The following is a 115,343-nucleotide window of genomic DNA, read 5'->3' as shown; positions in this document are numbered from 1 at the left end:
ATTGAAAAGTATCTTGATGATGAAGTCTTAAATTTATGGTTTGATAAATAATTGGCTACTAATACTACTAATCAATTAATCAAAAAAGGCAGTTGGTTAATGCTAATAAAGCTAGTTGCAGCTTTTTTAGCGTTAGTTTTTCATTATCAACTTGCTTTATTGTTACCTGCAAGTGAGTTTGGTTTATTTGCGGTTGCCATGAGTTGCTTGTTATTTGCAACGGCTTTTGCAAAACAAGGATTTGAGCAGGCGAGTGTTAGGTTTGTTGCACAAGCAGATAAAAATTCTGTAATAAGTATTTATAAATTTATTATTTTATCAGCTACTAAAAGTGCATTTATTACGGCTGTTATAATATGGTTATTGGCTGATATCTTTGCAATCAAAGTACTTAATAAACCTCAGTTGACTGATCTTATCCCTTTAGTGGCATTATTAACGATTATTCAAACATGGCTAAGTATTAACGCCAGTGTGTTTAAAGGTCATGGTTATGCGGCATTATCATTACTGTTTACTGGTGTTGTAAGTTATTCAGCGGCTTTAGGCTTATTTGCCGTGTTTGAAGCTGCCACAGCTTTTGAGGCTTTAATTTTATTTCTTTATGCATTAGCGTTTGCTTGTTTAGTGAGTTTTATTCTTTTATTTAAAACTTTGCCATTGAATTTTGTAAATATAAAAACAATGCTGTTTACAGGTTTAAAGCCGACAAATCAGCAAAAAGATATCAAAAAAGCAAGTCGTAACTTATTAATTATTTCGCTTAGTGCTTTAGTTACCCAGCAATTAAGCCCATTAATTTTAGCCAAATATGTGACATTAGCTGAGGTTGGCACTTTTGCTTTAGCAATAAAAATTGCCATGTTAATGAGCTACCCATTAGTAGTGATCAATGCGATTACTGCACCAAAATATGCCAAACTATATAAAGCAGGTAACTACATTGCATTTAAAAAATTAGCATTAAACAACACTGCGTTTTTATTTGCTTTAGCCTCTTTAGGTGTCGCTATTGTTTTTGTGGCAATAGAGCCCGTTATTACTCTTTTTGATAGTGCTTATTTAAATGCGATATTACTGGTTAAAATCTTGGTGCTTGGGCAATGGGTTAACTTAGCAACGGGTTCTGTTGTGTCTATGTTGATTATGTCGGGCCATGAAAAGTTAGTTCGGCGAAATATGTTAATCATTACAATTATAAATATTATTGCTTTGGTTATTTTTATTCCTTATTTTGGTGCTGTTTCAGCTGCTATCATTACAGCAATTGCGATGGCTACAAAAAATATAGCCTCTTTGTTTTACGTTAATAAACTTATATATTCCAAAGCAAATGAAAGTGGTACTGCATAATGATTTCAAAATTTGATAATTGCCTATTTATTCATATACCTAAAGTTGCAGGGCAAAGCATTGAAACCGCATTTTTACACAGAGCTGGTTTAAACTGGGAAACTCGAGATCAAATGTTATTAAAGCCTAATTCAGATGCTAAAAAAGGACCGCCAAGATTAGCGCATTTAACCGCCAGTGAATATGTTAGTTTAGGTTACTTATCGCAAAGCCAGTTTGATGCCATGTATAAATTTGCCTTTGTACGCAATCCTTGGGACAGACTGGTATCTGAATATAGTTATCGTAAATACCCTTGTAGTTTTAAAGACTTTGTATTTAAGTTTTTTCCAACTGCTCATAACGATGATTATAAAAAAGGGTTTGATGGTTATAGGCATGTCATACCGCAAACTGACTTTGTTTGTGATGAAAATGGTCAGGTTATTGTTGATTTTATTGGTCGTTTTGAAAATTTAAAGTGTGATTTTTTATCAGTTTCAAAAAACATTATCGGCGAACCAATTGATTTACCTTTTAAAAATAAAAGTGAATATAAGTCTACAATTAATAAACGTTTGACTTACCTAGGGTTTAATAAACCAGATAATAAAAAACATTATAGTGAATTTTATGATCAGGAAACTAAAGACTACGTAGCTAAGCTGTATGAAAAAGACATTGCATTATTTGACTATCAATTTACTGAAAAATGATGGCTTTAATATATGACTTTTAGAGGTTAATATTGCAAAATAGGCTTTTACTACAAAAGCCATGGAATAATTTTGTATTTCAACAATCTAAAATACACCAAAAGTATTTTCTTATTTGCGATAGCGCTGCTAATTACACTTATTTACTCAAATAGCTTTACCGTGCCATTGTTATTTGACGATATTACCTCTATCACAAATAAAGCTTATATATACACTTCTGACTTAGAGGCTTTATATAATCGATTTGGCTTGCGAGTAGTCGCTTACTTTACCTTTAAATTAAATTATCAATTACATGAACTCAATGTTTGGGGTTACCACTTAGTTAATGTGGGTATTCATATACTAGCTTCTTTTGCGGTATATTGGTTTGCTTTTTTAGCATTTAAAACAAGCTTGCTTATTACATCTTCGCACACGCTAGATATAAAAAAAATTCACTTGTTTGCGTTAATTGCAGCAGTTACTTTTGCTGTTCATCCACTACAATCACAAGCTGTTAGCTATATTGTACAGCGTACAGCTGCTCTGGCTTCATTATTTTATATTGCTGCAATGGCGAGCTTTTTAAGCGCGCGTTTAGCACAAAAAATAAAACCTAAAATCGTTTATGTAATACTCACACTGATATTTTGTATATTAGCTTTTTATACTAAACAAAATACATTTACATTACCGATTGCATTTATTGCGTTGGAACTCATATTTGTATATCAAATAAAACAAAAAAGTTATTCTCAGCTTATCAAGCCAAGTATCGCTTTATTAATACTGGCTAGTTTAGCCATATGTACAATTTGGTTTTATAAACCAGATTTTTTTAGTTTGTTAGAAAGGTTTAGTCGAGAAACAACAGACTTTACGCGTTTGCAATATTTTGAAACGCAATTAAGTGTACTGGCGCTTTATATCAAGCTATTTTTTGTGCCAATTGGTCAGCAAGTAGAGTACATTTACCCAATTGAAGATGGTAATTTATTAAATAGCTTAGGCTATATTATTGCATATCTTGGTTTGTTTATATTTTCATTAACGCAAATTAAAAAAGCACCATTAATTGCTTTTTCACTTATATTTTATTTTGTAGCACATTTAATCGAATCTGCTTTGATCCCGATTTCAGACCTCGTTTTTGAGCATCGTACTTACTTGCCTAATCTGGCACTTTGTATGCTTGTTGCTTTATGTTTTTTATATCTATTTGATGCCAATAAAAATGCGGCAATAGTCGGTTTTTGTTTAATTGTATTAACACTGAGCTTTTTGACTTATCAGCGAAATAATGAATGGCGTAACCCTGAGCTTTTGTATAAAGCAGAATTGGCGATTAATTTTGATAAACCACGAATGCATCATATGTTAGGGGAATATTATAGAGATACTGGCGAACACGAAAAGTCGGTTACCAGCTTTAAAAATGCATATGATTTAGTGGGTAATAAAAGCGAACTAGATAATCAAGGTTTTGCTTATAAATTTGCATATTTTAATAACTATATCGCATCACTAAGAAGAACTCGGCAGCTTGATAAAGTAATTGAAGTTATTTTAACAACTTTACCTACTATCAAAGAAAATAAATATCGTGCGCCCATTTATTCCAATTTAGGTTTTATTTACCTAGATAAAAATCAATATGACAAGTGTGAAGAACCATTGTTTATGGCTAAATCACTTGGTCCTAATATGGTGGAGCCTTTAATTGGATTAGGGATATGTTTTGCTATGAATGGTGATAAATGGGTCGCACAAAAAATGTTTTACCAAGCTTTACAGTTAGAGCCTGAATCTAAACGCATAATGGCTTTAGGGAAAGAACTCGGTTTGTAATTGATTGATATCGGTGATATTTTAATGATTAAAACAAAAAAGCTTTGGTTAAAACTAAGGCTTTTATCATTTAAAGGATTTTTGGTATGTTTTCATTAAAGCTAGTTTGGCGGTTTGTTGTAACCTCTGTTTTTTATCTTTATATTTTTTTACTCTTAGGCTGTGGCGGCTCTGATACTTCAAATAATGCGCCAATAATCAGTACAAGTCCTATCCAAAGTGTTAATGAAAATACTAATGTGCAACTTAAAGCGCAAGCAAGTGATTCTGATGGTGAAATCACTTCAATACTATGGCAACAAACCTCAGGGCCTGAAGTTTCATTAATAAGTGCAAATAGCTTATCAGCTAATTTTATAGCGCCTAGTGTACTTATGATTGATGGCACTCAAGAGTTACTCTTTGAGGTGACTGTTACAGATAATGATGGCGCTAGCAATAAAAGTGCAACACAAGTCACAGTGTCACCTGTTAATCAAAACCCAATCGTTAACGCAGGATTGATGCAAAGTGTTAATGAAAATACCTCGGTACAACTTCAAGCGCAAGCGAGCGATTTAGATGGTGAAATTACAGCCGTTCAGTGGCGACAAATTTCAGGAAGTGAAGTTTTATTAGCTAATGAGGAGAGTTTATCTGCTAGTTTTGTAGCCCCAAACGTGCTTATGAGTGAGGGCAGCCAGCAGTTAGTATTTGAAGTAACAGTGACAGATAATGAAGAGGCTAGTGGTAAGCACCTAGTTGAAGTTAAGGTATTACCAGTCAATCAAGACCCTATCGTTAGTGTTGGTCCTGCGCAAAATGTAAATGAAAATACCCCTGTTCAACTTCAAGCGCAAGCGAGTGATTCAGATGGTGAGATTACAGCAATTCAATGGCGCCAAATTTCAGGAGGGGAAGTTTTATTAACTAATACGAATAGTTTAACTACTAGTTTTATAGCACCTTATATATCTGTATCTCAAGGTGAAGAAATATTAACTTTTGAAGTCAAAGTGACAGATAATGATGGTGTAAGTGCATTAAATAATATCTCTATTACAGTCATGGCAACAAATATAGCCCCCTTTGCTGATGCGGGTGAAGATACAACCGTATTTTATGATGAAGTTGTCACTTTAGACTGTAGTGCAAGTTATGATGTTGATAGTGCTGATTTAACTTATCAGTGGCAACAGCTAAGTGGTGATGCTTTAAGCATAAATAAAAGTGATGAATGTAAGGCGAGTATTCACTTACCAGACAACAGTATGAATGTAGAGTTTGAGCTAAAAGTTACTGATGAGGATGGTTTAACAGATAAAGACACCATTAAAATCAGCTCAAAAGCGTATGAGGGCAAAGTAAACTCAGCTAACATTTCGCTAAGATTAAAAACGGAGCTTGAGTTACATCATATAGGTGCTCACGATGTTTATTTCCAAGAAAATCTAGCTTTTATAATTGGCTATACAGAGATTAAAATTTTTGATGTCAGTAATTTGGCATATCCAAAAGAACTTTCTCAGTTTAATAGTGTGTATTCTGGGTGTTTAGTTATGCAAGATGAGTTTCTTTTTGTGCTAGAGGGGAATGTAAGGCATGATCAGGATTTTGGTGTTCAGGTTATAGATCTCAGTAATCCTGAGATACCAGAGGAAGTTGCCTCATTCAGAGTTAAGCTTGACGATGAGTTGGTTGCAGGGAGAGAAGATTGCAAAATACAGAGTGGTAATCTCATATACCTCTTAAGCACTGAAAAAAGGCATGAGGACCGGTATAACGATTATCATGTAAGTATTTTTGATATTACTGATGTATCAAATCCAAGTGTAAAATATCAAAAAACTACTAATGCAAAAATCAGCAATGCATTTATTGAAGATAATAAACTTTTTGTTGCAACGCCATCAGATATCGCGATTTATGACTTAACTAATGAAGATAATAATCTGATTGCTCAAATAGAAGTGGGCAGTTCTGCTGAAGCGCAATTTAAAATGTTGGGTAATTATATTTATTACCTAGGAGACGGCTTTAAAGTCATTGATGTTTCACTACCTGATTCCCCAGTTATTAGTTCTGACATTGAACTTGAAACCTTAAATGAAAATGAGCAGCAATACTTTGATTTATACAATGGCAAAGCGTTCATCGCATTTAATAGGCAAGCAAGTAAAGATGATGAAATCAAAATTATAGATATCAGCTTGCCTGAAAGTATAAATATTATCAGCGCTATAAATATTGAATTGAGTTCTTGGGATTACAAAGCATTTAGTATTTATGATGATTTTATTTATCACAGCTATCGCTCAAGAAATCAAGGGAATGGCGTTAAAGTGATTGATGTAACTGAGGTTGCTGACCCTAAGCTTTTCGCTTTTATGCCAATAACAGGCGAATACGACGTTCTGCAAATTTTTAATGGCTTTCTTTATGCTAAAACTGACATTTCTGAATGGGACTCCTACAGTAGCATATTGAAAGTGATAGATGTTTCAGATAAAAAACAAAGTACATTACAGCTAAAAGGGAGTTTAAATACATCAGGTTTTACTCACTCTGTTAAAATTAAAGACGATTTTGCATATTTAGCTGATGGTGAGGCAGGCTTTAAAGTTTTAAATATTAAAAATAAAAGTAACCCTAATGAAATAGGGGGAATAGATAATATAGGCAAAGTGACATCTGTATTATTAGATGGTCATTATGCTTTTATTCAAAGTGAAAGTGAGTTGATTTTAGTTGATGTTTCAATCCCGAGTTTACCTGTAGTTGCATCGCGTATTATTTTCGATTTTACCAAAGGGTATCGTATTACTCAGGTTAAGGTAAAAAGTATGATTGCTTATTTACCTTATGACAATACACTTTCTGTGATGTCATTTGAAAGCCCTACAGAGCCAAAGCTTTTAACTGAATATATACTTCCTGATCCAGGTTTTGAAACATCAAGCGGCATAAAGTCGGTCCATATTAATGGTGACTTTGCTTATTTAACAGTAGGGTATGCACAACCTCACGGCGAGGGGTGGAACACTATTAAAAAGTTTAATATAGCACAACCCTCTGATCTAAATATATTATCAGCTATAAGTTTTTCTAAGTGGGGAAGTATATTAAATGTTTCTGAAACTGCCATTTATGCCAATTATTACGGTCGCTCCAGCCGCTCTGCTAAGGGTTTTATGGTGTTCAATAATCAGGATGGTGGTATAAATTATGAAGTTGAGCTTGCAGAGACTAGAAAATCTCTGGTGTTAGCTGATGAAGCGTACTTTATTGATGGTGTGGATGGCTTGGAAATAGCTGATTTAAATAGCTTAGAAAGCAGGTTGGAGCCAGAGTTTTTGACAAAAAGCTTTGCTGTTTATGATGTTGCATTAGACGATAATTATATTTATGTCGCTAGTGGTGAGTCTGGTTTAAATATTTTAGATAAAAATAATCTTGGGGTAGATGTTACCTTAGATAATCACTATCAGGTTGCTTCAACAGATAGCCTTTTAAGCTATAAAGTGAGTTGGCAAACTGAAGCTTATGTTAATTTTAATTGTAGTGTGACTGGTGGGCACTGCATTGTAGATATTGACGCTGAAAATAAAACAGCCGAAGTAATATGGCAAGGTCCTACAGAAGCGTTTGAGCATGAAATTGTGATTTTAGCGGGTAATAACTCTCATTATAAAACATTACGAGACAAGGTGATATTTCATTAAAGTCGCCATTGTTGTTAGTTAAGTTGGTTGTCTGCAGTCTACGGGGATCAACTTAGCAATCGTATGTATTGATTCAAAATGTAGGGACGTTGGTTAAACTTTATTGTTAGGCATATAAAGCGATTCAGAGTGCATTAATCGATACAAATCAACAAATATTAATTTTGGAAATGAGAGCTGAAATTAATGAAGGATTTTTTAATTAAGGATGAACAGAGATGAAAAGTAGAGAGTACTTTTTGGTCTCAAGTATCTGGTAAATCGGTTGAATTTATTATTCAGGACAGTAATAAACTGACTTTTAAAGCGCCAATCGTATCTGTTGTCGAGGGGGGTCAATCAATTGAGGTTAAGCTTGTCGCTGTAGATAATAAAGGGGCTGAGGCTCAAAGTATTTTTACAATTCAAATTACCCCTGTCAATATAGCTCCTTCTTTCGTGGCTTCAGGAGAGCTTGTTGGTATTTCAGCTCAAGTTGAAGACATAGATGGTTCAATAGAAAAGGTTGAGTGGACACAACTACAAGGTCCAGAAATTTCATTTGTAAATAATAATGAACTTGAAGTTCAATTTATATCACCTGACGTTGATATTGAAACAGAATTAATTGTGCGCTTAGAGGTAACCGATAATGAAATTGAAAAAACGACTTTAGATATCCATATTTTAATTAAGCCTATTGATAATGAAGCACCAATTATAAATGTCATTTTTCCTTTAGAAAAAAGTGTTAATAAAGGCGCCTCTATTTTAGTTAAAGGCACAGTTAGTGATGGTAATGAAATAGATGGTATAGACATCAATGGTATGTCAGTCCAAGTAACTGAAATAGCTGGCGGAGATAACGAAGCTGATTCTTTAAACTACCAATGGCAAGCTTATATCGCTACTGAGCAGTTAGGAAAAGAGGGTATTCAAGTAAAGGCAACTGATAAAGTTGGAAATGAAAGCATCCACAACGCAAATATATTTAACGAAATAAGCATATTTAATATCGCTTTAAATATCAATAATAACGATTTGATAATTACAAATGACTCAAGCTTATATGTGAAAGATGCCATAAATAGCACGCTAACCTTGATTGATAATGAAAACCAGAAGTTATACGTTTTAAGTTCTAAATATCTAGAGTTAGTTGCACTACATTCTATCGATGTTGAAAGTAAGGTAATAATAAGTGAAGACTTAAGCCAAAGCATCAATCTAGACGTATACGCTCATAGCGTCGCATACTCGCCTCTAGATGAAAAAGTATACATAAGCGCCAATACATTATTTAAATTTGATATGAGAACCTTAACATGTGAGCGCTGCTCAAGCGCATACAGGAAATTTCTGGTGGTTAAATCAAGACTTGGCGATTAATGGGAAAGGTCAAATTTTTTCATCAGATAAAAACGTTGTAAAACAGATTGATTTTGAAACATCTAAAGAAGTTGTTGTTTCTAAATATTAATTTATTTAAATATATAATATTATTAAAGTTTAAATTGGCCAAAATAAAAATAGGGCAAAGCTGTGGTCAAAAAGAGTTGACCACAGTACTAACTATTAAGGCGTTTTTATTACTATTTGCGAACGAGAATTTAAATGTGGAGAATCAATCGTAATGTATTGGCCACATTGAGAGTATCTCGGATGAAAGTCAACTCTATCTGCCCCTCTAAACTTTTTAGGGCTATATACATCAAGAATTTGCTTTGAAGTATTTTTCGCTTCATCAACCAGATACAGCATCTGCCTTCTCTCTCTATTTGGATAGGTATCAGTTACAAATTTAGCTTTATTATGTGGATCTGAATGAGGATGACCATCCGCTGTTAATTGCTCATTCTCTAATGCTTGCACACTATCTAATTGTGTATCAAAAATGTAGTAGCCATCTTTACCATCAATGATATTGCAGTAGGCCACAATTTTAGTGTCGGTTAGCCAGTGTAAATGCGATACCATTCCAGCCGTTGGCAGAGCTTTTAATTCGCCTGTATTTACATTTACCACAAATAACTGAGAGCTATTCTTTTTGCCATTAAATGAGCGGTACATAAATGACATTAAATTTGAATCTGGGCTGAAACATGTATGCGAGAAGTATTCATAACCAGCAAGTTCAGGGAAACTTGCTATAGATAACTTTCTTGCTTTAATAGCGCTTAGTCTAAAAACTTCTTGAGAGTTTGTTTGATTATAAATAACTAAATCACCATGTTTTGTATGGGATATCGGATTTTCAGCATCCTGATTGATTGCATCATTATATTTAATATCGTAGCCATAGCCACTTAAGCCTTTGCCAAAACGGCAAAAGTTAATAGCACTAAATAATTCCCCTGAAGGTGATACAGATGAAAAGTGAAAAGGTAAGGTTTCTTTTTCTTGCGTTGTTACATCAGATATAACGGTAACAATCTCATTATTTATATAATCATTAAAAGCGACTTTAGTGTCTGAAACCCAAGCTAACATTGAACCTTGTTGATTATTACAACATGATGTATCTGCAATTTGTGTGAAATTGGTTGCTTTATTTATATCGTAATAGCCAATTTTGGCTGTGCCTATGCCATTTTTGAATACAGATGTCGCTGTGTGGCCGATTAACAGTCCTGATGAATTTAAAGAAGGTTTGTCATGAAAACCAAAGAAAAAATCATCATATACTTTTATTTCATGTTCAGTACGAATTGCACCTTTAACCATACCAAAGATAGAAAATACACCCTGATATATACCAACAACAGCATCTTTTGCTGCTGCATTATTTTTTAAAATGTCATACACAAATCTTTCAATTATATTCATAGTCCAAGTACTCCTTTTATAAATGTCGCTCTCATACCAGGAGGCACTTCTTTTATTTTTTTAATCATAAAAACGCAGGCTAAAATACGGCCTTTAATAGCACCAAAGACTTTAATGAACATCTGACCTCTGGTTTGTGCGTTATTTTGGGTGTAAAAATCTAACCCTGAATGCTCTTTAGGGTGAATGGCTAGCGGTTCTGGAACATAATAAGCCTGTGCGCCAGCTTTTAATAATTGAGCTAAAAATATGGGTTGTTCGCAGGATGGGTATTTTGCACCTAAGCCAAATGATTCATCAAAATAAATATTATGCTTTTTTAAAAAGTCACAATTAACGATATTTTCGATAGACGAAATACGCATAGCACTGACGTTTGTATGTGTTTTTAACTGATCGCTATAATCTTTAAAGGGAATGCCATTTTTATCATGTATCTGAAATGAGATAAATTCAGGATCATTCAATTGAGATTGATATTTTTTTATGGTGCTTGAAAACTGTTCGATATAGGTATTGTCATCATCGCTAAATACGATGTATTTAGTGTCACAATGATCTATAGCGAGGTTTCTACTTTTAGAGAGACCTAATTCATGGGAGCTAATGATAGTTGCATTGGCTACTTGATTTTTTATTTTGTTATACGCATCTTCAAAATTATGATTGGTATATGCGCTTGATATTTGATGAGCAATAAGTAAGTTAACTTCGTTATTTAATGCAATTGAAGGTAGTTTATATTGCGTTACACCTAAATCCATAGTGGCTACAGCGATAGTAATTTGATGAGTCATATAGTTTTTGGGATAGCCATTATTTAATAGGTTTAAATTGAGGCTGTATTATAGGTTGTGCATGCAGCAAAACAAGTAACTTTTGGAGAATCTAAACGATAGTGCTTAAAGAAGCTGAAGTTTCGTAAGATAGACGGAGTTTGTGGCTTATTGATAACGCACCTTAGTAGATGCGTTATATAAATTAACTTCTTAAGTTTTTACGGTTTGAAGTTAAAAGTGCTATTAAAGAGCGTTTTAATAAGCTACCAGGGTTTATTAATTTATTTTTTAAATTTTGTGAGTTTAAATTAATACATGCTTTTAAAAACTGTGTGAAATTAGCTGAATTTGAAGTGTATGAGTATGTAATATTAGTGATGTCGCTACTATTATCAGCTTTAATTAAAGCGGTTTGTTCACTTAACATATTTGCAGCAGACTTTATTTGAAATGCTAAGTTTTTTCCAGAAATACTATTGTTTAAGATACGATAGTGAAGTAGCACTTCATGTAAATTTGAAATTTGATAATCGGCTGATATGCGACACCATAGCTCTAAGTCTTCTATGGTTTTATATTCTGGTCGGTACTCGAATTTATCGCCAAGTAAACGATAATTAACCATTACTGAAGGGTGTGCAATTGGATTGCCAAACAAAAAACTTGCTTTTATATCTTCATATTTAGTGAAAATATTCCTTTTAGCACCTAAAACACCAGCTTCATCCATATATCTATATCCAGTACCAAGGACTGCAACTTTAGGGTGTTTTTTTAGGTAAGCAAGCTGTTTTTCTAATCTTGTAGGCATTGATATGTCGTCAGCATCCATACGGGCAATATAATCAGAGCTTGAAATAAATATCGCCTCGTTTAAGGTGGCTATAAGACCTTTGTTTGCTCTTGATATTAATTTAATTCGAGCATCTTGCTTGGCAAGGCTTTCTAAAATATTTAGAGAATTATCTGTAGAGCCATCATTAATGATGATGAATTCAAAATCAGTGATTGTTTGCTGTAGAATGCTATTTACTGCAGCTTCAACAAATTTTTCAGCATTGTATACAGGTAAAATTACTGATATTTGAGTCATTTCTGTTTCCATAAATCTTTTATTGAATTTACTAATTCATTATTTGTATCGGTAAATGATATCGTTTTTTTGTTTGACCAGAGCTCTTGTGAAATTTGCTTTCCAAGTGTGCGATTTTCCATATCATTTTCAGTAATTACGACAAGCAACTCTTTAAAATTTAAAATTATTTTTTGATTACAAAACGTTTGGTAATCAAAGTAAAAACCATCACTCGATGTTGTTAAGTAGGTATCTAAATCATAAGCATAGAACAAAGTTTTTTTATTGTTGATATCAAAGTCAAAGGCAATTGATGAATAATCTGTAATTAATACATCGACAATGTTTAAAAATGGATATACATCTAAATTAGAGGGGAACAATTTAATATGGCTATAGTTTTTAATGACATCATCACTGTATAAATGCATTTTGAATATTAATAAAATATTATGTTGTTTTAGTACTTTATTTAGCTCATCTAAATCAGGAAAAGCTTCACTTAATATATCGGGTGCACCTACACGCCAAGTTGGCATATAAATCCAAACTGAATCGTAACCTTTGACAAAAGATTGCCCTGTAATGCGGTCATTTTCTATTATAGTATGCTGTACTTCATTATTTTGTAATGGTGCAAGCCTAGGGTTTGCACCGATGAAGTATGACTCAATTAAGTGATTAAATGCACCGTCATGAATACTTTTTAAACTTAAAGATGGGATTTGAAATAAATCTATCTTTTGCCATTTAGGTGCATATAGTATTTTTGATCTCAGCTTCTCTACAAGTGTAATTGGGTGGTAAACCTTTTTAGAGGTACCTACAGTTGTATTGAATTCAATTTTTTTTAGTGGAATACCATGATATAAATTAACGAGTTTAGCGCCGCCAGAGCAAAAAAAGTTAATATCATTTGAGTCGAATGCATAAATAAATACACTGGCTCTTAAAGAAGTTAAAAGCCCTTTAAGACTCCACCTCGAATATGCAGTAAAACCTTGGTTTTTTAAAAGTTTCACTGTGGATAAATCTGATGAAATCCAAACTGATTTTATATCAGGATTATGTTGTGTGGTATGCAAGAAAAAATATTTTGGATTATCAACAAACTGCCCATTGCGGCTACCAAAAACCCATAATTGCTTATTTTTGATGAAACAAAAAGATAGACAATAAAGAAACCATTTCAACGGTAAAGGAAGTAATCTTTTAATCATGAGGCGACTCCGTTAGTTTTTTGTTGTAGAGATGCCTCGTGAAATACCTTGGAGTGTTTTAGGTATTTTAAACGGTATAAGAAAATGAAGCCTTCAGTAAATACTAATGAAAGCGCTAATGACTTACCAGTTAATAAATCACCACACCACAGGGCTGCTATTATGATTAAGTGGGCTGATGCACCAATTAAAACGCTAAAATTAACCGCTTTTACATGTCCAACTACACCTAATACCGGGTAGCCAATCATCATAGAGATAATGCTAAAAGCAAATGCCAATATTAATATTTTGAAAATCTCTGATGCTTGCAGGAATTCTTGAGCGCTAAATACAGTTACAAAAAACCAGTCAGAGATTAAGTAGGTAATTAAAATACTACTTAACGCAAATATGCCGGCTAGTTTTATTATTTTGTATGCCATATTCCAGTTTTTAGTTTTGACCATATGGGGATATAAGGCGTCAGTTAGTGGGGCAATTAAAGATCTGCCCGTATTATAAATTCGCTCAGCTAGTGAAAAGTAGCCAGCTTGGGCTTCACCTAATACACTTGCGACAATGATAATATTGAACTTTGAAAATAGCAGCATGGTAAGGCGAGAGTAAAAGTAACCCCAGCCTTCTTTTATTAATTCGACTAGATAGCTAATTGATACTTTTTCTAAACGTATATTTAAGTGCCAAACAAAAAATACAGATACAAGGAGTGATGTACTCAGTGATACAGTCATTATGAGTGGTATGAGCTCTATATCAGATTGCGTTAGTACTAGGCTGAAAATTAAAGCTGTATAAATAAGGCGCTCAATTATGGTCGAAATAGTGATTTTAACCATTTTCTCAACTCCTAAAAACAGCCATACAGGTATCAGGCTTTGTATTAGTGCAGGGAGCAGCATTAATAGCCAAATATTTTTATATTGTTCTGATGAGTCAATTAGCTGAAGTATAATTAAAATTATAAATGAGATACTTATAAATATGAGCAATTTAATTATGGATATTGCGGATATTAGCTTGCCTAGCACTTTAGGTTTATCGCTATTTTCGGCTGTTAATTTTGGTGCAAATACGCCAAATCCGTAATCGCAAATGCTTAATACAATTTGCTGTATTGCAACTCCAATAGCAAAAACGCCAAATAATTCAGCCCCTAATTTTAAAGTTAGATAAGGTAGCGTGATTAAAGGGAGTAATATATTTGTTATCTTTATAAGAGCTAACCAAGATATATTAGCTCTTAATCGCTTCGACATTATTTGATAGCCTTTACTATTTCAATAATTTCAGTTGTTGAGATAGAAGGGGTGCGCTCTAAATAAACCACATCGCAAATATCATTGAATTGATCAAATTTACCTTTCCAGTCGTCACCCATAACTAAAATGTCAGCGTTATATTTTTTGATATATTCTCGTTTAAGCTCTAGGGATTCTTCAAAAAAAACTTCAGTTACAAATTTTAAGCTGTTAATTATATAAGCTCTTTGTGATTCTTCATAAACAGGGTTTCTTTGTTTTTTAGAGTAATTTAGTGCATCTGTTGATACACCAACTATCAATTCGTCACCAAGTGCTGCTGCTCTTTCTAATATTTTTACATGTCCGATATGAAATACATCGAAAGTGCCGAATGTGATTACTCTCATGTTACCTTTTCCTGTTATATTCTCTAAGTTATCTTTGTTTGATATGTATTTAATTGCGTTTTAATAAATTGCTTAAAACGGATTTATAATTACCTGAGTTACATAATCGGAATACGTCAAAAATATTAAGAGGTGTTTTGTGTATTACTAAATTGAGTAGTTGCATAGATTTTAGATGTTTTTTACTCATTAAGTTTTGATGCTTAGCTAAAAATATTTTATAGCCTTGGATAACCTTTTGGCTGCTGCCTGAAATTCGATCGTTATCATGGGATATATCAAAGATATAAGATGGCTCTTTTATTTTTAAACTAGAGCCAAATTTATTTTGTAGTCTTACCCACATATCATAATCTTGAAATGCAGGTAAAGTTTCATCAAATCCACCAACGTCTCTAAATCGAGATGTTTTTGTTAAAACTTGATTTCCTACTTTGTTGTAGTGTAACAGGTCGCTAAGTTTTAGTTTTCCTATACCGTCTTTAACAAGCCTTACTTTTTCGTTTGTTTTTCGATAATAAGAAGAGCAAACAAATGCATAATTATCATTGTAGGCGTCAACTAAAGTCGCTACTCGGTTTGGTAAAAAGTAATCATCATCATCTAAGCCTGTAATATATTCGCCTTTAGCTTCTTTCATCGCTCGGTTTCTTGAAACACAGGCGCCTGAGGATTCATTATTTCGAAGGTAGTTAAAGTTGCTATATTTGGCTTTGTATTCTTTTAATAGTTCTTCAGTATTGTCTGTAGAACCATCGTCACAAACAATAATTTCGGTATTAGACCAGGTTTGATTTAAAGCTGAATCTATAGCCCTTTTTAAAAGGTGGCATCTATTTTTTGTCGTTATATATATTGTGACGAGAGGATGGTTAGCCATTAAAAAGTAACTACTTATATTAAAGAAAAGCTATTTAGCTATGTAAAGTTGTGCGCTCGATTTTAATATAACTAATGTTTTAATGCTATATCAATTGTGTTTTTTATAGAGACTGTTTAGCTAAGGTTATAGAAAATTTGGAATTTATGGCGATACATTAGAGATTAAATAAATTTTATGGGGTGGGAGTAAGTTACATAGAGAATATTTTTCCGTATAATGGCACAAAGGAACTGTTACTTAAAATCAAATTTATCGAATAATAAGGCTCGCGTTAGATGCAAGAAGTAGTTAGAGATACACATATTGAAATTAGTATCATTGATTTATTTAAACAGCTGTGGAAAAAAAAGCTATTAATAATTTTAGTTACTTGTGTGTTTTCTATCGCAGGGGTGTTTTTTGCTTTATTTTTACCTAACCAATATAAAGCGGAAGTAATGATAATACCATCAGAAGCGACACAAAGTGGTGGTCTGTCGGCTTTGGCTAGTCAGTTTGGTGGTTTAGCAGGCATGGCTGGTATTAACTTATCGGGTAATGCGAGTAAAAAACCTAAAATTGCTTTACAAATCTTGAAGTCTAGAACGTTTTTAATTGATTTTATTCATAGGAATGAACTTCAGATCTTAATCTTTGCCGCTGAAGGCTGGGATATCAAAGAAAACAAAGTACTTATAAACCCAAAGCTTTATGATGAAACACAAAATAAGTGGGTCAGAAAGTTCGATTTTCCAAAAAAGTTAACGCCAAGTGATCAAGAAATTTATTTGGTTTTTTCTAAAATGGTCGATTATGAAGTTGATGTGAGGGAAGGTACTTATAGTATATCAGTACAGTATTTTAACCCAAACTTAGCCGCTAAGTGGGCTAATATGCTTGTTGCAGATATAAATGAGCATATGCGAAAGCTAGATATTGAACAGGCTGAAAAAAGTGTTGAATATTTAAACTTACAATTAAAAAATACGAGCATAAGAACAACTGAAAGTGTATTTTTTGATTTAATTGAAGAGCAAACTAAAAAAGCGATGCTTGCTCAAGTACAAGAAGATTATATTTTTTCAATTATCGATCCTGCTCTTGCCCCTGAAAATAAGTCTGAGCCTAAACGTGCTTTAATTTGTATTTTGTTTTTAGTTTTAGGTTTTATGATATCAAGTGGTTACGTGATTTTAAGAAATTACGCATTGAACAAAAAACAATAAAATATGCATTATTATGTTCTAGCTGGTGCTTTATTTGGCTTTTATTGCTTATTGATGGAAGTTTTTAAAGTAGAAAGAAAAGTACTGGCGTTATCTCCTGCGCTCCTATGTTTTGCTTTTTTTATAGGAATGAGAGATTTTAGTATCGGTACGGATACTTTAACTTATGTTGAAATCTATAAATATATTCCAACGATTACCGAGTTCCTAGGGGATTTTTCTCCTGGGTTTCATGGTGAGCGTATAGAGTGGGGCTTTTTTTTACTTTTAAGTACTTTAAAAGAGCTTTCAGTCACTCCCCATCTAGTTCTCGTTTTTATTTCTTTTTTATCTTTAATGTTTTTTGCTGCATCATTTAAACATCTTAGCCCAAATTATTTTTTGGGGATGTTTATACTTACTGTTACTAATCTATTTCTTACTTTTGAGTATAATATTATTAGACAAGGCTTAGCGACATCCGTTGTTATGTTTGCTTTAACACGCCTGGTTGAAAAAAGATATTTAGCTTATTTCTTACTAACCATGTTAGCTATGAGTTTTCATGTGATTGCGATATTAAGTTTATTAGTATTCCCCTTTAGAAACTTTAAATGGCAACCTAAATATCTTCTTTTTGTTTTTTTCGCTTTTGTAGGGTTAAGCTTTTTAGATGTGTTAGCCGCAGTTGTTTTTCAGCTGAGGCACATAAGTATTGCTTTTTGGCGGGTATTTCTTTATTTGCAAAGTAGCGTTGAAGAATTAAAAATAATGTCTTGGATGTTACTGTCTAGTGTATTACTTATTTTTACATGTATTGCCTTTGTAAGGCAAATAAGAGTTAATTTTAAATATATAGATTTTATTTTAACATTTGTGACGATTGGAATGTTTGGGGTTTTATTTACTCATGAACTCTCTGTTTTATCAATTAGATTAGGTTTTTTATTTTTTGCAATAGAGCCGGTTTTAATATTAGCTTTATTAACACTGATTAAAGATGAGTGGCCTAAATTTGTAATATTATTTTTATTGACGTCTTTAGTATTAATGAAAAATATTTTTATAACGGCACAATATTTATCACCCTATACGTATTTTTAAAGTAATTTCATATAAAATGTTTTTTTAGATGTATTTTTGTTCAAGTAATTTATTAAGCAAAGGTTTTAAAATGAAAATAGCAATAGCCGGGACTGGCTATGTAGGTTTGTCGAATGCAGTATTATTAGCGCAAAACAATGAAGTGATTGCGGTTGATATAATTCAAGAAAAAGTAGATTTAATTAATAATAAAAAGTCGCCTATTTCTGATATTGAAATTGAAGATTTTTTAGAGAATAAAAAATTAAATTTAACTGCGACTACTGATAAAAATTTAGCTTATAAAGATGCTGAGTTTGTAGTGATTGCAACGCCAACTGATTATGACCCACAAACAAATTATTTTAATACAAATTCAGTTGAAGCTGTTATTCAGGATGTTATTGCTATTAATCCAAGTGCGGTAATGATTATAAAATCAACTGTGCCAGTTGGATTTACCAAAACGATAAAAGCTCAGTTTGAATGTGAGAATATCATGTTTTCACCCGAATTTTTAAGAGAAGGTAAAGCACTTTACGATAACCTACATCCATCACGCATTATTGTGGGTGAAGAATCTGAGCGAGCTCGTGTATTTGCTAATTTATTAGTTCAAGGTGCAGAGCGTGTAGATATCCCTGTTTTATTAACTGACTCAACAGAAGCTGAAGCGGTTAAATTATTTTCAAATACTTATTTAGCTATGCGCGTTGCTTATTTTAATGAACTTGATAGCTATGCTGAATCTCATGGATTAGATACACAGCATATTATAGATGGTGTTGGTTTAGACCCGCGTATTGGTACGCATTACAATAACCCTTCATTTGGTTATGGTGGTTATTGTTTACCTAAAGATACTAAGCAATTACGTGCTAATTATAAAGATGTACCAAATTCATTAATTGGTGCCATTGTAGATGCTAATACGACACGTAAAGATCATATTGCTGAGTCTATTCTAAAACGTACTCCAAAAGTTGTTGGTGTTTATCGTTTAATAATGAAGTCTGGTTCTGATAACTTTAGAGCATCTGCTATTCAAGGCATCATGAAGCGTATAAAAGCGAAAGGTATTAAAGTTGTAGTGTTTGAACCTGAGTTAAAAGAAAAAGAGTTTTTTCACTCAGAAGTGATGACTGACTTAAATGAATTTAAAAAAGTATCTGATGTAATCGTTTCAAATCGCATGTCTGATGATTTAGATGATGTCGCTGAAAAAGTATATACACGTGATTTATTTGGTTCTGACTCTTAAGTCTATTTAAGGGCTTTTTTATAAGGAAAATAAATGTCGATTTTAGTTACAGGTGGTGCGGGATATATAGGTTCTCACACTGTTTTAGAGTTACTACAACAGGGCGAAGACGTTGTTGTTGTTGATAATTTAGCAAATTCATCTCAAGAGTCTCTTAAGCGTGTTGCTGAGCTAATAGGTAAAGCCTGTACTTTTTATCAAGGTGATATTTTAGATAAAGCTTTTTTAGATTCTATTTTTGCTAAGCACTCAATTAATAGTGTGGTGCATTTTGCTGGATTAAAAGCAGTTGGAGAGTCAACTGTTAAGCCTGTTGAGTACTATCAAGTGAATGTACAAGGTACGTTAACTTTATTAGATGCAATGCGTGATGCTAATGTATTTAAATTGGTATTTAGCTCATCTGCCACTGTTTATGGCGACCCAGCTAGTTTGCCTATTAAAGAAGATTTCCCTGTCGGTGGCACTACTAATCCGTATGGCACATCTAAACTGATGGTTGAAATGGTTTTAAAGGATGTTGCCAAATCTGATGAACGTTGGTCTTTTGCTATTTTACGTTACTTTAATCCGGTAGGTGCGCATGAGTCAGGTTTGATTGGTGAAGATCCAAATGGTATCCCTAATAATTTATTGCCTTATATCTCTCAAGTTGCTGTTGGAAAGTTAAAAGAGTTAGCTGTATTTGGTGATGATTATGATACGAAAGATGGCACCGGTGTACGAGATTACATTCATGTAGTTGATTTAGCGATAGGGCATTTAAAAGCACTTAATAAAATCAACTCTGAAGCGGGTGCGCATGTATTTAACTTAGGCACTGGTAACGGTTATTCGGTATTTGAAATGCTTAAAGCGTTTGAAAAAGCCTGTGGCCATGATTTAGCTTATAAAGTAGTACCTCGTCGCCCTGGTGATATTGCTGCTTGTTATGCTGCTCCTGAAAAAGCGTTAACTGAATTAGATTGGCAAGCTGTTCGTGGTTTAGATACCATGATGGCTGATGCGTGGCGCTGGCAAAGTAAAAATCCACAAGGGTATACGTCTTAGCTGAAAACTTGTATTGTAGAGGTTCCAGTTTTATAGCACCTCTACAATATTTAGTCTCAAATCTAAAATAGTTAGGCTAAAGCCCAACCTACAAAGATATCTGCTAGGTTAGTGGGATTTTCGTGATTTAGTAGGGCTTCAACCTTTCAAAGAATTCCCATCTACAGTGTGTAACATCAAATCTAAAACCGTTAGGCTAAAGCTTAGCCTACAATGACATCTGTTAGGTGAGGGAAATTTTAATGGTTAACTAATTTAGCATATTTATTGCTTATATTTGTTAACTTGATGTTTACCTATCATTTAAGTTTAGTTTCGTGGATAGTTAATTCTTTTATTTTAATTATGTTGAATTTTAATTTCTTTATATGCCGTTTATTTTAAATTTTTAAGGATAAATTATGCTTGCTCATTATGTTTAATGGTGATAAAAATAGCATCATAATTTAATCATTAATTAAATAACTGAATTTAACGATGCAAAAAATACTTTTAATTACACTACTTTTAAAACTGGAGCTCTTTCAAAGAGTTTGCGGGCGTTAGTGTATTTGCATCAAGTAATACAAAAAAACCCCGCATAAATTGCGGGGTTTTTTTTTGAATTTAAAGTAATAGGGCACAGGTGATAGTATGAGCGATAAAGTTTGGATTTTTGATACCACGTTAAGAGATGGCGAGCAGGCACTAAAAGCGAGCTTAACTGAAGATGATAAACTACGTTTAGCACATACTATTAGCCGTCTAAATGTTGATGTGATGGAAGTAGGTTTTCCTGTTTCTAGCCCTGCAGATTTTAATGCAGTTAAGCGTATTGCAACTGAAGTAAAAGGTCCTGTAATTTGTGGCTTAGCACGTGCAGTGACTAAAGATATTGAAGCATGTGGTGAAGCATTAAAACCTGCAGAAAAAAGCCGAATTCATACATTTATTGCTACTAGCCCATTACATTTAGAACATAAGCTAAAAATTACATTAGATAAAGCGATTGAAATGGCGGTTAAGTCTATTAAGTTAGCATTAACTTACACTCCTGATGTTGAGTTTTCTTGTGAAGATGCCGGCAGAACGCCGCATGATGATTTATGTAAAGTTGTAGAGGCTGTAATTGATGCAGGTGCGACTACGATTAATTTACCTGATACTGTAGGTTATGTTACTCCTGACGAATATGCGGCGATGATCAGCTATTTAATGGCTAATGTGCCAAACATTGATAAAGCACGTTTAAGTGTACATTGTCATAACGATCTAGGTTTAGCGGTTGCTAACTCTATTGCTGCAGTTCAAGCTGGTGCACGTCAAATTGAATGTACTGTAAATGGCATAGGAGAACGTGCTGGTAATTGTTCGTTAGAAGAAGTTGCTATGATAATGCAGATGCGTAGCGATCATTTAGGCGTAAATTGTGATATTCGAAGTGAAGAAATCTACCATGCATCTCGTCAAGTAAGCCAAATTTGTAATATGCCAGTACAGCCAAATAAGGCGATCGTCGGCGAAAATGCATTTGCTCATAGTTCTGGTATTCATCAAGATGGTGTATTAAAAGCGCAAAATACTTATGAAATTATGGCACCAGAAACGGTAGGTGTACCAAATAATAAGCTAAATATGACGTCACGTTCGGGCCGTCACGTTATTCAACATAGGTTAACAGAGCTAGGTTACCAAAATGGTGATTATGATATGGATACCTTATACCAAAGTTTTATCGCTTTGGCTGATAAAAAAGGTACTGTATATGATTACGATCTTGAAGCGATGATCTACTTTAATAAAATCTCAGATAATAATGATTATTACCAACTTGAATTCTTAAATACCACAACTAACTCGCAAACAGTAGCTAGTGCTACCGTAGGCTTAAAAGTGAATGGTGAATTATTTACTCAAGCAGCTACAGGTGATGGACCGGTAGAGGCTGCATATACTGCAATGAGAAATATCACTCAAATGGATACTAAAATGCGTCAATATCATTTAGATGCAACAGGTAAAGGTGAAAACTCATTAGGTCAAGTTGATATCATTACTGAATATCAAGACCGCCAATATCACGGTGCAGGTTTAGCATCTGATGTTGTTGAATCATCGGTTCGTGCCATGATCCACGTATACAACTTAATTAATCGTGCACAGCAAGTAATGTGTTTAAAGCAGCAGAAGAAAGCAGGATAAGAGAAATGACGACTCAAAAAGAATTTAATATTGCAGTTTTAGCCGGGGATGGCATTGGTCCTGAGATCATGAATGCAGCAGAGCAAGTACTTGATGTTGTATGTGATAAATTTAATTTGAAGCTTAATCGCGAACATCATGCTATTGGTGGCGCTGCAATTGATAAGTTTGGTAAAGCATTACCAGAATCGACTTTAGAGGCATGTGATAACGCTGATGCCATTTTATTTGGTTCGGTAGGTGGTCCAAAGTGGGCTGATTTACCGCCACAAGAGCAACCTGAACGTGGTTCTTTATTACCGCTTCGTAAACATTTCAACTTATTTTGTAATTTACGTCCTGCACAGTTATTACCTGCTTTAAGCGCTGCATCACCACTTCGTGCTGATATCAGTGAAAAAGGGTTTGATATTTTATGTGTACGTGAATTAACAGGCGGTATTTACTTCGGCGAAAAAGGTCGTTCAGGCGAAGGCGAGCAAGAGTTTGCGTTTGATACACAAAAATACTCTCGTTTTGAAATCGAGCGTATTGCTAAATTTGCTTTTGAAGCCGCAAAATTACGTAGTAATAAAGTAACTTCGGTAGATAAATCTAATGTATTAGCTTCAAGTATTTTATGGCGTGAAGTGGTTACTGAAGTATCTAAAAGTTACCCAGAAGTTGAACTTGATTATATTTATGTAGATAACGCTGCAATGCAGTTAGTTAAAGACCCAGCACAATTTGATGTACTTTTATGTGATAACTTATTTGGTGATATTTTATCTGATGAATGTGCGATGATCACAGGCTCTATGGGTCTTTTACCTTCAGCTAGCCTCAATCAAACAGGTTTTGGTTTATATGAGCCTGCTGGTGGTTCTGCACCTGATATCGCAGGTAAAGGCATTGCAAACCCGATTGCACAAATTTTAAGTGCAGCATTAATGTTACGTTACTCTCTTAAACAAGAAGAAGCGGCGCGTGCAATTGAAAAAGCAGTAGCTGAAACGGTTAAAGCAGGTATAGGTACGCAAGATATTTATCCAAATGAGCGTTACACAACAAGTGATGTAGCAGCGGCGATTGTAGAAAGAATTTAAGTTTTTATCAGGCTAAAACCCAACTTACAGAGAGGTTTTAGCCTGACAAGGTGTTATAAATTTTATCTAGTTATGACTAGAGTACTGAGCAAAAAATTTTGGGGCGAAACAAGTAATGGCACAAACCTTATATGACAAAATTTGGCAGTCACATACTGTCACAGCAATAAATAGCGAAACAGATTTATTATATATAGATAGACATTTAGTACATGAAGTCACTTCTCCACAAGCATTTTCAGGGCTGCGTGAACAAAACAGAAAAGTAAGAAGAACTGATAAAACATTTGCGACTATGGACCATAATATTTCGACTAAAGTTCGTAAGATCTCAGCAGCGAGTGAAGTTGCACAAAATCAATTAAATGCATTAACACAAAACTGTGAAGATTTTGGTGTACCACTTTATGATTTAAACTCTATTGAGCAGGGTATTGCTCATGTTGTAGGTCCTGAGCAAGGCATTACTTTACCTGGTACAACAATTGTATGTGGCGATAGCCATACATCAACTCATGGTGCATTTGGTGCACTAGCTCACGGAATTGGCACATCTGAAGTTGAGCATGTATTAGCAACACAAACATTGCAACAGAAAAAAGCACGTTCTCTTAAAATACAAATTGATGGTATTTTAAAGCCAACAGTTACCTCTAAAGATTTGATCATGGCAGTAATTGGTGAACTAGGTACGGCTGGAGGCACAGGTTTTGTAGCTGAGTTTTGCGGAACAGGCATTGAAGCGCTTTCAATGGAAGCGCGTATGACTTTATGTAATATGAGCATTGAAATGGGCGCAAAAGCGGGCTTAATTGCACCGGATCAAACTACATATGACTATTTAGAAGGCCGTCCATTTGCACCTAAAGGTGATGATTGGCAGGCGGCTGTTGAATATTGGTCAACACTAGCATCAGACGAAGGTGCAGAATTTGATCATGTTGTAGTAATGCATGCAGATGATATTCAGCCACAAGTTACTTGGGGTACTAGCCCTGAGCAAGTAATTGGTATTGATGAGATCATTCCAGATCCTGAAAAAGAAACAGATCTAATTAAAGCTGATGCAATCCGCCGTGCGCTTGCATATATGGATTTACAACCTGGTCAAGCAATTGCTGATATTGAAGTAGATGTTGTGTTTATTGGCTCATGTACTAATAGCCGAATTGAAGACTTACGTGCTGCAGCGCAAATTGTAGAAGGCAAGCAAGTTGTTAATGGCATTGAAGCTTTGATCGTTCCGGGTTCTGGATTAGTTAAAAAACAGGCTGAAGATGAAGGTTTAGCAGATATCTTTAAAGCGTCGGGTTTTGAGTGGCGTGAGCCTGGTTGTTCTATGTGTTTAGCAATGAATGACGATAAATTAGAAGCAGGTAAACGTTGTGCATCTACATCCAACCGTAACTTTGAAGGTCGTCAAGGTCGTGGCGGTAGAACACACTTAGTTAGTCCTGCGATGGCAGCCGCAGCAGCTGTTTATGGTAAATTTGTTGATATCAGAGGAGAAGCATAATGACTGTAATTAATGAAGTGTACCACACAGGTTTATTAGCGCCTTTAGATAAAAATAATGTAGATACCGACCAAATTATTCCAAAGCAATTTTTAACATCAACGAGTCGAGATGGTTTTGATGCTGCTTTATTTTATGATTGGCGCTATTTGGATAATGGCGATCAAAATCCGGAGTTCATTTTAAATGAAGCCTGTTATCAAGGTGCTACAGTACTACTAACTCGTGATAACTTTGGTTGTGGTTCATCTCGTGAGCATGCGCCTTGGGCATTAAAACAGTATGGTTTTACTGTGATCCTTGCTGAAAGCTTTGCAGATATCTTTTTTAATAACTGTATGAATAATCAAATGTTAGCTATTGCTCTACCAGAAGCTACATTAGATAAGTTATTTGCTATTAGCGAGCAATGTTTTGCAGATAAGCAAGATATACAAATTAATGTAGATCTACAAAATCAGCAATTGATCAGTGATCAGTTTGAGCCGATCAGTTTTGATATTCGCCCTGATATTAAAGATCGTTTATTAAGTGGTTTAGATTTTATTGGTGTAACTGAAACATTTAATCCACAAATTGATGCGTTTGAAGCACAACTTAAAAAACAGCGTCCTTGGCAGTAATATAAGTAAAAGTGAGTCTGTATTAGGCTCGCTTTAATCTTATAAATAATCTATATCTAGAATGCTTAACTTCAAAACTAAAACCTAAAACCTAAAATCTAAAATCTAAAATCTTTAGCCTAAAGGCCAACCTACAAAAATATCTGTTAGATTGGAATGATTCTGTAGGTGAGACTTCAGTCTTACAAAGAGTCTCGATATGCAATGCTTAAATCAAATCTAAAACTGTTAGGCTAAAGCAAACCTACAAGGGTATTAGCTAGGTTTGGGCGATAATAATCGTTAGGTGATTTATCTATTATTCAATTAAACCCCACACGTATCTTTACATCGACCGATATACTCTACTAAATTTTTATGGTTCTCTAATCGTTTTTTTATTGGGCTTTCTATACCACCATTTAAGAAGTTGGTTAATAATCCATAAATAGCACAGTCATAACTAGTCATATTTTCTGAAATAAAAAATGCTCTATCGGCTAATAATACTGACAAATGGTCAATTGATTTATTGGCCATGGCATATATATCTTGTTTGTCATGTCGATCTGTTCCTTGTGATTGACAATTTTTGATTGCGCGTTTACGCATGGCATTTGGTACAAATAATTTTAAGAAAGCGGGTAACTTACCAAAAAACTCTTCTTTGCTAATAGGCCAAAAATCATCGTCAATCCAACGACTATAAACTAGTGACCAATAAAGCTGTTCTTCACATAGTTGTTGTAATAAATGGCCTTGAGCGTGCTCTATAGGTGTCAGATCTTTATCTAGTTGATATGTGGCTTCAAGCTTATTAATGATCAGGCTTGAATCAGCAGTTAACTCGTTATCAATTATAGCGACAGGTAATTTACCCTTAGGCATTTTATGGCTATCTACACGGTAGTGATTTTTATATTCAATATTCGCTAATTGGCAATAAGCTTGTAGTTTTATAGCAAAAGGGCTGGCGTTGGCTAGGCCAAAAGCAGGTGGAAATTGATGGAGTTCGATCATAATTGTCCTTAATTTGTTTTATAAACTAACGACAGCATATCAGGGACTATTGACAATAAATGTCAGTAGTCCTGTTAATCTGAAATTTGGATAAGCAAAACGTTTATCCGAACCTCAGGTTAATAAGCTATTTACTTGGATATAAATGATCCCACCACTGTGGTTGATCTTTTAAGTTTTTATCGAAGTAAGCCATCATAGTATCCCACCAGTGAAAACGTTTATCACGGGCAAAAACTTGATGATCAGTATTGTTGTATTCAACAAGCTCAACATCTTGACCAAGTAGTTTAAGCGCAGTGTACATATTATGACTCTCGCCTGGTGGTACGTTTGTATCTGCATTACCATGGATCAGTAATAATGGTGTTGTTACTTTATCAGCATTAAATACCGGACTGTGTTCGCTATAAAGCTTTGCATTATTCCAAGGGAAGCTGCCTTTAGACGCTTCTCCAGAATATAAATAGCCCCACCAACCTTGACCCCAATATGAGGTGATATTGGAGATCCCAGCATGTGATATTGACGCGCTAAACATATCTGTTTTGGTAGTGAGTAGCATAGTCATAAAACCACCGTATGATGCGCCTAAATTACCTAGCTTTTTAGCATCAACATATGGGTAAGCTTTTAAAAATTCGCCTGTACCTTGAATGATGTCATCAGCCGTGTAATTACCCCAAGCATTAACATGTTTAGCTGAAAACTCTTGACCAAAACCTGTCGCACCAGTTGGTTGTAATACATAAACTACATATCCATTTGCTGCCCATAAGTTAAATGGGTAACGACCTGTAAAGCCACGTGTTACTGGTGATGTACCGCCGTAATAATAAACAAGTGCAGGGTGTTTTTTAGTTTTATCTAAATTATGTGGGATATAAACACGGCCACTAATTTCAACATTATCTTTATTTACAAAGTTAAATTCTTCTAATGTCGCAATTTCACTATTTTGATAAAAGTCAGCTTGGCTATCAGATAAAGTTTTGGCTTTATTCTTATAAACGTTTAATAACTTAACTTGCTGTGGTTTTGAAGCTGTAGTGCCTGTATATAATAGCTGAGGTTTTTTACCTTGAGATAAAGAAAAACGCTCTACAATATCAAGCTTAGATTTTAGCTTTTTAAAGCTGTTTTTGCTTTCATCAAATAAATAGACTTGTTTAGTATCTTTTTCTGTTACAGATAACACAACATCGCTATTTTTTAATACTTCAAAACGACCAATTGACGGATCAAACTCTTTAGATAAAGCAGTCACATCTTCACCGTTAAAGCTCAGCTTATATAACTGACCATCATAGTTATTAGGTAGCATATTTTTAGGTAAGTTTTGGCCAGCACCATTCATAAATGCAGGACCTGCTGTGATATAAAAGCCATCTTTTTGGTATTGTGCATTATTAAATGTACGATATTTACCGATTACTTTTTCACTATGATCTTTTAGGTTAACTTCAACTAATTCAGTGATCATATGCGGCGGTGCAGCGTAATCAATTGGATTACGGCTTAATAAAACAGTACCGCGTTTTGCATTATGATCTTCAAGACTATGACTGAATTTTGGTGAGCTTACTTGGCGGATCAAACCAGAATTAAGATCTAATAAATGAACCTGGTTGGTATTACGAGCATATGACCAACGATCTTCTAAGCCTTTATAATGTTTTGTAAGTGATTTACTTTTGGCTGGTGTCTTATTCCAGCTAAAAATTAAAGTCTCGTTATCAAAAAATTCAAAGCCGCTAGTGCTTGCTAAGTTATCACTTAATACTTTTATTTCTAGCGTTTTCCTGTCTAATTGTTTTAATTTACCATTTGATAGATAAACTAATTTTTTATTATCTGGGCTCCAAATAAAGTTAGATGCTTTGCCGTCTTCCCAGCGGTATCTTACAGTATTTGATTTGGTATCTAATAGCTGAGCGGTACGTACAGCTTTATTAGCTGATTTATCGTTATATGCTTTGCTTTTGTAGATCATTTGCTTTGCATCGGGTGATAGCGATACACCTGAAATCACTTTTGCATCATATAATTGCTTAGCTGATAAAGGATGAGAATCATGATTAGTCAGTGTGACTTTGTCGTGCTCTGATTTACCATCAAAATCTAACATTACTTTTTTCCAATCGCTGACTTGTTCAGCAATTACCGTGATCTGGTGTTCACCTGTAGGTAAAGTTAATGCATATTTTTTATCGCTAGCACTCAGTGCAACATTGTTGATAAAGACACTGGCTGTTTCTATGCCTTGTATTTTTAAATCACCTTGCACAAAGCGATCTACTGATAAAGTAAATTTAATTGCTTGTAGACCAGGCTCTGTAAGTGCGCTGACTTGAGAAAGCAGCTGCCATTTTACTTTTTTACCAAAAATATTCACAGACTTATTATTTTGTGAAATTTGAGGCAATAAGTTATTTATGATCTCTTTTTGTTGTGCTGTTTCATAAGGTTTAAATTGGCTTTGTGGTGCAATAGGTCCAAGATAATTAATTTTACTTTTATCGAGTGCTTCAGCTACTGCAGTGTGGGCGATTCCAGTTGCACATAAGCTAATTAATACTTTTTTTAGCATGGTAGTTTTTCTCATTTGTCTGTTTGAGGCGTGCCGTAAATTTTTTCAGCATGATTGAATAAAACCCAAGAGGTAAATATGTATTTATCATTTGAGATTGGCGTATTACCCCTATGTGTATGGGTAAAATACCCAGGAAAAATAGCCATAGTACCTTGGGTTGGTTTCAGTTTTAGCTTTTGGTAATAAAACTCTGTTTCTCCTCCTTCTCCAACATCATTTAAATAGAACATGAATGCAAGCACACGATGCAGCGCTTCGTTATGACCTGCTTGTGGATATACTTCGCTATGATAATAAGGATATCCACCTTTATTTTTTTCGTATTTTTGTGCTTGTATTGGCCCCAGTCTAAAAAGCTGCTGCACTAAAGTAGATACTTGAGGTTTACCTACTTCTTCAAAGTTTTCTACTGTTAAATTAGTTGGTTCACCTGTTTTTGGATGATAAACAGTTAAACCAAATGCACCTATCATGATTAAAAAGTTATCTGATATATATTCAAATACTTTTTCAGCGGTGATCTTTTGTATATGTTGGTTGTACTCGGCATATTCAGGATGCATGCTCAAATACAGATCTTTGCTATCTTTTTTAGCTAAATCGATACCACCACTGGTAGTCCCTTGTTTTAAATGGGGGCTTTGTTCGAAAAGTTTGATAAAGTTATTACAGAACTCAGGGCTAAGTGCATTTTCATATGTACGAATAAGATCTGGCATAAATGAGATCCCTTGTTAAATTTATTATGTTAGGTTCTTCTTTGAGAACCTGTTTAGGTGTAGATATGTTTAAAGAAAAAATAATGCCACGTTTCACTGAAACGGATGCTTTAGGGCATATAAACAATACCGTACTACCAGTTTGGTTTGAAGCAACTCGCACACCTATTTTTAGGTTTTTCACCCCTGATCTTGATCCAAAACAGTGGAAACTGATCATTGCTAAAATAGAGGTTGAGTTTCAAGGTGAGTTATTCTACGGGCAAGAAGTCGAAATTAAAACAGCTATTCGTAAAGTTGGGAACAGCTCTTTTGTTATCGAACAAAGTGCATGGCAGCATGATCAGCAATGTGCTTTAGGCAAAACGGTTGTTGTGCGTTATGATTTTGATATTAAAAAAGCGCAGCCTTTATCTGATTCAGAAAAAAACATGTTAAGTGAACATTTATTAACTGACTAATTTTAATAAAAAAAGCCGTATTTAATATGGCTTTTCTTAGCTTAGTTATTTTTTAAATGTTAAATGTCCACCTAAGCGATATTTTGAGCCGGGCGAAATTAATCGAGCAAAACTCACAACCCCTTTTGATGACCAAGTTCTACGAATAACTTGTAAACATGGCTCTAAATTATAAAGGGTTAACCACTCACACACATCATCAGAAGGCGTAATGGCCTCAACTGTATGGCGAGCTTCAGTTAATGGTGCTGCTTGGCTTAAATATTCATGTGGTGTGATCTGTTCAAAGTTTTGCTGTAAATACTCAGGTGCTAGATTTGGGTTAACAAAGCGTTCTTCAGCTTGAAGTGGTTTATCGTTTTCAAAATGCACTAATACACTGCGATATACTAAAGAATCAACTTCAACACCTAAAGCGATTGCAATTGGGGCGATAGCTTGCATTGATTCTAGCACAATTGGGTTACAGGTATATTGGCCACCACGGTCTTTTACTTCATCTGCTATATTTCTTATTTCTAATAAAGAAGATTGTGATTTAAAACTAGCAACAAAAGTACCTAATCCTTGAGAGCGAGTTAGAATACCTTCTTCGGTTAATTCAGTTAATGCACGTCTTGCTGTCATTCGACTGACAGAAAATTGCACTGTTAACTCGTTTTCTGATGGAATTCGGCTATGCTCAGGCCATTCACCTGATTTTATTTTGTCGATAATAAAGCGTTTTATTTGCGCAAATTTAGGTGTGATCATCGTCAATGCCGTGGGTACCTTATTTAAATAAACGGGTTATAAAATAATATGATACCAAGTCACTTAAATATGTGCTCATGGTAAATGATTAATAATTCAAAAGAACTGGTAACTAATAAAGTGGCATAGATTACTTGTATATACAAGTTCTAATGTTAGACTAAATAAAATTTTATTACGAGTCTGGGTGAGTATGATGTTAAATGAAGAATTTGATCAAGTCATAATTGATGTGAATGTAGCAACAATGGATCCTGCAATGTCTGCAGCTTATGGTGCCATTGAAAATGCAGCCGTTGCATTAAAAGATGGCAAGATTGCTTGGTTAGGTAAGTATGAAGACTTACCTAAGTTTGATGCTTTATTAACGCCTGTAGTGGCTGCAAAGGGCCAGTGGTTAACGCCTGGTTTGATAGATTGTCATACTCATTTAGTATTTGGTGGCTCACGTGCCCGTGAATTTGAAATGCGCTTACAAGGTGTTTCTTATCAAGAAATAGCAGCCCAAGGCGGCGGTATCGTTTCAACAGTAAAAGCGACTCGTGAAGCGTCAGAAGAAGCATTATTTGTTAGTGCTAAAAAAAGATTAAACGCTTTATATAACGAAGGTGTTACGACTGTTGAAATTAAATCAGGTTATGGTTTAGATACAGAATCTGAAATTAAAATGCTGAAAGTTGCTAAGCTTTTAGGTGAACATCATAAAGTAGATGTAAAAACGACATTTTTAGGTGCGCACGCGTTACCACCAGAATATAAAACGACACCACCAGAGCAAGGTGCTGATGCATACATAGATTTAGTATGCGAAGAAATGATGCCTAAAGTGGCTGACTTAGGGCTTGCTGATGCGGTTGATGCTTTTTGTGAAGGCGTAGGTTTTTCAAATGCGCAAACACGTAAAGTATTTGAAAAAGCAAAAGAGCTAGGTTTACCGGTTAAGCTACATGCTGAGCAGCTATCTAATTTAAAAGGTGCTGAACTTGTTGCAGAGTTTAATGGTTTGTCAGCTGATCATATTGAGTTTTTAGATGAAGCAGGTGTCAAAGCTATGGCTGATGCTGGCACTGTCGCTGTGTTATTGCCTGGTGCTTTTTATATTTTACGTGAAACGCAATTACCGCCAATTAAGTTATTACAACAATATAATGTACCAATTGCGATTTCTACAGATTTTAATCCAGGTACATCTCCTGTTTGTTCACTAAAATTAATGATGAATATGGGTTGTACTTTATTTAGCATGACACCTGAGCAAGTATTAGCGGGTGTAACAGTTAATGCCGCTAAAGCCCTAGGCTTAACGGATCGTGGTGTGATAGCTAAAGGCCAACGTGCTGATTTAGTTTTATGGGATATAGAACATCCAGCAGAATTAGCTTATCAATTTGGTGTAAACCCACTTGCAAAACAATGGATTGAGGGCGAGAATGTTGTTAGCTAAGGAATGGCTTCCTTAAATTGGATTAAGAGGTAAGTGGATGCAAAAGTTAGGACTCATTTTTATTTTTATGGTGGTGGTATTTACACCATATGCTCAGGCATCCACTGCTATGTCTAATGGCAATTTAGACAGCTTTTTTGCGGGTATGGTCTTTTTGGCTTTACTGTCGTGCATGCAACATAAGCAAAGTATCATTCATAGGGTATTTAACTTATTATCTGGCATAGGTGTTTTATCGTTTTTAAGTTTTAATTCTAGTATTTTACTTATCACTTTTGTATTTTTAGTGTCAGCTCAAGCTATATATCTTTTAACAACAGAAAAAGGCAATAAAGTTGTTAAAATAGGTATGTTAATCACGTTAAGCTCAATAGTGGTATTATCTTGTTTAGCATGGTTATCAATATTACCAGCTAGCGTTATTTCCTTAGTTATTATTCCATTATTATTATCCCAATCCACTGAAACCTCACTGATAGAAGTGCCGGGCTTAACATCGGTCAATACGACTGAGCAACATGCGACTAATAGCGGTCAAGGCACGTCTTTGCCTGATCGTGCTTTATTAAAGCAAGCCTTTAATAAATGGCAGCAAAATGACGGTAAAGCATGTATTTTTGTACTTATTAAATTTGATGGTTTAAATGATATAAATCAAAGGTTAGGGCGTGAGTTAAGTGATGTTTTATTAACTCAGCTGGCATCTAAAGTAAAAAAACAATTAGATCATGAGGAATTGATTACTATATTGGAGTTTGATGAAGAACACATTAAACTCGCCCAATTAAGCAATGTTGATTTTGTATTTGTGATTGGCACTAATGTGCATCAGCATTTACATGAAAAACTCATTCAAAAAATTCAAGTTGCGACAGAACAAGCTTCAGTCATTAATGGGCATTCACAAAAGATTTTATTAAGAGCTGCTTTTGCAAAAGGAGATAAAGACACAAGCATCGAAAGCTTAATAGAACATACTTATCTTGCGATCGATAGTGTGCAATGTGAAGGAGAACGTATTGCACAATATAGGCCTGAAATGTCAGTTGATCAACAAGCGCAATTAAAAACAATAGGTGAATTAGCTGCGCTAAACTTTGATGATGCATTTGAATTGCATTTTCATCCTATTGTCGCGCTCGAAACCAATAAAATAGAATTTGTTGAATTATTACTGAGATGGAAACATCCAGAGCAAGGTTTATTAAGCGCCTCTAGTTTTGTTGAAGAAATTCGTTTAGCTGGTTTAGCGTATGAAGTCGCCATTTGGGTATTGGAAAAAGCAGCTGAAATATCTTTAGTATTAAAGTGCCAAGACTTGAATGTTCCGGTCAGTATTAATTTATTTGGTGCAGAATTATTGCAAGATGAGTTTATTGAAAAAGTGGATGCAATTTTAACTGAGCATAATTTAACATCTCAAGATATTATTATAGAGTGCCCAGCCAATATACTCACTAACTTTGATGATAGTGGCTCTACTATGCTTAAAAGACTTAAAGCCATAGGTTTGCCTATTTGTTTAGATGATGTTGGAGCCAGCCCTTTATCATTAGCAAACTTATCTTTTATGCCATTAAACTATATTAAAATTGATGAGCATTTAATTGAAGAATTAAGCCGTAATGTTAATGCGCGCAGTTTGCTAAGTGGCATTATTGATATGGGTAATAATTTACAAACTAAAGTAATTTGTGAAGGCATAGAATCAGAAAAGCTTTTAGAGTTTATTAAAGGTTTTAATTGCTACGGTGCACAAGGGTATGTATTTACCAGACCGTTAAATTCAGAGGGGTTGACAAGTTGGCTTATGCAATGGCAGAAAAAACTTGATGAAAAAGTGGTTCCTTATCATTTAGGGTAACAGATAGAGCTTTGGTTTTAAGTTAAAAAGCAAAGCTCTAAAAATATAGGGATTACTCAGCTAGATAGTCTTCTTCAGCTTCTAGAGGTTCAGGTGATAAAATCATGCCGGTGCTGTCGGAATAAATATAATCATCATCAAAAAAAGATACGCCAGCAAAATTAACACCTAAATTAGCTTCACCGTGACCGTTACTGTCTGCAGCAACCGGAATAGAAGCAATCGCTTGTATACCAATATCTAGCTCTTCTAGTTCATCTACGTGTCTTACAGAGCCGTAAACAACTAAGCCTTCCCAGTTATTATTAAGTGCTAACTCGGCAATTTCTAAATCGATTAATGCACGACGTGTAGAACCGCCACCATCAATTAATAAAACTTTATCTGTACCATCTTGTGCTAATACATCTCGGATCAATTCATTGCTTTCAAAACATTTTATAGTGCTAACTTGGCCACCAAATGATGTTCTACCACCAAAATTGATAAACATAGGCTCTAAAACATCGATGAGGTTTGGGTATTTATCACATAATGCAGATGTATTGTATTCCATGTTGTGATCCTTCGAAAAGTCATAAAAACAAGTTGTTAGTATACCTAGCTTGATTTCCAAGACAATAATTAAATTTTTGCTAAATTTTAAACTATTACAGGCAGTTTTTTATTTATTTTCTATACTTTAGATAATTATAAATATAAGGATCACAAAGTAATGGGTTTACTAGAACGTTTATCAATAAAAATGCGTTTGCAAATAAATGCGCTAGTGGTTGCTATTGCTATGCTTGTAATGTTATTTGTGATAATTTTTCAATCGCAAACAATGCAATCACTTAATGCAATAACTAGCATTACAGGTACTCTAAACGCTAAAGAATTAGGTATGCGAAAAGATGAAAAAGATTTTTTAGCTTATAAACAACAAACATCATTAGATAAATTCGAAAAAAAATATAAAGAAATGCAACAAGGTGTTACAACATTAAAAGTCTATTATGAAGATTTAAATGTAGATCAAAATAAGCTTTTAAAATTTGAGAGTTTGGCTAAACAATATAAAAAAGATTTTGATCATGTGGTCAGTTTACAAAGAGAAATTGGATTACACCCAAAAGATGCCTTGTATGGTGAGCTTAGAGCGGCTGTGCACTCTGTTGAAGAGTTACTTCATGAATATGAAACTTATCAATTACTCGCTGATATGTTGCAATTAAGAAGAAATGAAAAAGACTTCATGTTGAGAAGTGATTTAAAATATTTAGCTAAATTTGAAAAGAACATCATACAATTGGAGCAAGATGTTTCTTCATCGGATTTATCTGAGCAAGTTAAATCAGATATTAAATCTATGTTAGTTATTTACCAAAATAAATTTACACAGTTAGTTAATAAAAGTGAAGAGCTTGGTTTATCTATGGAGTTAGGTGCACTAGGTAAAATGCGTAAATCTATTAAAAGCACTGATGAAATGTTTGAAAAAATGCTCAATGAAGCAAAAGAAATGACATCATCAACTTCTGCCAGTGCTAAAATAACGGCTTTTACTGTATTTGGTATATCCCTTCTAATCGTGATGAGTTTAGTCTATCTCACCAGTCGTTCTATCATAGTTCCTATAAATGAAGTGTGTGAAACAATTCATAAAATTAGAGGACGAAATGATTTATCTTTATCAATAGTTGAAAAAGGCCAAGATGAAGTATCGGCTATGACCCATGACTTTAATGGTTTAATTTGTGACTTTAAAACCCTTATATTTGAAGTCAATTCTGCTCTTTCAACTTTAAATGCAGCAACAGAAGACTTAGCAGAAACTACTTCGGCAACCAGCGATGGTATGCAAGACCAATTACATGAAGCTGATATGGTCGCAACAGCCGCAACACAAATGCAGGCCACAATACAAGATATATCACACAATACGGAAGCTGCTGCAAACAAAGCAGAATCAACTAATGTAAGTGCCTTAGAGGGGCGCAGTGAAGTAGATTCAACTGTGGCACGTATCTCTGAGCTATCGACTTCTTTAGGCGGTGCATCTGAAGTGGTATCCCAGTTAGAAAAAGATGGTGAAACTATAGGCTCGGTATTAGATGTTATTAGAGGTATCGCAGAACAGACTAATTTACTGGCTTTAAATGCAGCAATAGAGGCAGCCAGGGCGGGGGAGCAAGGACGAGGTTTTGCTGTGGTAGCTGATGAAGTGAGATCATTAGCGCAAAGAACACAAGAGTCCACTCAAGAGATAGAAAGTATTATAAGCACCTTACAGCAAAGAACACAGCAAGTGGTATCGTTGATGCAGCAATGTCGTCAACAAGGTGATGCAAGCTCTGCTCAAGCAACTAAGGCGGGGGAATTATTACAATCAATCACTGAAGATGTGCAAAATATTATGGATATGAGCACTCAAATTGCGACTGCAATTGATGAGCAAAACTTAGTTGCTTCTGAAGTGAATAAAAATGTGGTGAAAATTCGTGATATAGCAGAGCAAGCAACAGAACATGCCAGTAAAAACGCACACACAAGTGAGGAAGTTTCTGAACAAGCCAGAGTATTACACGGAGCGATAGCTAAGTTTAAAGTATAAAGACTGCTGCGCAGTTTTTATTATTGGATCCTAATTGGGATAATTTGATCTCGGCTGGCATTGTGTTTTGTCAGTCGGTTTAAATATTTTTGCCAAAGATTATCTTGGTTTAATTGTAAATATTCTAAGTATTGCCAGCTATATATGCCTGAATCATGGCCGTCATCAAATATCAGTTTCACGGCATAATGACCCACGGCTTCAATTTTATTTATTTCTACCTGCTTTTTATTTGTAACTAACTTCATCTCCTCTTTGCCATGACCTTGTACTTCAGCTGATGGTGAATATACGCGAAGAAACTCAGTACTAAAATGAGATTGTGTTATTTCATTCGATGTATTTTTAAAATAGACATCCAGGAGTTTGGTTTTTTTATGATAATGAAATTTAGTGACTAATATAGACATATAAATTTTCTCCGCAGTTGTATTAAAGCCACTACGTGGCGGAAGATTTAACTAAAGGGATATATAGTTAATTAGTTTACATCAAAAAAATAGGCATGATTGATTCATGCCTATTTCGTTTTATTTTTTGCTACGCAGTTACCTTAAATAGACCTGCGTAGCAAAGGTATTATAGAATAAAGCGGCTTAAATCTTCATTCTCAACTAAGCTACCTAAGAATTTTTCTACGTATTTAGCATCAACTGTTAGTTGCTCACCTGCTTTTTCTGAAGCATCATATGATACTTCTTCCATTAAGCGTTCCATCACAGTATGAAGACGACGTGCGCCAATATTTTCGGTCTTTTCATTTACGCGCCATGCTGATTCTGCAATCGCTGTAATTGAATCTTCAGTAAACTCAACATTAACACCTTCAGTACCTAATAGCGCAACGTATTGTTCTGTAAGAGATGCATGAGGTTCAGTTAAAATGCGTTCGAAATCTTTAGCACTTAGTGCTTCAAGTTCTACACGGATTGGTAAACGGCCTTGTAGCTCAGGAATTAAATCTGATGGCTTAGACATTTGGAAAGCACCAGAAGTAATAAACAACATATGATCAGTTTTAACCATACCATGTTTAGTGCTAACAGTCGTACCTTCAACTAAAGGTAATAAATCACGTTGAACACCTTCACGGCTTACATCTGGACCTGAAGATTCACCGCGTTTACAGATTTTGTCCATTTCATCAATGAATACAATACCGTTTTGCTCAACAGCTTGAATTGCTTTTTCTTTAAGATCTTCTGGGTTTACTAATTTTGCAGCTTCTTCTTCAATTAACAGTTTAAAGGCTTCTTTAATCTTTAATTTACGAGAAGACTTTTTCTCATTCGACATGTTTTGGAACATGCTTTGTAATTGATTTGTCATGTCTTCCATGCCTGGAGGCGCCATGATTTCAACACCAACTGGAGACTGTGCAATATCAATATCAATTTCTTTATCATCTAACTTGCCTTCACGTAATTTTTTACGGAAAACTTGTCTTGTAGATGAGTTATCAGAAGGCTCTGTTTCACCAAATGTATTTTTTGCTGGTGGTAATAAGGCATCTAAAATACGCTCTTCAGCGGCTTCTTCAGCGCGATGTTTAACTTTTTTAGTTTCTAACTCACGAGTTAATTTAATTGAGATGTCAGCAAGATCGCGAATGATCGTTTCAACTTCTTTACCAACATAACCTACTTCAGTAAATTTAGTTGCTTCTACTTTAATAAAAGGTGCATTTGCTAATTTAGCTAAACGGCGTGCAATTTCAGTTTTACCAACACCTGTTGGACCTATCATAAGAATATTTTTTGGCGTTACTTCGGCTCTAAAATCTTCATCAAGTTGCATTCTGCGCCAGCGATTTCTTAATGCGATAGCCACTGCTTTTTTTGCGTTTTTCTGACCAACAATGTGTTGGTCTAATTCATGAACAATTTCTCTTGGCGTCATAGCTGACATAATAATTCCTATTATAATTCTTCGATAGTATGGTTATGATTAGTAAATACACAAATGTCGCCTGCTATTTTTAGGCTTTTTTCAGCAATTTCTCTTGCAGAAAGTTCTGTATTTTCTAATAGTGCGGTTGCTGCAGATTGTGCAAATGCACCACCACTACCAATTGCAATTAAATCATTTTCAGGCTGAATTACATCACCATTACCTGTAATGATAAGAGAAGCCGTTTCATCAGCTACTGCTAATAACGCTTCTAATTTACGTAGCATTTTATCTGAACGCCAGTCTTTTGCCATTTCGACAGCTGCACGTGTTAAATGACCTTGATGCATTTCAAGTTTACTTTCAAATTTTTCAAATAATGTAAATGCGTCGGCGGTTCCGCCAGCAAAGCCCGCAATTACTTTATCGTTATATAGGCGACGTACTTTACGTGCATTGCCTTTCATCACTGTATTACCAAGTGAAACTTGGCCATCACCAGCGATCACAACTTTATCGCCGCGACGTACTGAAACAATTGTAGTCATGTTAATCTCTTTTTTACGTGATAACAAAGCAGCGGATGCTGCTTTATATTTATGTATTTTAGCATTTAGTGATTAATAGATGGGGGAGGGCTGTGAAAATTTCAAGTAAAAGCGCTGGTAAACAGCGCTAAAATTTAGAAATCTAATTATTTTTTATATACTTTGCTATTTATTCCAGAACCAAATACTACAGCCTATTATTCTTTGGCGTTTTAGTACGTTTTTATCACTTTCTGCTTTACGTTTTGTTTCATAGGGGCCTAAACGAACTTTAAACCAAGAGCCTTGATGTTTTATAAATGAAATTATGCCTGTAAAAGCAATTTTAGCTTTTAATGTTTCAGCCTGCTCTCTTGATTTATAAGAGCCACATTGCATAACATAAGGCCCTTTTTGTTCCATTTCAGTAACTTCAACCTTTACTAAGTCAGGCTCTTTAATTGCTTGAATAAAGTCAGAATCCACAGGCTTTTTAAGCGCTTCTTTCTTAACAGTAACGACTTTCTTTGCTTCAGATTGCTTTTTTTCTTCACTGTTAGTAAATATGTAAAATAAACCGTAAATGAATGCAAAGAGCAGTGTTAAAGCAACTAAAATCCAGCCAATAGGCTTCTTTTTAGCCGCCTTCTTTTTTGATTTATTCGGGCGTTTTTTATTTATAAAATCGTGTTGTGCCATTTTTTATTTAACTATGCCTTGTATCTGATGTACCTAAAATTTTTATGCCATATCAATTGGGTCAACATCTAAACTCCATCTCACTTTGGCTGCTAACTTACTTTTTGATAAGTAATCAACTAGTTGAGAAAGGTATTGATGTAAATTATTTCTATTATCAGATTGTATATGTATCTGGTAGCGAAATTTACCTGCTATTTTTTCTAATGGAGCAGGGATTGGACCAAGCAATTGTATACCATGGAGTGATTGCTCAGGTATAAGTAAATTCAAAAAATCGAGAACTAATTGTATATCGTGTGCTTCTGCACGAAATAATGCCATAGCAGTATAAGGTGGAAATTCAGTTACTTCCCGCTCAGTGAGGGCATAACGGGCAAAGTCTTGATAGCCATTATTGATTAAATCTTGTAATAACGGGTGTTCAGGAAAGTGTGTTTGTAATAAAACTTGTCCGGCTTCACCGCTGCGTCCTGCTCTGCCTGATACTTGAATTATTAACTGGGCTAAATGTTCTGTGGCTCTAAAATCACACGAATAAAGCCCTGAATCGACATCTAAAATAATCACTAAAGAGACATCAGGAAAATGATGCCCTTTAGCGAGCATTTGTGTGCCCACTAAAATACGGGGGCCAGAAGTGTTAATCTCGGTTAGTGCCTGCTCTAAACTGCCTTTTTTACGTGTTGTTTCTCTGTCTATTCTATTGATAGGAATATCAGGAAACTGCTCATGTAAATATTCTTCAATTTGTTCAGTGCCTTTACCTGCTGGCATAATTTGCGTACTGCCGCAATCAGGACATTGAAATGGTGGTGGCTTTTGATCACCACAATGATGGCAAATAAGGCTCTGTATGCTTTTATGATAAGTGGCATTGGTACTACAGCGTTCGCAATCACTTAACCAACCACATTCATGACAAATTAAAGTAGGAGAAAAACCACGGCGGTTTAAAAAAACCATGACTTGTTTCTGTTTTTTTAAATGTAGTTTTATCGTGTCTAAGCTGGCTTTTGCAATGCCAGCTTCTTCAGGTTGGCCTTTCATATCAAGTAAGTGATATTGGTTATCTGTTGCTGTTTGCGCTCGATTAGCCAAAGTTAATAATTGGTATTTATTTGCCAAGGCTTTATGCAAGGTTTCAAGAGCGGGTGTTGCACTGCCTAAAATTAATGGAACCTGTAATTGGTGGGCACGAAATGCAGCTAAATCACGCGCATGATAACGTAATGTATCTTGTTGTTTAAATGAGTTATCGTGTTCTTCATCAACAATTATCATACCTAGTTTCGCGAATGGCGTGAAAATAGCTGAGCGAGTACCAATAACGATTGCACAGCTGCCTTTTTCACAAAAACGCCATGTTTGTAGTCGTTCGTTATCGGTTAATGCTGAATGCCATAACATGATGGGTGTATCAGGGAATCGCCGACGGAAACGGTTAACTGTTTGCGGTGTTAAGCCAATTTCAGGTACTAATACTAAGGCTTGTTTTCCTTGTTTTAATACTTGCTCTAATACTTGTAAGTAAACTTCAGTTTTACCACTGCCAGTTATGCCTTCTAGCAAAAACGTTTTATAGCCTTCGCTTTGATTGATAGCAGCACAAGCAACAGCTTGCTCACTATTTAGTGTTAGACGGTTTTGTACTGATAATTCTCGAGATTGCCATTGTTCATCAAATTCAATAAATTCATGTATTACTTTATTATTGATCAGAGATTTAATGGTTTGGCTGGCAAAACCTAAAGCTTTTAGTTCTGTTATTGGTGTTTTGCCAGAACCAAGTAAGTGTTCAACTAAAGCTTGTTGTTTTTTACCTTTTAGCGGCTTATGAGCTTTACCTTGCTCAGTGAGCTCTAAGTAACTAATACTGGTTTTATCTGGGCTTTTTCCTTGTCTTAATAATTTAGGTAAGGCGATTTGTAGGGTTTCACCTAAAGGGTAACAATAATATTTAGCTGCAAATTTTAATAGCGCCAGTAAATGAGGCTGTAAAATGGGGATTTCATCTAATATTTCATCGACTTTTTTTAATTTTTTTATATCAAAATCAGATTCATTTTTTACTTCTATTATGATGCCAATCTTTTTTTGACGTGCAAAATTCACAATGACACGCATACCTGGCGCTACATCAAAAGGTAAATGCTCAGGTAGCAGGTAATCAAAAGTTTTATGTAAAGGTACTTTGATTGATACAGCAGCAATTTTCATTAATAAAAATCTTAAATATTATTATGACTCTAATTTACTAAAATCATCAGTCTCTTGATAGTTAAAATCACTGGTAGACTTGTATTAATTAAATCTAATTAAGTATAAATATCGCCATCAAATATATTGCTTATAGATATAATTAATAATGCTTGAAGATCTTGGGTGATTTGTCTAAAATACGCGCCCTAACTTATCAATCAATGATTGATGTATAAATTAACAACGTATGGTACCAGACTTCGGGTTTGGAGAGCGATGCGGCCTTAACTGAGGTTTTCCAAAATGAAAAAAGATATCCATCCTAAGTACGAAACAATCAATGCAACTTGTTCATGTGGTAACAAATTTGAAATGAACTCAACTTTGTGTAAAGACATCCATTTAGATATCTGTGGTAAATGTCACCCTTTCTACACTGGTAACCAACGTGTTATCGATACAGGTGGTCGTGTTGATCGCTTCAACAAGCGTTTCGGTAGCCTTAGCAGCAAGTAATTGTCGCTTTAAGCAGAAAAAAGCACCTAAGGGTGCTTTTTTTGTGCCTGAAATTTATTAACTTCATCTATATCTACTATCCTTTTAGCAAAAATGATCGGGCAAATAACACACCTCAGCCTGAGAGATATGAGAAATATAATCAGAGCTTTTTCTATCTTCGGAAATATTTCTTCTTTTATGTTTTAAAAATTCAATTTTACAGGGTATTTGTGGTGCTTGATGAAACCGATAAATGAATATTTTTGCAGTGTTTTTGAAAGAATAACTTATCTAAAAAATTCATGGTTCGGCTGTTATTTATACTTACAGTTAAACTTTGTAGTTAAAATACGTTAAATTGCAGGTAAAGTATGAGTTACTTTGGTTTTCTATTTTAATATAAATATTTGTTTTTTTAGTTATAAGTAATCTGTTTTTTATGTCTAAAAGTTGTTATTTTTGCTTGTTTTATAATCTCTTTTACAATATTAAGACTTGGCATTAAAAATGGATTGCTTTTAAGTTCAGGGAAAAGTGGTCTAACTTCTGTTAAAGTTACCGCTAAAATTAAAGTTATAAAAATTCATGATGAACAGTTCGTTTTTTACTTGAATTTAAAAATAATATGCGTATTGTTATATTTAGTGGCTTAACCTAGTCGCGACTGTTTTTATCTCTCACACTTTTAATTTCTTAGCAGGAAAAACTCACATCATGTCAGACTTCAAAGAACAAGCTTTAAAATACCACGCCGAACCCGTTCCCGGTAAAATCAGTATTGAATTAACAAAACCAGCAGAAACAGTAAATGACCTTGCATTGGCTTATAGCCCAGGTGTTGCAGAGCCGGTAAGAGAAATAGCAGCAGATCCTGATAATGCATATAAATACACAGCTAAAGGTAACATGGTTGCTGTTATTTCTAATGGTACTGCTATTTTAGGTTTAGGTAACTTAGGACCACTTGCATCAAAACCAGTAATGGAAGGTAAATCACTTTTATTTAAGCGCTTTGCTAATTTAGATTCTATTGATATTGAAGTAAAACATAGAACAACAGAAGACTTTATTAATACAGTTGAAAACATCGCCGATACTTTTGGTGGCATTAATTTAGAAGACATTAAAGCACCTGAGTGTTTTGAAATTGAAAAAGCATTAATTGAACGTTGTAGTATTCCAGTATTTCATGATGATCAACACGGTACTGCAATTGTAACAGCTGCAGGCATGTTAAATGCGTTAGAAGTGCAAGGTAAAAGTATACATGATGCATTGATTGTATGTTTGGGTGCCGGTGCAGCCGCGATTGCATGTATGGAATTATTAATAAAATGTGGCGCACAGCGTGAGCACATTTACATGTTAGATCGTAAAGGCGTAATTCATACTCGTCGTGATGATTTAAATGAATATAAGCTGTTATTTGCAAACAATACTGATAAACGTACATTACAAGACGTGATTGCTGAAGCGGACGTATTTGTAGGTGTATCAGGCCCTAATTTATTATCAGCAGATGATCTTAAATTAATGGCTGATAAGCCTGTGGTATTTGCATGTTCAAATCCAGATCCTGAAATAAAACCAGAATTAGCACATGAATCTAGAAATGATTTAATTATGGCTACAGGTCGCTCAGATTACCCTAATCAGGTTAATAATGTTTTATGTTTCCCATTTATTTTCCGCGGTGCGTTAGATGTACGTGCTAGTAAAATTAATGATGAAATGAAAATTGCTGCAGTACACGCAATAAGAGATATCGCAAAAGAGCCTGTTTCAAAAGAAGTATTAAAAGCAGCGGGTGTTGATTCATTAGAGTTTGGCGCAGACTACATTATACCTAAACCAATGGACCCACGTTTATTACCTCGTGTTGCTTTAGCGGTAGCACAAGCTGCTATAGATTCTGGTGTGGCACAATTGCCATTACCAATTAATTATATGCAAGACTAATTATTAGCTATAACTATATTACTAATATGAAAAAAGGGTGATTTGAATTATTCAAATCACCCTTTTTTGTTTACCTCACCGTTTAGAAAACGATGACTAATTTAACAATGGCTTCAAGTAGTGCCCAGTAAATGATTTTTTATGAGCTGCAACTTCTTCAGGTGTACCTGATACTAAAATTTCACCGCCTCCAGAGCCTCCTTCTGGGCCTAGATCTACAATCCAGTCAGCTGTTTTTATAACATCTAAGTTATGCTCAATCACAACCATAGTATTACCGTGGTCACGTAATCTGTGTAAAACAGCTAATAGTTGCTGAATATCATGAAAATGTAAGCCTGTTGTAGGCTCATCTAAAATGTATAAGGTTTTACCTGTATCACGTTTAGATAACTCTTTTGCTAGTTTAACCCTTTGCGCTTCACCACCAGAGAGCGTGATAGCTGATTGTCCTAAGCGAATATACGATAAACCGACATCAATTAATGTTTTTAACTTTCGCGCTACTGCAGGGATTTTATCAAAGTAGGTGTAAGCATCTTCAACTGTCATATCTAATACTTGGTGAATGTTTTTACCTTTATATAAAATTTCTAAGGTTTCACGGTTATATCTTTGTGACTTACACACATCACAAGGTACATAAACGTCAGGTAAAAAGTGCATTTCTACTTTGATCATGCCATCGCCCTGACAAGCTTCACAGCGACCACCTTTTACATTAAAGCTAAATCGACCGACTTTATAGCCGCGTGAACGTGCTTCTTGTGTGCCTGCAAATAATTCGCGTATTGCAGTAAATATGCCTGTGTAAGTTGCAGGATTAGAGCGTGGTGTTCTGCCTATTGGGCTTTGATTGATATCAATGACTTTATCAAAATGCTCTAGGCCTTTTATAGCTTTATGAGCTGATGGTTCAGCAGTTGTTGCGCCGTTAAGTTCGGTATGGGCTAATTTATACAAGGTATCATTGATCAAAGTGGATTTACCTGATCCTGATACCCCAGTAACACAAGTCATTAAGCCGAATGGTATGCGTAAATCGACATTTTTTAAGTTATTTCCACTTGCACCTAACAGCTCTAACCATTTTCCGTCAGGACCGTTATCACATTGATGGCGTTTTTTAGGCACTGCAATTTCTTTTTCACCAGATAAGTATTGCCCGGTGACTGATTCTTTACAGCTAACAATATCTTCATATTGACCTTCAGCGATCACATAACCACCATGAACACCTGCTCCTGGGCCAATATCAATAATATGATCGGCACAACGAATAGCGTCTTCATCATGTTCTACAACAATAACTGTATTACCTAAATCACGTAAATAAGTCAGGGTTTTAAGCAATCTATCATTATCTCTTTGATGTAAACCTATCGATGGTTCATCTAATACATACATCACGCCAACTAAGCCTGCGCCAATTTGGCTGGCTAAACGAATACGTTGTGCTTCACCGCCTGATAAAGTTTCTGCACTGCGTTCAAGTGATAAATACGTTAAACCAACATTCACTAAAAAAGATAATCTGTCTTTGATCTCTTTGAGTATTTTATCGGCGATTTGGCCTTTTTGGCCTGTCAGTTTTAAGTTATCAAAAAATGTAGTGGCTTCACCTATGCTCATACTGGTGATGTCAGGTAAATTAGTTTCGCCTATAAATACGTTTCTTGCTTCTTCTTTTAAACGGGCGCCTGAACAGCTTGGACAATCTTGATTGGTTTGATATTTCGCGAGCTCTTCACGAACAGAAGTTGATTCGGTTTCAATATAACGGCGACTCATATTATTAAGCACACCTTCAAAAACATGTTTACGTACTACAATATCACCGCGATCGTTACAGTATTTGAATTCTATTTCTTTTTTACCTGAACCAGTTAAAACCACTTTTTGTACTGATTTTGGTAAATCTTTAAAAGGCGTTTCAACATCAAATTCATAATGTTCTGCGACTGCTTGCAGCATTTGAAAGTAATAAAAGCTGCGTTTGTCCCAACCTCGGATCGCACCGCCTGCAAGGCTAAGTTCTGCATTTTGTACGACACGGTCAGGATCAAAAAATTGCTTAACACCTAATCCATCACAAGTTTGACATGCACCAGCCGGATTATTAAATGAAAATAATCTAGGCTCTAATTCTGTCATGGCATAACCACAACTAGGACAAGCAAAGTTAGCTGAAAAAATAATGTGTTTTTTATCGGGTTCATCCATAAAGGCGATATGAGCAACACCATTTGATAAAGCCAGTGCTGATTCAAATGATTCAGCCAAACGAAGTTGTAAACCGTCTTTCACTTTTAATCTATCAACAACCACCTCGATTGAATGTTTTTTATGGAGTTCTAATGTAGGCGGATCTGATAAATCACAGACTTCCCCATCAATTCTTGCACGAATAAAGCCTTGCGCAGCAAGTTGCTCTAGTAATTTTACATGCTCACCTTTACGCTCTTTAACAACAGGAGCAAGCAACATGACTTTAGTGCCTTCTTCTAGCTCTAAAACATGATCAACCATTTGGCTGATAGTTTGTGCCGTTAAAGGTAAGCTATGTGTCGGACAGCGAGGCTCGCCAACACGGGCAAATAAAAGACGTAAATAATCGTATATTTCTGTGATGGTACCCACAGTTGAACGTGGATTATGTGATGTTGATTTTTGTTCTATAGAAATAGCAGGCGATAAACCTTCAATATGATCTACATCTGGTTTTTCCATCAAAGATAAAAATTGACGCGCGTAAGCTGATAGAGACTCAACATAACGACGTTGGCCTTCGGCATATAAAGTATCAAAAGCAAGAGATGACTTACCTGAACCCGATAAACCTGTGATAACTATTAATTTATCTCGAGGAATGGTTAGGCTGATGTCTTTTAGGTTGTGGGTTCTTGCGCCTCTAACGTCTATTTGGTCCATGCTATCGCTTTTAACTTTTATTAATCTTAAAGTGAGTATCTCACAATTAATCAAGAAACCTAACTTAAATTTACGCTTTTAGTGGATATTTATACAGTTGTTTTGTTTTTGCAGTTTTATGACATTTGAAGTGTTGAGATCAAACTTTTGTCAACAGCATTTTGATCCGTTTTGAATATCTGTGTTAAACTGCCCGCAATTAATCTCCCCCTATTTATTTTATAAATAAGTGTTAAAAATAATATGAGCTCATCTTCCCTTAATGCGTTAGAAAAACGTACCGCAGTGACATTGGCCAGCGTATTTGCGTTTCGCATGTTAGGTTTATTCATGCTAATGCCTGTTTTGGCTATTTATGGTCAAGATCTAGAGGGCTTTTCGCCTTTATGGATAGGTTTAGCGATTGGTGCTTATGGTTTAACACAAGCTTTATTACAAGTGCCTATGGGCTGGCTATCAGATAAGTTTGGCCGTAAACGGGTGATTGTGTCAGGTTTAGTATTATTTGCTATCGGTTCATTGATTGCTGCAATGGCAGAATCTATTTATATGGTAACGCTTGGGCGTGCTTTGCAAGGTATGGGCGCAATAGCCAGTACAGTATTGGCTTTAGCAGCCGATTTGAGCCGTGACGAACAAAGACCAAAAGTAATGGCTGTGATAGGTATGTGCATTGGGCTAAGCTTTGCATTTGCGATGTTATTAGGGCCAATAGTCGCAAGCTCTTACGGTGTGAGCGGTATATTTTGGTTAACGGCAGTATTAGCATTAGCGGGTATCGTGATTGTATTAACATTAGTACCAACAGCTGTTAATCGTGCACCAAAAGGTGAAACATCAGCAGTATTTGATGATATTAAAAAAATTGTAAAAAACCCACAGTTAGCGCGTTTAGATGTTGGCGTAATGATATTACACCTTACTTTAACTGCGATGTTTGTTGTATTACCAAGCCAACTTATCGCTGACGGTTTGGGTGCTGAGCAACATTGGCAGTTGTATATACCAGTATTATTTTTAGCTTTCTTTTTAATGGTGCCTATAATGATTATCGCCATTAAAAAAGAAAAAGAAAAACAAGCCTTCATAGGTTCTATTGCACTTATGGTTGCCAGCTTAATGACATTAACTTTAGTCTCTGAATCGTCTTGGGGCATAGCTGCCTGTATGTTAGGTTATTTTGTTGCTTTTAATTATTTAGAAGCGACAATGCCAGCTATGGTCTCTCGTATGGCACCTGCAAACCAAAAAGGCTCTGCGATGGGCGTGTTTTCATCGGGACAATTTTTTGGCGCATTTTTAGGTGGGATTTTAGGAGGATTGATTGCTTCTTTTGATTCTGCGCAATCAGTATTTGCCGCGGCGGCCTTGGTTGGGGTAATATGGCTGGCTATCGCTTCAGGTATGGTAATTCCACCGAGAAGTAAATTAGTTAATTTATTAACTGAAATAGATACAGAACAACAAGCGCAAGAGTTAGCTGCACGTTTAGTGGCATTAAAAGGTGTAGTTGAAGCAACGGTTGTTTTAGAAGAGAATAGAACATATTTAAAGGTTAAAGATAAAGAGTTTGACCTTGAACAAGCACGAGAAATCGTTGCTGCTTAATTAATTATACCCAAGCCACTTCAAGATGCGAGTTTCAGGACTTCTGAGTTACTCAGGAGACCCTAGAAGTTTGGTTTAGAAACGTTTTATACTGTGTTATTGATTTTAAAAAGGGAGTAACCATTCTCTGCAATCAATGCCTTGTCTAAAACGTTTCTAACTCCAACTGAATTCTGCATCTTGAAATGGTTTGGGTATATGAAACCAAATAAAAGGAGAGTACTTAATGGCTCGCGGTGTAAATAAAGTAATACTGGTTGGTAATTTAGGCCAAGATCCAGAAGTAAGATATATGCCAAATGGCGGTGCAGTTGCAAACATCACTTTAGCAACAGCAGACAGCTACAAAGATAAAAACACAGGCCAAATGGTTGATAAAACTGAATGGCATCGTGTTGTATTTTTTGGCAAGCTAGCTGAAATCGTTGGCGAATACTTACGTAAAGGCTCTCAAGTTTATGTTGAAGGTAAATTACAAACTCGTAAATGGCAAGATCAGCAAGGCCAAGATAAATACACAACAGAAGTAGTTGTAGATCAGTTTAGTGGTCAAATGCAAATGCTTGGTGGTCGTAATGATGGCGCACAAGCTGGTGGCGGCGGTTTCCAAAAACCTGCACAACAGCAGCAAGGCGGCTACCAAAAACAACCACAACAACAAGGTGGTTTTAACCAAGGTCAATCACAAGGTCAGCAAGGTGGATTTGCTCCACAACAGCAATCTGCACCAGCACAACAAGGTGGTTTTAACCAACCACAGCAGTCTGCACCAGCGCAACAAGGTGGTTTTGCACCACAACAGCAGTCTGCACCAGCACCACAAGGTGGTGGTTTTGCACCTAAACCTCAAAATCCAGGCAGTGCTTCAGCACCTATGGAACCGCCAATTGATTTTGATGACGATATTCCATTCTAGGCTAAAATTTATATCTTAGAGAATAAAAAAAACCAGCTTAATAGCTGGTTTTTTTATTCTGAAATTTATATTTGGATTAGCATTATTTCCAACTGAATTCAAAATCTCTGGCGAATATCGATTCTAATTGCTGTTTAAATTGATTATTTATACTGGTATTGGATAACTGGGTTAGCTCGTTGCCTGTTTGTGTTAACTTATAATAATTGAGTACTAAACCTGAGGTTTTTGCTTTTAAAGTTAACTCGATATTCTTAAAATTAAGTTTATATTCATCACCAAATTTTAATTCTGCAGATTCTATTTCTTGCCCATAAATAATATCAATATCTATTAAAGTCAAAATATCAGGGAAGTTTAACCCGGCTTTACTTAAATTTAAGTGAGATTTGTTTTGTAAACGTAAAAAGCTAAATAACGATGGTTTTTTGTAATAACCTAATAAAATCAGGCTGCCGTTATCTATTGGGCTACGGGCACTTAAGCTACTACAAAGCTGTAATGAGCTGGCTTCTTTTTGCGTCATTTGCTTTAAGGTTAATAAGCTTTTATAAGAAAAAGTGCCGGGTTTGGTGGTTTCACCCATCATTATTTTAGCCCAGAGTTTTTGCATTTTTTTGTTGGAACTATCTTCTGCCAGGCTAATAAAGCGCTCAACCCAGTCAGGGTCGGGTTCTTGTTCTGCGCTTGTTTGAGGGCAGTACTCTAAAGCGAGTGCCATAATAGATTCAATATTTTGCTGTTTTCGAAGTAGTGCAAGTCTTTGTCTTTTTTGTGCCCTTTGTTGCAAAGAATCACTCATATCAAAAGTATATTTAGGTGCAACACCATGGCGATCAGCTATTTTATTTTCTTGTTTGAGCAAAGGTTGTATCGGTTCACTTCTATGAACCTCAGTACCGAGTTTCTTTTTAATAATAAACGATAAGTTATCACTTATTGTTGATACTTTAAGTTGCATTTTGTGAGTCGCTTTTTATTGCTGAATTCATTTCTGTTTGGCTTTTTATATTTTTTAAACCTAACTCTAGCGTAGGTGATATTACATATTTTATTAGCAATACTTGATAACCAGCAATAATAGCTGCGTGGTTATTTCCTGTTATTTTCCAAGTTACTTGTGTGCTCGCTTTCTCTTTTTTAAAATTAAAAGAAGACGTTGCTAAATGTTCGTTATTAAAAATAATATTATAGTGTACGCTTGAACTATTAACCTGAGTAACTGTTAACTCTCCACGACCAGATTGACCTGACCAAGCTAGGTTTGCGCCAACACCTTGAGTTTTTGTACCTAAGGTGGTTTTAAATGAAGGGTCGATTACTTCCCATGGAGACCAAGTGGGCCATAGCTTAAAATCATTTACCCAATATTGAATAGCTTGCGGTGCTGCATTAATGTTAATGCTTTTTTTAATGTTATAGTGTGTTGGTAAAAATAAGCCAATAATAATTAAGCTTAATAAAAAAATAAAAGCGTATTTAAGTAGTCGTTTCATTAAGCCTCTTTGTTGCTTATGAGCTCTAGTTTAATAAATTATAAAATTTTATTTGTTATATATTCAATGTATTAAAATCCCATATTAAATGAAGTTAAACAAAAATGGTTTGTTATGCAATTGATATTAATTGTTTGAGCACTACATTTTTTTATGATTTATCAACTATAATGATTGAGGGATATTTAGCGCTTCCAAATATCTATATTAATAGTATTATAACAATAAACATAACTTTCACATTTATGTAAATATTTCTTCATTATTGAGGTGACATGACCGAAGCAGACCATGATGACTTCCTGTTTTTACAAGAGGATGAGCCTGAACAAGAAATTCAGCACACTGAATTTTGGGATGTGCTTATAGTTGATGATGATTCTGAAATACATTCAGTGACACAACTGGCGCTGTCTGGTGTTTTGTTTTGGGATAAACCCTTAAGATTCTCTCATGCATATTCAGGTAAAGAGGCGATTGACTTCTTATCTAAAAACCACAATATAGCTGTAGTTTTGCTTGATGTTGTTATGGAAAGTGACGACGCAGGTTTAAATGCAGTTAAACATATTCGTGAAACCCTTAAAAACAATAATATTCGTATCATTTTAAGAACAGGGCAACCTGGTTATGCGCCTGAAGAGCAGGTCATACGTGAATACGATATCAATGACTATAAAACAAAAACAGAATTAACACGTAGTAAACTTGTAACTTCTTTAGTGGCTGCTATTCGCTCATATGAGCAACTTCGTCAATTAGAGCAGCAAAGTCTTGGGCTAGAAAAAGTTATTTCAGCTTCAAAATCAATTCTTGGTATTACAGATATTCATGATTTTTCAAATGCCGTAGTAACACAGTTGGCTGATATTTTAGACTGCCCTGCGTTAGGTGTTTTGTGTGCTAAAACAAATAATGAGTTGCTTATATTAGGTGGTAGTTCAGAGTATCAAGGCTCAGTGGGGCTAGGTATTGAACAGCTGGATAATGGTCGTGCCATACATCAAATTCAAAATTGTATAACACACAGAAAACTGCAAATAACCGAGTTTGATATTACCTTTATATTAAATGCAAATGAACAGCAGTCAGCCGTTTTTCTTGAACTTACAAACCCGCCATCTCAAGCACAATTACAGTTTGCAGAAATATTTTTAACTAATGTAGATGTTGGCTTTGATAATATAAAACTTTTCAATAGTTTGAGAAATTCTGCATTTAAAGATGCATTAACGGGTTTATCTAACAGAACAGATTTTGTTGATAAAGTATCAACCTATGCAACTGATCAAGGACAAAGTAACCGTTTATTTTTGATTGATATTTCACAGTTTTCAGATATTAATAATGGTTTAGGGCAAGACATAGGTAATTTATTATTGAAATCTGTTGTTACTAGATTACAAGAAGAATTACCAGATGCGAGTTTATTATCGCGAATCGGTGCTGATGTATTTGCAGTAGTTATCGATAAATCTCTATTAGAGCCTGAACGATTAAATGAACTATTACATGCACCTTTAAGAGCGGGTGAGCATTTATTACCGATAGATTTTACATTTGGTATTTGTGATGGTGAGCACTTTAATAAAAGCGGTTTGCAAACATTAAAAAGCGCTTATATTGCACTGAATTTAGCAAAAACCAAATCTCAAAATAATTATGAGTTTTACCTTCCTGAAATGGAAGAAAAAATGACATGGCGATTAGGTATTATTCGTCAGTTAAGACAAGACTTCGCTGATAATAAATTGAAAGTATGGTATCAACCACAAATTGATTTTAAAAATTTAAAAATGATAGGTTGCGAGGCTTTATTACGTTGGCCTGCCAGCGATGGTAGCTTTATTTCTCCAGCTGTTTTTGTGCCGCTAGCGGAAGATGCGGGAATGATAGTTGAAATAGGTCAATGGGTACTTGAACAAGCCTGTATGCAGCAAAAACAGCTAGAATCCGAAGGTTATAGAGTAAGAATGGCTGTTAATGTATCGGTGCCTCAGTTTAGGAACCCTAACTATGTGCAACAAGTAAAAGATACCTTAGATAAATATGGTGTTGATCCTAGCTGTTTAGAGCTTGAAGTAACTGAAAGCGTTGTAATGGATGATCCTCAAGCTGTGATCAACGTGTTAACTGAATTAAAAGATTATGGTATTGAGATTGCGATAGATGATTTTGGTACAGGATTTTCGTCTTTAAGTTACTTGCAAAAATTGCCTATCAGCCGCATTAAAATAGATCGCGCTTTTGTAAAAGATATCCCTGAAAAAGATGCCGGTGCAATTGCTGAACTGATTGTTTCTTTAGGTAAAAAAATGAACCTAAAAACCATAGCTGAAGGCATAGAAACACAAGACCAAGCTAATTATCTTATAAATTTAGGTTGTGATGAAGCACAGGGCTTTATGTATTCAAAACCTTTACCAGCACAAGAGCTAATTGAATTTGTAAAATGTAATGGCATAAATCTCGATAGCTAACTTAAACCCCTCTAATCAGTTATTTAAAATATTGAGCAGAGTTGATAATTGCCTGCTTAATATTTAAACAATTCACCTTAGCGTTAAACTCGTGTATAATCCGCACCCTTTGCATTTACTAGAGTCATTGAATGATAGCTTTATCGCCACATAGCGGACTTTTCTCTTATCCAAAATATTGGGCTGAGTGTTACGATACATCGCCTTTTTTACCGACTACACGCGCTGAAATGGACGCGTTAGGCTGGGATAGCTGTGACATTATAGTGGTTACTGGTGATGCTTATGTAGATCATCCAAGCTTTGGTATGGCAGTAATAGGCCGAGTTTTAGAGGCGCAAGGCTTTAGAGTTGGTATTATTTCTCAGCCTGATTGGTCAAATAAAAACGCCTTTATGGAATTAGGTAAACCAAATCTATTTTATGGTGTGACTGCGGGTAATATGGATTCAATGATCAATCGTTATACTGCTGAAAAGCGTATGAGACATGATGATGCTTACACACCTGATAATGTGGGTGGAAAACGCCCAGACCGTGCCGTATTGGTTTATAGCCAAAGATGTAAAGAAGCATATAAAGATGTGCCTGTCGTAATTGGTGGTATTGAGGCGAGTTTACGCCGTATTGCTCATTTTGATTATTGGTCTGAAAAAGTACGTCGTAGTGTTATTTTTGATGCTAAAGCAGATATTCTAGTTTACGGTAATGCTGAGCGTCCTTTAGTTGAAATAGCCCATAGAATAGCAAATGGTGAAGCGCCATCCCAAATCCATAATGTACGTGGTACAGCTGTTATTCGTAAAGAGCCTTTGCCGGGTTGGCGTGGTTCTGATTCAACAGCAATCGATAAAATTGGTAAAATAGATCCGATCCCAAACCCTTATGGTGCTGATGATGTTGGCTGTGATAAATCAGAGTTTAAGCAAGCTGGTATAGATTTAGCTGAAGAAGCAGCAAAACCTATCATGGTGCAGCCTCATAAAACAAAAAAAGAACGTCAAAAGCCATGGGAAAATACCTATGTTAAGCTGCCTGCTTTTGAACAAGTAAGTGTTAATAAACCTTTATATGCACATGCTTCTCGTATTTTGCATCAAGAAACAAACTCTGGTTGTGCAAGAGCATTATTTCAACGTCACGGTGATCGCCATATTTGGGTAAATCCGCCTGCGATCCCACTTGAAACTGAAGAAATGGATCACGTATTTGATTTACCTTATCAACGCGTACCTCACCCAAGCTATGGTGATAAAAAGATTCCAGCGTTTGATATGATCAAAACTTCTGTAAATATTATGCGTGGTTGTTTTGGTGGCTGTTCTTTCTGTTCTATTACGGAGCATGAAGGGCGTGTTATTCAAAGTCGCTCTGAAGAATCTATCATAAATGAAATTGAACAGATCAGAGATAAAGTACCTGGTTTTACTGGTGTCATTTCTGACTTAGGCGGTCCAACCGCTAACATGTACAAATTAAGATGTAAGAGCAAAAAAGCCGAGAGTACGTGTCGCCGTTTATCTTGTGTTTTCCCTGACATTTGTAAGCATATGGATACGGATCATAGCCCAACAATATCGCTTTATAAAAAAGCACGTGAAGTTAAAGGTATTAAAAAGATCTTAATTGCATCAGGTGTGCGTTACGATCTAGCCATTGAAGATCCGCGTTATATTAAAGAGCTTGCAACACATCATGTAGGTGGTTATTTAAAAATTGCACCAGAGCATACTGAAGAAGGTCCATTATCTCGCATGATGAAACCTGGTATGGGCACATATGATAAATTCAAAGAGCTATTTGATAAATACTCTAAAGAAGCGGGTAAAAAGCAGTATTTGATCCCTTATTTTATATCTGCGCACCCAGGTACCACAGATAAAGATATGGTTAACTTGGCAATTTGGTTAAAGTCACAAAACTTTAAATTAGATCAAGTACAAAACTTTTATCCATCTCCTATGGCAAATGCAACAACCATTTACCATACAGAAATGAACTCGTTGCGTAATATTAAAAATAATAAAGACGAAGTGCCAGTACCTAAAGGCGCACGTCAGCGTCGCTTACATAAAGCAATTTTACGTTACCACGATCCATCTGGTTGGCCGATTATTCGTGAAGCGTTACGTAAAATGGGCATGGCTAATTTAATTGGTAAAGCACCGCAGCATTTAGTACCACCAGAATCGCGTGAAGAAAAACGAGGTTCGGCTAAAGGCAATGGCAAATATCAAAATGCTAAGCCAGGTGCAGCTAAAAAGGGCGGTCGTCCAGCTTTATCTCGCCATACAGGTTCTAGCCAGTTTAATACTGCTAATACTAAACCGCGTGTTGGCGGTAATAAAAAGCGTAAGTAATACCAATTGTATTAATTAACTTCCCATTCAGCGGGAGTTAAAAGCGCTTTAGACAAGGCAAATAATTGAAGTCATAGTTATTCTATTTCAAAATTATTTAACGCAGTATAAATCGCTTTTAAACCCGCCTTACAGGAGCCTCAGGGGATTTACACTTCGTTGTTATGTTATCTTTTAAGGGTATGACCATTACTGCGATAACATGCCTAGAATTGAAAACCCCCAAAGGCTCTGAGTGGGAACTTACTTAGTACAATTGGTATAATGTTTACAAAATATAAAAAGGCCGTGATTTAATAGTCACGGCCTTTTTGTTTATGCTAATTGAAGCTTATCTTTTAAGGTTAGCTTCAAGAATTAAGTGTTACTCTTCAATAAAAGCTTCGCCTTTTTGCATCCATACTGGAGCAGGTTTTCCTTTAAGGTGATGATCAAAATATTCCATCATACGAATTGAAAAATCGACCTGATTAGGGAATTTTTTTAAGTGATGAGGTTCACCTTCGTATTGTAAGAAGATCGCATCTTTGTCTGCTCTACGTAGCGCTAGGTAGTATTGAATGCCTTCTTGCCAAGGTACAGCGCCATCTTTATCACCAAACATGATCATAATAGGTGTATTAACTTTATCCGCAAAAAATACTGGTGAGTTTTCAATATAAAGTTTAGGTGCTTCAAATAAGTTTTTACCTATGCGGCTTTGGCCTGTTTCATACTGAAATTGACGTGCTAAACCAGATTTTAAACGTATACCACTATAAGCACTTGTCATATTAGATACTGGCGCACCTGAAACGACAGCTTTAAACATATCCGTTTGTGTCACCATAAACGCACTTTGGTAACCTGCCCATGAATGACCTTGTAAACCAATCTTATCTGGATCTGCGATGCCTAAATCAATTAGTTTTTGTGCAGCATTGATCATGGTTTTAGTTGAAGAGCGGCCTGGATGCCCAACTTCAAAACGGATATCAGGTAAAAATATCGCATAACCATTAGAAGTGAACATAGGGAAGTTAGGCCTATGGTTTAACTCCATTTTAGGGAAGTCATACATGCGTTGACTCATATAACGGTAAAAGTAGATAACAACAGGTAGCTTATCGCCTTTTTTGTAACCTGCAGGCTTAATTAATACACCTTGAAGGTCTTCACCATCCCAACCTTTATAGCTAACAAGTTCAGGTTTTTGAGCCCAATCAAAGTTTTTCATTTGTGGGTTTAGTTTCGTAACTTGTTGTTTGTTTTTAAAGTTAGCATCAGTTTGCCAAATATCAGGGAATTGATGGTAACTTTGCTGAGTAAATAATAATTTATCGGCGTGTTTTGCTTTTTTGATTAAATCAAAACGGCTTTGACCTGTTAGTACTTTCGTCAGTGAGTTGTCGCTCAAGTTTAACTTAGCAATTTCAGTTTGTTTATCTTGAAGGTTGATTGCTTTAACAAATACAGTATCACCCTTTTTAAAACCAACAGTTGTTTTATCAAGCTTGATAACACGATAACGGGTATTGCTTTTTGCGCCATCAGTTAAACGTGTTGCTTTCAATGAGCCAGTATCAAATGCCCAAATATCGTATTTATCATAAACTAAAACAGCGCTGCCATCGCTCATCCAGCCTGCAAAACCATAACCAGGCACTTCTGTAGGATAATCATGTTGATCATCAGCAAAACTGCTACGAATAGCTTGTGTTAGGTTGCTTAATTTAGCAGTTTTCATGTTTTTAAGCTGCACATGACCCTTATCAAAGTAAGCTGCAAAGCCGCCTTTTGGTGATAGCGTAGGCCTTGTGCGTGTATCTGATAAAATCTCTTTTCGCTTACCTGTATTGACATCAACCGCATAATAATCAGCAAAAAAACCTTCATACATGATGCGTTCTAGGTGTTTATTATTTGATTCACCTAATAATGCCAGTTTTTCTTTATGCAAATTTACATCATTCATATCAGGTGTCGCTAACTGAATGCTTTGTTTAGTTGATAAGTGGTAAACAGCTTGAAAATGACGGTTTTTATTGTCTTTATTCCAAGTTATTTGCTCTCTTGGTTTTATTTCTGCGTCATTATTGTGCCAAACTTTTAAGCCTTTTTGGTCACGAATCGTAGCGTAATCAGTTAAATCTTCAGCTGTTTTATATTTCTTTTTTTCGATTTTTTTAGCAAGTTCTGGGCGTGTTTTAAAGTAAAGTCTTTCACCTGTTTCAGACCAGCTAATATCGGCTGTTTTACCAATAAACCAGTTTTCTTTTGGCGTATTTACTTTAGCTAATTCACCTTGTTTATCATGCCAAATATAAAGTTGATATTCACGGCGACGTTTATCATCATTAATGTAGTTACCAGCAGTAAATGCAACACTAGCTTGCTCAGGATGCCAGCTTATTTTGCTTGCAACTATGCCCGGCTCACTCATAAGTGATGTTGCGTTATAATCTTTTGCTAAATCAATTAAAGATATTTGGTTTTTAACGCCATCTTTAACGACTTTGCTTACTAACATTTGTTGACTCGCATGACTAAAGCCATACGTTAAAATGTTATTTAAAGTGTGACTTGATTGATCTTTTAAGCTAACGATAACTAAGTTGTATGACGTGTCTTTTTTATCTGCTTTTATTGCAGACTTATCTTTTTTCTTGTCTGATGGCTTTTCTTTTGTATCAGATTCTTTATCTGTTTTTTTATCATCTGACTTTTCATCTAATCTGTAGGCTAGCCATAAACCATCATCAGATAATTTAAAGTCTTTTATATTTTCAAATTCAAATTTTTCAGCTGTATTCGCATTGATCAATGTCAGTGAATTTTTAAGCTGTTTTTTTTCTTTTTTTGAAGCACTTTCACTTTTTAATAAGCTCGGTTTTACTGTAAAAGCCACCCAGCTAGCGTTTTTATTTATAACAGGTTTAGTGCCCATAGGCACTTGGCTTAACAGATCATTGTTTACAAGGTTATATACTTGGCCTTGAGCATTACCACGGTAAGGCGTTGCAGATAGCGCTAAAATTTTACCATTTTCAGATAACTGCTGAGACTTAGCATATTTAAAATCAAATACATCATTAAATTGTAGAGCTTCTTGAGCGTGAACGGGTGTTGTTGCTAGAACAATGGCGCTCGCGACGATAGAGAGGAGACGTTTCATAAATTAAATTCAAAACTATTAATGTGTTTAAGGTGAACCTATTGTAAACATTCAACAAGTGAGGTCGAGCGAAAATGAGTTGAATTGAATACAAATGAGATGAATCGATAGAGAAAAGATATTAAATTGAGAGCAATTTGATGATTATTTAATAAATGCTGATTTAATAAGAGTGTGAAATTATGCCCACTAGAATGTAGGCATATTTATTGAAAGCTATTAATGCCAAGCAAATGACAGCTGCTGCCACTGTGCTTCAAATGACGCACTTGGTTTTTGTTTGAAATCAGAGCGCACAAATTGGTTCATTTTACCTTCTACAAAAGCCAAAAATAAATTAGCTAAATGAGATTCGTCAATAGTGAAGGTTTTTGATTCGCGTAATTTACGCTCTCTTAATACTTGCTTGAATTGGGTTTCTAGTTTTTCAAACAGACCTTGAATACGTGCACGTAAGCGTTCTTGCTCGCCTTGTAATGCATCGCCTGTCAAAATACGGGTAATACCAGGGTTTTTTTCTGCAAAGCCTAAAAGTAGCATTAAAATATTATACATGCGGCTTTGTGTATCTTTTTCATTATCTAAAATGATATTGATGCGAGATAATAAAGTATCTTCAATAAACTCAATTAGACCTTCAAACATTCTTGCTTTACTTGGGAAGTGGCGATATAACGCAGCTTCAGAAACACCGACCTCAGCAGCTAATTTAGCTGTAGTGATCCTTTGACCTGGGTTTGTTTCAAGCATTTGCGCTAATGATTGCAGTATTTGTTCTTTTCTATTGCTACTTTTTTTAGCAGGCATTTTTATCCCTTACTTCTTATTCTTATTTTAGGACTAAGCTTTTTATTTGGCAGTTATCATAAAGTGGCAGCACTTTAAAAACAAGCATTAGCAATGGTTTTTATGATCTGGATAGCTAATGCTTGCTTACTGTCTTCGGGTAGGTTTAACTGGGCATCCTTACCTTGTTTATCATGCCAGTAAAGGGTTAAAGCATTACGCTCTGAGTTAAAACCTAAGCCTTCTTGAGATACGTCATTTGCACAAATCATATCTAAGTTTTTGTTTTTTAATTTACCTTGAGCGTATTGGGCGACGTTTTGTGTTTCAGCAGCGAAACCAACAGTAAAAGGCCTATTATTTTTTAAAGATGCCACAGAGGCGATAACGTCAGGGTTTTTCACTAAAGTTAATGATATTTCATCGCCTTGTTTTTTAATTTTTTGAGTTTGTATATCTGCTGCGCGATAATCAGCTACTGCAGCACAACCAATAAAAATATCTGATTGTGGTGCGAATTCTAATGCCGCTTGCTGCATATCTAGGGCACTTGAAACATTCACTCTGCTAACATTATTTGGTGTAGATAAGCTAACCGGACCACTAATAATATTGACTGTTGCGCCTAATTGCTCGGCTGCAATAGCCAATGCATATCCCATTTTTCCTGAGCTATGATTACTAATATAACGTACTGGGTCTAAAGCTTCACGAGTCGGTCCTGCTGTGATGGTTACTGTTTTTCCTTTTAGTAAATCACCTTTTGTACTGTTATTTTTTTCATCAAAAAAGTTTATGCAATGCTCAACAATATCGAGTGGATCTAACATGCGACCTAAACCTAAATCACCACAGGCTTGTTCACCACTTGCTGGGCCCCAGATATCTACATTACGTTGTTTTAAAGTATTTAAATTAGCTTGTGTTGATGCATGGGCATACATTTGTTGATTCATAGCGGGTGCAACAGCGACTTTTGCTGGCGTTGCTAATAGCAGGGTTGTTAATAAGTCATCGGCAATACCGTGAGTCATCTTAGCTATGATATTAGCGGTGGCTGGAGCAACTAAAATTAAATCAGCCCATTTAGCAAACTCAATATGGCCCATAGCAGCTTCTGCGCTTGGATCTAATAAAGAGTCTGAAACAGGTTCTCCAGATACTGCTTGTAGCGATAAAGGTGTGACAAATGATTGTGCAGATTGAGTCATAACTACTTTGACTTGCATACCGCGCTCTTTTAAGCGCCTTACTAATTCTGGGCATTTATAAGCAGCAATACCACCTGATATGGCTAATAATATTTTTTTGTTTGTATGACTCATGAGTTAGCTTCATTTGGGACCATCAATATGGCGTATAAGATAACATGTTAAGGCATAGCTTAAAAATACTTGGTGATTTGTTTGTGAGGTTTCGAGGTTTCGAGGTTTCGAGGTTTTCTAGATTGAACTTTAGCTTAACTTTAATATTGAGCTCGTAAGACTGAAGTCTTACCTACAATATTCATCATTTTTTAATTAGCCCGAAAGCTTTTAGCCTTATGATGTACTCCAACGAAAAAATCCCGCACATTAGGCGGGATTTTATACGACGTAACCGGACTTGAGCCGCGTATGTTTAATAATTATAAATTAAACACTTAACTTAAAGCTGCTTTAGGTATTGGTTAACCGAAGCTATCTCTCTATTCTTAAGCCTAATACAATCATTTACGCTTTCTTCAATCTTACTTAAAGTGCGACCAAAAGCAGGTGTAGCTTCAAGCTTAGGTGTGAAGAAATTTTGTGTTTCTTTTAAGTCTTTAGCATCACAACCAGCACCAGTGTAACTCGGTAAATGTGGTAATGAAAAAGGCGGTAATTTTTTGCTTAGTGCATCGTAATTTGTATAAACCCAATTTTGGAATCGTGCTTTACGCGCTTTTTTATACGTATGACCACTCATAATATAGCGCATATCAGATGCCGTTATTTTATCTGTCATCATGTAGTCTAATATTTTAAGCTGCAGATGTTTATTACCAAAGTAAGATAGCGCAATTAATAAGTTAGTGCGGGCTTGAGGGTCTTGCGTTGTTTCAAACGCCTGAGTGAAGTGAGTTAATTGCTTTTCATCACCATAAAATGCGGCAATTTCTAAATATGTACCAGCAGTATATGGGTCAACTTTAGTGCTATCTTTTATGTATTTAGCAGACTCTTTTTTAGCTAGGTTGATAATGTTTTTATCTTTACCTTCAAATGCTAACAGACTAATAAGTTGCGGTCTCAGCTTGCTAATAGCAGCTTCTTCACCTTGCTTAGCAGTTACTCCATATTTATTTAACGCGCTTTGTGCTTTTGCTGTAATAAAGTTAGCCCATACATCTTCATTGCTTTCGTCAATAAAGACAGATTTTTGGCTTTGAATATAACCTAGTGCCATAGAGACTACTCTAGGGTGTGCATCATCAATAAATTGACCTAAAGTTTTAAGCAAGTTACCACCAGACATTAAACCTGCATCTAACAAGGCATCACTCGCTGAGATAAATGCACGTCTTTCACGTGCTGTTAATACATCAGCTGCATTCGTTAATAAAGTGTCTAACTGTTTGTCTTCTAATACCCAACGGTAATAGCCCATCGCATTTGCATCAGGGTAAATCCATTCTGGCTCAAAATCTAACTCAACTTTTGCTAAATCTGAATTTAATAAAACTTTTGCTTCTTTTACTTCATTGCCGCGACCATATTTAATCGTAACTGGTACGCTCCACAGTTGTGCTGGCGCATCAACGCCTTTATTAGCAAAACGACTTTGCGATAGCGAGATAGTTTTACCATTTTGTTTTACTGCAACAAGTGGGAAAGAAGATTGCTCAATAAATGATTTTAAAACACTAGGTACATCTTTACCTGAGGCTTTAGCGAGCGCATTCCAAAGATCTGAAGCGCTGGCATTTTTAAATGCAAACTCTTTCATATAAGCTTGGATGCCTTTTTTAAAGTCTTCTTCGCCAATCCAGTTTTCAACCATAGACAACACAGCGCTGCCTTTACTGTAAGCTAGACCTAAACCATCCATGATATCGTCTTCAGTTTTGATAGGTTTACGAATAGGTTTTGTTGAAAGGCGGGCATCCATTGCCATCACGCGATTTTGCGGCAAGCTTAAGTTAGAACCAAATTCAGGGTGTAATTTATGTGTTATTTTAGCTGCCATCCAACTTGCAAAGGCTTCATTTAACCAAAGATCATTCCACCATTTCATTGTAACTAAATTTCCGTACCATTGGTGTGCTAACTCATGAGCGATAACTGATACGGATCTTTGTTTTGCATTTTGGCTCGAGTTTTCAGCGTCTACTAATAAAATATCTTCACGATAAGTGACTAAACCTGCATTTTCCATAGCACCAAACGGGAACTCAGGCACACCAACAGAATCTAGCTTTTTATATGGATAAGGGCTACCAAAGTAATCTTCCATGGAAGCTAAAATGGCAGGCATTTCATCTGCGGCATATTGTGCTAATTTTTGTTTTTCTTTACTTGTAATGATACGACCTTCAATCGGCATACCTTCTACTTTAGTTTCAACAAATGGACCGACTGCTAAAGCAACTAAGTAAGATGAAATAGGCGGTGTTTTATCAAAATGATGTGTTGCCATATTGCCAACAACAATAGTTTTTAGCTCAGGTGTATTTGCATATACTTTTTGATCTTTAGGTGCGGTAATTGTTAGCTGAAATGGAATTTTGTAACTAGGCTCATCAAAAACTGGAAATGCACGACGCGCATCGCTCATTTCAAATTGCGTGAATAAATAAGGGAGTTCTTTATCTATGGTTTTATATAAACCAACAGATTGTTTGTTGAAAGGCGCCGTAAAGTCGATATTTAGTGTGTATTTACCAGGTTGAATATCATGTTCACATTCTAAGCTAACTTTATGTGTTTCTAGCATAGTTGCTGTCATATCACAGTTTTTATCGCCTATTAACTTAATTATTTGTGCTGTGTAATCTCTGCCACTTAATTCAATGATTTTAGTTTTTTTTAGCACTTCTAATTTAATCGTTGTTGAGCCTGAAAAGTTATCTTTTGCAGGATTTAGCATTAAATTCACATGTTGAAAACTTGGTTTTGCAACTTTTGCAACTTGAAACTCATTTGCTTGTGTGACACCACAAAGACTAAAGCCTATGCTAAAAGCGAGTATGCTTTTTTTCAGCATAGAAATATTTTTATTTTTCATGAAGGTTCCCTGGTTCATTAAATAATTATTACGATTTATTTTAATAGTAATAAAAAAGTAACAAATTTCGCGGGCAGTATAAAGTTTACGACCTGTTAGTTGGTAACAAATCGTAAATGAAAGTGAAGAGGGGGGAAGGCTCTGTTTTAGAGCTAAGCTTTTTCACGTTCGACAAATCGCTGCCAAGTCGTTTTATCTGAAAGAGGCCGAAGTTTTTTTACAACGTCGGTTAATAGCTGCGAATGTTCAAAGTTACTTTGATTATATTCATTAAAGCCAAGTAAATAATGAAAGATATCTTTATTTTTGGCTTGAATGGCAAATATGCGTATTTGTTCTTCGAAGTTTAGACGAAAAGAGCTAATTGCAGCTTTTCGACCAACATGATCTATATTGGGAATGCCGCATTTTTGTAAATAACCAAATCGTTCACCTTCGCCAGAAAACCAAATTCTTACTTTTTCACTATAGCGTCCTGATTTAGCTGGGAGATCATACATCAGCCTGTTTTGATTTTGTGCTTTAATAAATTCAAAAAAATTGAGTAATCCCGCGTGAATTAAACCAGGGTGGATGGGTACTAATCTGGATTTTATTTTGCCATTAGTATGAAAGTGAAAATATAAGTTTGAATCAATCTCAATGATATCATTTAAGGTAAGTCGGCTAATTTCATCACTATAAGCGCCAGTATAATACGCTAAAACGGGTAGCCAAAAATGCCAATGCTTTGGCTGTTCTCTAGATACTTTGCTATCAGAATATATATAACCATTAAATAAAGCGTGCAATTCCATTGCAGTAAAGGGGCGGCGGCCTAAATGTGTTCTCAACCAATATCCTTGAAATAAAGCTCTAAAAGAATTCTATATTAAATTGGTGGAATAGTCTGTGGATTATTTAAAGTATTGATGATTACAATATAAAAATGCCGCTGAAAGGCGGCATTTTTAATATTAGGCTTTTCATATTTTTTTAGCTAACAGGCTAAAATATGAAATTATTGATTCACTTAAGTGTTTTTAACACGGCGTGAAAATCCACCAAAACTTAATAAACATAAAGATAACCAAGCTAAGCTACCACTACTTGAATTTTTTTTAACTTCAGGTATTTCAGCTTTAACAGCAACGGTTACATCCATTGTTTCAGATGCTGTTTTTCCTCTTGCGTCAGTTAAATTAAGAGAGACAGTATAAGTGCCTTCAGTTGCAAAATAATGAATTGGGTTTTGTTCAGTACTACTTGAAAGATCTCCAAAATTCCATTCATATGTTGTAATCTCAGCATCACCGATAGCTGAATTATCACTATTGAATTGTATCGGTTCACCGACGTTTACTGAAGTTGTTGCAACTATTTCAGGTGTTGGAGGCGTTGCTTCTGAAATTGTTACTGTTGTTTTATTAATGTGGGTTGCGCCAAAGTTATCAGTAACAGTTAAAGAAACATGATACTCACCAGTAGTTGCATAACTATGTTTTGGATTTGCTTCTGAACTATGAGTGTCATCTCCAAATGACCAATTGTATTTTTCAATGTTACCATCATTGTCTACAGAGCCTTCACTACTAAAACTGATTTCATCAGTCTCGATTGCTGAATATGGTCCATTTACTTGTGCTATAGGAGCTGACTCTATCGGCATATCATAACTGACAACAAATGAAGCACCACTATATTCAGAATAACCATCTATCATCATGCTATAAGTTCCCCCTACAGGAATTGGGGCACCTTCCGTATCAACTCTACTTTCATCAAATAAACACGACTCTAATGCACCCGCTGCTTTCCAAGGAGCACAATCATTATCATCAAAGGTAATGATTTCACCTTGTTTTACATATATATCTGGATCACCTGAATAGCCAGCAGGGATCTCAAATAATGCACGCTTAGCGCTTGGTGGTAATGTCACTTGATATTCTTTTAGTTCGCCTTTAGCACCAGATATTTTTTCGTCAATCAAGGTAACGCGAACGCAATCATTACATAATGTTGGATCATCAAATGTTTTTACGCGTAACCTTGCATTATCATATTCACTAAATGCGTGGATTGCGACAAAGTATTTTCCTGGCTTAGGTGCGAATATTTTGAAGAATTCAGCGCTGCCAGTTTCATTATATGAAGTGTAATCAGTTGTCCAATTACCTTCAGTATCCATTACAGGTTGCTCACCTAAACGCATATACATGTCAGGATCTTGTTTGTAATTATCTAAGTAGACATAAAGTAGTTCGGTACCTTCAGCTATATCAATCTCAAAATATTGAATATTGTCTTTTTCTGCAGATAGATTTATTTCTTCCAATAATGTAATGCCACTGTCTGGTAAATCATCTAAACCAGTGCCATCCCATTCATGTAAAGCACCAGTTGCAAACTCACCTAATCCCGTACTTTCTAAGTTTTCATCAGACCATAAAGTTTCACGAGCAGGGTGGTGTAATGCCGCCACTGAACGCTCAACTTGATCATGTGTGAACATTGCGTAATTATTCGTGTAATGCATGAAGTTTTCTGTATTTGTCGCTTCTCCAAGACAATTTTCAGCATTATCCTGAACGCTGCTGCTAGCCATTTGTGGTGTATCGCATATATTATCTCCGCTTAAACCACAGAAAAGCGCACTATCTACTGAACAAGTGTAATCGTTAAAAGTATGTTTTAAATTTAACCAGTGGCCAAATTCATGTGTAAGTACCGAGCGGAAGTTTTCAGTTGTATTGTTTCCAACATAAGCACCATTGTAAACTACGCGGGCAAGTCCTTTATCAGACATACTTTTAGAAGGGTACCAAGCTACACCTGAATTATTTGTAACACCATCAGCATATAAATCATGCTGTAGGTAAATATTCATATATTTATAATTATCCCAGGCATCGGCTGAAATTTCTGCTTCAGTTGTGGCGTCAATATTGCCAAACCCTGAAGTTTGGCCATCATTATGGCGGATAATACCTGTTGTTGCCTTACCATCAGGATCTAACTTAGCTAATACAAACTCAACATTCATATTTTGACGAATAGCTTGGAATTCTTCTGAAATAGGACCATCGAATGTATTAAGGCCCTGAATATCTTCATTTGTTTTATTTAAACCATCAATAATTGTTTCGTCGCTCACACATCCCCAGCTAGTATCACCTTCAGTACAATTATGTGCATCGCCATAAACATGTATTACAACAGGAATATAATAACGCTCAGCAAGATCTAATTGTTCTTCAGTTACGTTTGCTGATGGGTTTGTGTGTAAAGCGGCTATTTTAGAGGCTTTTCTTTGTTGTACTTTTTTTTCTAGCTGCGTAGAGGTTAAGCCTGTAGGTTCCCAGATTTGTTTTGTCTCATCAGTACCACAAATAAGTCCTTTATTACTGAGAACATTAATCGCACTATTATTTTTAGGTGCATTGTTTTGAATGAACTGCTTTTTATTTATATTTTCTGCCTGAACCGTTAAAGAAATTGATAAAGCAAGTGTACTAAACGCAAATTTCTTATTAAATTTTAAAGACATAATAGCTCCTACATAATTAATTTTTATTATTAAATGTATGAATGGATTCTTGATTGTTAATAAGATGCTTTACTAGAAAACCATTCTGGAAACACAAGGTACATCATAATTTGAATAATGTATACAATATGTTAATGGTGAGATTTGCTTATTTACATATCGCCTATCACACTATTTAGCCCATTATCACTCAATTTGACCACTAAACACTTAGATGAAATAACTACGTAAAAACTTCATTATTATTCATTTCAACAGCTACTAAGTAGCAACTTAATTTAAATACTGAACTGATTATACAAAGGAAATGATTATGAATACTTCAAGCAATGGCGAACTTTTTACAACTTCTGTTTTAGGCGCTTTAGTGATGGGAGTATTAGCATTTAACGGCATGGAATCAGCTGTTGCAGTCGGTTCAGTTATTGCGGTCACAGTAATGAGCGCAACATATGCGCTAACTAAGTAATCTCAAATTAATTTAAAGCATTAGACACAAACCCAACCCGTTTGTAACTTAAAAAACACAGTCAACCAACTGTGTTTTTTTGCTATATGCTTATAAAGTAATGTGAGACATCAGTCTTACGGGGTTGTTTTAAAAAAGTTAAGCTAAAGCTCAATCCACAAAACTTCTATAAATATTTATCTTTTAACCAACCATAATTGTAATAAGCAGCTTGGCCTAAACGTCTAAATTGGGCAAATGGAAATTTAGGTAAAGGTGCACTATATAAAGGTAAGTCAGGGACTTTATCTTTAGCTATTTGCTGTGCGAGTCTGTAAGCGGCTTGTGCACTAAATGACACTCCAGAGCCACAATAACCTAAACTATATGCAGTATTATTATTAGTAAAAATATGGGGCATATCATCTAAGGCAGCTGCTATCCAACCACTCCAGAAGTAATCAATATTTATATTTTTTAATATTGGAAAGCATTGGCCTAATGCAGCATTCAATCGCTGTTTATAAATTGCTTTATCTTGATTTTTGCCTTTTACAGCACCTCGACCGCCAAATAAAATACGATTATCAGGCAATAATCTGTAATAGTATTTTAAAGTACGCGTATCCATAGTGACTTGATTGGTTTTAAGGCCTGTTATTTGTAATTCAAGTTTAGTTAACGGGCGAGTGACCATTATATTGCTGAGAATTGGCAAATACCTTTGCGCAATTGCTTGATGTGTTTTTTGGCTGTTATAAGCATTAGCTGCACATACAACTTGCTTAGCGGTTACTGTGCCATTAGGACAAGTGAGAATATGTTTATCGCTATTATGCTGCCAATCTAATATAGGAGTTTTCTCAAAAATGCTGATCCCTTGTTTACGAACCATATCTCCATAGCCAAGTACTAATTTTAATGGGTTAATACCAAAACCATCATTTAATCTTAATGCGCCATAAGCTTCATGGTTTATCATAAAATCAGATTTAAGCTTTTCAGATGAAATAAACTCTGAATTACCGCCAATATTTTTAGCGATAAAGTCACTTTGAGCTTGTAAAGAGCTCAGTGCTTTTTTGTTGTGTGCTATTTTCAAATAACCATTTTCTTGCTTATCACAATCAATATTATGTGACTCTATTAAACCTTCAACTCTGCTTACGGCTTCGCTAAATTCATTGTAAATGCCTTTAGCTATATCTAAATCCCACTTGCTGGCCATTTGACTGTAACTCAAACGTCCAGAGCCTTTGAGTACAAAACCTGCATTTCGACCGCTAGCACCAAAGCCAACTTGGTTTGCTTCTAATACACAGCAATCAATTTGATATTCTGTACTTAAATAGTAAGCTGTTAAAAGCCCTGTAAAGCCACCACCAATAATAGCGACATCAACTTGTTGGTTTTGTACTAACGGCTTTGCAGCTTGAGGGTAAGCTATGGTACTTGCCCAATAGCTATCGGGCAAAGGTTGGTCTGCACAGTTTTTTGAAATTAACGGATCATATGTCATATTTTTATTATTATTTTTCTATTTAAAATTTTAATAGCATTTCAGCTGCATCACAATGGCATTCATTGCCACAAAGCGTACAAACATATCCGTGTTCTAAACTATCTGGAAGCCAGCGATCAGGATGGATTTTGATTAATTCACCACCTGCTTTGGTAAAATAGCGAAATGCTGAGTTGCCAGGGCTTTGCATCCAAATATGGCTTGCGCCTGCAACGCCACCTTGTTTTTTTACAGCTCTAACTGATTCGGCTAATAATAAGCCGCCTATGCCTTTACCGCGAGCAGCTTCGGCAACGGTATTACATTTAAAATAGCAGGTTTTGTCGAGTGGTACTTGCCATAGTTCACTGCTGCACCATTGATCTACTTGCCAGTTTAATGGTGCATAAGTGAGTCTGAAGCCTAAAAGTTGGTTGTTTTCTGTAGCAATAAAACTCGCATTTATATTATCTTTAATGCTTTTTTGATGGATCAATTTAATTGATTCAAGATCTAAATAATTATCGCCATGAACTAAATTTCCCAATGCGATAACAGCATCATAGTGCTCAGGCGCCAATTCTTTAATATCCATGTGTACCTCTTTACAACCTTGGGTCGTTCTTTTGCGTGCTTGTTCGGCTTTGATGAGACTGCCAAAAATGCACTAATGCTGGATAAACTGACAGATCTTTTAACTCTCTAAATTGGATCCAGTCTATTAAACAGTATAGGCTGATTTCAGGATAATCAAAGGAGTTAAACTCTTTATTCATCACTTGTTGATTCAGTACTGACAGTACTTCTGTAATACGTTCGTTCTGTAAATTAAAGAATAAACTATCTTGTTTTGTGTCTAGATCTGATCGTTGGCAGATCAGCATTTCAACTAATGAATCATTACATGAATTAATTAATGTAAGTTGATTTTCTTGATGCCAATTCAGTGGTGCTAATTCAAATGTATGTTTTAAATAACGGTGAATGATATTTGAATCAAAAATGACTTGTTCACCATCTTTTAGCATAGGGATTTTGCGCGTTGGATTTAGCTCAATAAGTGTTTGGCGGTCTTTCTCATCAAATATATTTAAGTTAATAAATTCATGTTGAATATCAAGTTCATGACATAAAACGCGAATACGACGAACATAAGGGGAACTAGTTGAACCAAATAATTGCATGGGAATTCCTTTTAAAATAAACCTGCTTTGCAGATTTATAGGCCACTGCTGGCAAATGTTATTTTAAATATCTCGCATCACTTACTGATTGATGCGAGAAACTGGATATTTTTATTCGCTACGGCTAGTAACTTCTAATAAATGATAACCAAACTGTGTTTGTACTGGACCTTGAACTGTATTTACAGGTGCAGAAAATACAACTTTATCAAATTCAGGAACCATCATACCAGGGCCAAACTCACCTAAATCACCACCTTCAGAGCCTGAAGGACAGTTAGAGTTTTGCTTTGCGATATCAGCAAAATCAGCACCAGCTTCAATTTGCGCTTTTAGTTCATTACATTTTGCTTCGTCGTCTACTAAAATGTGTCTTGCAGTTGCTAGAGCCATGTTTTTTCCTTTATTTTACTAGGGGATATAAATTAAAAATAAGTGTAAGGCAAAAAAATAAAAAAGGCGAGGAATGCTGATAGGTTAATAAGTTAAAGAATGTTACGAGCTAAAGTTTGTAATAATAAATTAGCTCGTAAATTGAAGCTTAACCCTCAAATGGTGCTACGCCAATGCCTTTCATTGTGTAGCCTACTTCGGCAATTTCACCGCTCCAGCCTTTAGTTGAAAGTTCACCCGTTACAACAATTGCATCGTATAAGCTGTCAATTGGTACACCGTCTTTTATGATCACATGCACGATTTGATTTGGTGGCGGTGGTGGTACATGAATACAAGCGCCAAAATAAGGCACTAATAAAAACTCAGTGATGAGCTCATCATCGCCTTCAAGCGGCACTACAAAGCCAGGAATACTGACTGTTTTACCATTTAATTCTTGAACAACTGGCGCATCTAAATCGGGTTGCACCCAGTTAGCTTGGGTATTTTCATTATGACTAGCGGCATCTTGTTGCTCTAATTGCACATGACCTTTAGGAATAAGCTCATCCCAAAATAACTCTTTTGAAGGGCCCGCGTCACTTGAAAATGACGTAACAGCCATTAAACTCGCCACTATAATTGCTTTTAAATTTTGCATTGTTCTCTCTTGTTAAACTCTAATGCTCATGCCATCGCTGAGTGAGTATTTGTAAGCGCGCCAAGCTGGTATTAAACCGACTAAAAATCCAGACAATAATACACCTGCTATTAATAGCATTTCATGTTGTGTTAACCAAGTGAGCGATAATTGCAAACCTGATAACTCTTGTAATTGCGCGGCTGTCGCTAATTGCACAGCATATAATAATCCTATGCCTATAATACAGCCTGTTGCGGTCAGTAGTACAGATTCACTGACTAATAACATGCCTATTTGCCATGGCCTTGCCCCAAGAGAGCGTAAAATTGCCAGCTCGCGGCGGCGTTGGTTTAAGCTGGTTAATAAGCTAGTTAACATGCCTAATAAGCCTGAAATGACTACAAAGCCTGAAATAACTAATAAAACTTGCTCAACCATAGAGAGCATTTCCCATAGTTGACGTAATGTAAGCCCAGGAATAATCGCCAATAAAGCTTCATTTTTAGTTAAGTTAGCATCTGTATTAATACTGCGTTGTAAAGTTAAAACAGCAATACGAGACTTTAAACCTAATAAAAATGCGGTGATTTGTTTTGGTTCGCCTATTAAATCTGGATCGTGATCGTGATCGTGATCGTGGCTTGGCGTTTGAGCGCTTGAACCATGCATTTTATCAATTGCTATCAGCGGTAAATGTAAGGTTTTGTCTAGCGGTGTACCTGTTGGTTTTAAAATACCAACTACAGTAAACGGATGCTCATCATGATGATGAAAACTCGTATTGCCTGCGCCATGAGACACCACTATTTTATCGTTAAGTTTATATCCCAGTTTTTTGGCGATAGCAGCACCCAAAACAATATCAAATGGTTTTTCAAAAGCATGCCCTTGTGCAAAAGCTAATGGCTGCTTTTTACCAAATTTGTAGTGTTCAAAATAATCAGACGTGGTGCCAAGTACTGGGAATCCTTTATGAGAATCCCCTAAAGAGAACGGGATCGCCCACTTTACAGTACGATGTTTTATGATATTTTCATAACTTTGCCAGCTAACATTATGTGTTGCATGACCAATTCTGAAAACCGAATACAGCAATAAATTAGTTGAACCTGTACGTGCGCCCACAATTAAATCTGTGCCCGATATAGTATTAGCAAAACTGGCTTTAGCTTGTGTGCGGATGCGTTCTACACCTAGCAATAACATCACGCTGACGGCTATGGTTAATAAGGTTAGCAATACTGTTGATTTACGGTTGAGTAGGCTTTTTTGTGCCAAAGTAAACATATTCATTAGCAGGCCTCATTGATTGTTTTTAAACATACATAGCGCTCAAATAAAGGCTTTAATGTGTCATCATGGCTGACAAATAATAAGGTAGTGCCGGCACTTTTACATTCTTTAAATAGCAGTTTTATAAAAGCTTCACGACTTGCTTGATCAAGTGCTGAAGTAGGTTCGTCAGCAATTAATAATTCAGGACTGCCAATTAAAGCGCGTGCACTGGCTACACGTTGTTGCTGACCTATGCTTAAGTTTAAAATGTTTTGATCAAATAAATGTTCAGGGATTTCTAAATGATCTAATAAGCGTTTAGCTTCATCAATGACGGTTTTGCTTTTTTGCAGGGCCTTAACTTTTCTTTTTTTAGAAAACTCACACGCTAGCGTTACATTTTCAATAACAGATAAATAAGGTAATAGGTTAAACATTTGAAAAATATAACCTATATGCTCAGCTCTAAATTTATCTCTTTGACTTGCCGATAATTCATTTAAGTTTGTATTTAATATTTCTATTTTACCGCTGCTAGGCTGGTTTATACCCGCAAGTAATGACAGTAAAGTTGATTTACCTGAGCCGCTCGGGCCTTGTAAAAAAATGCTTTCGCCTTTTTTTATCTCAAGTTCATTTATTTTTAAAATAGCGTGTTGTTTTGGCCAGCTAAAACTGAGCCCTTTAATTGAAATCATGAGTTGAAAATTCAAATTCACAGTAAATTTAAGTGATATAAGCATATTAAATATTTGGTACAAAAAATAGCTTTTCGAGATTAAACAAGCATTAAGCAAGTTGAGCTAAATTTGTTCAACCTTAGGCATACGTATTACATAGCTTACAAGCGTTATGTATGAGAAAATGCGCGGCTCAGTGGTGCTATTTTAAATCTGTAAATGATTCTAGTAGTAATACACAAGTAATTTATCAGCTTTCAAGGTAAAAAATGAAACAGTTTGACGTAGTAATTATCGGTGCAGGCGCAGCAGGTTTAATGGCAGCAGCTACAGCTGGTTATAAAGGCCGTAGTGTTGCAGTATTAGATATGGGCAAAAAGCCAGGTCGTAAAATTTTAATTAGCGGCGGTGGTCGTTGTAATTTTACCAACGAAAATGCCAGCCCAGAAAATTACCTATGTCAAAATCCACATTTTGTTAAATCAGCTTTAAGCCGCTATACACAGCATGACTTTATTGAGCTAGTGGATCGTCATGGTCTTGAATATCATCATAAAACATTAGGCCAATTATTCTGTGATAACAGTGCGTCTGATATCGTAGATATTTTAATGACCGAATGTGAATGGGCAGGTGTATCGCACTTTTTGCGTAATGAAGTGACTTCAGTTGAAAAAACTGAATCGGGGTATTTAGTGTCTACCAGTGAAGATGATTTTGAATGTAATTCACTGATTGTAGCTTCTGGAGGGTTAACTATGCCAAAACTTGGTGCCTCGCCAATAGGTTATAAGATTGCTGAACAGTTTGGTTTAAATGTATTACCAACCACTGCGGCATTAGTGCCATTTACTTTGCATGATCACGATAAACAAAGGTTTGATGGTTTATCTGGCATTAGCGTAGATACACAAGTGACAAGCGAAGATGGTACGCAATTTCGTGAAAATATTTTATTTACTCATCGCGGTTTATCAGGCCCTGCAATTTTACAAATTTCATCTTTTTGGCAAGCAGGCCAAGCAGTTACAATCGATCTTTTACCTGATACGCCTATTACTGAATTACTTGAAAACTGGCGAGATCAGCATAGCCAAAAATCACTTAAAAACATGTTAGTGACTATATTGCCTAAGCGATTTATTGAAGCGATGATCACCCAAGGAGACATCATTGATAAAACTATTAAACAGCTTGAACATGGCGAAATAGCAGCTTTAAGTGACTACATTCACAATTGGAAAATTAAACCAAATGGTACAGAAGGTTACAGAACAGCCGAAGTGACTTTAGGTGGTGTAGATACCAACGAATTATCTTCTAAAACTTTTGAAGCTAAAAAAGCGCCTGGCCTATACTTTATAGGCGAAGTAATAGATGTAACAGGCTGGCTAGGAGGGTATAACTTCCAGTTTGCGTGGAGCTCTGGTGTTGCCTGTGGTGGTGCGGTTTAGTTGACAAGAGATAATTAGAGCGAACAAGTTCTGAATTGTGCGAACAGATTCTAACTCTCAAAATGGTATACATAGATAAATTAAGGAAAATTACCTTTGGCTGCCTCACCTTTGTAATGAAGCTGCTGACACTAAAGAACGTTAAGGAATAGATGTATTCTGTTATTTAAATTCGAAAAAATCAATTATTAGCCTCTACTTGTCCTGAAATGTTTTAAGTGGTACTAGTAAATTTATCAACCCAAATTTATTGAACATTTACATTATTCGAAATAGGTAAATTATTAGGTGTTTTGTTCGGGTTTAAATTAAATACTAATTTTTAATATTGAACCATAGTGGTAGAGGAAAAGGTGAGTTTAAGGGGTAGTAATTTCCTTTTTCATTTTCAATCTTAAGTTGTTCTTTTATCAAAGGCTCTACAGGTGTGTAACTATTTACTTTTAAATATTTTGGTAATTTTTTGAATCTTTCAATCATAGGCTTTTCTTCTTGGTCAGCCCATTTAGTCATAAGTAAGCTTGGAGCTGACTCCTCTGAGTTGCCTTCTGCACAAATCTCTTCAAACTTCTCTATATGCTTTTCAAAAGAAATCGGATGTAATCCGCAAGAATTAAAATTGAATGGACTAGAAAACTGAAATAAACATTCTTTGATAAAGCTAGTTGTGAGTTTATATGTATCTTTTGATGATTGTTTAAATGGCTTGTTGATATTTATAAAGCCAGTTTCTGTATTACAAAAACCGAGACCATATCTAATATCAAATTCGATTACTGATGCAATAAGCTTTGGTACTTGCTCAAGTTTGCGAATCAAATCTGTTTTGTTGGCTACATACCATGAGCTGACATCATCATATGCTTTGGTATCACTTTCATTTATTTGCAGTCCGAAATTGCTTGTATAGCGAGAGTCTGTTAAAGATTTTTCTAAGTGAGATTTTACCCCTTCCATAATACTTTCTATTTGACCTAATCCTGACAGATGCTTCAATAGGTTTTTATCAAATGTTAGTTTTATCTCATTTTTATTTTGCTCTAAAGAGCACAGTTTCTTAAAAGTACTTTCTTCAGTACTAGATTGTTGTTGTATATTTTGAACTGATAATTGATCAAATGCCTTATGAATATTCTTCCCTAATTCCTCTGATAAACTGCTTTTTACAAAATTCAGGAAGGTTTTTTTATCAATACTGATCTGGTTATCTTCAATATAACTTATAAGTTCTTTTAGAGTTGGTTCATAGGTTAAAGATTGAATAAGACTATGATTTTTATCTGAAAGGGTGCCCCGTGAAAAGTAATGTTTTTTGGACATATAATCAGCTAAGTAAATTTCAATATATCTTTCAAAGTTAATTTCTAAATTTTTGATATTTAATAGCTCACTGAATATACCTATTGGATTGTTGAGTATTTTATATAATGCATAATAGGAGTAGAGAGGCTTTTCATGGCAAGCAGGAAAGGCAATATTGTCTTCTTCTATTTTCCTCAAGAGTGAATTTTCTGGTGAAAGATTTTTTTTTGATTTTTCAAATAACTCATGTAGTAACTTAATAATAGAATTACTTCCTTGGCCATCGTGTAATGAATGCAACACCTGTTGCATCAATTCAGAGTCTTCAAGTTTGTCTAAAGCCTTTATAAGTTTAATTTTTGCAAGCATGTTCTTATTTTCTTTGTTATCCAAAGAAAAATAACATTTATGGCGGCTATAAATAGCTAAAAGTAAAATTTGTTCCCAGGCCATCTTTTGAATGTTATTAAAGGAGTTGATTAGCTCTTTTCGTTTAATTCCAAGCATATTTTTATAAATTAGATCTTTTTTCATATTTATTACCCTGAATTGAAAGTACTGCCACCTCCAAATAAATTATTTTTCCTTACCCTTAATTATACATTATTTAAGTGTTAAAGGTTGAATGTAAGTAATTAGTAGGTTTTGGGTATGGCTATTCCTTACTTTTAATTTCTTGCGTACCCATTATTTTTTGTGTGGCTATTATTTGTTGTGTTTTTGTGTTTTGATCTTACCCGCTTGTTGGTTTATGATTGTCATATTGGCTGTTGATGAGTCATTTAAGTAAAGCGGTAGGCAATTTAATTAGTTGATCTTTAACTCCAAATTAATTTCTTAAGTTACCTGTGACCTAAATTTTTTAATTATTAACTTTAAGGAATAACCTCCATGATAGCTACGAATACCCTACAGGGTGCTGTTAGCACTTTGGTTGATGCGCTAGAAAGTTCGCAGAATAAATATAATCGAGCAATGTTTGACTCTCAACCTTCAAACACCCGATACGAGATCATGCAAAATTGCTATAACAATGGAATGTCAGTTTTCAAAATATCTATAATGACAGGCGTATCTAAGAGCACAATTTACTCTAAAATTAAAACTAAATAGAAGGGGAACTATTATGGGGGAACTAACTACATGTAACTCTTGTGGTTCTGAACTTGATAATTTATCACAAGCTGATTGTCCAGTTTGTGATGAACTTTCAGTTCCAAAAGGGGCTATATGTGATAGCTGTGACAACCCTGCTGAATTTCAAATTAATGGAAGTCCAACATGTGAGTCTTGTCATGAAAGTGCCTACCCTATTGACTAGGTTTTTAAGTCATAGATGAGGGTGATAAATTAAAGTTTACTTATTTTATTTGGCTTGTTTAAATATTCAGCAAGCCAAACATTAATCTAGTGAAAATAATAATGCCTTGGCGCTTGGTTTTCTTGTTCGCTGTAATTTAATATTTAACAAAAAATTGAGCTGTGTTTATAAGGGCCGCAAAGCAATAATATGTTCGCTAGAATTACGTCTTGTCATAGTTGTATATACAATTGAAATAACGGCTTCATCTAATTAAATTAGTAATTTTAAATAGATGAGGCTTGGCCTACATGGATGTAGGTACAAGAATAAAGCAGGAGCAGTTATCGGTAGCTTTTCAAATTAAAACCGTCAGCCTAAAGGCCAACCTACAAAACCAATTCTGTAGGTGAAATTTGAGTTTTATTTATTAAAACGCTACTTAAGTCTCACTTTTACGATATTGACTTGGTGTTTGTTGGATTTCTTTTTTAAACGCGGTATAAAAAGAAGATTTTGCATTAAAACCAACATTCATTGCGATATCTAAAACAGTGTTTTTAGTTTCTTTTAATTGCTTTTTTGCTTCATTGATTCGGTACTGATTAATATAATCAAAAAAATTAGCGCCTAATGTTTCATTCAACGTTTGTGAAATGTAATTAGGTGAGGTATTGATATGTTTCGCGAGTTTTTGCAAAGACAATGACGCATCTAAATAGAGTTGATCTTGTTGCATAGCGAGTGCTATTTTTTCTGCTATTTTAACTGCATTTTGATTATTTAAAGCGGAACGCTGATACTTTTCTGATTGAGGAGGCACATCTTCTAGTATTTGTTGAATTTCTTCATCAGCATCATAAATTTCTTCAAATCCTGGTTTTTGTCGCAGCCCCCAAATAGCAACACTCCAAGTCATAACCAGAATAATTAAGCCTGATACTGTGGCGTTAACTTCGTTAGAGAATAAGATATTATTAACGATGATGTTGGCTGCAGTTGCTGCCCATACAACTGCCACTGCAAGTAATAGCCAGCTTATCCACCTAACTTCTTTCGCCTCGGTACTGGCGAATAAGTTTTTTAAATGTGCTCTATATTGCGTTAATCTTTTTATCACCTTATAAAGATAAAAACCTGATTGAGCTATCCATGCAAGTACCAGTAATACTGTTGCAAGAAGCGTTGTTATGGTTATCAATTTAGTTGTTTGGTCGATTTTATCAAATATACTGTCATCATCATTTACTAATAGAGCATACTGAACATCATAAGAGATAAATAGTGCAACAAAGGCTACCACAGCGCCGATCATAAAGAGTATAAAATGCTTTTTATTCATTTGGCTTAATTGCCAGGGGGTTTTTGCTGTAATGCCCTCAACATAAAACCATAAACTTGGCGCTGTTAATAAAATAGCAGGCAAGGAAAGTATGATCATAGTAGGACGTAATTGATCAGCCAAATACGCTAATGTAGGCTGACAAATTATAATGCCAATTGAAAATAAAAATACAGCTAAGGGTAAATAAGTTTGACGTTCAAAAGCACGTAAACATAACAAATGAGCGCTAAAAATAATGATAATAAGTGTTGATAAATTAATTGCGAACAGTGTTGTGCTTTCCATTACTAATAATTCTCTTACTTTTTGTAATGCTAGGTTTTATAAGCGCTCTGGACGTTGTTTATGTATCCAGCCTTACAGGCTGAACTGATAAATAGGTCTTAATCAACCCAGCCGGACGCTAATTTTAAAGTTATTCTACATAATCAGTCTCAACTTAGCCATTCGAGAAATTATGACATTATCATGTTATCTAAAACTAATAATATTGACTCATTAAATACACCTTACAATTGGCCCGTGGTTGGCACATTACTTTTTTTAACTGGCATAGCTGGGATACCTGCAATGTTTGGCATTGCGATGGTCGTCTTAGGTATATTAGGTTTTACAGCTGAATCATCGTTTATTAGCAGTATTCATTTTAGTATGCCTGGGGCAATGTTTGTACATGGTGGGGCGGGGGTTTTATTTTTCTTAACTATGCCATTTCAGTTTTCACCTAAAATACGTATAAAAAACCCTAAACGACACAAATTAGCTGGCCGTATCGCTGTGATTTCTGGCTGTATTATGGCGATATCTGGAGTGTGGATGCACAATGTATTATCGCCTGAATCTCAAGGGATACGTTACAGTATTCTTATTATGACAAGTATCGCTATTTGTAGTAGTTTTTTAATTGCATTATGGCATGTTATTAAGGGAAATATTAAAGTACATCAATTCTGGATGGCACGTGCTGTTGCGATTGTATTGGCTGCGATAACACCATTATTTATAGATATTCTTATACTTATCTTATTTAGTAATTTTGATGTGATTTTTAAAATGTTAACGCATTTTCAGTACGATTATGGTCGGCTATTAGGTATCGTTATCAATCTATCTATTGTTGAAATAATGATGCGTAAAAAGCAATTAAAGCGCTTAACTTAGATATTTAACTGCTCATAGTATACCAACATACTTAAAGTCATTAGATGTGAAGATAAAAATAAAAAGGGTGATGATATCTCCCTTTTAAAGCTTTAATAATCCAGGTTTTATAATTGAATTGAACTCTTACTTTATAGCGGCTAAAAAGTCGTCATCTGTTAAGTAAACAGCAAAGTCACCATCTTTCATAAATTGCTCTGTCGGCTTTTTCATTTTTCGTGCTGCTGTGATTGCTTTAATCATTTCAGACTTGTTTTTTGTCAGCGCATAAATACAAGCTAGGTTAAAGGCAAGCGTTGGGTTATTAGTGGTTTTAATATCGAAATTTTCGCTAAGTAAAGTATTAAATATTGTTGTTAGTATTGTTTCATCACGAGTCATCCCATAAATAACAGCGCCTTGACTGGCCATCACTAAGATTGAATATTGTACTTGTTTGTTAGTGCTGTCTTTTATTAGTGGGTAAATGTCTAAAGCATAGGCATTAAATTGTTCTATTGCAGAATCTACTTTCCCAAATTGATTGGTATTTACCAATAACTGTGAGAGTTTCATATTGATATCTTCGATATAGATATTCTTACGTTTTTTTCTGAGTAGCAAATTTTTTGAGATACTTAAGAATTCATTAAAACTTTTTAGATCTTGTTGAGCATTTTGATAATGTATTTCTAAAAGTTGCTTTTCATCCTTTATCAGTGCATTTATGTCATTTTTTCTTTTAGCTTCTTCGCTGTCATTCTCATTAAAATATGGTTTATCGATAATAACACTTTTCTCTTCATAAAAAGTATCACTTGGTTTTAATACCGTCCATTCAGAGTTTTCTTCCTGATCATTGGCTTTTATACAATGCTCTTTTACTTCATCTATCATTCGTGGTTTTAACTTGGATTTTGTCCCTATGGATTCACCATTTAAATTTAATTTACCATCGATTAATTGCGCATACATAGTTTGAGGTAACATGTTTTGTTGGTTATCAAAACCAAGTTGTAATACGTCGTTTGAACCGATTTCATATTGGGTAATTTGTAGCTGTTGGGTGCTGTTTTTATCAGAATCTACAATGCTGCCTAAATAAATATATTTTGCATCATCAGGTGAAATTAAGGGAAATGAATAACTCGCTCTGCCAACATTATTATTTTTAGGTAATAAGGTTCTAAATTTAGACGGAGGAGTATTGCTCTTGGAAAAAGCAAACACTGGCGTATTGACATCATGCAGGCTATATCCATTTATGGAAATAGAGATTTTGTTATCTAGGCGATTAAATTTTTGGCCTCGTGCAAGATGATTCGAACTGTCGATGTTTTTATCACTTAGCACTATCGCATTTTTATGCTTATTGCTTACTTCCCAACTGCCTGAGCGTATTAAATCTAAAGAACCGCCCATAAAAACATAGCAATACGTATTATCGTTTAATATATAAAGTTCTGATAAAGATTCATGATCTGATTTTTTATATTTGCCAACAAAAGCTGATTGTTCAGCTGCTTGTGCTTTGACGATCAAACAAACAATGAGTATAAAAACTGATAGTAAAAAGTACTTCATTATTCAATTCCATTTAAATAAGGTATATAGAAGGTTGTACACAGATTACCACATTTTAAATAGAAAATACTTCTAAGGAAGTAATGATAGAGATGATTGTAAATTAGACAAATATTATGTTGTAACGTGTACTGATTTTTTAAGTAACTGTATTTATATCATTAATAAATAAGTACTTATTTAAGTGACTCAATAATGTTATAAAGATCTTATTAAACTTAAATAACAATAAATCAATGACTCCTGAATTCGCTCACCTTAAAAAAACTTTAAACCTGTATTATTCACTTTCTAACGATGCATGGTCTGCTTATCAGGCGTGTTGCTCGATAAAAAAGTTAGCTAAAGGTGAGATTTTATATGCTATTGGTAGTTTAGCAACAAGCTTTGCTTTTATTCATAAAGGTTTGATGCGGGTTTATACAATAGATGAGTCAGGTAATGAATTTAATAAAAACTTTTTTGATGAAGGGCGATTCCCTGGCTGTATGAGCGCTTTATTGAATAATGAAACGAGTAAGTTGGAGGTTCAAGCGATCGAAGATTGTGAGATTATTGAAATAAATTATCGGCAATTTAGAGAAACATTATTTGATTCACAAGATTTAATGCAGTTTCATATTAATTACTTAGAAAAGCATTGGTTATTAGAAAAAGAGCCTAAGGAAATAGGTTATTTACAATATGAAGCTAAAACACGTTATGCGCATTTTTTACATGAGTTTGCTTCTATTGTAGCTCGTTTACCTCAATATCATATTGCCAGCTATTTAGGGATCACACCGACGCAATTAAGCCGTATAAAAAAAGACTTTAAATAATTTCGCATTTATCAACATATGTAAAGGAATGAAGAAGGTCAATTACTTAGACTACTAGCATACCAACTAGGAGATAACATAATGTCAGTAATTGATGCACTTAATTGGCGATATGCCGTTAAAAAATTTAGTGGGAATACACTTAAAAAACAACAGATTAATGGACTAATTGAAAGTGTGCGTTTAGCTCCCTCTGCCTACGGTATTCAGCCATATCAATTGATTGTAGTCTCAGATCCTGATGTTAAAAAGGCATGTCTACCGCATAGTTATGGGCAAGATAAAGTATCGAATTGCTCTCAATTATTGGTTTTAGCGCATAAAAAGCACATCACAAAAGATGATATTTCATCATATATTGAATCTGTTTCAAAAGAGCAAAATAAGCCTGTTAATACACTGAGTGATTATCAAAAACAAATTGAAGCTGATTTATTAACTCTGGCACCTGAACAGCAAAGTAACTGGGCTCAGCAGCAGTGTTATATCGCTTTGGGAACATTATTAACGCATGCCGCTGTAAGTAAAATTGATGCATGTCCAATGACGGGGTTTGATGTTGATGGTATTAATAATGCGTTAGGGTTGAATGATATCGGATTAAGTGCTGCTGTGTTATGCCCTGTTGGCATTCGAAGTAAACATGATCATGCTGCAAATCGGCCAAAAACACGATTAAGTTACCACGATTTAGTTGTTTCATTATGAATATATTTGTCGTTTTAGCCTTTGTTGCAGGTGCTAGCATTGCGATACAAGCAGCTATGAATGCGCAGTTAGGGCAAATTTTAAATAACAGTTTACTTGCAACTAGCTACGCATTTTTTTCTAGCTTTGCTTTAGTTGCAGGGATAACGCTTTACTTAAGCTTGACTATACAAGTGCAATTGCAAGAAAAAATATTAATGGTTTCCTTATCTGAAATGATTAATCAAGTACCTTGGTACTTATGGATATCATGTATTTTTAGTGTCATAGGTGTTGCGAGCTTTTATTTTTTGATCCCTAAAATGGGTGTTGGCAATGTTATGAGTTATGCATTGGCTGGGCAGATTATTGTCGCTATGATTATTAGTCATTTTGGCTGGTTTGAAAGTCCTTTGAAAGAGATCTCTTTCACTAAATTGGTAGGCACAGTATGTTTGATTTTAGCTATTATTTTAATTAACAAGGAGTAAGTTATGAGATTTTCACTGAATGATAATTTAAACAATCTTAACTATTTTTGGCAAGCACTTAAAGTTGATGAACAAAATGGGCAGTTTACACATAAAAGTTGGCCTAATAAGCATTGGCAAGCAGACTTTAATTTTCCTGAATTGGTGCCTTCTACAAACTTGCCAAAAAATAAAGTTGTGAGCACAGTAAAAGAATTAACAAACCCAGAGGACTTAGGTTTAGAGATTAAAAACCAATTAGTGATAATGAATTTAAAACTAGCGCAATTGAACGAATTATTAAATGACAGTAATCATGTGAATATCGTTAAATTATCAGTCGGTGATGATATTAGTAAATGGGTTAAGGGGTGCGGTGAAGCTTTTGGTTATGAAATTGATTCTGATATTATTGAACATTTATTAAATAATGAAAATGCGAGTATTTTTGCATATATGAAAGATCGGGAAATCGCTGGAACTGCCATTAGCTATAAAACGGGCAACACCCTAGGAATTCACCAATTAGGTACAGCTCCAAATTATCGAAAAATGGGTGTCGCTTTATCATTAATGCAGCATCTTTTAGCACAAGCTTTAACCTTAAAGTGTGAATTGGTGAGTTTACAGGCATCAAAAGCAGGTTTACATATGTATGAGAAGCTTGGGTTTAAACCACTTGGAAAATTAACGGGTTATAGTTCATTTTAATTATTGCTCTTGATAGGCATAATTAAAACCTGAAAGCATTGAGGTTTTTCGTTAAATTTATTGAAATCATATGCTTTGAATATTTAGCTCAAAGCATATGATTAAAACTGTGTTTTTTAAGCTAAAGGGTGCTTAGCTAAAACTGAGCATTGCTAACTTTGTTTAAGAACATCTCTCAAGTCATTGAGGGCTTGTACTGAAAAGCCTCTATCGTAAAAGTAGAGTATTTTTCCTGTTTGGTCTATCAACAGAATACGGGCATTGTTGCCTTTTTCGTTACCCGTAAATGCTTGCATTTTTTCGCCATCAGCATACAAAGTGACTACTCCGCCCCAAAGCTCTTTTGGGATCCCAGCTCTCATGCCATCATTTATAACTGTGCTGAACATACGTGGGAACATGCCTTGAATAGCTGGTATTTCATAAGCTTTTACATCAGTATTTGTCATATCTAGCGCGATGAGCCAGCGATCAATATCAAATTGTGAATTTTGTTTGTAACCAACTAACAGTAGGGTATTTTTTGTAGCGAACATGCTAGGTAAGGAAACTTCTTTTTGTGTGAGTGTTTCACCAGCCATTTCAGGGAGTGTTAAACCTGTGATATTTTTATTTGGGAAAGCTGTGCTACAGCCAGTGATAATGATAGTGAGAATTAAGCAAATAAGTAATTTCATTGTGTAACCTATAATATGTATTATTTTAATAATTACTCCACATTACGAAATAAATTAATAGTGCGATCAAAAATAATAGCTTTAATGCCTCACAACACTAAAGCTAATCTATTGTTACTGCTGAGTTTGGCCTCTAGCAGTACAATAAAGAATACCATTATACTGATCAAAACTCGGCGCTAATTTTACTGTTGTTACATCACTATATGATGCTCTAAGTTTAGACTCTGCTTTAGCACATACCTGATTGTGATCTGCAGGGGTTGGTGAAGATGCTTGTGCCGAAACTGTTCGCCACCAACCATTTGTTTGAGCCGCAAAAGTACCTACTGATGTAACCCCTAGCGTAATCGCTAATAAAAGTGATGATTTTTTCATTTTTATCTCCTTGTTAATAGTTTGTATAACTTATGGGTACTTAATAAAGTAATCAAATGAAAATAATTAACGTTAGGTTGTTTAAAATAGCTCAGTTAATAAATGTGTTGATATTTTTTAGGTGTAAAGTGAGAGAGGTATTAATGATTACTTTAACTTGGGAGCTGCTTGTAAAGAAACTTAGCATATGAATTTTATTCAACGGTACTGAATCTATAGTTGAATAAATAATTTTATTTTTTCATTTTTAGTCTACAAAAACAAAAAATATTTTAATATACGATGTTGTGTTAGATAAAGTTCGCAAATTTAAAATGTTTTTTTATTTCGCATAAAATATGAACTTTATGTTTTTTTAAAGCGTATGCCTATTCGTTCGTTAAATAATTTATAACTAGAGGATAGGCCAGTGAAAAACGTAAAAATGATATTTCTAATTACAAGCTTATTTTTATTACAAGCTTGTAATGACGATGATAATGACAAAAAAGAAACCGTTACCTTACCTGAGCCAGTTGTAACGACAATAGTCGATGCCGCAGTTGCTAATGGTAGTTTTACAACTTTAGTTGCAGCACTTCAAGCTACAGGACTTGATGCGACGTTATCAGATCCAGATGCTAAGTTTACAGTATTCGCGCCAACAGATGATGCTTTTGAACTATTAGGCGAAGATACAATTAATGGGTTACTTGCAGATACCGAGACATTATCAGACATCTTAACTTATCATGTGATTAGTGGTGAAGTTGACGCAGCAACAGCTGTAGCCAGTGCTGGTAATACAGTCGAAATGGTTAATGGCGATATGGTTGGGCTGTCACTTGATGGCGATAATTTACTCGTCAATACTGCTACAGTTATTATTACCGACTTACAAACAGATAATGGCATTATCCATGTAATTGATGCTGTTATTTTACCGCCTAAAGACAAAGGCGAACCTACAATGAATATTGTTGAAACAGCAGTTAGTGCAGGTAACTTCACTACCTTAGTAACAGCATTACAAGCGGCTGGTTTAGACGGTGCATTAGCAGACGAAACTAAAGAATTTACAGTGTTTGCACCAACTGATGAGGCTTTTAATCTTTTAGGTGCTGATACGATTGCTGCATTATTAGCTGATACTGAAACGCTTTCAAATATCTTATTACAGCATGTTGTTGAAACAACTGTATCTTCAACAGCAGCCTTCACTTTGAATGGTAAGCAAGCGACAACTTTATCTGGTGCGATGGTCCCAATTAACATTAATAGTGAAACAGATAGTTTAACCTTTGGCGGTGCTAAAATTGTGATGACAGATCTTTACACTACCAATGGGGTAATACATGTAATTGATATGGTGGTTGTTGCTGATGTTGTAGTGCCTGAGCCTGCAATGAGTATTGTTGATGTAGCAACGCAAGCAGGGAGTTTTAATACTTTAGTTGCTGCGCTAACTGCGACCGGTTTAAACGAAGTATTAGCTAATTTAGATGCACAATATACAGTATTTGCGCCTTCAGATGAGGCTTTTGCATTATTAGGTGAAGATACAATTAATGCCTTGTTAGCTGATCCTGAAGCTCTGAGTAATATATTGCTTTACCACGTTGTATCAGACGCTAAAGTTATGCAAGATCAGGCTGTTACTATCGCGCAATCAGATAATAAAATGATTACTATGACCAATTCACAAAAGGCGAGTTTATCATTAACGGATTCTACATTATATGTAAATAAATCAGCAGTTTCAGCTGCTAATATTATGGCAGATAATGGTGTGATCCATGTTGTAGACCAGGTTATTTTACCGCCTAGTGTAAAAGTTGACTCATCAAAGAGCATTGTTGATGTTGCAGTATCAAATCCAGAATTTTCTACTTTAGTAACTGCACTAGCAGCTGCAGACCTTGTATCTACTCTTGATGATGACGCTGGTACATTTACTGTATTTGCACCAACCAATAATGCATTTTCAAAAATTGATAGTGCTGCACTGAGTGCGTTATTAGCAGATACCACTGCATTAACTAATGTTTTACTTAAACACGTTGTGGGTGCTGAAGTAAATGCTTTGTCTGCTTATGCGGCAAATGGCGCCATGGTTGAAACACTTTCAGGTGACAAAGTCAGCGTTAAATTAGTTAATTTTACTAAAACGACCAATAGTGAATCTGATGAAGTTGCATACAATGCTTTATCAGAAATGTTAGTGGGTGGCATGAACTCACAATCAGATGGTTTTACAGTATACGTATTTGATAATGACTTAGGGACTTCAGGTAGTACATGTAATGATACGTGCGCCGCTAACTGGCCACCAGTATTAGTGACAGATGGTGCTGTTGATAATATTCCTGAACTTTCAACAATTACCCGTGATGACAATACAATGCAGGCTGCATATTTAGGCCGCCCACTTTATTTTTATGTTGGCGATACCACCAAAGGTGATATGAAAGGTCAAGGTGTAAACGATGCTTGGTGGACTGTGAAGCAGCAACAAGTATCATTGCAAGTGCAAGGTACCAATGTTACAACAACAGATATTTATACATCTAATGGTGTGATCCATGTAATAGATACTGTGATTAATTAATAATCTAACGTGTGTTGTCAAAGTCCTTATTGCAGTAATGCTTTAAGGACTTTTTTCATATTTTAAATTAATAGTATTTATAAAACACACAAAAAACTTTACCTAAAATAAAAACCACACTAATATGGATACCATACTGTATGGTATGTTTTGATTTGAAAGTAATGGAGTTAAATATGGATTTTTTATTCCCAAATGTGCGCACACTTGAAGCGCCTGTAAACGATAATCTAGCCAGTAAAGCTGAAAGTTATTATTTTCGTGATGCATTATCTGCTGCAATAACTAAATCTGAACTCTCACCTAGTCAATTACAGCATGCCATTTTTGCTTACATGCCAAACTGGGTTGGCAGTTTAATGCGATTACGTAATCGTATTGTGAAATCATTTGGTTTTAAAGTAGGGGCAGATAACTTAAAACCAACCAGTGATGAATTAGAAGTAGGTGATAAAGCGGGTTTTTTAACAATCACTGAAAAATCAGAGAGTGAAATAATCTCTTATTCAGAAGATAAACATATGACGTTTTACATATCAGTATTAAAAAAATCAGACGAAGTTATTGTGTCTACTTTAGTAAATCAAAAAACACTGATTGGACGCATTTATGTAAATAGTATTTTACCTTTTCATTATATTATTGCGCGTACAGTGATAAATAATGCAATTAAAGCCAATAGAATATGAAAAAAGAAACTAAAAATAGTCAGTTAGACTGGCTTGAATTCGCCTTAGATATATTAATTAAAAAGGGGCCAGACTCTTTAAAAATAACCCCTTTGTGTGATTTAAAAGGCGTCACTAAAGGCTCTTTTTACCACCATTTTAAAAATCGTTCTGAGTTTATTGAAACCTTAATGACGCATTGGTATCAAGAAATGACACTAGATTTTATAACACAAGCCAATACACAAGCGTCTCCTCTAGAACGATTAAAAAAGTTAGACCAAGTGATTGCGAGTCATAACATTGAAGCTGAAATGCATATCCGTGCGTGGGCTTTAAAAGAGCAGAGTATTGCAGCCCATTTAGAAAGAATAGACCAACAAAGGCAAAGCTATTTAGCGCATTGTTATATAGAGCTGGGTATGGAGGAAGTTCAAGCGCAAGATATTGCGTTGATGGCTTATGCCAATTTCTTAGGTATGCAACAAATACATCCAAAGCCTTCTGTTGAAGCTGTTTTAAGAATATCGGCTATGGCATCAAAAACATTTATGCCATAACTGCAAGATTGATAATAACTAACATCAAGTAAGTTAACATTGAATTTTTATAAACTTAAGGAACAAGAAGATGAAAGCAATGAAATACTCCGGTTATTACTTAGTTTTTACAGGTATTATTCACAACTTAATTGGCCTAGCTTTAGGTTGGCAAAGCTTGGTTGATATGCATCAAGATAATTGGTTTGCTAGCACTATTGTAAATGGCCAAATGATATTCCAGCGAGAAGCCATAGTCTGGTTTTTATTAACAGGATTCTTTTGGGTTTTATTTGGTTTAATGTTACAAAAAGCGCTTAAAGAAGGCTTTACGCCGCCACTGTCTTTAGCTTGGGGGTTTATAGCAATAGGTATTATTGTTGCTATTATTATGCCAGTATCTGGTGCTTACTTGCTTATTATTCAGGGGGTTATTCTGTTAATAGGTATTATAAAATTAACACCTCAGACTATTGTCTATTCAGAATCTACACGTACATAATTTGCTCAGCGGCTAGTGTTGGTCGCTGATTTCCTTTCTGTTTCATGCATTTATTTCCTCTTCTTTATATTGTTAAGCGAGCGTTAAGTAAACTTCTTTTAATATTCACTTCCTTATTGAATTAACAATGTGAAGCTTTTAATAATTAAGGCTTGTTAATTCAACTTAAATTGATTTATGTCATTAAATATACATATTAAACAATAGATTAAAGGATATAATGATTCGCTGTCACTTAAAGTGGCTTTTAACTATTTAACGAAAATGAGCACCATAATGAATTTCACCATCAAGCAAAAATTAATGATTTTAACAGGATTTATTTTGTTAGGTTTAGCTGGCTTATATATAGAAAACTCGGTGAATCAAAATAAAAATGCGCAGTTAGTGAAAATGAAATCAAGGCTTCAAGATGTACAGTTGTCAATTTTACAACTTAGAAGAAGCGAAAAAGATTTTATGCTCAGAAGTGACGAAAAATATCGTAATCGTTTTAATACAACGACTAAGCAGACAGCCTTACTTTTATCTTTACTTGAAACTGATTTAAAACTTGCAAATATAAATATTGATAAAATAAAGGCATTGAGTAGTTCATTAGCAGCTTACAATGCATTATTTAATGATCTTGTTGATGCTTCAATAACTAAAGGACTGACTAAGACTTCGGGAAGTTACGGTGGTTTACGAGCCGCCTCCAGTGAATTAGAAAAGACAATAAATCAACTCAATGACTTAGCGAGTTATGTTGATTTATTAATGCTAAGAAGACATGAAAAAGACTTTATGTTGCGCCATGATGACACATATGTCGATAAAGTATACCAAGTGTCTGATATTTTAAATGAAAAGCTTAATAGTACGCATAGTAAAGCTTTATTAAATCGTTATTTAAATGAATTTAAACAGTTTGTAGATATTAGTCAAAAAATAGGGCTTGATGCTAACTCTGGTATTCAAGGTGATATGAGAGCCGTAAGCCAGAAAATGGAAAAAGATTTAGAAGCTGAGATAGTAAGGTTAAATAATTACATAACGTCCCATATGAAAAGCGCTCAGGTATCCCATATCACAATCACTTTGTTGATATCTGCTTTTATGATTTTTGCTGTACTTGTGATATCAAAGCAAATTATTACTCCTTTAGCTGTATTCTCAAACCGAATAACACAGATCCAAAAAGAAAATAATTTATCGCAAAGATGTGAGGAAAGTCATGATGAAATAGGTGTCATTGCGAAAGAGTTTAATAGTTTAATGGCTCATTTTCAGTCATTAATAAAAAGCATTAATACTACTGTAGATTCATTAAGTGATTCTACTAACGTAGTATCTAAAAGTGTTGAAGAAACATCTAAAGGTATAAGTGAGCAAGCTATTCAAAGTGATATGGTAGCAACAGCTGTGGCCGAAATGGGCATGACTGCGAATGAGATTGCTAATAACGCACATTTAACAAGAAACAAAACAGATGAAGTTTCAGTTAAGATAGTTGAGGGTAAAACTAAACTAGATAACACAGTTATAAATATTAATAATTTATCACAAAAGCTTATAAATGCTGGCGATGAAATTGTAAATTTACAAGATCAAAGTAATGGCATTTCTTCGGTGCTCGAAGTCATAAAGAGCATCGCCGATCAAACTAACCTTTTAGCTTTAAATGCTGCAATTGAAGCCGCTAGGGCTGGAGAGCAGGGACGAGGCTTTGCTGTTGTAGCTGATGAAGTTAGAACACTCGCTGTGAGAACGCAAAGTTCAACCGCTGAAATAACCTCTATTATAAGTGAGCTACAAGCAAAAACGTCTGATATTGTTGTAGTCGTAAATAACTGTAAAGAGCAGGGCATTGAAAGTGTGCAACAAGCCACACAAACTGAAGCGGTATTAAATGAGATAATCTCTGATATTGATGTTATCACCGATATGACAGTGCAAGTGGCTACCGCTGTTGAGCAGCAGTCAAATGTAGTGCAGGGCGTAGATATTAATATTGTTCAGATACGCGATATTGGTGAGCAGGTTGCCTGTGATTCTCAAAGTAATGCTACGGCAAGTAAAAATGTAGCTAAATTAGCAAAAGATTTATTTGAAGAAGCAAATGTATTTAAAATTTAGTCTTTAGAAATATAGGTTTTATCTGTAAATCTTTGTTTTAAGTATAACTGTAAAAGACTAAGTTCTTTTTCTGAAAACCACTTTTGATGGGCTTTATAATATTTTGGGCTTTGGTAAAGTTGCTCTAGTATAAGATTAATATCTTGAATTGCTTTTTTACCTAAGTCGCTGTTAGAGCAATTTATATGTGCTATTAAATAAGGTGGCGCACCCGCTATTGGATAGTATTCTAATTGTTGCTTTTGTTTTTCTGTGGGCTCCATATCTATTGGTAACGCTAATAAAAAATCGAATCGTTCGGAATATAACATAGACTCTAATGCAGTAACTCTATTTGTACCACCGAGATAATAAATATCTTCATGTTCAAGTTTTGAGATTTGTTTGTCTAAAAACTCACCAAAAGAGACGCCTTTTGCAATGCCGATTGTATGGTTTGGGTATACTTTAAAAATATGAGAAAGAGACTTAATTTGACCTTTTTCATTTAGTAAGGCATGAGATAAAGGGCGTTTACCTTTATATCTATATAATTTATGCGTTAAGTAAAAGCTCTGTGGGCTTGAAAATAATGAATATGCTCTTCTTGCTTTGGTATTCGCTCTATTGGCGGTGCATACGTTATTTTGATCTTTGATTGATTGAGAGATCCTAGATGAAGAAGAGCGCTTCACTATAATATTATATTTTTGTAAGCTTGTTATTATTAGGCGTTCTATATATGTTGAGGGTGACGATATTTCATAATTTTCGTCGAGTAAATGTTTGTTTTCTGCTTTATCTTCTACAAACCAAATCAGTTCCTGTTTATTAGTCGCATTTTTAGATACCTTATCGTTTGCAATTACCAAAAACGGTAATAGCATTAATAAATACATAAGCCTCAAAATAGTGCGCCGCAACAAAATACCTAATAAGTAAAATCAAAGATAGGAGCTGTAATTTAGCTTCTGATGAGTAAATATACTACTTTTTTATAGCTGTGATTACAAAGTTGTTTTATGTCGTTTTGATATCATGTTTAATGTTATTAATTTCATAATCGTTAGTTTGATTTAATACAATCACTTATTTCATTATTAGTGTATTGTTTTATTTCTAAATTTTATATTGATAGACAAGCTGTAAGATTAACTTTGGAGTTTATATGAATACGAATTGGACTAAATATGCGATTTCCCAAATAGAAGCTGACTATACACGCTCAGCAGATACGCATCTTATTCAATTACCTTTACCGTACTTTAAAGATATTGATATTTATTTTAAAGATGAAAGCACCCATCCAACCGGTTCTTTAAAGCACCGTTTAGCCCGTTCGTTATTTTTATATGCATTATGTAACGGCTGGATCAATGAAAATACACCTGTTATTGAATCTTCAAGTGGTTCAACTGCGGTATCTGAAGCGTATTTTGCACGATTATTAGGTTTACGCTTTATTGCTGTAATGGCAAAAAGTACGGCGAAAGAAAAGATAAAACAAATTGAATTTTATGGTGGTGAATGCCACTTAGTTGATTGCACTACACAAATTTATAGTGAGTCAGAAAAGTTAGCCAAAGAGTTAAATGGCCATTATATGGATCAGTTCACTTTTGCTGAAAGAGCCACCGATTGGCGTGGTAATAATAATATAGCTGAACGTATTTTTAGCCAGATGTCGAAAGAGCGTTTTCCAGTACCAAGTTGGTTAGTAATGAGCCCTGGTACGGGCGGCACATCAGCAACGATAGGTCGTTACATTCGTTATCAAGGTCAAGATAGTAAATTATTAGTTGTCGACCCAGAACATTCAGTTTTTTATGATTATTACAAAACGGGCAATGCAGGTTTACAAAATACGCAAGGAAGTAAAATTGAAGGCATAGGGCGACCTAGAGTTGAGCCTTCTTTTATTTCTGGCGTGATTGATGAAATGCTAAAGGTAACTGACGCGAAAAGCATTGAAGCTATGTTATGGCTGAGCGAACAGCTAGGCCGTAAGGTGGGTCCTTCTACAGGGACTAATTTTGTAGGTGTATTAAAATTGGCTGAACGAATGAAACAAGCCAATGAGAAAGGGTCAATCGTTACTTTATTATGTGATAGCGGCGAACGTTATTTAAATAGTTATTATGATGAGAATTGGCGAAAATCTAGAATAGAGCATGATAAAAACTACATGACTTACCTACAAAGTATTTCTAAAACCTAAATTGTAAAACAAACCTTATTAGGCGTAAGATTTGAATAATATTAAATTAAAGTTGTGACAATTAGCATGGTCACAACTTTTTCATCATCATTCATTGTTATTTCCTCCTTTGATTCTTTTTTCATTTTTGTTCTGAACCACACTGCAGTCAACATTAACTAGCAGGTAGTTGTTATGGACAAGCCAATCAGTAAAAAAACAAATAAAACAGTTTATAAAAAATTAGCTTATACAGTAATAGCATGTGGATTAGCTTGTGCTGGATATGAGGGATTTATACATTAAGTGCTTCAGATAAAACGTATAACGTATCAACTAAAAACTTAGTGTTCAGCCAAGTAGTGCAAGCAGAGTTTATCGAGTATTTGCCTTTACGGGGCATTGTTGAACCAGAAGATACAATTTTTATAGATGCAATTGATGGTGGGCGCGTTGAAGAAATTTATATTCAAGAAGGTGAAATTGTTGAAAAAGGGCAAGCAATATTAAATCTCAGTAATACTAATTTACAGCTTAATGTATTAGCACGTGAAGCGGAGGTTTCTGAGCAAATAAATAATATGCGTAATACACGTTTAGCGTTAGAGCAAAATCAGTTAAAACTGAAACGTGATGTGATTTAACTCGATTTTGAAGTGTTAAAATTAAAAAATTAAAAAATTAGAAGATGAATCCCATAGTTCAATCTCTATGGGGCAAGGTTATTTAGGATTACAAAGCTACTATGCTTCGTGGGCAAAACCACATTTTAAAAACTCATCAGACTTTGAAAATAAAGGCGGGTTAGCTGGATTAATAGATGTATATACAACTAGAACCCCTTCAATAATACCCATCAGTATTTTAGAGCATATGGCTCTACTTTACGTTGATGAGCAAAATAATGAGCAAGTAATTAAGCTATCTTTATATGCAGTAAAGCAGCATCCCGCTTCAGGCCGTGCTTTACGTAATTTAGCGTATGTTTATGAAAAATTGAATATGCCAACAAGGGTATTAAAAGCTTATGTGCGAGCATTAGAAGTTTCGATTGAGAATAATCACAGGCAAACCAGTATTGAATCTCATAAAAATGCGTTAGCTCAGTTTAAAGAGAAAAACACTATACTATAAATGAGCCGTTCCTGTTTAATATAGGCGAAATAATAAAAGCATTAAAAAATAATATTTGTAAAAATTAGAACTAATTAACTTATGCATTCGTATTGTTGCTTAATAAATTAATAAAGAGAATTTTATGGCTGTTTTATGTGCTATTGGGTTTAAACACTTAAAAGGAGGACCAATATTTGAGGCCGATAAAGCAAAGGTCACTAAAGCTGAAGGTGTTAACTTAGGTTTACCCCGTAAGCCGAGTAATAGGCAAGTGACAATTTTGTCATTAGAACAATGGTTAGAAGCGTGCAGCGCTTTGAATATCACATTACCTTGGTTCACAAGGAGGGCGAATCTGCTTGTTTCTGGCATTGAGTTTAATGCGGGACATATTGGTAAAGTAATAAATATTGGTGATTTACAATTATTGGTCACAGGTGAAACTGAACCATGCTATAAAATGGATTGGGTTCATCCTGGCTTATCTGCTGCGTTAAATTGTTATTTTAGAGCTGGCGTAACTTGTAAAGTGATAAATAATGCAAATATTGAAGTAGGCAACGCCATGCATATAACAGAACAATTGAGTTTATTTTAGAATATTCTTTTTCAATACAATGATTTTTAAATTTAAAGAGTTTTACGTATACCCAAAGAAAGTTGATCTAAGTCCACCTCACCTGCAATACGACTAAATTCAGTTGTTATATGCCAAGTATCAGAAAATTTATAATTACCACCTAAAACAAAGCCCGACTTACGATCAACGTTTTCAATATCAGTGCTAGTCAGTGCTGCATTTAGTTCTATGAGTTCACTTACTTGAGAGTGTAGACCTAATTTAATAGTATCCACATCAAGTGTAATCTTACTATTATCTTTAGATTTTACCTTCCAATCACCTAAGTTATATGAAGCAAATACAGTGATAGCATTATCAAAATCGTATTTTGCACCTAAGTCATATTGGAAAGTGTCGAAATCGACATCAATATTTACAATATCGCCAGATGTTTGGGCGTAGTTAGCTTCAACAAAAAAGTAATCACTTAATTCATAAGAGCCTTTAATACCAAGGTCCTTAGTATCTAAATCATCATTAGAATCAGATTGAACATAAAAAACTTCTGCAAATGTGAATACTGGAGAGTCATTTGCGATAAGAGAGTTTGAGAATAATCCACTTGCTAAAAGAACGGGAAGAATTGCGTATTTCATTAAACATTATCCTTGTTTATAGATGTTAAAAAATAGGGATAATGCATTTTAATTATTTCTAATGTAAAGAGGTTTTATACAATTAAATATCAAAGAAATCTTACTAAATAGTCTTTAAACTCCAACTCAAAAATATGCTTATAAACGCATATTGTTTGCCAAAAAAAACTGATAAAGGCATAGTTTTGTTCAATATAAAAACCGAACTAATTTTCTATTTGGAGTGAAACATGAAAAAAGTATTTAAAGGCGCAATATTGCTTGGCGGAATGCTAAGTTCTGCATTGGTATCTGCATCATCTACATTTGAGGCTGAAGATATTTTTGCCCTTGAATATGCAAGCAGCGTTAAACTTTCTCCAAATGGTAAAAAAGTTGTTTATATCAGAAATTCAAACAACATCATGACCGATAATAAAAATAAAAACTTATGGTTAGTTGATGTTAAGTCGGGTGAGCAAACACCTTTATTTTCTAATGGCAATCAATACTCACAACCAACTTGGTCACCAGATGGTAAAAAAATTGCTTTTGTGAGCAATGAAACCGGTAGCAAACAAATTCATGTGCATTACATAGCTGAAAATAAAACAGCTATGGTGAGCCAAGTACAGGCAAGTGTGAGCAGTTTAACTTGGTCGCCAGATGGCAGGTGGTTAGCGTTTAGCCAAAAGGTTAAAGGTAAAAAAACTAAATTAGCAAAAATGCCTAAAAAACCAAAAGGCGCTAAGTGGGCAGAGCCTGTAATTGTAATTGATAAAGCGTATTATCAAGCTGATGGTAGTGGTTTAATTAAGCCTGGCTATAATCATATCTTTGTATTGCCAGCAGATGGCGGCACAGCGCGCCAAGTAACCAGTGGTGAATACCATCATAAAGGCACACTTGCTTGGACTAAAGACAATCAAAATATTGTTTTTTCAGCTAATCGCATCAGTGATTGGGAATATAAAAGACTTGAAGGTGACTTATTTTCGGTAGCAGTCAATACTGGTGAGATCACTCAGTTAACTTCGACTCCAGGTAACGAATATAACCCTACTTTTTCTGAAAATGGTAAAAGCTTAGCCTTTCTTTCAGGTTCTAATGAATTAAACCCTTATCGTAATGCAAAATTAAACATTTTAAATTGGGGTTCTAAAAAAGTAACACCATTAGCTGCAGATTTCGATCGTTCAGTAAGATCACCAAAGTGGATTTCTTCTTCATCACTTGCTTTTAGTTATGATGATTTTGGTAAGCGTAAAATAGCGACAATTACGACTAAAGGTAAAATTAAAGATTTAACAGATACTGTAACAGGTACTACATTAGGTCGACCATATATTAGCGGTGAATTTGACGCGAATACATCAGGTAAAATCGTATTTACAACGGGCTCTTCAGAACGCCCAGCTGATGTTGCTATGGTAAGTACACGCGGTAAAGTAAAGCAATTAACTAGCCTGAATGAAGATTTACTAGCGCATAAAAAGCTAGGAGAAATGCATGAGATTAACTACAAATCTTCATTTGATGGTGAGGAAATTCAAGGTTGGTACATTACGCCACCAGATTTTGATCCTACAAAAAAATATCCTCTTATTCTTGAGGTCCATGGTGGTCCACATTTAGCTTACGGTCCGCATTTTACAGCTGAACTTCAGCGTTTTGCAGCACAAGGATATGTTGTATTTTATGATAACCATCGTGGTAGTAGCTCATACGGTGAGCGTTTTGCGATGTTACTTAAATATAAATACAGCTCAAAAGAAGATTTTGCAGATCATAACTCAGGCGTTGATGCCATGATAGACTTAGGTTTTATAGATGATAAAAACCTATTTATCGCTGGTGGTTCTGCTGGTGGTATCGCAACAGCTTATGCAATTGGTTTAACTGATAGATTTGCAGCAGCAGCTGTTGTAAAACCTGTAATTAACTGGTTAAGCAAAGTATTAACTGCAGATAGTGGTTTAGGTCAAATACCAACGCAATTCCCTGGTATGCCTTGGGATCACGTTGAGCATTACTGGCAGCGTTCGCCTATGTCGTTAGTGGGTAATGTCACTACACCTACATTATTAATGACAGGTGAAGAAGATTTACGCACACCTATGGCTCAAACTGAACAGTATTACCAAGCATTAAAGTTACGCAAAATTGATACTGTATTGGTAAAAGTACCAGGTGCGCCACACGGTATTGCTGGTAAGCCATCACGTATGATCACTAAAATTGAACATACATTAGCTTGGTTTGAAAAGTACAAAACAGAGCGAACAGCTAAATAAGCTTTGATATTAAATGCCTTTAATCATATAAAAAGTATGATTAAGGGTATTTACTATGCAGTAATTTTTGCATTTACTATACTTGATGAATGCAGATAAAAAGACGTCACTTTATTAGATCCTCTTTCGCAATCGGTGCAGTTACCGCATTGTACTCGCAATACCCTTCACTTTCATTTGCCAATAATTTACTCGAATCAGAAAAAAAAGCACAAGCGAAATTCACCTTAGTATTTGCGTCTCCTTATGATTCTTCGCAAAGCCAATATACTCCGCATATGCATTTAGAGTTTAAACAAAATATTGAAACTATGTCTCAAGGTAAAATTTATGTTGATATCCAAGATAAAGGAAGATTAGGTATAGGTACAGAACTAATGGCTGCTGTTAATCGGGGTCATGTATCCGCAGCGCTTATTTCAGTTTCAAATTTATCTCGGGCTTTACCTATCTTAGATATTTTAAATATTCCATTTTGGGCAGCTGATAATCAAGCATATCTCAATTTAATTTCATCAGGAATATGGCAAAATTTAGTATTAGATAACATAAAAAATAAAAGTAACTTAGAGGTGTTATTTCATTATATTCCTGGCCCTAGAACGCTCTCGACAACAAAAAATTATAATAAAGTGATTAAGCGTCCTGAAGATTTAAATCATGTTGTTTTTAGAGTGCCAGCCAGTAAAGTATTAACTGAATACTATAAAATGACAGGTGCAAATGTTGTTAGCGTTCCTTGGTCTGAGACTGCTCGCTTATCTAGGATAGGGCAAATACAAGCATTAGATCCTGGTTTTGTTGGTTTATACTCAGGTCCTGAACAATTAAAAAGTAGTATAGGTACGGTTTCAACTATTTCTAGTGTGCAAGATGCGTGGGTAAGTGTGATAAATCAGGCTTGGTTAAATAATTTACCAACAGAGCTAAAACTGATAGTTAAACAAGCATCTGAAGCTACATTTAAACAGCATCTTAAAAGTATTGAAAGTAATACGCAAAATTGTATTAATGGTCTGCTAAAAGCTGGAAGTAAAATCTATCAGCCAACACATAATGAATTAGAAATATGGCGAGTACTTTTTGGCCATCATCAAGTTAAGTGGATAGATGTTAAAAAGCAACTTTTAGGTGATTTAAAAACATTTGATATGTTATTGGCTGCAACAAAGCAGACAAGTGACTATTTAATTTAAGCATAAAAGTAGCCACGTGCGATTGAAGTTAATTTATTATTTCCCAGCCAATAATAATAATGAATACGCTAGAAAGAGCATATCCAAACTTTTGTACTTCTAGCCGATAATTTTTATTGATCTTTAACCCAAATAAAGGCCTAAATATATCTATCCTAAGTATTATTTCGTATCCAATCAAACAGCCCGCAATCGTTAATACAATTAGTATTAAAGGCTCAATAATTGGTCCTAAATTAAGTTGTGATATATGATAGCCAATACAACGATGAGTGTTTGGTGCAGGATATAAAATGGATAAACAGCATCATTTAAATAACTTAACTTTTTGGAAGGTAGGTTAAAGTATTTATAGGCAATAGCAAACGCCATGAATGTGCCTATCATTCTCAATAAGCTGTAATTGAATAAACCTAACATAATCAGCCATTCATCAGATGTTTGACCGCCTTTGATAATATCGATCCAAACGCCATTATAAAAAATAATTAAGATTACATAACAAGTTATGAACACATAAATTAATGGTTTTAAGTTGTTTGTTATCTTCAGCCAAAAAACTTTATGCTAACCAATCAAATAACCATAAAGCATCAAAGTAAAACCAATAGGGTAGCGAACTGTATCTAAATCCCAATTCACTTGGATAATAAAAAGCGGCAAAGTAGCTATGAAAATTACAACTGCTGTATTTTGATTAAAAAGCCAATTAATTCCATGCTTGACGAATTTGGAGTTTAATAAAGGTAATAGACATAAAATGATTAAAGAGTATTGCCATAATGCCCGAATAAACCATAAGTGGTTAACATCTATATGTGGCCAAATACCAGATTGATACTTTTCAAAAACATTAGTATCGGTCGAAAAAAATTCAGTTAAGAATTGCCAGTAATTCATATTGAGATCGCCATTATGTGTCATCTCAATATAAAGTTGAGGTGGCACTATTACTAAAATGCCAAAAAACAAAGGTAATAATAGGCGAAAACTCCTGATACTAATAAAGCGCCAAATAGAGACTTTAGCCATAATAAAACGTATTGATATTCCTGCAATTAACCAAAGCACAGCCATACGCCAAGGTTCAACTAGTAACATGATGCTTTCAAGAGAGGATATAATCTAATAGTTAGAACATAAAAAATTGATATTTTTTCATTATATGGCTTACTCATAATCCTGTTTCTCTAGCTTCCATTTATGATATTCATATTGGAAAATAAACATTTTCAGAAGGATTTTTGGAAGAGTTTAAAGCTGAAGTAAATAAATTAAGCTACTCGTTTAAGTTTGGTTTTTGACTGAATAAATAACCATTTTGTTTATAATTATTAAATAATCTTACTTTTTGTTATATAGATATTACTTTATATATTTACGTATAAAAATAACTCTCTTATTGTTTTTACCCTCCTATTTATTGCTTTTGACTTGTTCCTATTCTTGTTTTGTAAATCATAGGTTTAATTACTGTTTTACGCACCTCTAAATTTAACTATCTGTACGTAAGTGTAATTCGCTGATAACTGGTTGTGACAAAGGAAAACAATTTAGGCGGAACTTATTTTAACCATATTAGTATAATTACCCCACAAAATTTTCAGTTAATGACATAGAACATGAATAAAATAAGCGCATTAATAAATAACTATCGCTAATCTATTCTAGGCTATTAAATTGAGACACCTCAAAAAAATGACATAACTTAAAATCAAATAATTCTTGCTGATTGTCACTCATTTCTAAAAATAAAAACGATTCAATAAGTGCCCATCACATTGTAATTAAACAACTTTATTTAAATTATAAATTTCAATAATAATTGTAAGCTCACATTAAAAAATTGATAACCGAAACCAGTAATTTTTACTGAAAAATCATGTTAAATGGGAAACAAAATGAAAATTCGATTGCAAAAAACAGCAGTTACATTGGCAGTTGCCGCATGTCTAGGTATAAGTGGTGTAGCATCAGCTGCAGAAACTTCATCTGGTATGCGTGGTAAAATCGTAGGTCCTAATGGCCAACCCGCTTTAAATACAAAAATCACTATCATTCACCAACCTTCAGGTACTATTCGTGAAGTGCAAACGAACGAAGTTGGTTTATTCAGCGTAAAAGGTTTACGTGTAGGTGGTCCTTACACTATCGTTGTTAATTCTGAACAGTATCAAGATACTTTAGAAGAAGGCATCAGCATTCAACTTGGTGATACTAAGCGCTTAAGTTTTCAATTAGCAGCTAAAAACAGTATGGAAACAATTCAAGTAACTGGTTCTGCTGTTGGTTTTGATTCAAGTGGTGCAGCGTCTTCATTTGGCCAAGAAGATATCGCGCGTGCTCCTGCATTTAACCGTGATTTAAAAGATATTGTTCGTAATAACCCAATGGCGGTTGTTGATGAAGAAGGTGGTTTAAGTTTTGGTGGTTCAAACCCTAAATTTAACTCAATTACAGTAGATGGTATCGGTCAAAACGATGATTTTGGTCTTAACGAAAGTGGTTACCCTTCAAATCGTTCTCCTATTTCTTTAGATGCTGTAGATCAGATTGCTGTTGATAGCTCTCCATTCTCTTCATCTGTAGGTGGTTTCTCAGGCGGTACAGTTAATGTTGTAACTAAGTCTGGTACTAATGAATTTAAAGGTTCAACATTTTTCGAAATGATGAGCGAAGATATGGCGGGTGAACCAAAAGATTCTAAGTCAGATAATCCTGGTAGCAGCAACTTTAATGTTGGCGAGCAAAAAACAACGGGTTTTACAGTTGGCGGTCCATTAATTAAAGATGAGTTGTTCTTTTTCTTTTCAGCTGAAAAATTCAATAAAGTAACACCTGTTGCATTTGGTATTGATCAAGGTAGCCCAAGTGATGTAACTGAAGAAGAATATAACGAGTTTGTTACAATTATGGATGATGTTTACGGCATTGAAGATGGCGTAAATAGCGGTGATCCAGAAGAAACTGATGACAAGTTCTTAGTAAAATTAGATTGGAATATTAACGATAGTCATCGTGCTGATTTCACATACCAGTACCAAAGCACTGCTGAAGATAAAAATACCAATGATTACAGCAATAGCTTAAACATGGAATCTCATGGTTATGTTGATACAACATCACTAGATAACTATGCAGTTCACTTATATTCAGATTGGAATGATGATTTTTCAACTGAAGTTAGCGTCGCATATAAAGATTCTTACCGTGAATCAGAAACTAACTCAGACTTTGGTCAAGTAAGTGTTCGCACTGATAGCGGTACTATTAACGCAGGTCAAGATGTTTACCGTCAAGGTAACATTAGCTCTACAAAAACATGGAGCTACAAGTTTGGTGCTAACTACTTAATGGGCGACCATGATATTAAGTTTGGTGCGAGCTTTGAAGCACTAGATTTATATAACTTGTTCTCAAAAGAATCTATGGGTGTATGGGAGTTTGATAGCTTAGAAGATTTTGCTTCTGGTAATATTTCAAGTTTCTCTTACTCAAATGCATACACAAATGATACTGACGATGCATCTTACACATATGAAAGCTCTACACTTGCTTTATACATTGAAGATACTTGGACTGTTGACTCTGATTTAGATGTGACTTTTGGTTTGCGTTATGAGCGTTTAGGTGCAGATACTTCTGCTGCTGAAAATGATAACTTTAACGAAACTTACGGTATGAGCAATACTGCAACAACTGATGGTTTAGATATTTTATTACCACGTGTTGGTTTTAAGTATTACTTAAACGATGACATGATTGTACGTGGTGGTATTGGTAAATTCTCAGGTGGTAAACCAAATATCTGGGCAGTACCAACTGATGGCGTAACTTATGTATCAGCAACCCAAGCAGCAGAACAACAAGTTATTGAAAATGGTAAAAACGATCCTTCAAGCATCGATTTCCATGATGTACCAGATATTGCGCAAGATTCATTACAGCAAGGTGCGGGTTCTACTACGTTCTTAGATCCTAACTACAAAATTAGCTCAGACTGGCGTTACCAGTTAGGTCTAGATTGGACATTAGACATTCCTAAAGTTGGCGAAGACTTTAAGTTAACTGTTGAAATGAACTATGTTGATCGTAATGATGCAACAGTTTGGGAAGATGTATCACGTATCGACAATGGTAAAACAACAGCTGATGGTGGCAGAATTATTTATGACAGTGTTTATGAAGGCACTGATCAAGAAGGTAATTCAGACATCATGATGACAAACATGGATGATGGCGGCCGTAGCTTAATCTTCACTACTAGTTTACAAAAAATCTGGGATAACGGTGTTCGTATGAATATGTCATACACACATCAAGATATTACAGAAGCGAATCCTGGCACTAGCTCACAAGCAGAGTCTAACTACCAATATAATGTTGGCGTAAACAAAAATGAATCACAAGTAGGCACTGCTTACTATGAAGTGGCACATCGTTTTGTTTTAAACTTAGGTTACACGGCTCAGTTTGTTGATGGTTACAATACTAACATCGATTTATTCTTCGAGCGTCGTTCTGGTCGTCCTTACTCAGCTACTATGGATACATACGGCGATACGAGCTTTGGTGATCAATACGGTATGTCTAAGTCACAAACTTACTTACCATATATCCCAACTGGTCCTGATGATTCAGCAGTTGATTGGGACAACAGTACTTATACATATGATGAGTTAATGGAACTTTACGACGAAGCAGGTGTTAATGGCGAAGCAGGCGGTTATGCTGACAAGTACTCTGAAACACAACCTTGGGTTACAACACTAGATTTAAATGTTACTCAAGAGTTTAAAGGCTTCCAAGCTGATCAAAAAGGTATGGCATACTTCACAGTTGATAACTTAGCTAATTTACTAAACAGCGATTGGGGCCAAGTTCATACTATGGGTCACGGTAACAATGCAGTAATTGGCGCAACGATTAACGATGATGGTCAGTACATCTTAACGGAAGCATATGGTTTAGATACAAATAACTACGATACGTTTAACCAAAGCGAATCAACTTGGCGCATCAAAGTAGGTATGCGTTACACGTTCTAATAAGTGCTTAATTGATATTTATTTAAATTATAAAAAGGCTCTTCGGAGCCTTTTTTGTTGGCTAAAAACATTGGAAAGCATGAAGTAATAGGGGTTTAACATCTGGTAGAAGATTGCAATGATTTCAGTGTTTTGGTTGTTATTTTACCTAGCGTATAATTCAATTTCATATGGCATAGTTTATATATCGCTTTTAGGTCAAACTTATCATAGTAGAAAGTTCTATATATCAAAATCGCTTGCTTTATAAAAAAATAAACCGTACCATTTTGCGGTACTCAAGGAATGATACTTTTATTATATAAAACAAGGAAATGTTATGAGTCAACTCATCACAACTGTAGGCGCTTTAGCCTTATTATCAACTTCGGCTTTTGCTGAAACCATTACTTTTTCTGGTGCAGATCACTGTGCGGAAGATGCTATTAAACATGCTGCTGCGGTAAATATCTTAATACAAAGTAAAGGTACTTTAGAAGCATTCAAAACGATGGCAACTGAAAGTGTAGGTGCTATAGAACAAGGTTATTTTCATTTTAATCCACAATTTGAAAGATCGGGTTCAAATGCTCGTCATTTTAATTGTAGTATTCCATTATCCGATCAAATGGGTGCAGTTTCATTAAGTGTGTATGGCAAAGTAAATGATTTGAACCAGTCTAATGGTGGCTGTATGATTTCACGTATGCGAAAAGTTGAAGACGGTGGTATTTCAAAGTGGTTCAGATATGGCACAGGTAAAGGTTTTGATTGGACTTCAATTCAAAATTCAAGTGCTTCTGGAGAGCAATTTGTAAGTTATAACACTGAGTTTAATAATGACTTTGAAGGTGATGCAACTTTAGAGTTAAAATGTCGTACAACTTGGCTATCAGGTAGCGTTGCATTAGGTCAAATCACTTTAACTTATTAACCTATTAGATTAAAAACCTCCTTGAATACAATGGGAAGCGAATTATTAATCGCTCCCATATCAATTTTATATTCTTTCCACTAGACACATAAATCAACTCTCAAAATATGCGCCTCTATAAAATAGAAGTTACGCTTAGTTATTATGGGGTATAGCATCGTGTATTTATCTTTTAAATAAACTACTTCTTCAATGCATTAATTAAAGGTTTAGCTGATTTATCAAATATGCCATTTAATAAACCGGCTAATCTGATGCCTCCTTGTGTTAATCTTTGTTTCATTAACGGATTTTGTTCATAAACATAGTTATATTTAAAGTCAGCATCACCTATGTTATATAGCTTTTCTGCTTCATAAAAAGATTCAATCACCCAATCTTTCGGTTGGCTATTTAAGTATTTAGCGATGATTTTTGAATCTTTAGTATCAATGAAAGTTGTAAACTCAGTAAAAGAGAGGTTTTGGTTTTCAACCATTAAAGTATCCCACAAGCTATGTAAGTTGCTCTCTTTCCCAAAAAACTTAACCTTAACTTTATTACCGCCCCAATCTTCACTACGTCCTACATGCATTGGTTGATGAATATCGCCTACAACATGCACTAAAAATTTAAAGTAAAACTGCTTATCTTCAATTGAAGCTTTTGAGTCATTTAAAACATCTGTTGCTTTTATCATTAATGCGTAAGCGTCTTTAATATCGTTTTTAGTCTCTGGAATTTCATAGGTAGCAGGATTAAACTCAGAGGCTTTACTCATATTGATATAATGCCAAGGAGTTGATTGCTTTTGCCAAAAATCAGTAGGGTTTGAGCGCATTTCATCTGGCCAGGTTGAAACTTCAGCTAATTTTTCACCTGCTAATAAAGGTAATATTGCTTGTTGAGTATTAGGTGTTAAGTGATTAAAAGCGATTTGCGCTACAACTCTATGACCATTTTGGCCCCACGCCATTACATTTGATGATAATAATAAGCTGGCGCATATTCCTATTAAATTTGTTAACTTTGATAATTTTTTCACTGGTTCACCTAATGTATGTTGTCGGTATTAATCGCTTATTATCTCGGTTTTTTAAAGGCTAATAAAGGCATAATTTAAGCAATAAGAAACAGATTCTAACTTTGAATAATTAATTGTAGTTTAGAAAATTTGTCTAGGGTGAGAGAGGTTTTCTTTGAAACTTTAAAGGGAGGTGCGTGAGTATTAAAATACTCACGCTATTTATGATTAGCTAATAATTATTGTTGAATTAAATGTACATCACGTTGTGGGAACGGAATTGCAATTGCATTCTTATCAAGCGCTTTTTTCATTGATTCATTAACTTCAAAGTAAACATCCCAATAATGTTCTGGATGACAATGTGGTCTTACTGCAAAGTTTACTGAGCTATCAGCCATTTCTGACACACCTACAAATGGCGCTGGATCTTTTAATACTCTATCATTGTTTTTTAGTACATCCATTAATACCGCTTTTGTTTGATCAATATCGGCATCGTATGAAACACCAACCGTTAGATCGACACGAATTAATCCTTCCACTGTGTAATTAACAATAGAACCATTAGATACTGCACCATTTGGAATAATGATTTGCTTAGATTGTGGAGAAAGTAAAATTGTATTAAATATTTGTACTTCTTTAACTACACCTAAGTGACCTTGAGATTTAATTAAATCACCTACTTTGTATGGTTTAAATATCATAATTAATACGCCGCCAGCGAAGTTTGCTAAACTGCCTTGCAGTGCTAAACCAACAGCTAGACCTGCAGCACCTAATACAGCTACGAAAGAAGTTGTTGCTATACCTATCATAGAAGCAACAGAAATAAACAATAATACTTTAAGCATCCATGATACTAAGCTACCCATAAAAGGAATTAATGTAGGATCTACTTTAGATCGCTCCATTGAAACTTTTAAAACTTTTGTAAGGCCTTTTATTATCCATAAGCCTACTAGCAGCGTAATAATGGCAAGTGCTAATTTTGGTGCAAGTTCTAAAGCTAGGTCGTATATTTTAACTGATAAAGATTCCAGCTGAGTTATGGATGTATCTACGTCTTTCATTTTATTCCTTTGATTGTATTAACTTAATTATGGCTTAGTGTAGTTAGCTTTATTTATGTTTACAATTTTTAGTACGTATTTTTATCAGCTTTAAGTTGTTTTTATTGAATAAAAATTAACTTCTTATTTTATCTAAAAACTTAGCACTGGCTTCTTCGATTAAATCTAATACTAATTCAAAATCATTTTCACCACCGTAATAGGGATCGGGTATTTCAATATGATCAGATTTACCATGAGATAAAAATAACGAAAGTTTATACTGTAAGTGAGCAGGGCATAACTCTATTAAATCGCTTAAGTTACTTTTATCGGCAGCAAGAATATAATCAAAATCTTCGAAGTCATTGATTGTAACTTGGCGTGATTGCATACCGGAAAAATCATAACCTCTATTAATTCCAGCTTGAACTGATCTCGGATCTGGAGGGTTCCCTGCGTGGTAGCCGATTGTTCCCGCTGAATCTACAGTTACATTGATACCTAGCTCTAGCGCCTTTGCTATTAAAACAGCTTCACCCGTAGGTGAGCGACATATATTACCCATGCAAATAACGAGTATTTTTGGTTTTCTATTTATCATAATATTGACACTAATAGTTTATATATACTGTAAATTTAACACTGAATTGTTACTAAAGGTATTTTGAAAATTAAAAAATAGTTCACTTGATTACTCAGGCTTTAATATTTGGCATTCATCTATTTAATTTTACCGTTTGTCATTAATTTACTTTCTACTAGCTAAATTGCTAGATACTCATTACATCAGAAAAATAAAGCCTACTAATTAAAGTTCGGTTTAGATGCCAAATTAGTTTATGAAGGCATATGAGAAGAGGATGTAATTATGACTAGTTCAAATTATGAATATACTCAAAATAGAGAATACAAAAATATTATAGCGGTTGAACGTACGAGTTTTACCCGAAGATTTGCAGCAATAATGATAGACAGCATTTTGTTAAGCTTAGTTTTAGCGGTATTTTTTGCTGTGTTTTATGGTGACTCGGATTGGTTAGCTAATCAAAATGAATGGAGTTTTAACGGTATTGTGTATAACGAGCTTTTACCTTTATTGTTAGTTGTGATGTTTTGGGTTCATAAAGCGGCAACGCCAGGTAAAATGTTGTTAAATGCCAAAGTGGTTGATGCACAAACAGGCAATAACTTATCTATCGGCCAGTCAATTATTAGATATGTTGGTTATATTATTTCTGCTATTCCATTTGGTTTAGGTTTTATCTGGGCTTTATTTGATGAACAAAATCGAGGCTGGCACGATATGTTAGCGGGTAGCATAGTTATTAGAAATGATAACTAATTTATACCCAAGCTACTTCAAGATGCGAGTTTCAGGACTGCTGAGAAAATCATGATCTAGGCGCATCTTTGTATTAATGGTTGCTCCCTTAAAAGAAGATGGAACAACGTGCATGATTTGCTCAGATGTCCCCGCAGGGTTGGTTTAGAAACGCTTTATACTGCGTTATTGATTTTGAAAAGGGAATGACCATTATCTGCAATCAATGTCTTGTCTAAAGCGTTTCTAACGCCAACTGAATTCTGCATTTTGGAGTGGTTTGGGTATATAAAGAGCCTATTTTAATTGATAGGCTCTTTTTACTTTATAAACCGTTATGGTATTGCACGTTTGTTCTTTGTTCTACCAAATGATTCAATGATTGTTCAGCTTCAGTTTTACCTTCAAGCAATAATTCAAACTGTTTTATTAGCTCAACTTTATCTGGTGATGTTTTATCGCCTGCGCCAATATTCGTTAAATCAATCATAAAGTTATCAAATAAATGAGAAAGATCATTGATGATCTCCATATTTAAGAACTGATCTTGATTATAAATACTAGGGTAACCGGCTTTTTGCTTATCAATGGCAAAAGAGTCACCTTTTAAGTTAGTAATGCTGGTAGATTTATCACATGACAACATACAACCATTATCTATACGAGGTTTTTCACAACCTACACTTTGTTGGAAGAAACACTGCCTGCTTACCATTAATAGAATTGGATGATAAATACTGTACATCATTTTAAAGTTTTCAGGGCGAGCAATATTTTGTATTTGTTGGCGGTTTATTTCGTTTGAAATAAACGCACCGCTACAATCAAATGTTTCTTTCATAGCCATTAGGGCATATGAATTTGTGATATTTAAAAATGGACCAGCTATCCATTTTATTCCTAACTTATGTGCTTCATAAGCAATACCTGTATTATTAGTTACAATCAGTTCAGGTTTAACTTGTTGTAGAATATTAAGCGCTACATCGTAATCTTTACCAATTAATACAGAAGGGAACCAAGGAATTAATCTTGGGTTTTGCTTTAAAAAGTCGATGTATTTAGTACAGCCGCGTTTGTAAGCATCTGGTAGTTTGAAATAAATATCTGCATCAGTAGTATTTGCTAATTTAATATCTGCTTCATCACAAATGAGAATTGATAATTTAGTACCTGACTCCGCTTTTTCATGTTTAACTAATTTTGGCAGTGTCACTTCAGCTACAACCTCTTGAGATTCATTTAATAAAGCCGATACTTTATTTTTAATCTGCGTAAGCTCTTTATAAGTAATGCATAAACCAGACTCTAATTCATCCGTATGAATAGGTTGTAAGTTGTAGCCAGCATTATTTAAGCTTTTAAATCTGTGCTCTAATAACTCAGCATCAAAATTAAATTTATCGCTTTGTCTTAAATTTGAGTCAGATACCACAGTATAAGTTTGTTGTTCTACCGAAAAACCTTCAGTTGTTACTGTTAAAGTTAATGGTGTACCTTGTTTACCTGAAAAGCTTAATGTAAGCGGTACTTTTTCAATACTTAGGTGTTTTATTTTGTCATCTACAGTGGCATTAATAATGCTTTTTTCTTGATGGAGTTCTTGCTTGGCATCAAAAATTTGCACAACTGAAATAGCATTACTTTTATTGATAGCGTGATCTTTTGAGTTATCTCGTGGGTTATCAATAAACATTGATTGGTTTAAATCACCTTTTAAGAATGAGTTTGTAAAGTCGCGATTAAATACTTTATATAAACGTTCGCCATCTTCTAATAATTCGCCCGTTTTTAAAAAACCGTCAATTTGTTTTCTAAAGCTATCAATTACAGTGTGTACGTAACTTGAACCTTTAATGCGTCCTTCAACTTTAAACGAATGTACGCCAGCTTCGATTAATGCAGGTAAATCAAAAAATGCAGAGTTGTCTTTTATGTTTAGAGGGAAGTTGTTACCAGACTCGGTTGTTTCGTATTCTTCTCTACAGGCTTGGCTACAACGACCACGGTTACCTGAATTACCTACACTCGCTGAAGTTGAATAACATAAACCAGAGAATGCGACACATAATGAACCATGCACAAATACTTCTGTTAATGTGTCATGTTCACGACCAATAGCGGTTAAAGTATTGATTTCTCTTAAATTTAGCTCTCTTGATAAGTTAACACGTGATGCACCTAATTTTTTCAAAAATGGAATTTGGCCAGCATTATGTGTTGTTAACTGTGTGGAAGCATGAATATCTAACGTTGGGAAATGTTTAGTAAGCAGATTAAACATACCCAAATCTTGAACAATTACACCATCTAATGTGGTATTTACTAATTTATTTAATAATTTTGTGAGCGCTTTAAATTCTCTTTCAAGAATAACAATGTTAAGTGTTAAAAAGATCTGACATTCATACTGGTGTGCAAGTCGTATGATCCCAATGAGTTCATCAAAAGAAATATTAGATGCACGATTACGGGCATTAAAGGTATCTAAACCGCAATAAACGGCATCGGCACCAGCTATAATCGCTGCTTTTATGGCATCAACATCGCCACCAGGCGCTAATAATTCAATGTTAGGATTCATATTTACAACTTGTATCTGTTAAATTTAAAGGAGGGGATTTTACATACATCTTTGTACTATGAACATAATTAAAGTGTATTATTACTACATATAAAGCCAAACCAAAACCTAAAATGAAAGAACCTACTGATTTACCAATACTTTATTCATTAAGAAATTGCCCTTACGCGATGCGTGCTAGGTTTGGTATTTTTAAATCTAAACAGCAAGTTATTTTACGAGATATCGTTTTAAGTAATAAACCAGATGAAATGATAGCTGCATCCCCAAAAGGAGAAGTTCCTACATTAGTCGTTTCACCCTCATTAGTAATAGATCAAAGTTTAGAGGTGATGCTTTGGGCTTTAAATAAAAGTGACCCAAATGATCTGTTACATAGTGGTAATGAAACAGTATTACCTGAAATGCTAAAGTTGATAGAAGATTTTGATATCGGTTTTAAAGCCGCTTTTGATAAATATAGTGTAGCAAAGCGCTATCATGATGATAATGTCGAACAGTATCGCCAGAATTGTGAAGTATATATTAACGATTTAGAGCAAAGACTAAATAAACATGCCTTTTTAATGTCAGAAAATGAAAGTTTAGCGGATATTGCATTAATATCCTTTATTCGTAAATTTGCTAAAGTTGAACGCAAATGGTATTTACAATCACCTTATCCAAAAGTGAGAGCTTGGCTTAATAGCTATTTACAAAGTGCATTGTTTTCTAAAGTAATGAAAGAATATCCATTATGGTTAGAATCCAAAGAATTGATTATTTTTGGCGATAAGTAATGACATTACTTTAACAGCTATATTTGCGCTTATAAATAAGCAGCAGTATCATGGCATTTTTTGCACCTATTAAGTTTAAAATGTCGTTAGCCTTAGTTACTCACCCTGAATATAGTTATGACTTTCCTGAAAAACATCGCTTTCCAATGCAAAAATTTAAACTTTTGCATCAATATTTAAAAGAGCAGGGCATAGCCACAGCAACTAATACATTTAGACCTGGGAGTGCAAAAATAGAATTATTACAAAATGCCCATTGCCCTGATTATTTAAATAGGTTCGTAACTAATCAACTTACTGATAAAGAAATTCGCAGAATGGGACTGCCTTGGAGTAAAGGTTTATTACGTAGGACACTTATTTCACCAGTAGGGACTACTTTAGCTTGTCAATTAGCATTGAAAAATGGTATTGCGTGTCATTTAGCGGGTGGCACGCATCATGCGCATTATGATTTTGCTTCAGGTTTTTGTATTTTGAACGACTTAGCAATTGCCGCCAATGCGCTTATTACACAAGGAAAGATTAAAAAGGTCTTAATATTTGATGTAGATGTTCACCAAGGAGATGGCACTGCGCGTATTTTAGAGTATAACGATAAAGTATTTACTTGCTCAGTGCATTGTGAAAAAAACTTTCCTGCTAGAAAAGCCCAAAGCGATTTAGACATTAATATACCAAGAGACACCCAAACTGATGAGTACTTACAAATAATGGCTGATGGTTTTGAAAAGGCTGTAGTTATAAGTAAACCAGACTTTATTATTTATGACGCCGGCGTTGATGTATTCATAGATGATCCGCTCGGTTTATTAAATGTCAGTTTAGCGGGAATTCGTGCTAGAGATAATTATGTACTAAAACGTTGCTTAGAGTTAAATATACCAGTGGCCACTGTAATAGGTGGTGGCTATGATAAAAATGAGCATCTATTAGCGCAGCGTCATGCAATAGCGGTAGAAGAAGCCTACAAATTATCAAATACGTTTTTGTAGATTGATTAAAGCAGTGTTTTGGGTATTAAGAAGTGAAGCTTTGCCTCTATTGTAAGTATGAAAATGTCTAGTTTTAGGCTGTTTCGCTCAAAATATAAACGAATAATCATTTAAATCAACTTTTATCAAAAAAACACTTGCGCAGATTTCAAAAATGCCTATACTGCGCCTCCACCGACACAGACGGCAAGCAACATTCTTAAAGGGATGTAGCAATATCGACTGATGTAGGAAGGAGATTTATCTCCGAAAAGTTTGAATCAGATTTAAAGTTAAAAAATTAATTTTAAATTAACCATTGACTCAAAACTTTTAAGGTGTATTATGCACCTCCGCTTCGAAGCACAGCTTCAAAGCAACGTTCTTTAACAATAAGTAATCATCTGTGTGGGCACTCTTGCAGATTGAGTTCTAAAGTCACTTTTCGAAGTGACACAAAATTAGAGTCTCATTAAAATCTGTTCACTTAATCCTTTTAGGAAAGAGCGAGTGACTACACAGTCATATGCGACGTAACTTAGTTTACTAAGTTATATCAAAAACAGAATTCATTGAGACTGTCACGTATAGACAGCTGACGCTGACGA

The 115,343-nt window shown here is 34.9% G+C and carries 93 protein-coding genes (1 of these 93 running past the window's edge); 48 read left to right on the top strand and 45 right to left on the bottom strand.

The annotated features are described in order from the left end of the window. The 6 genes from KO527_RS25170 to KO527_RS25145 form a co-directional block, all read left to right on the top strand. A protein-coding gene (locus KO527_RS25170; RefSeq protein ID WP_216042992.1) for a sulfotransferase crosses the window boundary here: on the top strand, positions 1-51 show its 3' end. The gene continues 936 nt to the left of window position 1, outside the view; the window shows 51 of its 987 coding nt (coding positions 937-987); its start codon lies off the left edge, out of view; it ends in the stop codon at positions 49-51. Then, a complete protein-coding gene (locus KO527_RS25165) occupies positions 52-1,353 on the top strand; it encodes an oligosaccharide flippase family protein (RefSeq protein WP_216042991.1) in 1,302 nt (433 codons plus the stop codon). It abuts the gene before it with no gap. Further along, entirely contained in the window at positions 1,353-2,048 is a 696-nt protein-coding gene (locus KO527_RS25160) for a sulfotransferase family protein (protein WP_216042990.1), read from the top strand. The genes KO527_RS25165 and KO527_RS25160 overlap by 1 nt, the downstream gene beginning before the upstream one ends. A 162-nt stretch (positions 2,049-2,210) precedes the next feature. Then, the gene (locus tag KO527_RS25155) at positions 2,211-3,881 is read left to right on the top strand and encodes a hypothetical protein (protein WP_216042989.1); all 1,671 of its coding nucleotides are present in this window, start codon (positions 2,211-2,213) and stop codon (positions 3,879-3,881) included. Between the two features lie 86 nt (positions 3,882-3,967). Then, the gene (locus KO527_RS25150; RefSeq protein ID WP_216042988.1) at positions 3,968-7,582 is read left to right on the top strand and encodes an REJ domain-containing protein; all 3,615 of its coding nucleotides are present in this window, start codon (positions 3,968-3,970) and stop codon (positions 7,580-7,582) included. A gap of 438 nt (positions 7,583-8,020) precedes the next feature. After that, positions 8,021-8,950, top strand: coding sequence for a hypothetical protein (locus KO527_RS25145; protein WP_216042987.1), 930 nt, complete (start codon positions 8,021-8,023; stop codon positions 8,948-8,950). A gap of 186 nt (positions 8,951-9,136) precedes the next feature. Here KO527_RS25145 and KO527_RS25140 read toward each other — a convergent pair whose 3' ends face one another. The 7 genes from KO527_RS25140 to KO527_RS25110 all read right to left on the bottom strand — a co-directional run bounded on the left by KO527_RS25140 (position 9,137) and on the right by KO527_RS25110 (position 15,992). Beyond that, a complete protein-coding gene (locus tag KO527_RS25140; protein ID WP_216042986.1) occupies positions 9,137-10,387 on the bottom strand; it encodes a hypothetical protein in 1,251 nt (416 codons plus the stop codon). After that, entirely contained in the window at positions 10,384-11,184 is an 801-nt protein-coding gene (locus KO527_RS25135; RefSeq protein WP_216042985.1) for a glycosyltransferase family A protein, read from the bottom strand. Before KO527_RS25135 ends, KO527_RS25140 begins: the two co-directional genes overlap by 4 nt. Before the next feature lie 184 nt (positions 11,185-11,368). After that, on the bottom strand, positions 11,369-12,259 hold the full coding sequence (locus KO527_RS25130; RefSeq protein ID WP_216042984.1) for a glycosyltransferase family 2 protein: 891 nt from the start codon (positions 12,257-12,259) through the stop codon (positions 11,369-11,371). After that, positions 12,256-13,461 carry a CDP-glycerol glycerophosphotransferase family protein gene (locus KO527_RS25125; RefSeq protein ID WP_216042983.1) on the bottom strand — a complete coding sequence of 402 codons (1,206 nt, stop codon included), beginning with the start codon at positions 13,459-13,461 and terminating at the stop codon, positions 12,256-12,258. Before KO527_RS25125 ends, KO527_RS25130 begins: the two co-directional genes overlap by 4 nt. Then, entirely contained in the window at positions 13,458-14,720 is a 1,263-nt protein-coding gene (locus KO527_RS25120; RefSeq protein WP_216042982.1) for an oligosaccharide flippase family protein, read from the bottom strand. Before KO527_RS25120 ends, KO527_RS25125 begins: the two co-directional genes overlap by 4 nt. Then, positions 14,720-15,112 (bottom strand): adenylyltransferase/cytidyltransferase family protein, encoded by a 393-nt coding sequence (locus tag KO527_RS25115; protein WP_216042981.1) that lies wholly within the window; start codon positions 15,110-15,112, stop codon positions 14,720-14,722. The genes KO527_RS25120 and KO527_RS25115 overlap by 1 nt, the downstream gene beginning before the upstream one ends. 49 nt (positions 15,113-15,161) lie before the next feature. Further along, positions 15,162-15,992 (bottom strand): glycosyltransferase, encoded by an 831-nt coding sequence (locus KO527_RS25110; RefSeq protein WP_216042980.1) that lies wholly within the window; start codon positions 15,990-15,992, stop codon positions 15,162-15,164. Positions 15,993-16,270: 278 nt separating this feature from the next. Here KO527_RS25110 and KO527_RS25105 point away from each other — a divergent pair, with 278 nt between their 5' ends. From KO527_RS25105 to leuD, 8 genes are all read left to right on the top strand, one after another. Further along, positions 16,271-17,200: a Wzz/FepE/Etk N-terminal domain-containing protein gene (locus KO527_RS25105; protein WP_216042979.1), complete on the top strand. Its 930-nt coding sequence runs from the start codon at positions 16,271-16,273 to the stop codon at positions 17,198-17,200. A gap of 3 nt (positions 17,201-17,203) precedes the next feature. After that, positions 17,204-18,283 (top strand): EpsG family protein, encoded by a 1,080-nt coding sequence (locus tag KO527_RS25100; RefSeq protein ID WP_216042978.1) that lies wholly within the window; start codon positions 17,204-17,206, stop codon positions 18,281-18,283. A 70-nt stretch (positions 18,284-18,353) separates the two neighbouring features. Further along, entirely contained in the window at positions 18,354-19,523 is a 1,170-nt protein-coding gene (locus tag KO527_RS25095; protein ID WP_216042977.1) for a nucleotide sugar dehydrogenase, read from the top strand. A 33-nt stretch (positions 19,524-19,556) separates the two neighbouring features. Further along, positions 19,557-20,573 (top strand): UDP-glucose 4-epimerase GalE, encoded by a 1,017-nt coding sequence (gene galE / locus KO527_RS25090; protein ID WP_216042976.1) that lies wholly within the window; start codon positions 19,557-19,559, stop codon positions 20,571-20,573. Between the two features lie 633 nt (positions 20,574-21,206). After that, complete coding sequence (gene leuA, locus KO527_RS25085; protein ID WP_216042975.1) at positions 21,207-22,754, top strand: 2-isopropylmalate synthase; 1,548 nt, start codon at positions 21,207-21,209, stop codon at positions 22,752-22,754. Between the two features lie 5 nt (positions 22,755-22,759). Further along, positions 22,760-23,839 (top strand): 3-isopropylmalate dehydrogenase, encoded by a 1,080-nt coding sequence (gene leuB / locus KO527_RS25080; protein ID WP_216042974.1) that lies wholly within the window; start codon positions 22,760-22,762, stop codon positions 23,837-23,839. A gap of 115 nt (positions 23,840-23,954) precedes the next feature. Then, positions 23,955-25,355: a 3-isopropylmalate dehydratase large subunit gene (gene leuC, locus KO527_RS25075; protein ID WP_216042973.1), complete on the top strand. Its 1,401-nt coding sequence runs from the start codon at positions 23,955-23,957 to the stop codon at positions 25,353-25,355. Further along, positions 25,355-25,978, top strand: coding sequence for a 3-isopropylmalate dehydratase small subunit (leuD, locus tag KO527_RS25070; protein WP_216042972.1), 624 nt, complete (start codon positions 25,355-25,357; stop codon positions 25,976-25,978). Before leuC ends, leuD begins: the two co-directional genes overlap by 1 nt. Before the next feature lie 306 nt (positions 25,979-26,284). Here the strand turns inward: leuD and KO527_RS25065 are convergent, their stop codons facing one another. The 3 genes from KO527_RS25065 to KO527_RS25055 all read right to left on the bottom strand — a co-directional run bounded on the left by KO527_RS25065 (position 26,285) and on the right by KO527_RS25055 (position 30,289). Then, positions 26,285-26,977 (bottom strand): glutathione S-transferase family protein, encoded by a 693-nt coding sequence (locus tag KO527_RS25065; protein WP_216042971.1) that lies wholly within the window; start codon positions 26,975-26,977, stop codon positions 26,285-26,287. 127 nt (positions 26,978-27,104) lie between these two features. Continuing rightward, complete coding sequence (locus KO527_RS25060; RefSeq protein ID WP_216042970.1) at positions 27,105-29,567, bottom strand: prolyl oligopeptidase family serine peptidase; 2,463 nt, start codon at positions 29,565-29,567, stop codon at positions 27,105-27,107. Positions 29,568-29,578: 11 nt separating this feature from the next. After that, on the bottom strand, positions 29,579-30,289 hold the full coding sequence (locus tag KO527_RS25055; protein WP_216042969.1) for a 2OG-Fe(II) oxygenase: 711 nt from the start codon (positions 30,287-30,289) through the stop codon (positions 29,579-29,581). A gap of 65 nt (positions 30,290-30,354) precedes the next feature. Here KO527_RS25055 and KO527_RS25050 point away from each other — a divergent pair, with 65 nt between their 5' ends. Further along, complete coding sequence (locus tag KO527_RS25050; RefSeq protein WP_216042968.1) at positions 30,355-30,750, top strand: thioesterase family protein; 396 nt, start codon at positions 30,355-30,357, stop codon at positions 30,748-30,750. Between the two features lie 45 nt (positions 30,751-30,795). Here the strand turns inward: KO527_RS25050 and hutC are convergent, their stop codons facing one another. Then, positions 30,796-31,503, bottom strand: a complete 708-nt coding sequence (gene hutC / locus KO527_RS25045) for a histidine utilization repressor (RefSeq protein ID WP_216042967.1) — start codon at positions 31,501-31,503, stop codon at positions 30,796-30,798. Positions 31,504-31,699: 196 nt separating this feature from the next. Here hutC and hutI point away from each other — a divergent pair, with 196 nt between their 5' ends. Continuing rightward, complete coding sequence (gene hutI / locus KO527_RS25040) at positions 31,700-32,947, top strand: imidazolonepropionase (RefSeq protein ID WP_252734110.1); 1,248 nt, start codon at positions 31,700-31,702, stop codon at positions 32,945-32,947. Between the two features lie 37 nt (positions 32,948-32,984). Then, entirely contained in the window at positions 32,985-34,811 is a 1,827-nt protein-coding gene (locus KO527_RS25035; RefSeq protein ID WP_216042965.1) for an EAL domain-containing protein, read from the top strand. Positions 34,812-34,863: 52 nt separating this feature from the next. Here the strand turns inward: KO527_RS25035 and rraA are convergent, their stop codons facing one another. Continuing rightward, entirely contained in the window at positions 34,864-35,367 is a 504-nt protein-coding gene (gene rraA, locus KO527_RS25030; RefSeq protein WP_042152601.1) for a ribonuclease E activity regulator RraA, read from the bottom strand. A gap of 159 nt (positions 35,368-35,526) precedes the next feature. Between rraA and KO527_RS25025 the strand changes: the two genes are divergently transcribed. Further along, positions 35,527-37,407: a methyl-accepting chemotaxis protein gene (locus tag KO527_RS25025; protein WP_216042964.1), complete on the top strand. Its 1,881-nt coding sequence runs from the start codon at positions 35,527-35,529 to the stop codon at positions 37,405-37,407. Between the two features lie 20 nt (positions 37,408-37,427). On the opposite strand, the gene KO527_RS25020 is transcribed toward KO527_RS25025, so the two are convergent. The 5 genes from KO527_RS25020 to priA all read right to left on the bottom strand — a co-directional run bounded on the left by KO527_RS25020 (position 37,428) and on the right by priA (position 42,743). Beyond that, positions 37,428-37,817, bottom strand: a complete 390-nt coding sequence (locus tag KO527_RS25020) for a gamma-butyrobetaine hydroxylase-like domain-containing protein (RefSeq protein ID WP_216042963.1) — start codon at positions 37,815-37,817, stop codon at positions 37,428-37,430. 169 nt (positions 37,818-37,986) lie between these two features. Then, complete coding sequence (gene hslU / locus KO527_RS25015; RefSeq protein ID WP_216042962.1) at positions 37,987-39,315, bottom strand: HslU--HslV peptidase ATPase subunit; 1,329 nt, start codon at positions 39,313-39,315, stop codon at positions 37,987-37,989. An 11-nt stretch (positions 39,316-39,326) separates the two neighbouring features. After that, the gene (gene hslV / locus KO527_RS25010; protein WP_042152588.1) at positions 39,327-39,845 is read right to left on the bottom strand and encodes an ATP-dependent protease subunit HslV; all 519 of its coding nucleotides are present in this window, start codon (positions 39,843-39,845) and stop codon (positions 39,327-39,329) included. Between the two features lie 165 nt (positions 39,846-40,010). Beyond that, positions 40,011-40,523 carry an SPOR domain-containing protein gene (locus KO527_RS25005; protein WP_216042961.1) on the bottom strand — a complete coding sequence of 171 codons (513 nt, stop codon included), beginning with the start codon at positions 40,521-40,523 and terminating at the stop codon, positions 40,011-40,013. Between the two features lie 42 nt (positions 40,524-40,565). Continuing rightward, a complete protein-coding gene (gene priA, locus KO527_RS25000; protein ID WP_216042960.1) occupies positions 40,566-42,743 on the bottom strand; it encodes a primosomal protein N' in 2,178 nt (725 codons plus the stop codon). Positions 42,744-43,028: 285 nt separating this feature from the next. Between priA and rpmE the strand changes: the two genes are divergently transcribed. Both rpmE and KO527_RS24990 read left to right on the top strand, forming a co-directional pair. Next, the gene (gene rpmE / locus KO527_RS24995) at positions 43,029-43,241 is read left to right on the top strand and encodes a 50S ribosomal protein L31 (protein WP_042152579.1); all 213 of its coding nucleotides are present in this window, start codon (positions 43,029-43,031) and stop codon (positions 43,239-43,241) included. A gap of 696 nt (positions 43,242-43,937) precedes the next feature. Beyond that, positions 43,938-45,182 carry a malic enzyme-like NAD(P)-binding protein gene (locus KO527_RS24990; RefSeq protein WP_216042959.1) on the top strand — a complete coding sequence of 415 codons (1,245 nt, stop codon included), beginning with the start codon at positions 43,938-43,940 and terminating at the stop codon, positions 45,180-45,182. A gap of 96 nt (positions 45,183-45,278) precedes the next feature. On the opposite strand, the gene uvrA is transcribed toward KO527_RS24990, so the two are convergent. Then, positions 45,279-48,113 carry an excinuclease ABC subunit UvrA gene (gene uvrA, locus KO527_RS24985; protein WP_216042958.1) on the bottom strand — a complete coding sequence of 945 codons (2,835 nt, stop codon included), beginning with the start codon at positions 48,111-48,113 and terminating at the stop codon, positions 45,279-45,281. Between the two features lie 243 nt (positions 48,114-48,356). Between uvrA and KO527_RS24980 the strand changes: the two genes are divergently transcribed. Beyond that, positions 48,357-49,721, top strand: a complete 1,365-nt coding sequence (locus KO527_RS24980) for an MFS transporter (protein ID WP_216042957.1) — start codon at positions 48,357-48,359, stop codon at positions 49,719-49,721. Between the two features lie 226 nt (positions 49,722-49,947). Then, complete coding sequence (ssb, locus tag KO527_RS24975) at positions 49,948-50,637, top strand: single-stranded DNA-binding protein (RefSeq protein ID WP_216042956.1); 690 nt, start codon at positions 49,948-49,950, stop codon at positions 50,635-50,637. An 82-nt stretch (positions 50,638-50,719) separates the two neighbouring features. On the opposite strand, the gene KO527_RS24970 is transcribed toward ssb, so the two are convergent. Further along, positions 50,720-51,598, bottom strand: a complete 879-nt coding sequence (locus KO527_RS24970; protein WP_216042955.1) for a TIGR03899 family protein — start codon at positions 51,596-51,598, stop codon at positions 50,720-50,722. Then, on the bottom strand, positions 51,588-52,133 hold the full coding sequence (locus KO527_RS24965; protein ID WP_216042954.1) for an SRPBCC family protein: 546 nt from the start codon (positions 52,131-52,133) through the stop codon (positions 51,588-51,590). Before KO527_RS24965 ends, KO527_RS24970 begins: the two co-directional genes overlap by 11 nt. A gap of 275 nt (positions 52,134-52,408) precedes the next feature. Here KO527_RS24965 and KO527_RS24960 point away from each other — a divergent pair, with 275 nt between their 5' ends. Then, entirely contained in the window at positions 52,409-54,613 is a 2,205-nt protein-coding gene (locus KO527_RS24960; RefSeq protein WP_216042953.1) for an EAL domain-containing protein, read from the top strand. Positions 54,614-54,744: 131 nt separating this feature from the next. Further along, positions 54,745-56,973 carry a YgiQ family radical SAM protein gene (locus tag KO527_RS24955; RefSeq protein ID WP_216042952.1) on the top strand — a complete coding sequence of 743 codons (2,229 nt, stop codon included), beginning with the start codon at positions 54,745-54,747 and terminating at the stop codon, positions 56,971-56,973. 364 nt (positions 56,974-57,337) lie between these two features. Here KO527_RS24955 and KO527_RS24950 read toward each other — a convergent pair whose 3' ends face one another. The 6 genes from KO527_RS24950 to KO527_RS24925 all read right to left on the bottom strand — a co-directional run bounded on the left by KO527_RS24950 (position 57,338) and on the right by KO527_RS24925 (position 68,687). Further along, on the bottom strand, positions 57,338-60,127 hold the full coding sequence (locus KO527_RS24950; RefSeq protein ID WP_216042951.1) for a prolyl oligopeptidase family serine peptidase: 2,790 nt from the start codon (positions 60,125-60,127) through the stop codon (positions 57,338-57,340). 219 nt (positions 60,128-60,346) lie between these two features. Then, on the bottom strand, positions 60,347-60,934 hold the full coding sequence (gene slmA, locus KO527_RS24945) for a nucleoid occlusion factor SlmA (RefSeq protein WP_042152307.1): 588 nt from the start codon (positions 60,932-60,934) through the stop codon (positions 60,347-60,349). Between the two features lie 74 nt (positions 60,935-61,008). Beyond that, on the bottom strand, positions 61,009-62,238 hold the full coding sequence (coaBC, locus tag KO527_RS24940) for a bifunctional phosphopantothenoylcysteine decarboxylase/phosphopantothenate--cysteine ligase CoaBC (protein ID WP_216042950.1): 1,230 nt from the start codon (positions 62,236-62,238) through the stop codon (positions 61,009-61,011). A gap of 322 nt (positions 62,239-62,560) precedes the next feature. After that, on the bottom strand, positions 62,561-65,137 hold the full coding sequence (locus KO527_RS24935) for a M1 family metallopeptidase (protein ID WP_216043012.1): 2,577 nt from the start codon (positions 65,135-65,137) through the stop codon (positions 62,561-62,563). A gap of 173 nt (positions 65,138-65,310) precedes the next feature. After that, positions 65,311-65,991, bottom strand: a complete 681-nt coding sequence (locus KO527_RS24930) for a hypothetical protein (protein WP_216042949.1) — start codon at positions 65,989-65,991, stop codon at positions 65,311-65,313. Positions 65,992-66,170: 179 nt separating this feature from the next. Beyond that, positions 66,171-68,687, bottom strand: a complete 2,517-nt coding sequence (locus KO527_RS24925) for a M43 family zinc metalloprotease (protein WP_216042948.1) — start codon at positions 68,685-68,687, stop codon at positions 66,171-66,173. 313 nt (positions 68,688-69,000) lie between these two features. Here KO527_RS24925 and KO527_RS24920 point away from each other — a divergent pair, with 313 nt between their 5' ends. Then, a complete protein-coding gene (locus KO527_RS24920; protein WP_216042947.1) occupies positions 69,001-69,156 on the top strand; it encodes a hypothetical protein in 156 nt (51 codons plus the stop codon). Between the two features lie 166 nt (positions 69,157-69,322). On the opposite strand, the gene KO527_RS24915 is transcribed toward KO527_RS24920, so the two are convergent. From KO527_RS24915 to KO527_RS24885, 7 genes are all read right to left on the bottom strand, one after another. Next, positions 69,323-70,654: an FAD-binding oxidoreductase gene (locus tag KO527_RS24915; protein ID WP_216042946.1), complete on the bottom strand. Its 1,332-nt coding sequence runs from the start codon at positions 70,652-70,654 to the stop codon at positions 69,323-69,325. 22 nt (positions 70,655-70,676) lie between these two features. Continuing rightward, entirely contained in the window at positions 70,677-71,231 is a 555-nt protein-coding gene (locus tag KO527_RS24910; RefSeq protein WP_216042945.1) for a GNAT family N-acetyltransferase, read from the bottom strand. A 10-nt stretch (positions 71,232-71,241) separates the two neighbouring features. Continuing rightward, the gene (locus KO527_RS24905; RefSeq protein WP_042152291.1) at positions 71,242-71,820 is read right to left on the bottom strand and encodes a glutathione S-transferase family protein; all 579 of its coding nucleotides are present in this window, start codon (positions 71,818-71,820) and stop codon (positions 71,242-71,244) included. Positions 71,821-71,931: 111 nt separating this feature from the next. Next, positions 71,932-72,213, bottom strand: coding sequence for a peptidylprolyl isomerase (locus tag KO527_RS24900; RefSeq protein WP_042152288.1), 282 nt, complete (start codon positions 72,211-72,213; stop codon positions 71,932-71,934). Between the two features lie 148 nt (positions 72,214-72,361). After that, the gene (locus KO527_RS24895; protein ID WP_216042944.1) at positions 72,362-72,856 is read right to left on the bottom strand and encodes a DUF3299 domain-containing protein; all 495 of its coding nucleotides are present in this window, start codon (positions 72,854-72,856) and stop codon (positions 72,362-72,364) included. A 12-nt stretch (positions 72,857-72,868) separates the two neighbouring features. Next, positions 72,869-74,131 (bottom strand): ABC transporter permease, encoded by a 1,263-nt coding sequence (locus tag KO527_RS24890; RefSeq protein WP_216042943.1) that lies wholly within the window; start codon positions 74,129-74,131, stop codon positions 72,869-72,871. After that, positions 74,131-74,811, bottom strand: coding sequence for an ABC transporter ATP-binding protein (locus KO527_RS24885; RefSeq protein WP_216042942.1), 681 nt, complete (start codon positions 74,809-74,811; stop codon positions 74,131-74,133). Before KO527_RS24885 ends, KO527_RS24890 begins: the two co-directional genes overlap by 1 nt. 251 nt (positions 74,812-75,062) lie before the next feature. Between KO527_RS24885 and KO527_RS24880 the strand changes: the two genes are divergently transcribed. Further along, positions 75,063-76,247 carry an NAD(P)/FAD-dependent oxidoreductase gene (locus KO527_RS24880; RefSeq protein ID WP_216042941.1) on the top strand — a complete coding sequence of 395 codons (1,185 nt, stop codon included), beginning with the start codon at positions 75,063-75,065 and terminating at the stop codon, positions 76,245-76,247. Positions 76,248-76,562: 315 nt separating this feature from the next. On the opposite strand, the gene KO527_RS24875 is transcribed toward KO527_RS24880, so the two are convergent. Further along, a complete protein-coding gene (locus tag KO527_RS24875) occupies positions 76,563-78,083 on the bottom strand; it encodes a hypothetical protein (protein WP_216042940.1) in 1,521 nt (506 codons plus the stop codon). Positions 78,084-78,675: 592 nt separating this feature from the next. Between KO527_RS24875 and KO527_RS24870 the strand changes: the two genes are divergently transcribed. Continuing rightward, positions 78,676-78,870, top strand: coding sequence for a hypothetical protein (locus KO527_RS24870; protein WP_216042939.1), 195 nt, complete (start codon positions 78,676-78,678; stop codon positions 78,868-78,870). Positions 78,871-79,291: 421 nt separating this feature from the next. Here the strand turns inward: KO527_RS24870 and KO527_RS24865 are convergent, their stop codons facing one another. Beyond that, positions 79,292-80,479 carry an AraC family transcriptional regulator gene (locus KO527_RS24865; RefSeq protein ID WP_216042938.1) on the bottom strand — a complete coding sequence of 396 codons (1,188 nt, stop codon included), beginning with the start codon at positions 80,477-80,479 and terminating at the stop codon, positions 79,292-79,294. 183 nt (positions 80,480-80,662) lie between these two features. Here KO527_RS24865 and KO527_RS24860 point away from each other — a divergent pair, with 183 nt between their 5' ends. Further along, positions 80,663-81,355, top strand: a complete 693-nt coding sequence (locus KO527_RS24860; RefSeq protein WP_216042937.1) for a DUF2306 domain-containing protein — start codon at positions 80,663-80,665, stop codon at positions 81,353-81,355. A 126-nt stretch (positions 81,356-81,481) separates the two neighbouring features. Here KO527_RS24860 and KO527_RS24855 read toward each other — a convergent pair whose 3' ends face one another. Continuing rightward, entirely contained in the window at positions 81,482-82,918 is a 1,437-nt protein-coding gene (locus tag KO527_RS24855; RefSeq protein ID WP_216042936.1) for a hypothetical protein, read from the bottom strand. Positions 82,919-83,154: 236 nt separating this feature from the next. On the opposite strand from KO527_RS24855, the gene KO527_RS24850 reads away from it, so the two are divergent. The 4 genes from KO527_RS24850 to KO527_RS24835 all read left to right on the top strand — a co-directional run bounded on the left by KO527_RS24850 (position 83,155) and on the right by KO527_RS24835 (position 85,607). Further along, positions 83,155-83,739 carry a Crp/Fnr family transcriptional regulator gene (locus KO527_RS24850; RefSeq protein WP_216042935.1) on the top strand — a complete coding sequence of 195 codons (585 nt, stop codon included), beginning with the start codon at positions 83,155-83,157 and terminating at the stop codon, positions 83,737-83,739. Between the two features lie 81 nt (positions 83,740-83,820). Continuing rightward, positions 83,821-84,447, top strand: coding sequence for an NAD(P)H-dependent oxidoreductase (locus tag KO527_RS24845; RefSeq protein ID WP_216042934.1), 627 nt, complete (start codon positions 83,821-83,823; stop codon positions 84,445-84,447). After that, on the top strand, positions 84,444-84,917 hold the full coding sequence (locus tag KO527_RS24840) for a DMT family transporter (protein WP_216042933.1): 474 nt from the start codon (positions 84,444-84,446) through the stop codon (positions 84,915-84,917). Before KO527_RS24845 ends, KO527_RS24840 begins: the two co-directional genes overlap by 4 nt. A 3-nt stretch (positions 84,918-84,920) precedes the next feature. Then, positions 84,921-85,607 (top strand): GNAT family N-acetyltransferase, encoded by a 687-nt coding sequence (locus KO527_RS24835; RefSeq protein WP_216042932.1) that lies wholly within the window; start codon positions 84,921-84,923, stop codon positions 85,605-85,607. A gap of 152 nt (positions 85,608-85,759) precedes the next feature. On the opposite strand, the gene KO527_RS24830 is transcribed toward KO527_RS24835, so the two are convergent. Together KO527_RS24830 and KO527_RS24825 are read right to left on the bottom strand one after the other, a co-directional pair. Next, positions 85,760-86,284, bottom strand: coding sequence for a hypothetical protein (locus KO527_RS24830; RefSeq protein WP_216042931.1), 525 nt, complete (start codon positions 86,282-86,284; stop codon positions 85,760-85,762). 114 nt (positions 86,285-86,398) lie between these two features. After that, entirely contained in the window at positions 86,399-86,662 is a 264-nt protein-coding gene (locus KO527_RS24825) for a hypothetical protein (protein WP_216042930.1), read from the bottom strand. Between the two features lie 424 nt (positions 86,663-87,086). Between KO527_RS24825 and KO527_RS24820 the strand changes: the two genes are divergently transcribed. The 5 genes from KO527_RS24820 (at position 87,087) to KO527_RS24800 (ending at position 93,076) form a co-directional block, all read left to right on the top strand. Next, positions 87,087-89,249, top strand: coding sequence for a fasciclin domain-containing protein (locus KO527_RS24820; RefSeq protein WP_216043011.1), 2,163 nt, complete (start codon positions 87,087-87,089; stop codon positions 89,247-89,249). Between the two features lie 176 nt (positions 89,250-89,425). Beyond that, positions 89,426-89,938 carry a DUF2867 domain-containing protein gene (locus KO527_RS24815; protein WP_216042929.1) on the top strand — a complete coding sequence of 171 codons (513 nt, stop codon included), beginning with the start codon at positions 89,426-89,428 and terminating at the stop codon, positions 89,936-89,938. Continuing rightward, positions 89,935-90,477 (top strand): TetR/AcrR family transcriptional regulator, encoded by a 543-nt coding sequence (locus KO527_RS24810; protein ID WP_216042928.1) that lies wholly within the window; start codon positions 89,935-89,937, stop codon positions 90,475-90,477. Before KO527_RS24815 ends, KO527_RS24810 begins: the two co-directional genes overlap by 4 nt. A 70-nt stretch (positions 90,478-90,547) precedes the next feature. Next, positions 90,548-90,958 carry a DUF6463 family protein gene (locus KO527_RS24805; RefSeq protein ID WP_216042927.1) on the top strand — a complete coding sequence of 137 codons (411 nt, stop codon included), beginning with the start codon at positions 90,548-90,550 and terminating at the stop codon, positions 90,956-90,958. A gap of 276 nt (positions 90,959-91,234) precedes the next feature. Beyond that, positions 91,235-93,076 (top strand): methyl-accepting chemotaxis protein, encoded by a 1,842-nt coding sequence (locus tag KO527_RS24800; protein ID WP_216042926.1) that lies wholly within the window; start codon positions 91,235-91,237, stop codon positions 93,074-93,076. Here KO527_RS24800 and KO527_RS24795 read toward each other — a convergent pair. Beyond that, on the bottom strand, positions 93,073-93,942 hold the full coding sequence (locus tag KO527_RS24795; protein WP_216042925.1) for a transporter substrate-binding domain-containing protein: 870 nt from the start codon (positions 93,940-93,942) through the stop codon (positions 93,073-93,075). The genes KO527_RS24800 and KO527_RS24795 overlap by 4 nt on opposite strands. Before the next feature lie 281 nt (positions 93,943-94,223). Here KO527_RS24795 and KO527_RS24790 point away from each other — a divergent pair, with 281 nt between their 5' ends. The 4 genes from KO527_RS24790 (at position 94,224) to KO527_RS24775 (ending at position 96,966) form a co-directional block, all read left to right on the top strand. Next, positions 94,224-95,273, top strand: coding sequence for a PLP-dependent cysteine synthase family protein (locus tag KO527_RS24790; RefSeq protein ID WP_216042924.1), 1,050 nt, complete (start codon positions 94,224-94,226; stop codon positions 95,271-95,273). 326 nt (positions 95,274-95,599) lie between these two features. Then, positions 95,600-95,896 carry a biotin/lipoyl-binding protein gene (locus tag KO527_RS24785; RefSeq protein WP_216042923.1) on the top strand — a complete coding sequence of 99 codons (297 nt, stop codon included), beginning with the start codon at positions 95,600-95,602 and terminating at the stop codon, positions 95,894-95,896. 67 nt (positions 95,897-95,963) lie between these two features. Further along, positions 95,964-96,386, top strand: coding sequence for a hypothetical protein (locus KO527_RS24780; RefSeq protein WP_216042922.1), 423 nt, complete (start codon positions 95,964-95,966; stop codon positions 96,384-96,386). A gap of 124 nt (positions 96,387-96,510) precedes the next feature. Next, positions 96,511-96,966 carry an MOSC domain-containing protein gene (locus KO527_RS24775; protein WP_216042921.1) on the top strand — a complete coding sequence of 152 codons (456 nt, stop codon included), beginning with the start codon at positions 96,511-96,513 and terminating at the stop codon, positions 96,964-96,966. A gap of 32 nt (positions 96,967-96,998) precedes the next feature. On the opposite strand, the gene KO527_RS24770 is transcribed toward KO527_RS24775, so the two are convergent. Continuing rightward, complete coding sequence (locus tag KO527_RS24770; protein ID WP_216042920.1) at positions 96,999-97,586, bottom strand: porin; 588 nt, start codon at positions 97,584-97,586, stop codon at positions 96,999-97,001. Positions 97,587-97,855: 269 nt separating this feature from the next. Here KO527_RS24770 and KO527_RS24765 point away from each other — a divergent pair, with 269 nt between their 5' ends. Both KO527_RS24765 and dctP read left to right on the top strand, forming a co-directional pair. Beyond that, a complete protein-coding gene (locus tag KO527_RS24765) occupies positions 97,856-99,859 on the top strand; it encodes a S9 family peptidase (protein ID WP_252734112.1) in 2,004 nt (667 codons plus the stop codon). Positions 99,860-99,948: 89 nt separating this feature from the next. Further along, on the top strand, positions 99,949-101,055 hold the full coding sequence (gene dctP, locus KO527_RS24760; RefSeq protein WP_216042918.1) for a TRAP transporter substrate-binding protein DctP: 1,107 nt from the start codon (positions 99,949-99,951) through the stop codon (positions 101,053-101,055). Between the two features lie 567 nt (positions 101,056-101,622). On the opposite strand, the gene KO527_RS24755 is transcribed toward dctP, so the two are convergent. Further along, complete coding sequence (locus KO527_RS24755) at positions 101,623-102,156, bottom strand: hypothetical protein (RefSeq protein WP_216042917.1); 534 nt, start codon at positions 102,154-102,156, stop codon at positions 101,623-101,625. An 800-nt stretch (positions 102,157-102,956) separates the two neighbouring features. Here KO527_RS24755 and KO527_RS24750 point away from each other — a divergent pair. After that, positions 102,957-106,103: a TonB-dependent receptor gene (locus KO527_RS24750; RefSeq protein WP_216042916.1), complete on the top strand. Its 3,147-nt coding sequence runs from the start codon at positions 102,957-102,959 to the stop codon at positions 106,101-106,103. Positions 106,104-106,422: 319 nt separating this feature from the next. Further along, entirely contained in the window at positions 106,423-107,016 is a 594-nt protein-coding gene (locus KO527_RS24745; protein ID WP_216042915.1) for a hypothetical protein, read from the top strand. Positions 107,017-107,197: 181 nt separating this feature from the next. On the opposite strand, the gene KO527_RS24740 is transcribed toward KO527_RS24745, so the two are convergent. The 3 genes from KO527_RS24740 to KO527_RS24730 all read right to left on the bottom strand — a co-directional run bounded on the left by KO527_RS24740 (position 107,198) and on the right by KO527_RS24730 (position 109,678). Further along, positions 107,198-107,971 carry a S1/P1 nuclease gene (locus KO527_RS24740; protein ID WP_216043010.1) on the bottom strand — a complete coding sequence of 258 codons (774 nt, stop codon included), beginning with the start codon at positions 107,969-107,971 and terminating at the stop codon, positions 107,198-107,200. Positions 107,972-108,258: 287 nt separating this feature from the next. Then, positions 108,259-109,095, bottom strand: a complete 837-nt coding sequence (locus KO527_RS24735; protein WP_216042914.1) for a mechanosensitive ion channel domain-containing protein — start codon at positions 109,093-109,095, stop codon at positions 108,259-108,261. Between the two features lie 115 nt (positions 109,096-109,210). After that, positions 109,211-109,678 (bottom strand): low molecular weight protein-tyrosine-phosphatase, encoded by a 468-nt coding sequence (locus KO527_RS24730; protein ID WP_216042913.1) that lies wholly within the window; start codon positions 109,676-109,678, stop codon positions 109,211-109,213. 267 nt (positions 109,679-109,945) lie between these two features. Here KO527_RS24730 and KO527_RS24725 point away from each other — a divergent pair, with 267 nt between their 5' ends. Next, on the top strand, positions 109,946-110,419 hold the full coding sequence (locus tag KO527_RS24725) for an RDD family protein (RefSeq protein ID WP_216042912.1): 474 nt from the start codon (positions 109,946-109,948) through the stop codon (positions 110,417-110,419). 304 nt (positions 110,420-110,723) lie between these two features. Here the strand turns inward: KO527_RS24725 and KO527_RS24720 are convergent, their stop codons facing one another. Continuing rightward, on the bottom strand, positions 110,724-112,982 hold the full coding sequence (locus KO527_RS24720; protein WP_216042911.1) for a peptidase U32 family protein: 2,259 nt from the start codon (positions 112,980-112,982) through the stop codon (positions 110,724-110,726). A gap of 113 nt (positions 112,983-113,095) precedes the next feature. On the opposite strand from KO527_RS24720, the gene KO527_RS24715 reads away from it, so the two are divergent. Both KO527_RS24715 and KO527_RS24710 read left to right on the top strand, forming a co-directional pair. Further along, positions 113,096-113,761 carry a glutathione S-transferase gene (locus tag KO527_RS24715; RefSeq protein ID WP_216042910.1) on the top strand — a complete coding sequence of 222 codons (666 nt, stop codon included), beginning with the start codon at positions 113,096-113,098 and terminating at the stop codon, positions 113,759-113,761. A 50-nt stretch (positions 113,762-113,811) separates the two neighbouring features. Further along, positions 113,812-114,756, top strand: coding sequence for a histone deacetylase (locus KO527_RS24710; RefSeq protein WP_252734108.1), 945 nt, complete (start codon positions 113,812-113,814; stop codon positions 114,754-114,756). Positions 114,757-115,343: the final 587 nt, after the last annotated feature.

This window comes from Pseudoalteromonas sp. C2R02 (assembly GCF_018860845.1).
In the GTDB taxonomy this organism is placed as follows: Bacteria; Pseudomonadota; Gammaproteobacteria; order Enterobacterales; family Alteromonadaceae; genus Pseudoalteromonas.
This window is presented reverse-complemented; position numbering and strand designations above follow the sequence as displayed.

What these genes read in the sequence shown, in the direction of transcription:
- KO527_RS25160 (WP_216042990.1), top strand. Translation starts at nt 1,353, where the DNA reads ATGATTTCAAAATTTGATAATTGCCTATTTATTCATATACCTAAAGTT.
- KO527_RS25150 (WP_216042988.1), top strand. Translation starts at nt 3,968, where the DNA reads ATGTTTTCATTAAAGCTAGTTTGGCGGTTTGTTGTAACCTCTGTTTTT.
- KO527_RS25140 (WP_216042986.1), bottom strand. Translation starts at nt 10,387, where the DNA reads ATGAATATAATTGAAAGATTTGTGTATGACATTTTAAAAAATAATGCA.
- KO527_RS25135 (WP_216042985.1), bottom strand. Translation starts at nt 11,184, where the DNA reads ATGACTCATCAAATTACTATCGCTGTAGCCACTATGGATTTAGGTGTA.
- KO527_RS25130 (WP_216042984.1), bottom strand. Translation starts at nt 12,259, where the DNA reads ATGACTCAAATATCAGTAATTTTACCTGTATACAATGCTGAAAAATTT.
- KO527_RS25125 (WP_216042983.1), bottom strand. Translation starts at nt 13,461, where the DNA reads ATGATTAAAAGATTACTTCCTTTACCGTTGAAATGGTTTCTTTATTGT.
- KO527_RS25120 (WP_216042982.1), bottom strand. Translation starts at nt 14,720, where the DNA reads ATGTCGAAGCGATTAAGAGCTAATATATCTTGGTTAGCTCTTATAAAG.
- KO527_RS25115 (WP_216042981.1), bottom strand. Translation starts at nt 15,112, where the DNA reads ATGAGAGTAATCACATTCGGCACTTTCGATGTATTTCATATCGGACAT.
- KO527_RS25110 (WP_216042980.1), bottom strand. Translation starts at nt 15,992, where the DNA reads ATGGCTAACCATCCTCTCGTCACAATATATATAACGACAAAAAATAGA.
- KO527_RS25105 (WP_216042979.1), top strand. Translation starts at nt 16,271, where the DNA reads ATGCAAGAAGTAGTTAGAGATACACATATTGAAATTAGTATCATTGAT.
- KO527_RS25100 (WP_216042978.1), top strand. Translation starts at nt 17,204, where the DNA reads ATGCATTATTATGTTCTAGCTGGTGCTTTATTTGGCTTTTATTGCTTA.
- KO527_RS25095 (WP_216042977.1), top strand. Translation starts at nt 18,354, where the DNA reads ATGAAAATAGCAATAGCCGGGACTGGCTATGTAGGTTTGTCGAATGCA.
- galE (WP_216042976.1), top strand. Translation starts at nt 19,557, where the DNA reads ATGTCGATTTTAGTTACAGGTGGTGCGGGATATATAGGTTCTCACACT.
- leuA (WP_216042975.1), top strand. Translation starts at nt 21,207, where the DNA reads ATGAGCGATAAAGTTTGGATTTTTGATACCACGTTAAGAGATGGCGAG.
- leuB (WP_216042974.1), top strand. Translation starts at nt 22,760, where the DNA reads ATGACGACTCAAAAAGAATTTAATATTGCAGTTTTAGCCGGGGATGGC.
- leuC (WP_216042973.1), top strand. Translation starts at nt 23,955, where the DNA reads ATGGCACAAACCTTATATGACAAAATTTGGCAGTCACATACTGTCACA.
- leuD (WP_216042972.1), top strand. Translation starts at nt 25,355, where the DNA reads ATGACTGTAATTAATGAAGTGTACCACACAGGTTTATTAGCGCCTTTA.
- KO527_RS25065 (WP_216042971.1), bottom strand. Translation starts at nt 26,977, where the DNA reads ATGATCGAACTCCATCAATTTCCACCTGCTTTTGGCCTAGCCAACGCC.
- KO527_RS25060 (WP_216042970.1), bottom strand. Translation starts at nt 29,567, where the DNA reads ATGCTAAAAAAAGTATTAATTAGCTTATGTGCAACTGGAATCGCCCAC.
- KO527_RS25055 (WP_216042969.1), bottom strand. Translation starts at nt 30,289, where the DNA reads ATGCCAGATCTTATTCGTACATATGAAAATGCACTTAGCCCTGAGTTC.
- KO527_RS25050 (WP_216042968.1), top strand. Translation starts at nt 30,355, where the DNA reads ATGTTTAAAGAAAAAATAATGCCACGTTTCACTGAAACGGATGCTTTA.
- hutC (WP_216042967.1), bottom strand. Translation starts at nt 31,503, where the DNA reads ATGATCACACCTAAATTTGCGCAAATAAAACGCTTTATTATCGACAAA.
- hutI (WP_252734110.1), top strand. Translation starts at nt 31,700, where the DNA reads ATGTTAAATGAAGAATTTGATCAAGTCATAATTGATGTGAATGTAGCA.
- KO527_RS25035 (WP_216042965.1), top strand. Translation starts at nt 32,985, where the DNA reads ATGCAAAAGTTAGGACTCATTTTTATTTTTATGGTGGTGGTATTTACA.
- rraA (WP_042152601.1), bottom strand. Translation starts at nt 35,367, where the DNA reads ATGGAATACAATACATCTGCATTATGTGATAAATACCCAAACCTCATC.
- KO527_RS25025 (WP_216042964.1), top strand. Translation starts at nt 35,527, where the DNA reads ATGGGTTTACTAGAACGTTTATCAATAAAAATGCGTTTGCAAATAAAT.
- KO527_RS25020 (WP_216042963.1), bottom strand. Translation starts at nt 37,817, where the DNA reads ATGTCTATATTAGTCACTAAATTTCATTATCATAAAAAAACCAAACTC.
- hslU (WP_216042962.1), bottom strand. Translation starts at nt 39,315, where the DNA reads ATGTCAGCTATGACGCCAAGAGAAATTGTTCATGAATTAGACCAACAC.
- hslV (WP_042152588.1), bottom strand. Translation starts at nt 39,845, where the DNA reads ATGACTACAATTGTTTCAGTACGTCGCGGCGATAAAGTTGTGATCGCT.
- KO527_RS25005 (WP_216042961.1), bottom strand. Translation starts at nt 40,523, where the DNA reads ATGGCACAACACGATTTTATAAATAAAAAACGCCCGAATAAATCAAAA.
- priA (WP_216042960.1), bottom strand. Translation starts at nt 42,743, where the DNA reads ATGAAAATTGCTGCTGTATCAATCAAAGTACCTTTACATAAAACTTTT.
- rpmE (WP_042152579.1), top strand. Translation starts at nt 43,029, where the DNA reads ATGAAAAAAGATATCCATCCTAAGTACGAAACAATCAATGCAACTTGT.
- KO527_RS24990 (WP_216042959.1), top strand. Translation starts at nt 43,938, where the DNA reads ATGTCAGACTTCAAAGAACAAGCTTTAAAATACCACGCCGAACCCGTT.
- uvrA (WP_216042958.1), bottom strand. Translation starts at nt 48,113, where the DNA reads ATGGACCAAATAGACGTTAGAGGCGCAAGAACCCACAACCTAAAAGAC.
- KO527_RS24980 (WP_216042957.1), top strand. Translation starts at nt 48,357, where the DNA reads ATGAGCTCATCTTCCCTTAATGCGTTAGAAAAACGTACCGCAGTGACA.
- ssb (WP_216042956.1), top strand. Translation starts at nt 49,948, where the DNA reads ATGGCTCGCGGTGTAAATAAAGTAATACTGGTTGGTAATTTAGGCCAA.
- KO527_RS24970 (WP_216042955.1), bottom strand. Translation starts at nt 51,598, where the DNA reads ATGCAACTTAAAGTATCAACAATAAGTGATAACTTATCGTTTATTATT.
- KO527_RS24965 (WP_216042954.1), bottom strand. Translation starts at nt 52,133, where the DNA reads ATGAAACGACTACTTAAATACGCTTTTATTTTTTTATTAAGCTTAATT.
- KO527_RS24960 (WP_216042953.1), top strand. Translation starts at nt 52,409, where the DNA reads ATGACCGAAGCAGACCATGATGACTTCCTGTTTTTACAAGAGGATGAG.
- KO527_RS24955 (WP_216042952.1), top strand. Translation starts at nt 54,745, where the DNA reads ATGATAGCTTTATCGCCACATAGCGGACTTTTCTCTTATCCAAAATAT.
- KO527_RS24950 (WP_216042951.1), bottom strand. Translation starts at nt 60,127, where the DNA reads ATGAAACGTCTCCTCTCTATCGTCGCGAGCGCCATTGTTCTAGCAACA.
- slmA (WP_042152307.1), bottom strand. Translation starts at nt 60,934, where the DNA reads ATGCCTGCTAAAAAAAGTAGCAATAGAAAAGAACAAATACTGCAATCA.
- coaBC (WP_216042950.1), bottom strand. Translation starts at nt 62,238, where the DNA reads ATGAGTCATACAAACAAAAAAATATTATTAGCCATATCAGGTGGTATT.
- KO527_RS24935 (WP_216043012.1), bottom strand. Translation starts at nt 65,137, where the DNA reads ATGCTGAAAAAAAGCATACTCGCTTTTAGCATAGGCTTTAGTCTTTGT.
- KO527_RS24925 (WP_216042948.1), bottom strand. Translation starts at nt 68,687, where the DNA reads ATGTCTTTAAAATTTAATAAGAAATTTGCGTTTAGTACACTTGCTTTA.
- KO527_RS24920 (WP_216042947.1), top strand. Translation starts at nt 69,001, where the DNA reads ATGAATACTTCAAGCAATGGCGAACTTTTTACAACTTCTGTTTTAGGC.
- KO527_RS24915 (WP_216042946.1), bottom strand. Translation starts at nt 70,654, where the DNA reads ATGACATATGATCCGTTAATTTCAAAAAACTGTGCAGACCAACCTTTG.
- KO527_RS24910 (WP_216042945.1), bottom strand. Translation starts at nt 71,231, where the DNA reads ATGGATATTAAAGAATTGGCGCCTGAGCACTATGATGCTGTTATCGCA.
- KO527_RS24905 (WP_042152291.1), bottom strand. Translation starts at nt 71,820, where the DNA reads ATGCAATTATTTGGTTCAACTAGTTCCCCTTATGTTCGTCGTATTCGC.
- KO527_RS24900 (WP_042152288.1), bottom strand. Translation starts at nt 72,213, where the DNA reads ATGGCTCTAGCAACTGCAAGACACATTTTAGTAGACGACGAAGCAAAA.
- KO527_RS24895 (WP_216042944.1), bottom strand. Translation starts at nt 72,856, where the DNA reads ATGCAAAATTTAAAAGCAATTATAGTGGCGAGTTTAATGGCTGTTACG.
- KO527_RS24890 (WP_216042943.1), bottom strand. Translation starts at nt 74,131, where the DNA reads ATGAATATGTTTACTTTGGCACAAAAAAGCCTACTCAACCGTAAATCA.
- KO527_RS24885 (WP_216042942.1), bottom strand. Translation starts at nt 74,811, where the DNA reads ATGATTTCAATTAAAGGGCTCAGTTTTAGCTGGCCAAAACAACACGCT.
- KO527_RS24880 (WP_216042941.1), top strand. Translation starts at nt 75,063, where the DNA reads ATGAAACAGTTTGACGTAGTAATTATCGGTGCAGGCGCAGCAGGTTTA.
- KO527_RS24875 (WP_216042940.1), bottom strand. Translation starts at nt 78,083, where the DNA reads ATGAAAAAAGATCTAATTTATAAAAATATGCTTGGAATTAAACGAAAA.
- KO527_RS24870 (WP_216042939.1), top strand. Translation starts at nt 78,676, where the DNA reads ATGGGGGAACTAACTACATGTAACTCTTGTGGTTCTGAACTTGATAAT.
- KO527_RS24865 (WP_216042938.1), bottom strand. Translation starts at nt 80,479, where the DNA reads ATGGAAAGCACAACACTGTTCGCAATTAATTTATCAACACTTATTATC.
- KO527_RS24860 (WP_216042937.1), top strand. Translation starts at nt 80,663, where the DNA reads ATGTTATCTAAAACTAATAATATTGACTCATTAAATACACCTTACAAT.
- KO527_RS24855 (WP_216042936.1), bottom strand. Translation starts at nt 82,918, where the DNA reads ATGAAGTACTTTTTACTATCAGTTTTTATACTCATTGTTTGTTTGATC.
- KO527_RS24850 (WP_216042935.1), top strand. Translation starts at nt 83,155, where the DNA reads ATGACTCCTGAATTCGCTCACCTTAAAAAAACTTTAAACCTGTATTAT.
- KO527_RS24845 (WP_216042934.1), top strand. Translation starts at nt 83,821, where the DNA reads ATGTCAGTAATTGATGCACTTAATTGGCGATATGCCGTTAAAAAATTT.
- KO527_RS24840 (WP_216042933.1), top strand. Translation starts at nt 84,444, where the DNA reads ATGAATATATTTGTCGTTTTAGCCTTTGTTGCAGGTGCTAGCATTGCG.
- KO527_RS24835 (WP_216042932.1), top strand. Translation starts at nt 84,921, where the DNA reads ATGAGATTTTCACTGAATGATAATTTAAACAATCTTAACTATTTTTGG.
- KO527_RS24830 (WP_216042931.1), bottom strand. Translation starts at nt 86,284, where the DNA reads ATGAAATTACTTATTTGCTTAATTCTCACTATCATTATCACTGGCTGT.
- KO527_RS24825 (WP_216042930.1), bottom strand. Translation starts at nt 86,662, where the DNA reads ATGAAAAAATCATCACTTTTATTAGCGATTACGCTAGGGGTTACATCA.
- KO527_RS24820 (WP_216043011.1), top strand. Translation starts at nt 87,087, where the DNA reads ATGATATTTCTAATTACAAGCTTATTTTTATTACAAGCTTGTAATGAC.
- KO527_RS24815 (WP_216042929.1), top strand. Translation starts at nt 89,426, where the DNA reads ATGGATTTTTTATTCCCAAATGTGCGCACACTTGAAGCGCCTGTAAAC.
- KO527_RS24810 (WP_216042928.1), top strand. Translation starts at nt 89,935, where the DNA reads ATGAAAAAAGAAACTAAAAATAGTCAGTTAGACTGGCTTGAATTCGCC.
- KO527_RS24805 (WP_216042927.1), top strand. Translation starts at nt 90,548, where the DNA reads ATGAAAGCAATGAAATACTCCGGTTATTACTTAGTTTTTACAGGTATT.
- KO527_RS24800 (WP_216042926.1), top strand. Translation starts at nt 91,235, where the DNA reads ATGAATTTCACCATCAAGCAAAAATTAATGATTTTAACAGGATTTATT.
- KO527_RS24795 (WP_216042925.1), bottom strand. Translation starts at nt 93,942, where the DNA reads ATGCTATTACCGTTTTTGGTAATTGCAAACGATAAGGTATCTAAAAAT.
- KO527_RS24790 (WP_216042924.1), top strand. Translation starts at nt 94,224, where the DNA reads ATGAATACGAATTGGACTAAATATGCGATTTCCCAAATAGAAGCTGAC.
- KO527_RS24780 (WP_216042922.1), top strand. Translation starts at nt 95,964, where the DNA reads ATGGGGCAAGGTTATTTAGGATTACAAAGCTACTATGCTTCGTGGGCA.
- KO527_RS24775 (WP_216042921.1), top strand. Translation starts at nt 96,511, where the DNA reads ATGGCTGTTTTATGTGCTATTGGGTTTAAACACTTAAAAGGAGGACCA.
- KO527_RS24770 (WP_216042920.1), bottom strand. Translation starts at nt 97,586, where the DNA reads ATGAAATACGCAATTCTTCCCGTTCTTTTAGCAAGTGGATTATTCTCA.
- KO527_RS24765 (WP_252734112.1), top strand. Translation starts at nt 97,856, where the DNA reads ATGCTAAGTTCTGCATTGGTATCTGCATCATCTACATTTGAGGCTGAA.
- dctP (WP_216042918.1), top strand. Translation starts at nt 99,949, where the DNA reads ATGCAGATAAAAAGACGTCACTTTATTAGATCCTCTTTCGCAATCGGT.
- KO527_RS24755 (WP_216042917.1), bottom strand. Translation starts at nt 102,156, where the DNA reads ATGTTACTAGTTGAACCTTGGCGTATGGCTGTGCTTTGGTTAATTGCA.
- KO527_RS24750 (WP_216042916.1), top strand. Translation starts at nt 102,957, where the DNA reads ATGAAAATTCGATTGCAAAAAACAGCAGTTACATTGGCAGTTGCCGCA.
- KO527_RS24745 (WP_216042915.1), top strand. Translation starts at nt 106,423, where the DNA reads ATGAGTCAACTCATCACAACTGTAGGCGCTTTAGCCTTATTATCAACT.
- KO527_RS24740 (WP_216043010.1), bottom strand. Translation starts at nt 107,971, where the DNA reads ATGGCGTGGGGCCAAAATGGTCATAGAGTTGTAGCGCAAATCGCTTTT.
- KO527_RS24735 (WP_216042914.1), bottom strand. Translation starts at nt 109,095, where the DNA reads ATGAAAGACGTAGATACATCCATAACTCAGCTGGAATCTTTATCAGTT.
- KO527_RS24730 (WP_216042913.1), bottom strand. Translation starts at nt 109,678, where the DNA reads ATGATAAATAGAAAACCAAAAATACTCGTTATTTGCATGGGTAATATA.
- KO527_RS24725 (WP_216042912.1), top strand. Translation starts at nt 109,946, where the DNA reads ATGACTAGTTCAAATTATGAATATACTCAAAATAGAGAATACAAAAAT.
- KO527_RS24720 (WP_216042911.1), bottom strand. Translation starts at nt 112,982, where the DNA reads ATGAATCCTAACATTGAATTATTAGCGCCTGGTGGCGATGTTGATGCC.
- KO527_RS24715 (WP_216042910.1), top strand. Translation starts at nt 113,096, where the DNA reads ATGAAAGAACCTACTGATTTACCAATACTTTATTCATTAAGAAATTGC.
- KO527_RS24710 (WP_252734108.1), top strand. Translation starts at nt 113,812, where the DNA reads ATGGCATTTTTTGCACCTATTAAGTTTAAAATGTCGTTAGCCTTAGTT.